Below are 115343 nucleotides of genomic sequence, written 5' to 3'. Positions count from 1 at the left end.
CAAGACCAAAGTGGTCAAGACCGTTATATTACTGAGATTCGTGCTGAACAAATGCAGATGCTTGATGGTCAAACTGGCGGCGGTCAGGGTGGAGATAGCTTTGGTGGTCAAAATCAAGGTCAAAGTGGCGGCTATAATAATCAAGGTGGCCAAAACAACCAGAATAACTTTGGTCAGCAAGCAAATAATCAAATGGCACATCAAGGCGGCTACAACCAACCAGCGGCTCAAGGTGGTCAGAATAGCTTTAACAATCAGGCGCCTGCTCAGCAAAACCAGTTCAATCAACCAGCACAGACACCTGCACAATCTAAGCCTACAGCAATGCCAGATAGCCCTGTAGATGATGACATTCCGTTCTAGGATATACCTTAGACTTAATGTTAAAAAAGCCCTGCAACTGCAGGGCTTTTTTAATGCTTGCTATAGTTGATTCAATTTAAAGGAGATACAAGGCAACTGAGTGCAGATGTAACTGTGATATTTCAAACGAGGTTAACACTGTGGCTCTCTTATAGAGGGTTAGCTATATCCAAAAATATAATTCAGTTGATGCTTTTTAACGTAGTTAAACTAAATTTTTATTAAAGAATTTTTAATTTATTTAATATGCTCTTAATATGTAAACGAATAAACTTAAGTTTATTTAGTACTGGTTTAATACTATTAATTATTACATTAGCTAGTATGCTTACTACCTTCTATACTCTATATTGACCGTTTATACCAAAAAATAATTATGATTAGTGACGTTTAGTTTTAAAAATTGCTATACTAACTTTATATGGCGTATAGTTAATATATATTGATCGTTTTTAAATAAAATAAATTTCAATGATAATAGCCAAAGTTTTACTTGTTTATTATTAATAAATCGAAAGCTATTTAGATAATAGGTCTTTATATGAAATGGTTAACTTCTTCGGAAAGCACTATAGCAACGACATAGTAAGTTACAGAGCTGATGCAGAACTATCTCCAAAATTAGCAGTATTTGAGAGTATAGTGCATAGAGATACTACTCTATTATTTCAACAGTAGGTTTTTGTCGAAATATTATTGTGAAATTCTAGCAGTAGTCAAAGTACTAGAATTTTGTTTTATTATTAGAAAATGCTTTCAAAGCTATAATAGCAATATATAAAGCATGGTGACTTATGTGTTTAGATTTATCTAAAACTAATTTTATTTAAAATGGATACAATGAGAATCTATCGCTATATATTTTGTATTTATAATGGATTGTTCTAGATGCTATTAGAAATTAAATATTCTTTAGAATTAATTATATTTGATGAATAGATTTAATTGCTAATGAACGATTTGTTCTCCGCATGTTTTCACGAAAAATAATACCTCAATAGAGGTCACACTCTTATTTTATAGTTGGATTTATTATGAGCAAAAATAACGCAATTGATTTAGAAAATTTGAACGTAGATGAGTTACGTGCTATCACTGAAAACGCTCAACAACTTATCGCTAAAAAACAACATCAACGTTTGTATGATGCCTATATGCAGTTCGAACAGATTGCAGAAGATAGCAATGCAACGATCGAAGAGATACTGAAAGCTGGTGAAAAGTTAGAGAAAAAACGCAGTATTAAATATCGTAATACTGATGATCATAGTGAAACTTGGACTGGACGTGGCCGTAAGCCAACGTGGTTAGTCGAAGCGCTAGCAGCAGGTCGTGATATCGAAGATTTTGCTATTTAATTAGCTGTTTTCTTATAAAGTTACTTTCTGTGAACCAGTTTGAAATTGCTATTGATAATGGTGTATTTACAATCATTTAGCGATAGATAGAGCTGTTTTTTAGAAAATAAAAGCCAGTATCTTTACCGCCAGTATTTTGGCAAAAAGATACTGGCTTTTTTTTCTGTCATCTATATGCCATTGTTTGTTATGATAATGACGTTTTTGTCTTATATAAGAGTTGTACGACTGTGGCCCAAGTATCTGAGTTTTCTCATAAACGTCCCCGTAAGCTCTGGTGGCTAGTTGGGTTTGTGTTGTTTGCGCTATTTGCTGTGTTGCAAATGCCAGCAGCATGGTTACTTGAGAAATACGCGCCGGATACGCCTTATGTCCAGCATGTATCTGGCAATGTATGGCAAGGTGCTGCTATTTGGCAGTTGCCTATGTCATCAACGTCGCTTACAGGTATGGCAGAATGGTCATGGCAGCCTTGGCAGTTACTCATAGGTAAGCTAGGTGCGGATGTTAATATCCACTCAGCACAGACACGTCTGAATGGGCAAGTTAAACTTGGTCTGAACTCATGGCAAGTTGACAACATGAGTGGGAAAATTGCACCTGAGACGCTAGCGAGCGTGGTCAACTGGCAGCTGCCAAATACCCCTATTCAAGTAAACAATGTATCGCTAACGCGTCAGTCTGATAAAAGTGACACATCTAGTAGTGATCCTGCTAAAGACGCGGGCGGATTTAGTGCAGCGGATGGTCAATTAACTTGGGTTGGTGGTGAGGTAGGCTATCCTAGTGGTGGCAAAGTTTTTTATATTACGATGCCTGCTCTAAGAGCCGAGCTTAGTACAGAGCAAAAAAACAATAGAGATTTGCTGCATATTAATTTATTAAACAATCAAGATAAGCGTTTGGGAGATCTGTATCTCGATAGCGATAATATGCTCGATGTCAGTCTGACACAGCGCTTGCTAGAGAACATGCCTGAGTATAAAGGACAAGCCCCTCAAGATACGCCAGTTTTCAGTGTGCGCCAGCCATTGCTAGCTGGTTTGGGGGCGAACTAAATGCTTAATATCGCCGCAAGCCTAAAACCTGTTATCAATACTCTCAATCGCTTTTCAGGTTGGCTGCTATTGTTAGCCATTGCTTGGCTATGCTGGACAGCTGCCCGTCTTTTATGGTTATTATTAGCAGCGCCTTTAGCACCTGCATTGCCTTTAGCCTCTCTACAGAATAGTGCCAAATCCACCAATGATTATAGTGGCTTATTTGCAATCTTTGCTGATCCCGATCCTATTACCGCAGCTGTGCAACCACCTCCCAACATTGAGCTCAAAGGTGTCCTACTAGCCATACCTGAGAGCATGTCTTCCGCCTTATTGAATGTCAATGGCGAAGTCAAAAATTACCGTATCGGTGATGGACTAAAAGACAGCGATTATACGCTCGTGGCTGTTGACTGGAATTCAGTTATCATCGCTGATGCTAATGATAAAGAAACCGTTATTAAAATGCCAGAGGCGATGCCATTAGACCAAAGTGATATGCTAGCAAGCGGAATAAGTAATCAGCGTTTGCCAAATAATAGCATGTTGCCTACAGCGCCCCAGCCAGTACAAAACGCTATTCCTGAGACAGAAGGGACAACTGGCGCAGACACTTCAAGTAATCCCCAGTCAGCTATCGAAGAAGCGGTTACGGCCTTGCAAGAAAACCCTGCCAGTTATCTAAGTAGGATGGGGGTGATGGCATCAGGTGAAAGCTACCAAGTTACAGCGGCGATGCCTGCTGGCCTACGTAATCGTTTAGGGTTAGAGCCGGGCGATAAGGTACTGACCGTCAACGGACAGAGCGTAGGTAATAATCCGGCGCAAGATGCTAGTGTACTTCAGCAAGTACAACAAGCAGGTGAAGCGCAGATAGAGGTTCAACGTGGTGAGCAAGTTATTACGATTCGCCAGCAGTTCTAGCAAGGTAGGTTTTTAGCAAAATTGCTCCCTAAACACTCAGCACATAGTAAGCAATATCACTGTAGGTAATCATCAATATGGTAAGTTTTCAGAATTTTTCAGCCACGCATTTGTACCGTAGCCTGCAGCGTTTGATGCGCTTGTGTCGTCCACTTTGTCTGGCAGTGCCATTATGGGCTGCTGGTGTTGGTCTTGCCAATGCTGAGAGCTGGAAAGTCAATTTACAAGACGCTGATATCAAAGCATTTATCAATGAAGTTGCGACCATCACAGATCAAAACTTTGTACTTGATCCACGTATCAATGGTAATGTCACGGTCATCTCCAATAAAGCCTTGTCCCGTGATGAGATTTATCAGTTATTTCTGAGCGTGATGCAAGTGAATGGTATCGCTGCGATTGAATCGGGAACGACGACAAAACTGGTACCGGATAATATTGCTAAGCAATCTGGTGTGGCGGTTGATTTACGCGGTGATAGTGTTGGCGAGTCGCTCGCTACTCGAGTTATTTATTTGACCAATACCCAAGCTGCAGAAGTATTAGGTGTTATTCGCCCATTGATGCCGCAGTCGGCTCACGCGGCCGCTGTACCTGGTGTCAATGCGTTGGTGTTGTCCGATAGAGCAGACAGCCTTAACCAACTGACAGCCCTTATCCGTGATTTAGACAGCAATGTAAATGACAGTTTGCAAGTGATACCACTACGCCACGTCGATGCCGAACGTATGATGGAATTGATTAGCGCCTTAGTCTCAAGTGCGGGTAGTGGGCAAGCACAAGGTGGCAACAATCAGCTAAAGGTGATTGCTGATACGTCAAGCGATAGACTGTTAGTCAAAGGCAGTCCTGAAATGATTGCTAAAGTCCAAGAAATGGTCAATCAATTGGATACCACGCCGACCAGACGTTTAAGTGGTCTACGTGTTTTTCGATTAAAGTACGCTAGTGCTGGTCATATCGCCGATATGTTACGCGGCTTACTCGCTAATCAATCTATCAATAGTGCTGGTGCGACCTCGACACTAGAATCAGCGTCACTAAATGATGTAAGTAGCACAGGCGCCGCAATTAATAATGCAGCTAGCGATAGCTTAGGTAGTAGTGAAGCTGCTGTGTCGACTAGCAGCACAAGTGGAACAAGCACAGGAGTGGGCGGTCGTCCGTTTAGTATTATCGCTGACGAAACTCAAAATGCCGTTATCGTCAACGCCGCACCTGAGCTAATGTTTGAGATTGAAGATGCGGTCAACCAATTAGACAGTCGCCGCGCACAAGTATTAATTCAAGCTGCCATTGTTGAAGTGTCAGGCGATGATGCCACCCAGCTAGGTGTTCAGTGGGCGCTAGGTAATGCCAACAGTGGCTATGGAGTGGTCAATTTTAACAATGTGGGGGCCAGCGCTACGACACTTGCGGCGGCGGCTTTAGCAGGGACAAGTACGGCAGGTATTAGCGCTGCTGCCAGCTCTATCGCAGGTGCATTGATAGGTATTGGAGACAGTCGCAAAGACAGTCAGGGCAATACAGAGTTTTATGGCGCTATTTTACAGGCGCTTGACTCATCTACCAGTGCCAACTTGCTATCTATGCCATCGATTTTGACATTGGATAATGAAAAAGCCAGTATCTTAGTTGGTCAAAACGTACCTTTTGTCACGGGTTCTTTTACCACTAGTGGCAATAATTCAAACAACCCATTTCAGACAATTGATCGTCAAGACATTGGTATTAATCTGAATGTTATTCCTCATATTGGTGACAATGGCACAGTACGTTTAGAGGTATCGCAAGAAGTCTCGTCAGTCGTGCCAGGCAGTACGGGTAATGCCAGTGGACTAATTACCAATAAAAGCCTTATTAATACGACCATTCTAGCGGATGATCAGCAGACGATTGCCTTGGGCGGCCTGATGCGTGACAACACCACCACACGTCAACAGAAAGTTCCTGGACTGGGTAATGTCCCAGTCATCGGTAGACTCTTTCGTTCTGACAATGACAGCACCCAAAAGAGCAATTTGATCATCTTTTTACAGCCGACTATTTTACGTGATGGCGGCGCGGTAGCGAGTGTGACTGAACGTAAATTTAATCAAATGCGAGTGTTGCAGCTGGTCATTGATAAAAACGGTACGATTAAGCAATTACCATTGAGCGGCACTGAAGGTTGGAATGGTAATGTCAGTGCAGATTACGAGCTTATGCCGCTAAATCCCCTTATCCCTAAACGTGATCAAGCGCCAAAATCTACTTCGCAAGGTTTTACGAGAGTAGATAGTCCTAATAGTGGTATCACGACCTATCCTCTTAATCGTTAAAATATTAGCTCTATATATAACGGTTAATGCGATTCAGCTGGCATAAATTAATGTACGATGTAATAGATACTAGTTACATCGTACATTAGCTTGCGTATTCATAACACAGATAAACATAGCCGCTTTTATATTTAAGTATATTAGTTACTAATAAAATAATGAGTTACGTATTATGTTTTCCGCTACAGTAAATCAGAAGCTAAAATGACAGATGATAAAAATACAAAAAAATGGCTTTTACTAAGTGTGGCTGCAACTGCGCTATTACTCATCCCTAGGCGCAGTAGTCGAAAGGACAATACGGAGACAGTAAATAATCATAATACCGTATCTGAGGGTAGTGATATTGACGATGCTCACGAGAATGTAATTAGTAAATAGAAGCTAGTAATTAAAAAATAGAAGCTCAATAATGCGTCTATAGCAATATTCTTATATAAAAATACTTGTATAGTAAAAATTGCTTAGTGTTTATTACTCAATTCTATGTTCTGAAAAGTCAGTTTTGGAGTTTATTAATGTGTGGCAACAAATCAGTGACCATGGCTGAGAGAACAGATGCTAGAGAAGTTTTAAAAAATGTCTATCCTCTTATAGATACGCATACACATTTTGATGCTCCAGTGTTCGACAATGATCGCAAACAACAGGTAGAGCAGGCTTATAGTCAAGGTATTCGTCACTTAGTGCTAGTAGGTTATTTATATCAGTATTTTGATCGAATGTATGATACTCAAGATTTCATTAATAAAATGTCGCAGTCGTCTGTGACAAAGGTGAATAGTAAAGATAAGTGCGATGTTGCAGCCCATATCGCGCTAGGTTTACATCCTTTTTATATTAAGCAGCATACCGACGACCATTTAACACAACTTGAGCAAATGGTGATAGAACGTCGTCCGTTAGCCATTGGTGAGATTGGATTAGACACCTTTACCGATGCAATGAAGCAGCCTGATGTATTTGCTAAACAAAAAAGGTTCTTTGCGGCGCAGTTGGATATAGCAGTAGCCCATAACCTGCCAGTGATGCTGCATATTCGTAAGGCACATGCTGAAGCGCTCGCAATATTAAAAACGCATAAATACGATGCGCATAAATTAGGCGGTATTGCCCACAGTTTTAGCGGTGGTGAACAAGAGGCAAAGGCTTTTGTAAAATTGGGGTTTAAGCTTGGTGTTACGGGTCAGATAACTAATCCGAATGCCAAAAAACTGTGCCGTGCTATTCAAGTAGCAGTTGAAAGTCATGGCATCGAATGCTTGGTCATTGAGACGGATTGTCCAGATATGACACCTATTATGTGTCAGACAACGGATGATACTGATTCACATAATAGAAATGTACCAGCCAATCTGCCATGGGTATTAGCAAGCTTGAGTGAGCTATTAGAGATACCACATGATAAGCTTGCTAAGCAATTATGGCAAAATAGCTGTGATGCTCTAAAAGTAGACTGGGCTTATTCAATGTAACTATGCTATTTATAAGAAAAGCATCGTTGTAATTAGAAGCTAAAAAGTACTAGCCAAATAAATGACAACCAAAATATTTGAAAAGAGAATTTGATCTGTTATGAGTGACACGCGACAATTTGAACAACCAAAATCCGTCGAAGACAGTCTTGCACAAGACGAATCGCGCCAACAGGATGATCAGTACGATCGTCGTTTTCAAGGTACACGAACACTCTATGGTACCTCAGCGGTTGATACTTTTTCGGCAGCTCATGTCTACATTATTGGTGTAGGAGGGGTGGGCTCTTGGGCAGCAGAGGCGTTGGCTCGGACAGCGGTGGGAACGATTACGTTGATTGATTTGGATATATTGGTTGCGTCTAATGTCAATCGCCAACTGCCTGCATTGGACAGCACATTTGGTCAAAGTAAAATTGAAGCAATGGCAACTCGTATTAGAGAAATTAATCCCACAGTAACGTTGAATTTAGTCGATGACTTTTTGACGGTAGATAATGTCGCCACACTTCTACCAAGTCGTGAAGCAGTCAAGTCTGCCACTGCTCAGGGGAGACCGACTGTTATTTTAGACTGTGTAGACGATATGAATGCGAAACTAGCAATCGCTTTACACTGTCGTTTTAATAAACTAAAGTTGGTCTGTTCGGGCGGTGCAGGTGGTAAGATAGATCCAAGTCAGATTAGGGTAAGTGATTTGCGTGATTGTTATCAAGACCCACTATTAGCAAAGTTACGCAGCAAGTTACGCCACGAGAAAGGCATTAACAGTACTTTAAAAGAAAAATTTGGTATCAAATGTGTCTATTCGACAGAGCCGCCAATTGTAGATAAGAGCTGTCAGACAGGTGGTCTACAGTGCGGTGGTTATGGCTCAGCAGTGGTCGTTACGTCAGTAGTGGCGATGATTATGGTGAGTGAAGCATTACAATTATTAATAAGACAGACGAGTCGTAACTAATGCGTCTGATATTATTTAATGGAGTTTACCTTGTCTATATCTAACTCACCTCAGCAGAGCTACCCTGTCGCGGTAGATGAAATAGAGCGTATCAACAAGCTAAAGAAATATCAGGTACTTAATGAAGATGAGGAGCCTGCATTTGATCGGCTTGTTGAACTCGTAAAGCTATTTTTTGATGTGCCTGTAGTCACCATTACTTTTATGGATGAGGAAACCCAATATCTAAAGCCAGCTTGCCAATTCGGTAGTGAAGATGAGGCTATAAGCAAAGGACCACGTAACACGGCTTTTTGTAATTATACGATACTGTCTGATGATGTATTAATCGTGCTAGACACCTTTAAGGATAGCCGTTTTAGCCAAAGTCCCATAGTCACAGGTGCTCCATACTTACGGTTTTATGTTGGTGCACCTATTATTTTAAATGAAGACAACAAAAGGTATCGTCTAGGCACCTTATGCCTTATGGATACTGAGCCACATCAGAGTTTTAGCAGTCAACAAGAAAAGATATTGGCTCAGTTTGCAATGATGGCCGCAGATGCGTTGAAATTACAAGACAAACAACGCGATGCTAAGCGTGCTAATGAGATGAAATCGAGCTTTTTGGCCAATATGAGTCATGAGATTCGCACACCGATGAATGGAATTATCGGTATGGTAGAGATGTTAGGCGATACCGAACTCAGTAGCGAACAGCGAGAATACGTTGATAATATTAAGGTTTCTAATGAGCATTTGATGGTCATCATTAATGGTATTTTGGACTTATCGAAGGTTGAGTCTGGAAAAATGACGATTGATTCTATTCCATTGAATTTATCTAGTTTATGCAATGAGGTCGTCAGTTTGTTTGCAATCAAGGCACGTCAAAGAGGCGTAACCTTAGATTATCATTATACTGAAACGCTATCACCTTATGTAAACGGCGACCCTGTACGTCTAAAGCAGATTATTGCAAACTTGGTCAATAATGCGATTAAGTTCACGCGTGAAGGTGGTCAGGTAAGCATCGATGTCAAACATATGGACAATTGCTATTGTCCAGATAACATCGATAAAAAATTCGTGAGTACGAGTCAAGAAAAAGAAGTAAGCAAAGTAGAAGCTGATGAAACTGGTCAGAACATGACTTTGTGTATAGAAGTGAAAGATACGGGTGTTGGTATCAAAGAAGAGTCGTTAGAGGCGATATTTGACGCTTATGATCAAGCAAATAAATTTACTCATCGTATTTACGGTGGTACTGGACTTGGACTGTCTGTTTGTAAGTCTCTAGTCGATTTGATGGGTGGTCGTATTCATGTGAACAGTGAAGTAGGGGTTGGTACAACATTTAGCGTATTGTTGCCGTTAACTACTATTGATGAAGACAAGTATGAGACATGGCAGGACTCTCACGATACGACCATGATTGAACCTACGCATGAGCGGTCTGGCCATATCTTGTTGGTCGAAGATGATGCTGTCAATGCAATCATAGCCAAAAAATCACTAACCAGCAGTGGTCATACCGTCACCCATGTTACGGATGGTCAGCAAGCAATTGAGGCTTTCGCTTTATTCCCGGACCGTTATGATGTGATATTGATGGATCATCATATGCCGATTATGGATGGAGTACAGGCAACTATTAAATTGCATGAATTATACGATCCTCAAGCGTTGCCGCCCATTATAGCCCTAACTGCCAATGCAATGGACGGCGAGCGTGAAAAATATCTGAAAGTTGGTATGCAGGATTATTGCACCAAACCTTTTAAGCAAGAGCAGTTGAGTGCCTTAGTACAATATTGGCTGATACAGAAGCAATCATTGGAAGAAGAGTGATTTGCTAGATGTTAGTATTAGCGTCCTTGATTAGCATTTCGATATAACTATGATTGATAAATATAAAAAAAGCTTAACCGCTTATATGGTGGTTAAGCTTTTTTATTGATGATAAAGGTATAAGTAAATAGCTACTATCAATCAAGTATTAAACAATATTAGTTCACGCGAGTTTGGTAGTCGCCAGTACGCGTATCGACACGTACCACTTCACCTTGTTGCACAAATAATGGTACACGTACAACGGCACCTGTCTCCAATTTAGCAGGTTTACCGCCACCGCCTGAAGTATCGCCGCGTACGCCAGGATCTGTTTCTACAATTTCTAACTCAACGAAGTTGGGCGGCGTGACTGACAGAGGAGCACCATTAAATAACGTAATGGTACATAGAGCATTGCTGTTTTCTTTTAACCACTTGATTGAGTCACTCATTGCGTTTTTGTCCGCTTGAATCTGCTCAAAGCTCTCAGGATGCATAAAATGCCAAAACTCGCCATCGTTGTATAGATAGTTCATTTCAGTATCCATCACATCAGCAGCTTCTAAGCTGTCACCTGATTTGAACGTTTGTTCCAGTACTTTGCCACTACGAAGATTGCGCAACTTAACACGGTTAAAGGCTTGACCTTTACCAGGCTTAACAAACTCGTTTTCAAGAATGGCACAAGGGTTGCCATCAAGCATCACTTTTAGACCAGCTTTAAATTCATTAGTAGAAAAACTTGCCACAAGAAACTCCTAGGGGTTGTAAATATAATAGTAAGACATAGGGCTGACTGTACCAAAATTTTCTGTTATGCCAAGTATTTACGGATTAACGAGGATACTTTGATAGGCTAGACACTAAGGGCGTATAATATCGGATTTTGGGCACAGGTAATAGGCTGTCATGATAAACCATTTAATCACACAAAAAAACTGGCAAACGCAATTATCGGAAGCTATTACATCTGTTGATGAGCTATTGAGTAACCTACAGCTTGAATCAATGCGTGCAGAAGTTTACGTACCTAAGCATTTTGAATTGCGTGTGCCGCGTGGCTTTGTGGCAAAAATGGCTGTTGGCGACCGTAATGATCCCCTGCTTAAACAAGTGTTGCCAGACCAACAAGAGCAAATCAATGTCACAGGCTACGTGGCAGATCCGCTAAGCGAAAACACTCAAAACCCTGTAAAAGGCTTGCTTCATAAATATCAGTCGAGAGTGTTGTTAACGATTACGGGTGCGTGCGCTATTCACTGCCGTTACTGCTTTCGTCAGCATTTTGACTATAGTGCCAATATGCCGACTGCTGATGCAAAAGAAAATATCATCAACTATATTAATGCAAATCCTGAGATCAATGAGGTGATTTTGAGTGGTGGTGACCCACTAAATGTGACCAATAGACGATTGTTTGCATGGTTAGATACTTTGGAGTCTCTTCCGCAGATTACTACCATTCGGCTGCATACGCGTTTGCCATTGGTGATACCCGCACGCTTGGACGCTGCATTGTTAGAGAGGTTATCTCAAAGTCGCTGTCATATTGTCATGGTGATTCATTGTAATCATGCCAATGAGCTAGATGCGCCAACCGCTGAGCATTTGCAACGTGTTAGAGCAGCTGGAATTACGCTATTAAACCAAGCCGTGTTGTTAAAAGGTATCAATGATACTCTTGAAGGGCAAGTGCAGCTTAGTCAGCGTTTGTTTACTTCTGGCGTGCTACCATATTATTTACATGTGTTGGACAAAGTGGCTGGTGCGGCGCATTTCGATAGTAGTGAGCAAGCAGCGATTGAGCTTTATTGGTCATTGCTAGCATCATTGCCAGGTTATCTTGTTCCTAAGTTGGTCAGAGAGTTACCTAATAAACCTTTTAAAGTGCCGATTGATATTTACAGCAATGGCTAATGTAGGGCACTATATCAATTTAGGAGAATTAGTAAACAAAGAGTGGCTCTTAAAAAAGATGCGGATAGTATCTTTAGAAACTAAAATCTAGGATTTATGCTTTTTTATAAGTATAAATAGATATATGATTGGAACAGAATATAAACTGTCAGTATGTAATCTACCTAAAAAGCATATAACGTTAAATACAAAACTTTGCCAGTATATAGGTATTGTCAGAGCGTACTGCTAGATTTAGGCTCACAATAAATAGATATCATCACTTTTCTATAGTCGAGCTTAACAAACATTTTTTATGCCATACATGTATTTGTACTGCTGCATATTACTGATTGCTTCAGAGTGACTAATAGAGAGTAAAGATACTGATGATAACGTTATCAATGTTTCAAGAGCATTTAAATTCTACAGCGCCACTACCTCTGTCATCAAATCGTTCAGTAAACGGTCAAGAGCGATACTTACTCAAGCTATTGACAACGCTACCTTCACAAACTCAGGAGCAGCAAGCAGAACATCTAGAAAGTGTACTAATAGTACTACGTGAAGCCAATATAGATGACCAACAACGCCTTAAACTTACGGCTACAGTAGTCGATGCTTCAGATCGATTGATAGCGACTCTGAGGCAGCATTATATATATGAGACAGGTGCGCTTAATCAGTCTCAAATGTTATGTGTTGCTCAAATACAATCACTACATTATTTGATTATTATGGTCTACGATAGAGTTATACGTCGTGAAGTTTTATCTTCAAATGATCCGTTGAAGTTTTCTTCTAGCAAAGGTTGGCAGCGCTATTTTAGTACTGAGAAAAAGCCTTCTAGCACACTCGCTATTGCGACGTATCAGTCACTATTAAGATACCAAAAACTATTAGGTGAAGAGGCGCTATGTTATCGAAAGCCATCAAATTACCTATGGTCTAGAATCAATCAGTTGTACTATTTAGCGCATAAGCAAAAAGTGACTGATATTGACCTGAGCATACATACTGCCACACATCAGGCAAATAATATCCATCAATTATATTGCCAAATCTGTTTACAACATTTATTGAACGTGCGTGCTATGAGACGCCCCACAATCTTACTGGTACAACGATTACTGCCTGAGTGGGCTAAGTATATGGTTGCAACAATGGAGCCAACCACTGAGACACGGGTTTTTGTTGATCTTCATAGTAATAGCCCACCCAGTTATTTAACTGCCAACTCTAATATTAATCCGTATGAAGATCGTCATGATTGTCTATTTATAGAGCTTACGCCGATGGTTCTATATTTCAATTCACGTAAGCAAGCTTTTATAGAAGAAGGTGGTGTAGGAGTGGAGTATAGTTTACTCAATACTATTTCAATGACTATTAGCTATCGTTACTTACAGCCGCCACTAACCTTGCCAACCAAATATAGTACCACCCAGCATGCGAAACTAATTACTAACTTCAGCGATATACACTATCATGCTAGTCATTCACAAAGCTTTGCTAACCTAATTTCTATAAAAGATCTGAGAGAAGAAGAGCGCCCTTTATACAATACATTCGACAAAAGACGCGTTTACGACAGTGCAACCATAGAGTTGTTTGATGATCATGACAATTTTTCACCATATCGCACACTGCATCTGTTACCAAAAGATAGTGAGCTAGATAAGGATTCTATTGATGAAGCTGTTCTCAATAAAGGTGGGCTCAGTGTAGAAAAAGCTGACCCTGACTTTTCTACAACGGCACCAAAGCCCTTACATATCATGAATTTGCTTCTAGTCTGCCGCTCTGATGACACGGTTCAACCTGACTGGTCAATAGGCGTGGTACGCTGGCTCAATCTAGATACCAAAAATCTAGAAGTAGAATGGCAGGTACTCGGACATAAGCTTGTAGCGTGTGGGTTACGTTTGGAAGGCAGCAAAACGAGAAGCCGCCATTTTGTACCAGCATTTATCCTTGGAAAAGATGAAAAGCTGAACACTACTGGCACGTTGATAGTACCACCTTCTTATTTTCAAATCGATGATAGAGTCGTCATGCGTATCGGCAATAAACAAACCTCTTTACGATTAGGGCGTAGGCTGATGATGACTGATGAGTTTAGTCAATATGAGGTAGCGCAACTATAGGTCTTATCTTTGTTCCCAAAACGCAGATGGATAGGTTAGTAGCAGCGAAGTTATACAGGTTTTTCACAAAAATATGATGCACAACAAGGGGGGTAAGTTAATCTGCAGCGGGCTGAATTATTGTCTATAATGACGGATGTTGTTACTCTGACTTCTATGATACCCCTAACAATAAAAAAACAACCTAAACCAAAAACTCAGTCAATACGATAAGATTTTCTGAACTTCATCCTAATGCTTCTTTCATGTTAGGCTAGTCTGAAGGAAAGGTGTAAGGTATCAAGATAAAAATACGACTAAAAGGCTCCCTATGCGCTCTCAATCTCTTTTGAATTTATTGGTAATCAATGATGATCAGCTCTACGCTGAACGTCTTGTGCAGTTATTGAGTCCTTATTACGATAATGTGAATTTGGGTTTTTTGGACGATAAAGAGGAGCTATTGAAACTCTTACGCCAACCGTGGGATGTCTTGGTATTTGGTAAGGCTTATGATATGAGCTTTACGGATGTAGTGAGCCTAGTACAAGAGCAAAGTATTGATCTGCCGATGATTTGTCTAGTGAACGAAGAGATAGCGACGACAGCTTGTAATGAGGAAGGACTACCTACTGTCATTAGTGGCACAATGGTCAAAGCGCTCACCATCGATCAAGAAATGCCTGTCGTCATGGCTATTTGTCTGCAGCATAGTAGTTTGCGCAGTCGTCGTGAGCTAAAAACTTTACGTCAAGTACTTTCTGAAGCAGAACAGCGTGCTAATGTATTGATTAAGAACTCTAAGAGTGCGGTTGCTTATATTGATGAAGGGATTCATATCTTTGCTAATGATCCCTATCTCCAATTATTCGGTTTCAAATCAATGAATGAAGCGGTAGGCGTGCCTATTATTGATTTGATTTCGGGTGGTGATAGTGTCAAAGGATTTAAACAGTTTTTACGTCAGTTTGACAAAGGCAGTCGCCAAGACGTTGAGTTTAATTTTGAAAGTGTGCGGACAGATGGCAGCACTTTTGAAGCAAAGTTACAATTGGCATCGGCAACATTAGAAGGTGAGCCAGTCACTCAGATTATTATTCAACAAAACAATAATAATAGTGCAGAGGTCGCTAAACGCTTGGCTGCCGCTGAACGCAAAGACAATTTAACAGGCCTTGATAATCGTCGTGGTTTTGAAGAGCAGATGGCAATAATACATCAGCAGGCAGTACAAGGATTGTTGACAGCAGCACTGCTATATGTGCAGCTTGACAATGTAGGTAGAATAAGAAGTAGCTTAGGTCTACAAGGGATAGATACGACTGTCAAACAAGTTGCCTATACGTTAGATGAGCTAGTACCTGATGGTCATGTTAGCCGTTTTAGTGATACCGCGTTTACGATACTTGTCAAAAATAAGACTGCAAGCGAACTTGAAGAACTGGCTGTGCATATCGGTTCCTCTATTAAGGATATGTTTATTGAGGTAGATAAACGTACGACGAATACAACGGTTAGCACTGCTATTGTCAAAATTGAAAAGAACACAGCAGAACCTACTGTCATACTAGAACGTGCTATGGATGCTATGAGTCAAATCATGGTAGAAACTTCTAATAGCGGTGGTTCTTATCATATATACGATCCAAGCGAACATGCTAATAGTGACGATCATGCACTTGCCGAATCGTTGGTTGATGCCATTACTAACAACCGCTTTGAGCTATCATTCCAATCAATATACGATATTAACAACGATCGTAGCGACTTCTTTGAAGTGTATCTAAGGCTACCATTGTCCGATGCGAATAATACTGTATTGACCCCTGATCAGTTTATGGCAGTGGCTAAAACGCATCAACTATTAGAAAAAATCGATCGATGGGTACTTATTAATGCCTGCAAGAAAATTAATGATGTACGTAAAGTGCATCCTGAAGCCAGATTGTTAGTACAGTTAACCAGTGCTTCATTAGTTGATAAAAAATTGCCGATTGTTGCCAGTCAGTTGATAAAGGCAGTGGGCGGTACAGCTGGTGTATTAACACTACAGTTCAATGAAATAGATATCTCTGATCATTTAACCGTCGCCAAATCCCAATTTTCCGCGCTCAACGATGTCAATTGTCAAATCGGTGTTAATAACTTTGGCTCGTCTGCCAAATCTATCGAAATTGCCAATTTTGTCCAGCCTGATATGGTACGCTTAGCACGCAGTTATATTCAAGACATTGGTTCAGCAGAAAATTTAGAAACGGTCAAGTCTATTATCATGCGCATTAATGATATCAAAGTCGACGTGCTCATGCCTTATATCGAAGATGCAGCAACGATGTCAGTCGCTTGGAGTGTGGGTGCCCGCTATTTGCAAGGGTATTATTTAGAAGAACCTAGTAGCACAATAAAGGTAGCGAGTTAAAAGGCCAATACATCATATCGTTTATGTCATGGCGATAATATTCCTCAACCAAAGATTGCTAAAAATGACACTTATTAATAAATATCAAATGAGCAGTCTTTTGGCTGCTGTTTTGTTGCTTGCAGCTTGTGAGAAAACGCCACCTGACCACCGTGCTCCTGTGACTCTGCCCTTATATACCGATGGAGATGCGGACAACGGTTCGATAATTTATAAAGATGCTTGCGGTCAATGCCATCAACGTAATGCAGGTCTGAATAAAAAGGGCCCACAATTAATGAATATATATGGTGCGCCTGCTGCTGAGTTAAAAGACTATACCTATAGCGAAGGGCTAGAAAATTCAGGTTGGGTATGGGATGCAGAGACACTCGATCCATATATTGCAGATGCCCAAAAAGCCATGCCAGATTCTAAAATGCTGTCTGACCCGATGCCAGATGCGAAAGAGCGTGCCGATATCATTGCTTATTTATCTACGCTCCGTGCCGCTGCACCAACCGTTACAGATGATGTGAACTGACTTATCATCGTTATGACCTAAAAAATGAGCCAATAACCTACTATGACCCATGCAGCTAACGATAGATCATTATCCATCTCTCAGAGAACAGCGAATCCGCTTAGCCAGTCCATCCCTAGTACTGCTGATTTTCAACACAATCAGCAGAAAATTACACAGCTGTTAGCGCAATTAAATCAGATTGTATTGGACAAGCCGCAAGCAGTTAGGCTAGCACTCAGTTGTATCTTAGCAGGCGGTCATTTATTATTGCAGGACTTGCCTGGTATGGGTAAGACGACTTTGGCACAGGGCTTGGCACAGTTGTTAGGTTTGAGCTTTAGCCGAGTGCAATTTACCAATGATATGTTGCCTGCTGATATTTTAGGTATGAGCATCTATGACCAAAGTAAACAGCAATTTGAGTTTCGTCCGGGCCCTATCTTTACACAGTTATTACTTGCTGATGAAATCAACCGTTCCAGTCCTAAAACGCAGAGTGCGCTACTTGAAGCGATGGAGGAGCGCCAAGTCACGCAAGATGGCCAGACTTATCCTTTGCCGCAACCGTTCTTTGTCATTGCCACCCAAAATCCATTGCAACAAGCAGGTGTCTATCCGCTCCCAGAGTCGCAGTTAGACAGATTCTTGTTATGTTTGTCATTAGGTTATCCATCGCCTGCCGCAGAGCGTGAGCTGCTAAAAGGTAAAGATCGTCGCGAGCTACTCAAGGATTTGGGTACGGTACTTGATACTGAAGCTGTACTATTGGCTCAGCAGGGTGTTAGGCAGGTTTATGTGGCAGATACTGTATTGGATTACTTGCAAAGACTGGTTGCAAAAACTCGTGCAAGCCAAGAGTATCATGGCTTATCGCCTCGCGGCGTGTTGTCGCTACAACGTGCTGCCCAAGCGCATGCCTATGTATCGGGATATATGGAAGTGACCCCTGAAGATATCCAAGCGGTGTTTGCAGCGGTTACTGATCATCGCCTCGGTCAGCGATTTGTACCTGCGCATGTGACTGGTAGTCAAGCAAAAAAAACCATCGCCCAACGCATTCTAGCAGAAGTGTCAGTCGTCACCTAGCAGCTGATATGCTGTTTGACCCTATTGATTAACTGCATCGGTGAAACGTAGTTCTACACATAGTCAACGCTATATAACTTAGAAAAATATCAAAGTCACTCAGTTCAGTATTTACGGTATTTTCGCCCGCTTTTCTTGTATTCGAATTGTCCTGAATCAACTATACCGTTCTATTCGTGAGTTTGTTTGTCAGTCAGATATAAATACAAATGATGACAACATTGTCAATCAGATGGTAATAATAGGGTAGTCATGAGCTTGTTACCAAAGGCCTTAACCGCACCAATAAAATCAGCTCTGAGCCGCTGGTTTGCCGCGCGCGCACCTAAGAGTGACAGTGCTACGCTTAATTTGCGTAATGTCTATATTTTCTTTAGTCGTGAAGGAATGCTATTCGCCGTATTATTAGTAATTACCTTTATCGCAGGTATCAACTATGGCAACAATTTGGTGCTTGGTTTGTGCTTTTATCTGGTCAGTATTTGGCTAATTAGTTTTCATGTTACTTTTGCTCATATATCTGGTCTGCAAGTGCGTTTACTAGAAGTCACTATGACAGAAGCTGGCTTGCCTGTTTGGGTTACACTACAGTTGAATAGTGATAGTCGCCAACCAAGGCGCCAGTTGCTATTTGAATTTGAGCAGTTAGCCAATAAGAAAACCAAAAATGGCATAAATGCGCAAAGTTCAATACTCATCACACGGTTACAAGGTGAGCAAGTCATTCGACTTCCTGTCCAGACTTACAACCGTGGTCAACTTGAACTACCGCGGTTAAAAATAAAAACAGTTTATCCATTAGGTATTATGCGTGCATGGTCTTATGTCTACTTTGCGCGTACAGCGTGGGTATATCCAAAACCTGAAGTTTTTGATTGGCAAGCAAAATATGCAATCGCAAGCTTAGAGGATTTACCAACAGGTGGGCAGTATAGACAGGGTCAGGACGACTTTGAGCGATTAGATAATTATGTCGAGGGTGAATCATTGGCCCGAGTCTCTTGGGGGCATGTGGCGCGGGGACAAGGTATGCTGACCAAGCACTTCGCTGATCCGGTCGGTCATGAACAAACGCTTGATTATGCAGATATGCCAGCTGCACATCACGAGCAAAAACTGGCACAATTGGCTTATGGGGCATTGACGCTAGGTCAGCTAGGCGTGCCGTTTCAAATGCGTTTACCTAGTGATACTCCTGCTACTGCGGAGATGGGTAACGGGGAATCCTTTGCGCAAGCATGCTTGCTAAGGCTTGCGAAAGTACCATGACCAACTCTAAACGCTCATCTTCTGCTGATGTTGATACACTGTCCACAGAGTATTCTGCGCTCGATGCTACAAAAACGGCCAGCTTTGAGCAGTTGGCTTTAGGTCAAAAAGTCTCAATTCGATCTGAGCGAAATGACGCTAAATGGTATCGTAAGTTATTTGCACTGCCAGCTTATTATTGGGTATTAATTGCTCAAGTCGTTGTCGTGTTACCGCATGCCGCACATTTACCATTATGGTTGATAGGATTTGCCGCCGTCAGTATCGCCGCTCAATTGCCTCATATCAAAGCTAAATTCAAAAAACTATCGCACCTAAAGCGCATTTATCAAAGTATGCAAATGCTAGGCTTTCTGCTGGGGCTATTAGGTCTGTGGCTAACCTACAATACAGCATTTGGGCTCGATATGGGTGTGGCATTTTTGGTGCTATGCCTAGTTAGCAAACTGTGGGAGCTATATAAGCGCCGTGATGCTTATGTAGTGTTAAATCTATCATTGTTTGTGCTTGCGGCATTATTTTTGATGGACCAAGGTTTACTGACTACTTTAGAAGTGATCGTTGGCGCAGTCATTGTATTGCTAGCATTTGTTGCGCTTAATGATGATAGCAATGCTAGCGGTGATGGACGCTTGCGTACATTGGGTGTGTTAGGGGTTGGCGCGTTACCATTATTGGTGGTGCTATTTCTGTTTTTTCCGAGACTGCCGCCGCTGTGGTCAGTGCAGCTCTCAGGTCAGCAAGCCGTTACTGGCGTCTCTGACAGTATGTCGCCTGGTGATTTTGCTAATTTAGGACAGTCTACTGAGCTGGCTTTTCGGGTAGAGTTTGCAGATGAGCGTCCACCGCAACAGCAGTTATATTGGCGCGGTTTGGTATTTAGTGATTTCGATGGTGTTACATGGCGTCCGGCCCCTCAGAAGGATCAATGGTCGTCGAGATTGCAAGCACCTGCATGGATTGAGAATGCCTTTGCTACTGTACCTGACGAATCAAGGGTGGCACCTGTCAATTACAAGGTTATCTTAGAACCCACTCAGCAAAACTGGCTATTTGGTCTTGATTATCCGTTCTCTCAGCAGCCAGATATCAATACTACCTCTGAATTTACCTTATCAAAGGACCAACCTGTTACGCAGCAACTTCGCTATGATGTGTTGCAGTTTGCACAGATGCGTATTGATCCGGTTCTAACAGAGGCATCAAGACGTGAGAACCTTGCCTTACCTAACGAAGGTAACCCTCAATCGCGCGCGCTTGCTAAGCAATTATTTGAACAGTCAGGTTCAGACCCTGTGCGCTACATAGCTGCTATTGAGCAATGGATCAATCGGACAGAGTTTCGCTATACGTTGTCGCCACCACGGCTCAATACCAATCGGATTGACGAGTTTTTATTTGAAACCAAAGCAGGGTTTTGTGAGCATTATTCGTCAAGCTTTACCTTTATGCTACGCGCCGCTGGTATTCCTGCACGAGTAGTAGCCGGCTATCAAGGTGGTGAGCCGAGTCGCAATGGAAACGTATGGGAAGTGCGGCAAATGGATGCGCATGCGTGGACTGAGGTTTGGCTTGAGGGCCAAGGCTGGGTGCGTGTGGATCCGACAGCCTTTGTGGCGCCTGATCGAGTAGAGCAAGGCATGAACACGATGACCCAGCAGCAAGGGGCAGCTATGTTTGGTAATGGTGCCAGTGCACAAATCAGCTATCAGCAGTATCAAATGCTACAAACGCTACGCCGATTATCAGACCAAGCGAGCTACTACTGGCAAAAAGACGTAGTTGGCTATGACCAAGACAAACAGGCAGACTCGCTACTCAAATGGTTCAACATCAGCTCAATCATGCAGCAAATCATTTGGTTAGCCACCAGTGCGGTTTCCGTTATGGCTATCTTAGTATTTGTCATTTGGTATCGCCGCCGCAAACGCTGGCACCCAGCAGACCTACCTCTTGCTCAGCTCTCAAAACGTGTTGCCAAACATGATAAGTTATTAGCCCGCAATGATAATGAAGGGCAGCTAGCTTGGTTGGAACGTTTGGCATCAGCTATTGATAGCCGTAAGGATAACAATGCTCACTCTGCTACAAGTCAGCTAACAGATAGTAGCGACCCAATCGTTATTCAGACAAAGCTTATTGAAATTAGACAAAACTACCGTCAGTTACGCTATGGACGACTGAGTACATTTGATAGCAGTCATAGTGAATATCAAGAACGACTCAAACAATTTAAAAAAGATGTACGCGCATTGTTGTAAAGGTTTTGGGTGATAGTGTTATTAAGTTGCTAAGGTGTTTTGAGCTAATTAAAAAATAGATAAGCGAACCAGTGAATAAGTAGAGAGGCGGTTATATGGCGATATATGTAGATTTTGTACAGATAAAATTCAAAGGCCATAAGTGGTGTCATATGTTGGCGGATAGCTTGCAAGAGCTGCATGACTTTGCGGCGTTTATTGATGTGGATGCGCGTCTATTTCATCGTAACGCTAGCTATCCTCACTATGATATCACGGTTCAAATGCGTGAAATCGCTATTGCACAAGGTGCTATTCCTGCCGATAGAAAAAAGATTATCGAGTGTGCAAAGAAATTAAAAGTAGAGCTGAATGACTAGATAGAGCAATCTAGTCATTCTTAATATGAGGATTTTTCAAGTAAATAAGTAATGTTTCAATTGTCTGTTCACTTATCTAATCGAATGTATATTTATTCAACTATACCAAACACATTATTTTGCCGTTGCTGCAGTACTGATCGCGTTAAGTGCTTTCGAAATATTAGCAATCTCAGTATCGCAACCTTTGATATTGTGGCGTGTCTTGAGGTAGTCAGGGTTGTTGTATGACAGCCATACTTTTTTATCAGCATCTTCGCTAATTAAGATTTTTTGCGGCAAATCAATGGCAACAGTTTGCTCACAGTTCATTAATGGCGTACCTGCTTTAGGGTTACCAAACATAACGACTTGCGTTGGTCTCAATGATAAGTCGGCACTCTGTGCATTTTTTTGATGATCGACTCGCGCAAATACTTTCATACCCTTGCTTTCAATCACTGAGACCAGTTTGTCTGCGGTATCTTGGACGGAGTGATGACTCTGTAAAGTTACCAAGCCTTTTTCAGCATTGATAGAGGTTGTTGTGTCTGTCATAGCACCAGTACTCTTGGTTTTATCCAATAGCGTATCGATACTGGCACAAGAAGAAACGGCTACTGCTAGTGCAGCGATAGAGACGATTTTAATCATAATTACACCTATAAGTTGTCTGTAGTATGGTCAGTCCTAACTATAATGAGCAACATCGAATATTCATTGTGCGTAATCAGGTTTGTGATTGCAATACGTCTTAACAGAACGTTAAACCAAATGTTCTGCCAAATAATCTACGAGTAGCCTAATCTTTGGTGATAAATGACGGTTATGCGGATAAATAGCCCAAATGCTTTCTTCGGGCTCTCTATAGTCATCAAGTAAACTGACTAACTCGCCAGACGCTAGGTATTTTTGCACATAGTAATCAGGCAGCTGTACGATGCCCAAGCCTTTTAGCGCAGCATCGACCAGACTATAGCCGCTGTTATATTGCACCGTACCAGAGACACGCAGGTTCCTTTCTACGCTCGTTTGTTGGTTGTCCGTCTTCCCATTAGTATTACTGTTCTCTTTTGTTTTAGCAGTATCTATAAAGTGCCAGTAGTCACGAGTACCCAATAGGCAGTTATGTTGACTTAAATCACTTAAATGGTGCGGTATACCATGTTTTTTTAGATAAGAGGGTGCCGCGCAGACAAAGTTAGTACGCAGGCTAAGTTTCTTTGCCATCATCGTCGAGTCATGCAATTTGCCGATACGAATGGCTAAATCATAACCACCTTCAATCAAATCAATTTTCTGATTACTCAAAAAGGCAGTCACTTCGATATCGTGATACTGCATCATAAAATCATTGATGAGTGGTAATAACTGCTGCTCACCATAAGTCACGGGCGCTGTTAGTTTTATCCTGCCTTGAGGCTTTGATTGTAAGTTGCTTACGGCTTGCTCAGCGGCATCCAAGCCGTCGAGTACACTGCGGCAATGCTGATAGAATACACGGCCTTCTTCAGTCAGTGAGACCTTGCGCGTGGTTCGATATAGCAGCTTTATGTTTAAACGTTTCTCTAACGCGCTGATCTGGCGGCTGACTTGTGCAGTCGAGATACCCAGCTCTTTTGCACCACGTGTAAAGCTCTCATATTCTGCGACATAGACAAACTCACTAATTCCTTCCCAGCGCATGATTATTACCAATATGTAAAAGATATTTGCAAATATAGCATATTGTTATCCGTTAAGAAATAAATATAATGGTTAGTATCAATGTAAACAGATGGTGTTTTACTGTCATCGATGCTTGCCTATAGAGGGCAGGCAAGATAAGCTCAGTCTATCTTTATTTGTTTTAACTGTGGATATAGTGAACGCCAAAATCCATAAGATGCGCTAGCAAACTTTTAAAACTGCTTGTACTTATAAAAAAACTGTTATGTCGTCACCCATAAATAACAATCAATTAAAAAGAGAGATTCTTATGTCAGATAAGTTTATTAAATCAAAAGCCGCCATCGCGTGGGGTCCAAAGCAGCCACTATCTATCGAAGAAGTGGACGTCATGCTACCGCGCAAAGGCGAGGTATTGGTAAAAATCGTTGCTAGTGGTGTCTGTCACACAGATGCTTTTACCTTATCTGGTGAAGACCCAGAAGGCGTATTCCCTGCGATTTTGGGTCATGAAGGCGGCGGTATCGTTGAGCAAGTTGGCGAAGGCGTGACCAGTGTTCAGGTCGGCGATCATGTCATTCCGTTGTACACGGCAGAATGCGGCGTTTGTAAAATGTGCCGCTCAGGTAAAACCAATCTTTGCTCGGCAGTACGCGAGACTCAAGGCAAAGGCTTGATGCCAGATGGTACTACACGTTTTTATAAAGACGGCGAGCCTATCTACCATTATATGGGTTGCTCAACTTTCTCTGAATACACAGTTTTACCAGAGATTTCTTTGGCTAAAGTCAATAAAGAAGCGCCATTAGAGGAAGTCTGCTTGCTTGGTTGCGGCGTAACTACCGGCATGGGCGCAGTCATGAATACTGCAAAAGTTGAAGAGGGCGCTACAGTGGCTATCTTTGGTCTGGGCGGTATTGGTCTGTCAGCGGTCATCGGTGCTGCCATGGCAAAAGCCAGCCGTATCATCGCGATTGATATCAATGAAAGCAAGTTTGAGCTAGCCAAAAAGCTAGGGGCAACTGACTGTATCAACCCGAAAGATTACGACAAACCAATTCAAGAAGTGATCGTTGAGCTAACCGATGGTGGTGTTGATTATTCATTTGAATGTATCGGTAATGTCGATGTCATGCGTTCAGCGCTAGAGTGCTGCCACAAAGGTTGGGGCGAGTCGGTCATCATCGGTGTGGCTGGCGCTGGACAAGAAATCTCAACCCGTCCATTCCAGTTAGTGACTGGTCGAGTCTGGAAGGGCTCAGCATTTGGCGGTGTAAAAGGTCGCACAGAACTACCAGGTTATGTCGAGCGTTATCTAGCGGGCGAGATTCCTTTACAAGACTTCATCACTCATACGATGCCGATAGAAGACGTCAATGAAGCGTTTGACTTGATGCACAAAGGCGAAAGTATCCGTACGGTTGTACATTTCTCGGAGTAATCAACAAAGACAGCAACGACGTTATTGTCTTAGAAATACTTTATTAAAAAAGGCTGCTTCAATATTGAAGCAGCCTTTTTTTAATATTATTTCCACACATAGCTTAGTGATTGAAAGTCTCAAGCACTCTTTTTGCTAATGATTAGATCCGCTAGTGTCGATAAATCTGATGCGGTCAAATCTGGAACTGGTACATTGGGCGCATTTAGCATCGCATTATAGGGACGGGTCAAAAATGCACCGCGACAACCTGCCGCTTGTGCACCTATAGTATCCCAGAGGTGACAGGCAACAAGACATAAGTCTGACGTATCAACGGCTAGCGTATCAGCCACCAATTGATAAGTATCAGGTGCTGGCTTGAATTTGCCAACAGTCTCAATACTAAAGTGCTGCTCAAAGTACTGACTGAGACCTGCTTTTTCTAATGGCGTTGGGGACGCACTGCTTGCTGAATTGGTCAGCGTGACCAGTCGAAACCCTGCATCACGCAAACGAGTCAGTGCTGGCGCTGCATCAGGATGGGCAGGTAACGCATTCATTCTTTCTTTGAACTCATTAATATCGGCGTCTGTCAAAGTGACTTGTCTGATGTTAGCAACCATTTGTAATGCACCAACCCCAAGCTCGCCAAAAGGCGTATAGAGGCCGGACAACGTCATAGTTTGCGAGTACAGTACCAGCTGAGCGAACCATTCTCGCAGTACTCTTTGCTTGCCAAAGACGCGCGTGAATAAAGGCGTTAGCGTGTCGATATCGAGCAGTGTTTCATTGACGTCAAACACAATAATCGAGGGAAAACGTTCAGAAGACATAAAGTATCCTTTTATAGAATGACATTTTTATAACGTCAGGTGGTTTACTCAGTCATGTTGGCCAATTGCTCTAATATACTGATGTAGTTTTCGACCCCTTGAGCACCGCTGACCAGATGACGCTCATTAAAGATAATCGCTGGTACACTTTGGATGCCTTGCTGTTGCCAATGCTGTTCTTCTGCTCGTACTTCTTTCGCAAAGAATTGACCTTCTAACACTGCCAATGATTCACTACGATCAAGCCCAGTCTCTGCTGCAATATCGGCAAGCACATTGATATCTGAGATATCTCTGTTATTGGTGAAATGCGCGGCAAACAAGGCTTGCTTTAGCTCATGCATGCGGCCTTGTTGATCAGCGAAATGTAGCAGCTGATGCAAATTAAAGGTGTTGTGCATGCGTGTATCATCATTGAAATTAAATTCAAAGCCAACTTCTTGTCCAGCTTCAGTCATTCTGACTCGGCTAGCATCTGATTCTTGTTTAGTAGAGCCGTACTTTTCAATAATATGCTCACGTAGATTTTGACCTTCGCTTGGCATATTTGGGTTTAGCTCAAACGGATGCCAGTGGATAGTGTGAGCGGTATTGGTTTGCTCAAGTGCTGCTGCCAATTGACGATAACCAATGACGCACCAAGGACAGACGACATCTGAGACGATATCTATTCGGAGTGGTTTTTCTGATGTGCTCATATTTCCTCGCGGGTATTATTATGTATGTTTTATTTGAGATGTATAAATAGTGGCATATCAGTTGGAATCAAGCAGATATACCTAGTTACTGGGTAGTAAGTCAGTTCATACTAAGAGAATGACTAAGTGATTACAATGTAGTCTGCGCAGTCGGCGTTGCCAATTCGGTAGCGTAATTGTAACCATTACTAATAAGAAAGTAGGCGTTTTTGCAATACGCTGACTCAGTCATAACAAAACCTACGAATACTTAACCAAGCAGGCATGGTCATAAAATAGCTTTTTATTTAAAGTGTTTTCGTTGGAATGATAATTGAAGAAAAATTCTAAGCAAGAATAAAAAATTAATATCAATAATGGAGTCACAGATGAAAAATATCACTGAAGCGATGAACTGGCGCTACAGCACCAAAGAATTTGATACCCATAAGAAAATCTCAGCAGAAGATTTCCAAAGTCTAAAGGATATTTTGCGCCTCAGTCCTTCGAGTACCAACATTCAGCCTTGGCATTTTGTCATTGCTGATGATGAAGCTGGTAAAGCCCGAATCGCAAAAGGCACTGAGGGCATGTATGAGTTCAACAATGCCAAAGTAAAAGGTGCCTCGCACGTTATTGTATTCTGTAGCCGTGTCTATGCAGATGATGAGTTTTTGGATGACATCTTAGAAAAAGAAGATGCAGATGGTCGTTTTGCAGAGCCAAAATTTAAAGAGCAAATGCATCAGACGCGTAAAATGTTTTTAGACATTCGTCGTTATGAGCAAAAGGACGAGCCACATTGGTTGATAGAGCAATTGTATCTTAATATGGGCGCTTTGCTACTAGGAGCGGCAACTTTAGGTATTGATGCGGTGCCGATGGAAGGGGCTGATTTAAAAGCACTTGATGAAGAGTTTGATTTACGTAGCAAAGGCTACACCGCTGTGGCAGTCGTATCACTTGGTTATCGTAGTAAAGATGACTTTAACGCTGAGTTACCAAAATCACGCTTTGATGAAGAAACGATTATTACGAAAGCTTAGCCCATTATTAGCTAATCCAAAAACGGATTTAATAGATATATCTACTAAATACTATACGTAAAAAGTCTATCTAAGAGCCTCATAAACTGACCGTTTATGGGGCTTTTTTTATCGATATTTCCTTTGAAATAACGTTAAAAACTAAGGATAAAAAATATACCACCTATTAGCAGCGCTAACATTTCGATACTCTCGCAGATTAGAAACTACACTGGAATCCCTACAAAGTAAAAACAAAACAACTGTTTTCATACGTCATAATAAATTTATTAACGTTGTCATTTTGAAGCGTATTTCACCATTCCATTATATTCATCTGCCAGCGAGAAGCCAGCATGTCTACTTTGACCTTAACAATCAATAAGCAAGATTATCAGCTTGAAAATCTTGACGCTCGTACGACACTGCTCGACGTCTGTCGTCAGCACCTACAAATTACTGGACCCAAGAAAGGCTGCGATCACGGTCAATGCGGGGCATGTACCATGCTCATAAATGGACGACGGGTTAATTCTTGTCTGACACTCGCTGTTATGCATGATGGTGATGACATCACAACAATTGAAGGTATCGGAATGCCAGAGTCATTGTCGGCATTGCAGCAAGCGTTTAAAGACAATGATGCTTTTCAGTGCGGATATTGCACGCCAGGTCAGATTTGCTCAGCGACCGCCTTGATAGAAGAAGTAAAGCAAAATTGGCCAAGCCATGTGAGCACCGACTTAAAAAATCCTGATGGTCTCCTTGTACAAGAAATTGCTGAGCGCATGAGCGGTAATATCTGTCGCTGCTCAGCTTATCCAAATATTATCAAAGCCATTTCACAAGTGCTTGAAAGTCAGGTATCAGATAGTCAGGTTTTAGAGTCTAGTACTCAAACAACAGACAATACAGTGCAAAACTCAAGCGTGACAGGTATCTGGTCACCGCCACCGAGCGAGGCGCAACTTGGCAAAACCTCAGCGAATAACAAGACAGCAACTGCTACAACAGGAGGCCGCTCATGAAACGCTTTGAATACAGTCGTGCTGATGCACTAGAGCAAGCGGCCATATCTGCCAGTACTGAGGATGCGTCTTTTATCGCAGGCGGTACCAACTTATTAGACTTGATGAAATTGGAGATTGAAACGCCAATTAAATTGGTTGATATTACCCGTTTAGAATTAGAGCAAGTTGAATCTACTGCTGATGGTGGTTTGCGTATCGGTACGCTTGTAACCAACAGCGATTTGGCGGCACATCCTGAAGTTATTGCAAATTATCCAGTATTGTCCCGAGCGATTTTGGCAGGGGCGACTGGTCAGCTGCGTAATAAAGCAACGACTGGCGGTAATTTCTTACAGCGCACCCGTTGTTATTATTTTTATCAGACAGACAGCGCTTGTAATAAACGTGAACCGGGCACAGGTTGTCCTGCTATTAATGGCGAGAACCGTACGCTGGCTATTTTAGGCACTAGCGATGCCTGTATCGCTCAGCACCCATCTGACATGGCAGTGGCGATGCGCTTACTGGATGCCACTATCGAGACAGTCAAAGCTGACGGATCGACTCGTTCTATCAATGTGAAAGACTTTTATTGCTTACCGAAAGATACGCCGCATATCGAAAACGTATTAGAGGCAGGCGAGTTAATTACTCATGTTGTATTACCTGCACCTATCAAGGGTATGCATACTTATGACAAAGTGCGCGATCGCGCCTCTTATGCCTTTGCACTTGTGTCCTGTGCTGCAGTGATAGACGCTGATGATAAAGGCAATCTGAAAACGGTACGATTGGCATTTGGTGGTATCGGTACGGAGCCATGGCGTAATGAAGCGGTTGAATCACTGTTAACGGGTACCGATGGCAATAATGACGTTATCGCGCAAGCCGCCGATCTGTTATTGAATGATGCTAAAGGTAATGGTCAAAACGACTTTAAGATACCGTTGACGCGTCGCCTACTAAAACAAGTCATTCAGCGCGCACTAGCGGGCGAGGGAGCATAATCATGTCATTATTTGAATCAATCACTCAGTCAGAACCGACCAAAAAAATGACTATGGATGAGCCTGTTGAGTCTTTATTTAGCACAACAGCGAGCAAACTGGTCGGTAAGCCAATTAACCGTGTTGACGGCTCGCTGAAGGTTAGTGGTCAAGCGCCTTACAGTGCTGAAATCCATTTAGACAATAAAGCGTACGGTGTCTTGGTCGGTGCGACCATTGCCAAAGGACAAGTCGAAAATATCGATAGTAGTTCTTTAGACGGCATTCCTAATATTATCAAGGTCGTGACAGATCCTAAGCACTTCTTGCGTAATTCTCAGCAAGGCGGATTGAAAAAAGCCCCGAAGCAGGGAGCGACTGAGATTTTTTATCATGGTCAGCCTATTGCGGTGGTCATCGCTGAAACCTTTGAGGCAGCAACGGAAGGAGCGAATGCGCTTAAAGTCACTTATAAAGATGAGACTGACCAAGCGGCATTGAATTTTACCAAAGAGTTGTCTAACGCCCATGAAGTTGATGAGAAAAAAGGCTCTGACAAAAATTATGTCCAAGGCGATCCTGAGCAAGGATTGGCTGATGCTGAAGTAACACTTGATCGCTTTTATCATACGCCAAGTCAAAACAGCTCGGCGATGGAGCCACATGCGACATTGGCACATTGGGAAGGCGATAAGCTCGTTCTCTATACGGCTAATCAAATGCTGGCGTCTTGTAAGCAGCAAGTGATGGATGCGCTAGACTTAAATAAAGATCAAGTTCAATTAATTGCGCACTATGTCGGTGGTGGGTTTGGTAGTAAGCTCGGTATTGCGCCTGAATCTATTGCCGCTGCAATTGCGTCAAAAGAGCTTGGTCGTCCAATATTGATTACCATGACGCGTCCACAGGTGATGGAAGCGACAGTTAGACGATCAAACACTCGTCAGCGCATTGCAATCGGCTGTGATAAAAATGGCGTTATTGATACGTTGATTCACGATACTATTTCTAGTAATTTGCCAGACGAGGCGTTCTTTGAGCCAACTGCCTTGTCTACGCACTATCTATATAGTGGTAAAAACCGCCGTGTAAATTATGAAATGGTCGACATGAACCAAGTGCTATCAGGTTCGATGCGTGCACCTGGCGAAGCGGTCGGTATGATTGCCGTTGAATGTGCAATGGATGAATTGGCTGCGCAGTTAGACCTTGATCCTATAGAGCTGCGCCGCCGTAACGAACCTGAAAAAGACCCTAGCAAAGACATTCCATTTTCGACGCGCCAGCTGATTGCCTGTATGGAGCAAGGTGCTGAGCAGTTTGGTTGGAGTCAGCGCAACGCAAAGCCTGCTAGTCAATTAGAAGGCGACTGGTGGATAGGAACGGGCATGGCTGCCGCCGCACGTGGTAATCAGTTACAGTCTTCTGAAGCGCGTGCAACTTTGCAAATCGATAAGTCAAAAGCACTCGGTGTCAAAGCAGTCATTGAGACAGACATGACGGATATCGGTACGGGGTCTTATACAGTGTTTTCTCAGGTAGCTGCAGATTTACTAGGACTACCTATTGACCATATCGAGATGAAGTTAGGTGATAGTGCTCTGCCGCCTGCATCAGGTTCTGGTGGTAGCTGGGGTGCAGCAAGTGCAGGTAGTGGTGTCTACCTCGCTTGTGAGCAGCTGCGTGAAATGCTAGCAGCAAAAGTCGGCCTTTATCCTGATACAATTCAGCTAGACAATGGTCAAATTAAGCAAGTAGGCAAGCACGATTTGACAGCGGTAGAGACAGCCAAAGAGAATGGTCAAGCGTTTGCTGATAGCACTATTGATAAAATATCTGAAACGACCGGAGTCTCATTTTCAGAGAATGTATTAGAAGAACAGTCAGAATCAGAAAAATATAATTTTGACAATATAGAATCATATGCACTTGCTGACGTGGTAGCGGGCTATGAGGAGCAAAAAGTCAGTGCTAAAGGACAGATAAAACCAGGTAAAAATGGTAAAAAGTATCGTCAGTCTTCTTTTGGTGCAAACTTTGCTGAAGTAGCCGTGCATAAGGTGACGGGTGAGATTCGAGTAAAACGTATGACGGGTGCATTTGCCGCAGGTCGTATTCTTAACCATAAGACAGCAACCTCGCAATGCTATGGCGGCATGGTATTTGGTATTGGTTCAGCGTTAATGGAAGAAGTCATTCATGATAAACGTGACGGTCGCCTATGTAACCATGATCTCGCTGAATATCATGTGCCAGTCAATGCCGACGTACCACAGTTAGATGTGATATTGGTAGAAGAGGATGATCCTTATACCAACCCAATGCATATCAAGGGTATTGGTGAGACAGCTATTGCTGGTGCTGCCGCTGCGATTGCTAACGCTGTATACAATGCCGTCGGCGTACGTGTTTATGATTTTCCGATTACGCTTGATAAATTGCTTTATGAGATGCCAGAGTAATTTTTTAAGCCATATGTACGATAGGAACCCGCTTAATTAGCGGGTTTTTATAACTTAATCAGCTGTATATTTCGTCATTATCAAGAAAATAACTACCAAATAAGAGGCGTTATGAATCAGGTCGCTGACATTCTTAAGCTGGCAATCAAAGTCAAGCAACAAGGTATTGATGCTGTATTGGCAACGGTCGTACGTACTGAAGGCTCAGCATATCGCCGTGCTGGCGCGATGATGCTCATCTGTGAGGATGGTCGCTCAGTTGGGATGATTAGTGGTGGTTGCTTGGAGCCGCACATTATCAAACGTGCCTTTTGGCTTACTCGTAACGGTGCCAATGTGCAAGTTTATCAGACGGGTGATGATATTCAATATGCTGACGATGGCCAAGCGCAAGCGGGTGCGAGGGAAACTAAGTCTGATATATATGATGAGCCAGGTAGCGATTTAGATGACAGTTTAAATAGCGACTTAAATAACGGCTTAAATAACGGCTTAAATAGCGGCTTAAATAGCGGCTTAAATAGCGGCTTAGATGAAGCGGACTTTGATGAGCTAAATTTTGGATTGGGCTGTAATGGGCGAGTGCATGTATTATTTGAGCGACTAACGACAGCAACGCCATTGTTAGAGACAATCCGTAATGTTCGACGTACTCAGCAGCCGATTACTGTAGCGACTTTAATTCGTGCTAACGACTATCAGCATCAAGATTCCATATCGCAAAACAGTGATAATTTGCAAATTGGGATACGTATTAATTTAGATGAATACCGTAGTTTGGGAAGCGTTTCTGCACTAGGAAAAACAGCTCTTTCAAGCATACTTGCCAATACTGTAGAAGAATTAGCACAACATAAGCTGTCTGATAAAAATGCCGAATATGTGATAGTAGAAAACGGCGACGTAAATACAGAGTGGCTTGTGCAACGCCTGCAACCACAATTGCGTCTATTGATTTGCGGCGCAGGTAACGACGTGATGCCACTGGTGACCATGGCTAAACTACAAGATTGGCATGTGACAGTCGTAGACAGTCGCGCGCAATATGCGACGCGTATGCGGTTTCCTCAAGCGGATACTGTGATGTCGCTACCCTTAGAGGATAGTGAGACTTTGCTTAAGCTTAGTAGTAACGCAGCAGTTGCTTTGATGTCACACAGCTTGAGTCAAGATCGCGCTCGCTTAGCAATACTGCTTAAGCATTCAGACAATTATAGATACTTAGGACAGTTAGGGCCGCGCTATCGGACCGAACGGTTAATCAATGAAATCAGCATAAACCTTAGCAATCCTACTATGTTAGAAGCTGGCATTCATAAATTACATTATCCGATTGGTTATAAACTGGGTGGAGATGGTCCTGAGGCACTTGCGCTTGGTATCATGGCACAGATAAATGCCGTTATGCACGATCAAAACGCTTCAGTAAATGGTTCACACAGTAATTTCTCAAATATCTCAGCGGTGAGTAGCAATACAGATGCCAATACTGTCCAGAGTGGCGTATGAGCAAGAGTGCATTTACAGAAGGTGCTGAACATACAAAAAGTACTGAACAGCAGAGCCAAAACCATGCGGTCATCATCTTGGCAAGTGGCCTCAGTCAGCGTCTCGGTCAACCCAAGCAGCTACTCATTAAGAGTGGCAAGCCGTTGATTACTTATATGACTCGATTGGCAATAACGACCAATCCGCAAGTTATTGTCATTGTCATCCCTGATAACCATCGTTTGATTGCTAGTACGATGATAGAGTTGGCTAAGCAATATCCAACGGTTCAAATAGTGGTGAACTCACAAGCTGATACTGGTATGGCGCATAGTTTGAGTCTGGGTGTTGAGGCAATTGTTGCTTTTGAATCGACTTCAATCGATCGAGTGCTCATCATGGGAGTCGATCAAGTATTATTAGATGAGCCACATTTAACGGCTTTGTTAGCGGGCGAGCAGCCAGTAGTAGCCAGTCGCTATCACAGTTGGCAACGTTTAGAAACACATCAAAATCGAGATAAAACGGTATCTGATATCATAGGTCTGCCTTTGGCAATTGATTATAAACTGCTTAGACAGTGGCAGTCAGAATTGACAGGAGATAAAGGGCTTCGTCACCTAATTAGAGGGTTGCCTGCTGATCAAATAGGTGAGGTCGATAATGACCAACTTAGCTACGATATTGATACGCCCGAGCAGCTAGCATTTGCTAGAAGACATCGTTGGCTTGATAGCTAGCATGATTAATTTAATTGATTTTGAACAGTATTCATTTTGGACAATAAAATGCGAGAGAATAAAATTATAAATACGATAGAAACCGAACGACTGTACCTTAGACAATGGCAAGCGAGCGACTTTGCGCCATTCGCTGAGATGAATGCTAACTCTAGAGTAATGGAATACTTTCCTAAGTTATTAACTACTTCGATGAGTAATACTATCGCCAAAAAATGCCAGTCGCTGATTGATGATAATGGGTGGGGTTTTTGGGCAGTGAGTCTAAAAGAAACAGATACTTTTATCGGTATGGTTGGGTTAAATTATGCGCATGCCGATATGCCATTTTCTCCTGCTGTCGAGATTGCTTGGCGGCTACATAATGACTATTGGGGATTAGGGTATGCGACTGAAGCTGCCCGAGCATCTCTGAATTTTGCCTTTGTTGAGCTAGGGATTGAGGAAGTAGTTTCATTTACAGCAGTCATTAATAAGCGCTCACAATTGGTTATGGAGCGCCTTAGTATGACCAATACACAGGAGGATTTTTTTTACCCTATGCTTGAGTCTAATCATCGGCTCGCTGAGCATGTACTATACAAAATCACTCGACAGCAGTGGCAAGATGCTGTGCTTACTTAGTTGTATTGATGGCTGGCTTTTACTCTGTTTGGCTACTATTATCACGCGAAAACGTCAAAATATGTCCCTTAAACGGCAAATCTAGATAAGTAGTATTTTCAGGTTTTACATGCTTACTACTAAAGCCAAATTCAGTCATCTTATTGGTTAGCTTGTTTTTGCGACCTCGACCAGGATCGACCACGATGACTTCGCAAGTCGGCATAGCATGACGGTCAATGAACTCGGCTAATATGTCAATGTGTTGGTCTTCATAGAGCAAGTCACTGCCAATAATCATATCAAACTTGCCCAGATGGCTATTGTCCTCTGCCCAGTCTAAACGCTCAAAATTAATCTCTTTGTTATTATTCAGCGTGGTATTTTTATCAAGGAAATACTCAACCGTTGGATGATAGTCAGTCGCTGTGATGTCCGCATGTCTATGATTCAGTAGCAGACTAGAGAGCGCCATACCGCAGCCAACTTCCAAAATACGTTTACCTGCAATATCGTAATCGAGCATATGATTGGCTAGCACCAAGCTTGACGGCCATATCACCCCAAACATCGGCCAAGAAGCAGAGCAGATGCCAAGGTTTAACGCTTCGTCATCAGGGTCGCTAAATTGTTGATTGTCACGTAGTGTGCAAATATGAATGTCGGTATTGCCAATTTCAATCGTTTGATAACGCACGCGCACAGTGGTCAGCGAAGTCATAAACTGTCCTAAAAAATAAGCAAGAATGCAAGGTTTGGCAGGGGTTGCCGATTTCGGTAGGGTACAACGTTGAAAAGGATGGTTAAAATGTTGGAAGCTGTATAGATGTTTGAACAGTTAGAGGTTTGTGGCAACTTAAGTCGTGGCAAGAAAATACTTAAATGTGTGAGGAGAGTATGACCTAAATTCTGACAAGTTATTGTTAATTCTGAGAGTATTGTTATTGCTGCGTACAGTTAGCCGATATCAGAGAGTGATATAGGTAAGAATGGTACGAAAAAGATTTATATGAGAATAAGCGGTGCGCTTGATTTTAGCTAAGCACACTGTTTATTCTCGCGTAAAAGATTGAGATTAGGCATCAAATCAGTTGATACAGCGGAATCAACTAAGTGAGTTAAATCAGTTAAGAAACCTCCTTAGTTAAGAAACCTCAATCCAGAAGTTTTGAGTGCCCATACTAACTCTACAAAGGCACGACTGTTGGTCAGAGGTTCACCATCGATGATGAGAACGTAGCCGGCATTATCTATCCATAAAAATACAAAGCTGGTCTCAGGAATGAGTAGGTCAACCTGTTGAAAAAACGAGATTGCCTGACTCTCTACTGCCCACCCACGTTGCTTTTGGCGGAGCATAAAGCCTGAAAAATCAGCGGCGGCGACACTGAGCATGTCTGCTTCTTCTTGACTATAGCCAACTCGTGCCAAACAAAACCCTTCATCAGATCCAATCGCGGCTCGGCGTTTACCAGATAAGCTCGCCACGACATAAGGCAAAAACTGGTCCAATGGTAAGTTAGGCGCTGGTAAAAGTAGCGACAGCTTTTCAATCCAACCTTGTTCTATAAAGCTCTGTAGCCATTGTTCAGAATAACGCTGAAGCCAGTCAGCAGCGAGCAGTGTCTGATCATAAGACAGCAAATCCTGTAATGCCAACTGCTCATCAGTTGGTTCGTTCTGTGAAAACGCTTCGAAAATACCAGCTGGCGTCAGGGTAAGATAGGTTTTATCAGCATTTAAGTAAGAGGACATAGTAACTACCATTATGATAAAAGTGATTAATAAGTAACAAATTAAGCTTCTATATCGTTGAGTTCAAATAGTTTCGATACAAGGAAACCGAGCGTAAGTTATACATTAATATGCTTAGCGAGGATGACGATGTAGCGGATTTATATGGATTTGACTATAGTTTGATCGAGATGTTGTTGGCAGTTGTCCCAACGTGCATCGAACTGCCAATCACTTCTACCCAAGCGAAACCATACCAGCGAAAATGCGAGACGATCATTGCGCGCAGTACAATGGGCAAAAAACTCATTTTCGATTTGCTCAATCGTACCCCAGTCTTCGTCCTCACGCGCTTGCATCAGCTCAGTGGTGATGTCTTTAGCGATTTCTCGGGCATCGTCGCTGCTGATACGTAGGCGTTGCTTTTGCTCATTGAGAGAAGGGGATATCAGCACACTCCAACGAGTGGCCAACATACTATTGCGCTGGATATATCTTTTTTTATCAATGCAATCGCGAAAGCCTTGCTGGACATGAGGATACAAACGATCTTTGATACGAGTAAATAGGTTGTTTACATCATATGGGATATCAAACCAGCACCCATAAAAAAAGTCTGCCACTGCACCCTGTAGCGGTTCTTTCTCCGTCAATAACAAAGCTGCGTTGATACGCTGCTCATGAAAATGACGGTTGTTAGGAGCTAAAAACACTTTACGAGAGTAAAACCGAAATACTCGGTGCGCGACTCTTTCATTTTCTTTGATCAGGTCTGAATCAGACATAATAATACCCTCCTGTCATTGCTATCATTACAACGGTGCTTGCTTCAGTGATATGATGTCATACGACAAGCGATAATGTAATCCAGAGAAATAGCGCTTGATATCAATATAATGATTGAGCGACTAATCCAATAATGTCTGCATCAAATCAATCATAAATTCGGCATCTTCTTCGCTCATTGGCTCAAACCCTTGAGGCATGCCAAGCTCAGCCAAGGCCTCTTTACCATCTGCATCGTTGTGCAAATTCAGGATGGCTTCTAGGAAGATTTGTGCATCGGGAAAGTCTTCTTTAACAAGGAGTACATGGCTAATATCAGCCAAATCACTTTCGATAAGTACCGATAGCTGAGTTTTGGTCAAGCGTGAAAAGCTATGAAATATCTCTGCCAAGAAAAACGCGACTTGGGCTTCACCTTTGATGACTTTTCGGGCAGCCGCTTGATAGGTCTCGGTCACATCCCAGTTGAGATCAGAGGCTTCTATATCGACGGCTTCTAGCAATCGCAAGCCAATCAGTTTGACATCTCGGTTGTCGGCCATCGCGACAGTAGCCCCTGCTTGAATGTCTTCCAAACGGCTGATAGTGCTATTGGCAGCGGCTGCAATGATCATCTCGTCAGATTTACCGATAGGTCGGGCAATGGCTCGATAGCCTTGCTCGCGGATGAGAGTGGCTGCATCAAAAGGGTTGGCATAAATGATTTGAATGTCACCGGCACTAATGACCTGCTCTTGCTCAGCGTGAGAGGCAGGAATATTGAGATGCATGTTTAAGTTGGCACGTTTTTGAATCAAGGTGTTGAACATGTGCCAGCCTGCAAAGCGATCAGGCGAAAAATCAGGGGCGATTAACATATTGTGTGTCGTCATGACTTAGCCTTCCTCATCTTGTTTCATTTGGGCATATTGAATCATCGCCGCTTCAATTTTGCTGCGTGATGGTTTGCGTCGTACCGAGGTGTAGCCGACGGTTTCGCCGCGACGTACATTAGGCACTACAGTGGCATAGACCCAATAATGACTGCCGTCTTTGCATAAATTTTTGACATAGCCATGCCATTTTTGTCCAGACTCAGCAGTACTCCATAAGTCTTTATAGGCAGCTTTTGGCATATCAGGATGACGCAAAATATAGTGCTGTTGGCCAATTAGTTCATCTACATGATAGCCACTGATTTCGACAAAGGCATCGTTGACGTGAGTGATGATACCGTCGAGATTGGTACGCGAGACAATCAGTTTGCCGTCTGGGTAGGGGCGCTCTATACCAGTATCATATACAGTTCGTGAGGTGCCATCATGATAGGCCATCGTGATTTGCTCAGCAGGCATATCGGGTTTGTGTGCATCAGGGATTGGAGAACCCATGGTCATCTCCTTCGTTGATCGTTATATCGTCAATCCTCTATAAATTGGATACGGTGTCAGCCTTGCTTAGCCTACTACTTGTAGTGCTTTCACTAGGTTTTCTTATATTCAAATTATATTGAACCAACTATGGTTATAGTAATTAAAAGCTAATAAATTCGATAAGCAGTCGCTAATCAAATGAGCTTTGCCAACGCTTCTGAGGCGCGCTTAATATCTAGGAATATCAAGCCAAGCTTGGCATTGGGTTTTGCCATGATGGTAAGTACGGCTTCATCGCCTGATGAGGTCATGATGACGTAGCCTTTCTCGCCTTGAATCATAATGCGATCAATACTACCGCGTGCCAACTCGCGTCCTGCACGATCACCCAATGATAATAATGCTGCTGACATAGCACCCACGCGATCTTCATCCACGCCGGTTGGTAGAGCTGAAGCAATCATAAGACCATCGTTAGAGATTAGGGCAGATGCTTCAACATCTGCTGATGAACTGTTTAAGTCTTCCAATATCTGCTGAAATGAATCTGTACGCATATCGCTTTCTCTGTACTGGTGATTGGTTTTTTATTTATGAACTAATGAAGTTAGTCAAAAATATCCTTGTTTAAAGAAAGGTATTATAATTCCTTACTAGTAATATTGATATACATTTGCCCAATTAAAAGTAAATTTTTTGGACTTTTATGCCTTTTGTCATCAAATCATTACCCTCTATCTTTATTTTTTCGAGGAAAATGGTGATTTTTTATTATGTCTAGTCGATGAGCGGTTGAAGACCTAGCAAAATCCTTGGTATTTTTTTGAATAGAGATATTCTTTGTAACTATAGATTAATGTCCATCATTGCTATCAAACGGAACCGCTGAAATTTAGCTAACAAAAATCGCTTATAGATTCTTATGATGAAGATATTTACTAGACTTATAAGTCTCAAAAATGATATACAGTCATGAGGGGATAAATGTTGACATTTCTAAATGCATTATAAAAATACAAATTGAGTCAGCTTTTTTGATCCTATCAGTCTCTATACATAATCTTGTATAGGGGCGATTTCAGTTTTACATCAACGTTTATAGTCCTTTCGTTTACTCAATATGTTGTAGCGTCGATGTAAATAATTACTATCACCAGTTTTATCCTAAGGAAGAAATACATGAGCATCAGTGAAGCCATCCAAAAAGTCGAAGCACGTTATGCCCATCAGCCTGAATTCATTCAAGCAGTAAAAGAGGTGGCAATTACGATTCAACCTTTATACGATGCGCATCCTGAATATAGTACGTTAAAGGTATTCGAGCGTTTGGTAGAGCCTGATCGGGTATTTGGCTTTCGTATCAATTGGGAAGATGATCAAGGCGTGGTACAAGTCAATCGTGGTTGGCGTGTGCAGTTTTGCAATGCTCTAGGCCCTTACAAAGGCGGTCTTAGATTCCATCCTACCGTCAATCAATCCGTGTTAAAGTTCTTAGGCTTTGAGCAGATTTTTAAAAATGCCTTAACTGGCTTGCCTATTGGCGGCGGTAAAGGTGGGTCAGATTTCGATCCTAAAGGTAAAACAGACAGCGAGATACGTCGTTTTTGCTATGCCTTTATGCGTGAGCTACATCATTACGTGAGCAAAGACATGGATGTGCCTGCTGGTGACATCGGCGTCGGTGGTCGAGAAGTTAGCTATATGTTTGCGATGTATAAGAATTTAACGCGTGAATCAACAGGGGTTATCACTGGCAAAGGCGTGGGCTTTGGTGGCAGCTTGATGCGTACAGAGGCAACTGGCTACGGTGCAGTCTACTTCTTAGAAAACATGCTCATCGCTCAGAACGATACGCTTCAAGGCAAAAGGGTGCTGATATCAGGGGCGGGTAATGTCTCATTGCATGCTGCCGAAAAAGTGAATGCGCTAGGTGGTATGGCAATAACTGTCTCTGATTCACAAGGGACGTTGCATGATGAAAATGGCCTCAATCAAGGAAAAATTGATTGGCTCAAAAAACAAAAGCAGCAAAACAAGCCTTTAGCAGAGTATATTGATGTTTATGGTGGCGAGTGGCTTGCCAAACAGAAACCGTGGCAGTTTGAAGCTGATATTGCGATTCCATGCGCTACTCAAAATGAAGTCAATGAAGCTGATGCCAAATTATTGGTCGAAAATGGCGTGAAGTATGTGGTGGAAGGCGCTAATATGCCGCTCACTGCGGAAGCAATTGATTGTATCCGTTTGCACCGTGTTCATTATGCACCTGGTAAAGCTGCTAATGCGGGCGGGGTAGCAGTATCTGCGCTTGAAATGTCGCAAAACTCTGTACGTCAATATCAAACCTTTGAGCAAGTCGATGAGCGTCTAAAAGGTATTATGAAAGATATCCACGACAGTGCTGCGAATGCTTCAGAACAATATGGTCAAACTGACAATGGGTATATCGACTATATGGCTGGTGCCAATATGGTTGGTTTCAAACGTGTGGCGGATGCGTTGGTCGCTTTTGGTATTTTGAACTAGCCTTACTTATAAGTGTTAAACATGCTCTAGTAGTTGGTTCATACGGACAAATAGCAAAGCCCCAGTCATTAAATGATTGGGGCTTTTTTAATTGAGATAAACAAAGGTAGGTTGATTACAGTGTCTCGCGCCATTGTCCTTGAACCATAATGCCTTGGGTAGGATTTAGTCCCATCTGATAGGCCAAGTCAGCAGGACGAGCGATATCCCATAGCGCTAAATCAGCATCACAGCCCACTTCCACTTTTCCTTTGTTGGACAGCCCTAACGCTTGTGCTGCATAAACGGTTGAGCCTGCCAATACTTCTTCAGGCGTGAGGTAAAATAGCGTACAGCCCATATTCATCGTCAATAACAGCGACGTTAACGGTGAGGTGCCAGGATTACAATCGGTTGAAATCGCCATGGGAACTTGATGTTTACGTAATGCCTCAATCGGTGGCAACTTGGTGTCACGTAGCGTATAAAATGCCCCTGGCAATATCACGGCAACGGTATTGCTAGCCGCCATTTTCTTGATGTCTTCTTCTGACAAGTGCTCTAGATGATCGCTCGATAGGCCTTTATATTCAGCAACTAAGGCACTACCACCTATATCAGACAGCTGCTCAGAGTGCAGTTTGACTGGTAGATTTAATGAGCGAGCTACTTCAAACACTCGTCTGATTTGCTCTGTGCTAAAGGCGATGTTTTCACAGAAACCGTCGACCGCATCGACTAAGCCTTCTGAGTGTAGAATGGGTAGCCACTCGCAGACTTGCTCAATATAGTCATCTGCACGATTTTTATACTCAGGTAGCAAGGCATGAGCCGCCAAATACGTGGTACTTACATGGATGTCGTATTTTTCTCCTAGCTGACGAGCGACCGTGAGCATTTTGCGTTCAGTGTCCAAGTCCAAGCCATAACCTGACTTGATTTCGATACTGGTGACACCTTCTTTCATAAGTGCGATTAAGCGTTTTTCACTTTGGGCAAATAGCGATTCAATACTGGCGGCGCGGGTAGCACTGACCGTCGCGACAATACCGCCGCCTTGTGCAGCAATATCTTGATAACTAACGCCCTGCAATCGCGCTTCGAACTCATTGCTGCGGTTGCCGCCATAGACAATATGCGTATGACAGTCGATAAGCCCTGGAGTTATCCATTTACCATCTACATCTGTGATTTGGCTAGCTTGATATTCAGGCAGATGAGTATAGATTTGATTCTGTTTACCAACCCAAGCGATTTTACCGTCTTTAATACCGATAGCCGCCTTTTCTAACTGACCGTATGGGATGCTATCAGCGTGTTTATTTTCATCATCACTTATCTCAATACCAAAACCATGCTGCGCTGAAAAGGTGGCGATATTGGCGTTAATAATAACGTGATCAAAAGATGTCGTAGTAGATTTGTCGAGCGTCTGTTCTGTAGGGCTTTTCAATACGGAATTCTTTGATTCATTCATAATATGCTCCTGATTTTTGTGAAGTCGATGATCTTTGTTGGCAAGATTTAAGCGCTAAGTAAGTGCTGCTCTACAATAGTGGCCAGTAAGCGAGCAGCGACTTTGCAGCTACGACTGTCAATATCAAAGGTAGGGTTAATCTCAGCAATATCTGCGATTTTTACTTTGCCTGATGCCATAATGGTTTTGACCATACGCTCAACAAAACCAAGATCAATGCCATAAGCAGCTGGGGCACTCACACCAGGCACAACACTAGATGGCAAGCAGTCCATATCGATGGTTAAATATATGATATCGACCTGATCTACAAAGCTTTTAACTTGCTCAGCAAGTGTATCCCAAGGCTGATAATGACAGTCTTCATCACTGATAACCTGTACGCCCAATTGCTCGGCACGATCGAAAAGCGCCGCCGTGTTAGAAAAGCGACTGACGCCAATACAGCAATAATGAAAGGGTTGACCATGTGCGTCAAGATGCTCGGCAATCTGGCGAAATGGTGTCCCAGAAGTCGCTACATCAGACTGACGAATATCAAGATGGGCATCAAAATTAATAATCCCGATAGTAGGCGTGGCATTTGTTTTGCTGGTATTTTCTAAGGCCTGCCATAATCCTAAAAAGCTACCATAAGCAATGGCATGACCACCGCCAAGTCCGATGGGTAATCCACCTTGCTTGACGATTGTACTCACTGCATTGGCATATTTGAGCTGAGCTTGCTCAAGAGAGCTGTCGGCAAAGCCATCATGATCATCACAATGAATGTCGCCAGCATCACCCAACAAGGTTGATAATTGACCATCAAAACGTTGTTGCAATTCAGCGATGACTGGCAGCGTAGCAAAAGCTCGACGAATCAATGGCGGAGCAGCTCTAGCACCTACGCGGCCTTGATTGCGTCTGACGCCTTGATCACACGCAAAACCAACCAACCCAATATATTGAGCCTCATAAGGCTGAGCAAGCTGATACCAATAACGGGCGCGTGCAGTCTCAAACGGCTCTGCGCGTCCTGTCCATTGGGTCATATCAGCAGGGTCGTGGCTAATGTGAGTGGTAGTCGTTGCTGTTCCCGCTATTGTCATCGCCGTTCTCCGCAAATTAATATTTATTTAGACTCATACCAGTTGCTGCGTAGTGACTGCCAGTGTTCAGCAAGCGTACCGTCTAATACTAGCTGCTTGGCTGCTTCGATATCAGGGGCTAGGTAGCGATCTTTGTCATAGAAAGCCACTTTTTCACGTAGTTTTTGATGCGCGACTGTCAACGGCTCTGAGGTGTCTAATCCGCGATGGAAGTCGATGCCTTGACCAGCAGCCAGAAGTTCAATACCAATAATGGTGGCGGTGTTTTGCGCCATCTCGTATAGGCGGCGTGCGCAATAGGTGGCCATAGACACATGGTCTTCTTGGTTGGCAGAAGTCGGGATACTATCGACGCTACCAGGATGGGCGATAGATTTGTTTTCTGAGGCCAGTGCTGCGGCGGTCACATGAGCAATCATAAAGCCTGAGTTGACTCCAGCATTATCAACCAAGAATGGCGGTAAGCCACCAGACAGAGTCGCATCGATCAGCAAGGCCACACGGCGCTCAGACATAGAACCAATCTCGGCGATTGCTAAGGCTAAAATATCCGCGGCAAAAGCCACTGGCTCAGCATGGAAGTTACCACCCGATATGGCGACAGGACCATCTTCGTTATTAAAGATTAGTGGGTTGTCTGTTACCGCATTTGATTCGATGAGTAGCGTTTTTCCTGCTTGGTTGATGATATCGAGACAGGCGCCCATGACCTGAGGCTGACAGCGTAGGCAGTAAGGGTCTTGTACTCTATCGTCTTGCTCGCCGTCATGTGAGGCACGGATAGCACTGCCTTTGATGATTTGACGATGTGCTTTGGCGATTTCGATTTGACCATGATGGCCACGTACTTCGTGAATACGTGCATCAAATGGTGAGTCCGAGCCTTTTGCAGCATCAATCGACAGTGAGCCGACAATGGTCGCAGTCTCAAGCAAGTCACGCGCTAAAAAATAACCACGTAATGCCAGTGCGGTTGAGACTTGCGTACCGTTGATCAGTGCAAGGCCTTCTTTGGCTGCAAGAGTAATAGGCTCAAGTCCATGCTGTGCTAGGGCGTCAGCAGCAGGTACTTTTTTGCCAGCGACAAACACATCACCTTCACCCATCATCGCAAGCGTCATATGTGATAATGGTGCTAGGTCACCAGATGCACCAACTGAACCTTTGGCTGGAATATTGGGTGTGATTTGATTGTTGATTAAGCCAAGTAAACTGTCTACCACTTCGCGGCGTACACCAGAGACACCTTGCGCCAGACTGGCAACTTTCATCACCATAATTAGTCGTACGACGCCTGCAGGGAGAGCTTCACCCGTGCCCACTGAGTGAGAAACGATTAGGTTACGCTGAAGTAGCTCAAGCTGATCATCACTGATACGTGTCTTAGCAAGTAGGCCAAAACCAGTATTGATACCATAAGCGCTTTTGTCTCGTGCAATGATGGTACGTACATCTTCGTGCGAGGCATCTATCGCCTCATAAGCGCTCTCAGGCAGTGTCAATATGACAGGTTGCTCGTAGATATCACGTAGCATCTCAAAGCTAAGCTGGCGAGGATGTAGGGTTAGTTGTTTGATATTGTTCATAGGGGTAATCCTAGTGTTGTAAGTCATATAGTCATTCCACTATAAAAGTATTACAGCGTTAACCTCGCTTGAAGTATCACATATACATCTACACTCGGTTGCCTTGTACTACTTTTAAATTGAATCGATTATATGGGTTATATTATTTTTGTTTAGGGCGTGTCCTCATTTTAAAAATGGTGATAAAAATGAGATAAATTGCCGTCAAACAAGGAAGATAGTGCAGATAATATCGAGATATTGACCAACTATTTGACGATGTTTGGCAAAATTTAGCTGTTTTTAGCCCATTTAGAGGACACTCGTTTAAATTGAGGACACGCCCTAGTATCTTTATTAAAATGAAGTTGTTAAAAGGATTTTAATCAACGAAATATTTATTATTAAGTTTGAATTTTTTAGCCAATCCAATTGAGGTACATAGCCAGATGTCCGAATGCCGCAGCCAATAAAATACTAAGTACAACGCGCTCGAACCAAATGATGACCATTTTGCCAACGGAGACAGGAATCTCGGTCGCAAGCACACACGGAATCATGGCTGAGAAGAACAGCACGCTGCTGATGGAGATGACCCCTGCGACATAGCGTGTCAGAATATCTGCCTCACTTAGCAATAATGCTGGCAAGAACATCTCAGCCAATCCCGCTGACATGCCTTTGGCAGCGACTAGCGGTTCTGGTAGGCCGCCAAGCCATGTAAAGGGATAGAGAAGCAAGCCCAACGCATCGAATACGGGCGTATATTTTGCTAATAGTAATCCTGTTAAGCCGACCGCGATGATAGATGGCACAATGGCGGCTGCCATCGTCAGGCCATCACGAAAGTTAGACCACAAGATTTGTTTGAGGTCAGTGGCACGGCGCGAAGTGGATAATCCCAAGTCAAATGCTGCAGCTAGCCGTGTACCACCTTTATAATCTAAAGCTGGACGTTCGACATGATCATCAAAGAGACTGATAGGCGGAATACGAGCAGTAATCGCAGTAACAATAAAGGTAATTACTAGCGTAGACCAAAAGAACACATTCCAGAACTCCATCAGACCAAGCGTTTTGGCAACAATAACCATAAACGCCGCTGATACAGTCGAAAACCCAGTCGCAATGATAATGGCTTCACGCGCTGAATATTGCTTTTGCAAGTACACACGATTGGTGATGAGCAAACCAATAGAGTAGCTACCGACAAAGGAAGCAACAGCATCAATCGCTGATGAGCCTGGGGTTTTCCAAATAGGTTTCATAATCGGCTGCATGAGCACACCAACCATTTCTAGTAAGCCAAAACCAACCAAGAAGGCCAATATCAGTGCCCCAAGCGGTACAATCATACCGACTGGTAAGGCCAGTTTTTCAAATAGAAACGGCAGCATGTCCTTTTCCATCATAAAGGCAGGCGCTATGTCAGCCACATACATCACTGCCAACATCAGACCGATGATCTTGAAGGTCGTCATAATCATGTGAGTGATATTTTTACGCCATGAGCCATCGATAAATGGCTTACTCACTCCATAGAGCATGAGTAAAAATAATAGCGTCACGGACAAGGTATGCTGCTGAGTGATTAGATAGGTTGCGCCATGATCGAACAAAATCGTGCTTTTCTCGCCAATGGTAAATGGCACAAAAAACATCACTAAACCGATCGCACTGAATACGATCAGCTGTATTAATGCGATAGGGGTTGATAGCAGTTTTTTTGACGATATCGTTGCATTTTCATCGTTCAGATCAGATGCTGTATTTTGTTCAATCATATTATCCTCCTTGATAAAACGCCGATTATGTCCTTATACCCAGCTAAGGCGTATAAAGACAAGGGACAAACTATTTAATCATCGGCAGATTTAGACCATAGTCTTTCGCTGTCTTAATCGCCAGCTCATAACCTGCATCAGCATGACGCATAACGCCTGAACCGCAATCGTTGACTAATACGCGTGACAGTCTTTTGGCTGCTGCATCAGTACCGTCTGCGACGATGACCATGCCGGAGTGCTGCGAGTAGCCCATGCCAACACCACCGCCATGATGTAGTGATACCCAAGTCGCGCCGCCTGCGACATTGAGCATGCCATTCAATAATGCCCAATCAGAGACCGCATCTGAGCCATCTTTCATGCTTTCTGTTTCGCGGTTTGGACTGGCAACAGAACCCGTGTCTAAGTGGTCACGACCAATAACGATCGGGCCTTTTAGCTCGCCGTTTTTGACCATTTCATTGAATGCCAAACCTGCTTTATCACGTTCGCCCAGACCTAACCAACAGATACGAGCAGGCAAGCCCTGAAATTGAATGCGTTCTTTTGCCATATCTAACCAGCGATGGATATGTTTGTTTTCAGGGAATAGCTCTTTGATTTTTTGATCAGTCTTATAGATATCTTCTGGATCACCTGATAACGCTACCCAGCGGAATGGGCCTTTGCCTTGGCAAAATAGCGGACGAATATAAGCAGGGACAAAACCTGGGAAGTTAAAGGCATCTTTGACTCCTTCATCAAACGCCACTTGACGGATATTATTACCGTAATCAGTCGCTGGAATATCCATCGCTTGCAAGTCTAAAATCGCTTGTACATGTACCGCACAAGATTGAGCAGCTGCTTTGGTCAGTGCTGCATGTTGCTCTGGATCTTCTTGTGCGGCTTTCCATTCCTCTACGGTCCAGCCGCTTGGTAGATAGCCATTGATCAAATCATGTGCTGAGGTTTGATCGGTGACCAAATCAGGCTTCATGCCACCAGCGTTAGCACGCTTGACCATCTCAGGTAAGATATCTGTGGCATTGCCAAGTAGGGCGATAGAGACGGCTTCACCAGCGTCCGTATGTTGTTTGATTAACTCATAAGCATGGTCAAGATCGTCTGCTTGCTTGTCGACATAACCCGTGCGCAAACGGAAATCAATACTAGACTGCTGACACTCAATGTTTAACGAAGTCGCACCAGCAAAAGTCGCAGCTAATGGCTGCGCGCCGCCCATACCGCCAAGTCCCGCGGTCAAAATCCAACGACCCGCCCAGCTACCGTCATAATGCTGACGACCTGCTTCCACAAAAGTCTCATACGTACCTTGGACGATGCCTTGCGTACCGATATAAATCCAGCTACCCGCAGTCATTTGACCGTACATAAACAGGTCTTTGCGATCTAACTCGTTGAAGTGCTCCCACGTTGCCCAGCGCGGTACAAGGTTGGAGTTGGCAATCAATACACGTGGTGCGTTTTCATGTGTTTGAAACACGCCGACTGGTTTGCCAGACTGTACTAGCAACGTCTCGTCATCTTCTAACTCTTTTAATGATTCTAAGATTTGATCGTAGCTTTCCCAGTTACGGGCTGCGCGCCCAATACCACCATAAACAACTAGGCTTTTTGGGTTTTCTGCCACATCAGGATGCAGATTGTTTTGCAACATGCGGTAAGGGGCTTCGGTTAGCCAGCTTTTGCAATGTAGCGTGCTACCGGTAGGCGCAGCAATATTACGGCTCTCATCGCGTCGAGTAGGTTTGTTGCTATTGTTATCAGTAGTCATGGTCAAATCCTTGTGAAATCTTTTAAGTCGATTGAGTAATCAAATTGAGTGGTTTACGATCAGTCTAAGAGTGCACTTAACTGCTTGCTAAATGTGCTGAATTATTGATCCTGCCGTAAAATTGTATATACAAATTATCAAAGATGCTTTTTTCATGCAAGGATTTTTTTTCATGAGCTGATTATTTTTGTTATTCACTCAGCCGATTTAGATAACATCGAGTGAGTTGAAAAGCGCCCTAGTTAATACTGAACGCTCAGACATTTTGACTAAGGCTTGCACGGTGGTCTCGTGATATTATGTGGTCATTCCTATTAGCAAAACTGACGGTTAAAGGCGGATATGACAAAGACGATTCCGGCGTATCAACGCATAAAAAACGCCATACTAGACAACATTCATTCTGGTAAGTGGCAGGCAGGCAATGCGATTTCGACAGAAATGGCACTGGCTGAAGAGTTTGGTGTGTCAAGAATGACGGTCAACCGTGCGCTAAAAGAGCTGAGCGAGGAGCGGGTACTGGAGCGTCGGCAAGGGTCGGGCACGTTTGTCGCGCAGCAGCAGTTCAATCATACCTTTGTAGAAGTGCGCAATATTGCACAGGATTTAAAGTCTGCCAATCGTGATTATGAGGCACAGGTCGTGAGTAAGCGTGCTATTACGGCTGATATGCTCGATAATGAGCTGCGTCGTAAGTTTGGTATTAATGAAGGGTCTGTGCCTGTTAACACAAACGCTCAGACAGACGCTAGTGATGAAGCTGTCCTGTATGAAGTAAAAATTATTCATTTTGCTGATGGTCAGCCTATACAGTTTGAAGAACGTTGGGTCGATGCCAAAAAAGTGCCGAAGTTTATCGATCAGGATTTTAGTGTGGTCAATACCAGTGATTATTTAATCGCTAAAAGCCCTCTAGAGAGTGGCAGCTATACCATTCGAGCATTGGCAGCCCCTGATGAGATTGCTGAGTTTTTGCAAATTGCGCCGCAGTCACCAACGCTTGTGTTGCGTCGACAGACCTATTCGGCTGGCCAAGTCGTTACCTTTGTAAAAATGTGGCACGCGGGTGATCGCTATCAGTTCTCAGGCGAGTTGTAGTAGATATAGTCAAGCCTATATAAATCCGCTACATCGTCATCCTCGCTAAGCGTACTCATGTATAACTTGCACTCGGTTTCCGTGTATCGAAATTATATTGAACTGACTATAGCTTACGTATGCTCACTGATTGTGTACGTTTTTCTGTCTAAAGTGAGATACTATATCCATAAGCTGCTATTTAATAAGATAGCAATTGGCGTTAATTAAAGTCATCAGAATATTTGAACAATCGTTAAAAATTAAAATATAATATAGAAACAGTATTGAAAAATAGCCCGAATAGCCTCAAATCGGGCAACCAAAGCCGAATATCATAGAAGAGCTTATATTGTTCTTCTGTGTCGGCTTGTCCTATTTATTAGCACCATATATTTTATTAGCATTATGCGTTTTTACTTTATTCATTCACTCTTATAAGGACGTCTTATGAAACGTCGTACTCTCTTAGCCCTTGCCGCCAGTACTATGTTCCTTGCCGCTTGTGGTCAATCTACTACCAACGAAGCCGATACCAGTGCAACTGACAGCGCTGCAACAGGCGGTTCTGATTTGCTACAACGTATCAACAACGGCGGCACTATCAACGTCGGTACAGAGGGGACTTATCCTCCGTTCACGTATCATGATGAGAGCGGCAAACTAACGGGTTATGATGTTGAAGTAACGCGTGCAGTCGCGGATAAACTAGGCGTAGACGTTGAGTTTAAAGAAACTCAATGGGATGCGATGCTGGCTGGTTTGGATTCAAAACGCTTTGATATGGTGGCTAACCAAGTTAGTCTGACCACGCCTGAGCGTAAAGCAAAATATGACAAAGCGATGGCTTATAGCTGGTCAGGTGCAGTTGTATTGGCACCTACTGATGACAACCGTTACAGCTCGTGGGAAGGTCTAAAAGGCCTACGTACGGCGCAATCACTTAGCAGTAACTACGGTGAGCTTGCAGAGCGTTATGGTGCAGAGATCGTTCCTGTCGATGGTATGGCGCAAGCGATTCAATTAGTGAAGCAGGACCGTGCTGACTTTACGATGAATGACAATCTAGCGGTATTGGATTATCTCAAAAAATTCCCGGATTCTGATCTTGAGATTAAATTAACTGCACCTGCTAGTGAACAAACTGGTTCAGGTCTAGTGCTTATCAAAGGTGATGATGAAGTCGTAGCAAAACTGGATGAAGCAATGGCTGAATTGGCAGCTGAAGGCACACTTACCAAGCTTAGCGAACAGTTCTTTGGTGCTGATATAAGTCAACAAAAATAATGTCAGTTTCTATCATGTCAGCTTCTGTAATGTCTACATCATGGTTCGCGGACTTATTGGCAGTATTGCCATTTATGAGTCCTGATCGAGCGCAGATTGTCATCTCGTCGTTTTGGCCAATGCTCAAAGGCGGTATATATTATTCGATACCGCTGGCATTGATCTCATTTGCGATTGGTATGGCCATTGCACTGACAGTGGCATTGATTCGTATTATTCCGCGTGCCACTTGGTTCCATGAAATCATTTATCGGCTCGCTCGTGTCTATGTGTCCGCCATTCGCGGTACACCGATGCTGGTTCAGCTGTTTATTATTTTTTATGGTCTGCCAAGTGTCGGGGTGAAGCTCGATCCCTTTCCTTCAGCGATTATTGCGTTCTCACTGAACATCGGTGCGTATGCATCGGAGACAGTGCGTGCTTCGATTTTATCGATACCAAAAGGACAGTGGGAAGCAGGCTCGACGGTTGGTTTGACGTATCTACAGACTTTTCGTCATGTGATTTTACCGCAGGCGCTTAGAGTATCGGTGCCGCCGTTGTCCAATACCTTTATCAGTCTGGTAAAAGATACCTCACTTGCTTCATTGGTACTGGTCACTGAGCTGTTCAAACAGGCGCAGATTATCACAGCTCGTAACTATGAGTTTATGCTGGTCTATACAGAAGCGGCAATTATTTATTGGGGTATCTGTCTGTTCTTGACCTTTATCCAAGGCAAGCTTGAAACTAGGTTAGATCGCTATGTGGCAAAATAATTGATGGTTGGATAATTATTAGCCAGATTTTATTAGCTCCGTAGCCATTAGTCATACAAGCGCTTAAGAACAAGCACGCAAGAATAAACAGTCGCAAATAAAGACCAGTACAACAGGAATTTTTATGATCAAAGTCACTAATATTCATAAAGCCTTTGGTGGCAATCAGGTGCTAAAAGGCATCGACTTGACTATCAATAAAGGCAAAGTGGTCGTAATATTAGGACCTTCAGGATCGGGTAAAACCACCTTTTTGCGTTGTTTGAATGCGCTAGAGATTCCTGATCAAGGTGTGATTGCTTTTGATGACGATAGCTTGAGCGTCGACTTTGCGACTAAGCCAAGCAAAAAAACGCTACTAGCCTTACAGCGTAAATCAGGTATGGTATTTCAGTCTTATAACTTGTTTCCACATAAGACAGCCATTGAAAACTTGATGCTTGGGCCTACGGTAGTACAGGGGCAAAGCAAAGCGCAAGCCCGTGAGCAGGCATTGGTACTACTTGAGAAAGTTGGACTGTCGGACAAAGCGGATCTCTATCCGTTCCAGTTATCTGGTGGTCAGCAGCAGCGTATTGGTATTGCCCGTGCGCTTGCTATTGAGCCGTCATTATTACTGTTTGATGAGCCAACCTCTGCACTTGATCCAGAGTTGGTACAAGATGTGCTAGAGACAATGAAGCAGCTCGCCTCTGAAGGTTGGACGATGGTCGTAGTGACTCACGAAATCAACTTTGCTCGTGACGTTGCCGATCATGTTGTACTGATTGAGGATGGTCATGTGGTTGAAGAAGGCAGTGCCAAGCAGCTGTTTGAAGACTCAAAGCATCCTCGTACGCAGGCATTTTTACAACGTATTGAGCAGTAAAAACGTTTGTTTTTGCGTAAGTAATCAAACAAAAAAGCCCCAATCATGATGCTATGGTTGGGGCTTTTTTTATCGAAATAAATGGGACGTATTTTAGGGTCTGTTGAACATTCAAATGTGGTGCTGGCAGTCACTATTTTTTAGACAATATGCAGTGAAATTTTTGACACCTAGTCATTCTAGGTTAAATAATTTCGCCATATATTGGCAGAAAATAGTACTGCCCTGAAAGGCTGATGCTAAAATCACCCCAAACGTTGTTGCAATCCTAGTTAAGGTCTCGACATTATCGTCGGCTTGCGCCTAATTTGGTGCAATTTTAGCAATCAGCAGCCCTAATATTTGAATGTTCAACAGACCCTAACTGAATAGACAGTAATACTATATTTTTTGTCGTTGTTTTAACCAGCGAGGTATGCGAGTGGCAGTACCGTTCAACACAGCATTTAATAAAGCCGCCAGCAAAATAAGCGCCACGCCCAGATATTGAATCCAAGACAAAGATTGATGCAGTAATAGCATCGCGAGCGCAATCGCAGTCAATGGCTCAAAAATCGTAAATACCGATGCACGAGTGGCGGGCAGCTTTTCCAATGCCTTCATATATAGCCCAAATGGCACGACGGTTCCCAGCAGTGACAATCCCAAAACATAGCCCCAAGTCATCAAGGGCAGATCTAATAGCTGCTCATAAGTGTTATAGGTCTCAGGCAAGAGCAGTAGTACGCCAGCACTAATGATAATGGAAGTGAAAAATACCAGAGGGGCAGGGTGAGCGTAATGCATTGCGCGCTTGCCCAATACGCCATATAACGAATAACACATCCCTGCTGATAGACCGAGTAAAATCCCCCAGTTAACTTTCGCTTGCTCACCTAACATCGTCAATCCAACACCAAACACCGCCATTAGTGCTAGCAAAACTGATTTACGAGTGATGGACTCACTCAGTAAGAATTTTGAGAACAATAAGCTAAATACGGGCGCGGTATAGAGTAAGGCGACGGCAGGGCCAGCGCCAACATAACTGACCGCAAAAAAGTAGCAGACAGACATACCAAGGACACCTATCAACGACTGCATCGCCAAACCAAGCCACTGCTTTGGCTGTAATTTGATAAGGTGTGGCCACAGTTTTGGTAGCATGGCTAAGATGATAAAGGCCGCCGTGACAATGCGTAATATCGTTACTTGCCAACCACTAAACCCAATTTGGTTGAGATAGGTCGAGAATATACCCAACGTACCCCAACAAATAGCAGCCGTGATGATTTGAATGGTGCCTAGCCATGATTGATGCGAGTGGTTCGTCATTCCGTTGTCGATGTTTGCCATACTGTTTTCTTCTTACGATCTAAGTGACACAAGATGTTGTAAGATTGCTATTGATACAATCTCTCCAAGCAATACTGAAATAAGAAAAGACAACCTTATTAAAGGCTGTCTTTTGTTTGTTCTTTTGAGTCTATCACTAAAAGATAATAAGTGGCTACTAGGGCGTATGCTAAATTCAATCAATAGTTATTAAAATGGCTAAAAAATGGCTAGCGTTTGCTAAATAACCTAAACAATATCGAATCATTAACTCATATCATATTCATGTTCGCACCATTTTTCCGCTTCTATAGTCGCTGTTAATCAATCCATAAAAAGAATGTTTGCTCTTGGAGAGCATTTCGCTGAATAAAGCACACTTTTTCCACTTGGGTTCTTGGTAGATGATCCGTATCAGCTCCGCAATTTTGTGAGCGCTGTTTTATCCACTGAGTCTGTTCTTTTTTAAGGTCAGCCGCCATATCCTCACCGTACAAGCGTCTGACTTCATTTCGCGTTACTCTGTAGCTTTCATTCAATGCTTTATCAGACGTATTATATATCTGATCAATCAGAGCAGCTTGTGATGCTAATGGCAGATAAGTCGCGTTTTCTTTGTAGGTGGCACTATAGGTATCGACTGTCCATTTACTTCTTATAGATATCTCATGGTTCGATGTATCTATAAACCCCTCAAAATCTTCGCCTTCAAAGATATAACCCTGAAATCGACACGGGGTCATGCCATCTTTACATAAGCTATGCTTGGTTTGCGCAGAGTAGTATTTGACAGCATAGGGCGACTTACTAGGTCCTTGTGTTGTCTGCAATAGCCGTCCTAAATCGGGAGCGACTAGCAGCATATTGTTGCAAGTAACACTTCCTTCTGCACAGCTCTCATAAAGGTTAAGACGTTGACCTTGGATGTCCATACCCATTGTAAAGTTTGCCTGTACAGGTGCTACAGCCGAACTGACAGAGGTCACTAGCATTAGGCTCAAGAGCAACGCAGTACGTCTAAGTAAGTTGGATGTATTTAGGCTTGAGCTAGACATGGAGACGGACATATAGGTTTATACCTGCAGCAAAAAATTACTCAGCAATCGCTTAGCGCCTTCAGTGGCAAACGACTCAGGATGAAACTGTACGCCTTGGATTGGGTACTCTTTGTGCGCCAGTCCCATAATCTCATCACCAGTCAATGCTGACTCAGCAAAGCTCAATTCAGCACGGCTGTCATTAGCGACTACTGAGGTAATTGTCAGACAGCTTGGTATAGTGTCGGCTTTTACCACCAGTGAGTGATAGCGCATGATCTCAAGCTCTTGTGGTAAACCTTGATAGATACCTGAGTTATCATGGCGAATTGATGAGACTTTGCCATGCATCGGCACACTGGCGCGTACCACGTCACCACCAAATACATGAGCAATGCCTTGCATACCCAAGCAAACGCCTAATAGCGGCACAGTTTTGCCCAGTGTCTCGATCACCTCTGCACAGATGCCAAAGTACGCCGGATCGTCAGGGGAGCCAGGGCCAGGCGAAATGATAATTCTATCAAGATTCATCGCTTCTACATCTGCTAAGGTTATTTCGTTATTGCGCTTAACGATGACGCTAGCTTCTTTATTACTGTCTAAGGTTTGGAGAATCTCGCCCACATACTGGTAGAGATTGAAGGTAAACGAGTCGTAGTTATCGATAATTAAAACATTCATGGGTCATAAACTCTTTTGTAAAAATAGTGCTAGGTAAAATATGGTCAATTTATGCGGTATGTTTGGCTTCAATTATGATTGCATAAAGCTATCTAACACGACTTTCATCGCCGACAGTTTACGCTGAATCTCTAAGTATTCATCTGCTGGGTTGGAGTCGTAAACGTTACCACCACAAGTTTGAGCGTAGGCAGACTCGCCATTGATAAAGAGGCTGCGAATTGGAATGGCAAAGATACAATCACCATTAAAATTGAACGAGCCTAATGCACCACCGTAAGCACCGCGACCATCCGGCTCTAGCTCATTAATCACTTTAATGGCTTCTACTTTAGGTGCGCCTGATAGCGTACCAGCAGGGAAATTGCTAGCAAGGGCACTAAACATATCTTCGTTAGGATGCAGGATACCAACGATCTCAGAAGAAATATGCTGCACGTGAGAGAAGCGTTTGATATCCATCAAGCTACGTACTTTTACCGTACCAAATCGTGCCACACGGCCAATATCATTGCGATGCAAATCGACTAGCATATTGTGCTCGGCAATCTCTTTGGCATCGTTGAGCAAGGCGCGGGCAAGCTGACGATCCTCTATCACATCGACGCCGCGTTTGGCAGTGCCTGCGAGTGGATAAGTTTCCATTTCACCCTGACGCAAGCGGAATAGCAGCTCAGGAGAAGCGCCAATGATGCACTGCTGCGCAAATTTCATAAAATACATGTGCGGTGATGGGTTGACGGCACGCAGCTTTTCATAAATCGGCATTTTGTCACCGGCAATACGGTATTTAGATTTAAAGCCTACTTCGCACTGAAAGATACGCCCAGCGATGATGTCTTCTTTAACTTGCATGACGACATTGGCATGCTCTTCTTGGCTCATACCATCACCTAAAAATTCAACTTTAGGCGCTTCATAACTAGGCGTTGGCTCATCAAGCAGAGCCTTGATTTGCTCGATACGGTTTTCTTGCTGAGCAGTTGGGTAATAAAAATAAAAGATTTCCCCAGTCATTTTATCTAGGGTCAATCCATCTAGATACACGCCAAACTTAAACGGTTCAAAGTCTTCACTGGCCTTTGCATTGAGGCTAGGTTCAAAGAAGTTCACGCAGTCATAACCCAAATACCCGACCAAACCACCGCTTTGATCACGGGCAATAACATGCTGCGGCGTTATGTCACGCAGCAGTTGATAAGGGTTGTCGGTTTGATAATGGCTTTTCTCAGCAGTTTTATTATCGGTAATCGCAAGCGTGTTGCGATCTAATGCTGCGATAGTCGTCACAGGATCAAAGCCGATCGCATGATGGCGCGAGATATGGCTGTCTTCACCCAATGATTCGAGCAAATAGCAGGTATCAAACGCGCTTTCGATACGTTTGAATAATGCAAAAAAATCGATATCTTGCGTCAGTTTGATGCGTTGTGGTTTGCTCGGAATATCGATAGGAGCAGGCTTGGTCTGTATGCGAGTACTAGAGGTCATAACAAAGTCCGAAATGGTTCAAATATGCGTTGATTAATAAGTGTCGATTAATAAGCGTGAGAGTCGTCAGTAAAAAGCTAGATAGTATCGTCGTCAGAGGCTAAGAGCGGTCTCTATGAGTGGCCAGTAACGCGCTGACATCATGGCTTTGCTTGGCCTTGGCACCGCGAGAGACAGTGGCGATACCAACACCTAGCTGCTCAGAGATATCACGCTGAGTGATGCCACGATCTAGCAAGTCAAAAATGCGAATACGATTGGCAATGTCATGCTGTTCTTTATCGGTCAGCAGGGCACTGAGCAGCTTTTCGATATCTGCGCTATCAGTACAGTTGGTCAAATGTTTCACTAAGCTCTGATAAGGATCGGTAGTCATAATAGGTAATCTTAGCCAAAGAAAATAGATAGCTCGTTTATTGAGCAATTTTTCGCTGAGAACTATCTTGTTTCAGTATTCTAGTACAGTAGTACAAGAAAAACAAGTGATGAGCTAAGTTAATATCAGACTACTATAGAAGTGATAAGCGCCTACGCCTGACTATATATAGCCTTAATACATAGCCAGAATAATATTGAATGATAATTTTATAACCAGTATCGAAGCATTTTTGCACTCTCTCAGCATATTCAGGGCTAAAACAGAGAATTTATTATATTAATTATTGCCAAAGTGTTAATACTTCGTTATTATGCCTCTCATTATTTAAACGCAAATCATTATCATTAACATTAATCATGTTATTCGCATGATGAGTTAAGCGTTTTCAGGATATTCCATCTTCTGGTAGGCGCTATTTCAAGGGTTTTCGATGATAGCCCTTAAAAATAATTCTAAAAATTCTAATTTCTGACAGTAATCAAAGTGAGTAAATGTGTTATGCGCGAAGTAAAGTTATCTAGTCAATTGACAGTATTGTCTATCGGTGTTGCCGCTGTATTGTGGACACAAGCTGCCAGTGCCGCAACGGCAGCAGATATGCCAAATACGACATTACAGACTATCACTGTAACAGCGAATAGCTCAGTACGTGACGCTGTACAAGAAGACTCTGTCTACATAGATGACTACACCCCAGCTGCACAAGCCAGCCATTTGAGCGATTTTCTGGACGTTGTACCAGGGGTAAGCGTGGGCGGTACTTCATCGGTTAACCAACGTATTCGTGTACGCGGTCTTGATGATACCAATCTAAAAGTCACGATTGATGGCGCACGTCAAGAAGGCGCGTTGTTCTACCATATGGGTGACGTCACTATTGATCCAGATCTGCTAAAACAAGCAGAAGTATCAGTGGGCAATAACTCAGTGACGCTAGGCAATGATGCCATCGGCGGTGCGGTTGCTTTTGAGACAGTCGACGCGGCAGATTTACTCAAGCCAGGTCAAAAGGTAGGTGCTAAGCTGCATACAGGTTATGCTAGCAACAATGATGAACTGCTAACTTCTGCCACTGTGTATGGTGCGCCAACAGAAAATATTGATTTACTGGCTTATTATGGCAAACGCAATGCGGACGCTGGTGAAGACGGTAAAGGCCGTAAAATCCAAACGGAAGACAGCGAAGGCGAAAACATCCTATTAAAAGCTGGTGCTTATGTCGGTAGTGATCATCATGTAGGCGCTAGCTTTAGCCGTACCGAAAACAAAGGCAAATTCCCATTACGTCCAGATTTTCCTGCTGGTGGCTGGAACCCAATCATCCCGCAGGAAGTCAAACGTGATACCTATGCGCTTGACTATGCTTACAACCCTGCCAACCAATTGGTTAATGTAGACGCTAATGTATATCAGACTAGCACGCAGATTTTGCGTAACTCTGATGGCGAACCTGGGTTTGAGTTTGATGCAGAAGTCCAAACCACAGGCGCAAAAGTACAAAACACCAGTATCGTCGATAGCAGTATCATCAATGGTGTGCCAGGGGTTCATAAGTTAATCGCTGGGGTTGAGCATTACAAAAAAGAATCTGAGATGACACGTGACTTTGGTAATGCGAGCACCGATGAAGCAACCAATACTTCAGTGTATCTAGAAGACCAATGGCAAATGGGTAAGCTTAGCTTAACGCCAGGCGTCCGCTATGACCGTTATGAGTCTCCAGAGTATGTATCGGCTGGCAAAACTTATGACAATGTCGTTGGCGCATTGGCTGCGAGCTATGAGATTGCACCGCGTACCCAAATATTTGCGAGCTATACGCAGTTATTTAATGGTCCAGATCTTAGCCAAACGATTTTTAACACCGATGGCGCTGATACGTATGTAAACAATGACCTAAAAGCAGAAGAAGGTGACAATGCAGAAGTCGGTATTGCTACAACGCTGCGTGGTCTGACTACGGCTGATGACTCTTTAAAATTAAGTGCTAAATACTTTGAAACCAATATCGAAAACTATATTGAGTTTGTACGTGCGGGTGGTAGTAGGACTGGCATGAATTGCACAACTGGGCAACTAGGTACAAGTGCTGCCCCTGAAGCCTGCCAAGGTGTCATTAACAATGACGAAGATTTCAAAATCAAAGGTGTAGAGCTATCGGCCGACTATCGCGCAGATAACTTCAACATGGGTCTAAGCTATGCTCGTGCGCGTAGCAAAGGCGAAGATACGGGTTACAATATCTCTTCTGTCAGTGGTAGTGGATCTGAGTCTGGCGATAAGTACATGGTCAACTTGGGTTACGCTCCAACCAATACTACTGAGCTTGGCTGGCGCAGTACTTATGTGGCCGATGTGACACCGAATACCGCTGGTGATGACAACGAAAAACCAGGCTATGACGTACACGATATCTTTATGACTTATACGCCAACTCAAATCGAAGGTCTAAAGGCCACACTAGGTGTATACAATATCTTTGATGAGACTTATGCAAGCCATGCATCACGCAACTCTATCGATGATGCCTATACTGATTTTGAGATGGGACGTAATATCAAAACATCTTTAACTTATCAGTTCTAATCTAGCTTATCGAATTTAAGTCTAATCGTAATTATAAAGTCAGCTGTCTTACACGAGAGCTGGCTTTTTATTGCCTACTAGCTTTTACATTGGCTGTAACAGCAATGACGTGCCAACTGATAAGTACCTACTAAAACAATATATGATAAAGAACCAACACTAATGATTTCACTCAATCCTCGTCAAGCTTGCCTATGGCTCCATCGTTATACTGGGCTTGCCATGGCAGCTTTTTTAATTATCACTGGTATTACTGGCACATTATTGGCATTTCATGACGAGCTAGACGATGTCTTCAACCATAAACTGGCTCAGGTTGAGAAACAAAACGCATCACATTTGCCTATTGCCGAGCTTCATGACAAGGTCATCAGTGCGTACCCTCAATATGCTTTTTCTAGCATGCCAACCTCGATAGCAGCAGAGAGGTCGGCTGTATTTTCGGTAGATAGAGCACGAGGAAAAGCCGCCCAAAACCAACCAAAAGCACCGTTTCAACAAGTTTATGTCCACCCTTATACTGGCGATATCATTGGTACTCGTGATAGAGATGAGTGGGCATGGCGCAACACCATGTGGAAAGTGTTTTGGTTGCATCGCGATTTATTACTGGGTGATATTGGAAAATTGCTACTAGGGATTGTCGCGCTCGTGTGGACGATTAATTGCTTTATTGGCTTTTACTTAACGTTTCCTAGAGCGATCAAGAAAAAAGCACAGAACCAAACCTCGCCTAAAAAACGTGCCTCATTTTTTAAACGCTGGTTACCAGCGTGGAAAATCCGTACTAAAAGTAATATGTTTAAATTGAATTATGATCTACACCATGCCTTTGGGCTATGGTTATGGATCATGCTGTTTGTCATTGCGTGGTCGAGTGTTGGTTTTAACCTAAGAGAGGTCTATCAACCTGTGATGCACGCTGTCGTAGGACTCGAGGAAAGAGGTGAAAGACAGGAGAAATCAAGAAAGCCATCAGAAAAAGCGGAGCAGGCGTCTGGTGCAGAAACAGCGAATAGGGTTAAGGCTGTAAACAATGAAGATGTCGATGTCGAGGCTGTTGATGTGGTAAACAAAGCCAATAGCATTGCTTATTTAAGTCAGCAGGCAAACATCGCTGCCCAAAGCAAGGACATGATAGTACGGGAGTTTTTAGGCATACGCTGGATTGAAGATGAGGGTCAATGGCAGCTGCGCTTTAAGACAGATAAGGACATTGGTAAAAAAGGCGGTGCATCATCCATCACAGTCAATGCAAAAACGGGTAGCGTTGAACAGGTGAGTTTTGGCTATCAAAACTCATCATTTGGTAGCAAAACAAACAATTGGTTGATGACTTTACATATGGGTCATATTGGCCATGGCATCGGTCACTTACTGTATCAAATATTTTTAGCACTGGTAGGTTTGGCGGTGACAGTGTTGTCCATTACCGGCGTCTATTTATGGTGGAAAGGTCGACAGCAACGACTTAAAGCAGCGCAAAAACTTAAATAGATATTAAGACATAAAACTAATGTGCTCAGTATAGTGCCAATATATTGCTAGTACCAATGTGCTGGCACTATATTGAGTTTTTTATTGCGTACTTGAGTCTAACCAGTCATTAAACCGTATCAACAATCACTGGACGACCCTGATGACTTAGGACAGTGACATCGACGTTGTATAAATCTTTCATCGTCTCTTTAGTAATAACATCAGCAGGGCGACCAACAGCCGTCACTTCTCCTGCTTTCATCGTAACTACAGTATCCGCAAACTGTGCCGCTTGGTTGATATCATGCAGGACTATTACCACGGTTTTTTGCTGATTGTGGCTAAGCTGACGTAGCTCACGCATCAGCCGACCAGCATGATACATATCTAGGTTGTTCAGTGGCTCATCGAGCAATAGATAGGGTGTATCTTGGCAGACAATCATGGCGATCAGCACGCGCTGACGCTGTCCACCTGATAGCGTTGACAAGAAACGCTCGGCAAGTGGCTCAAGCTCAAAGCGTTCGAGGATTTCCTGTACTTTTTGCTGATCGTCTGCGGTTGGTTGCCCTTGATGATAAGGATAACGACCAAACATCAGCAGTTCATGTACGCGTAGGCGTCCTTGCACATGATTGTCTTGCCCAAGCATCGCGACCGTCTTGGCCAGTGTTCGCGCCTGACAGCTGACAATATCACGTTCCTCATTATTTACAGCGAAGCTCACCTGCCCAGATTGTAGCGGCTGCAAGCGAGCCATAACAGAAAACAACGTAGACTTCCCAGCGCCATTAGGCCCAATCAAAGCAATCACCTGCGCCGTTGGTAGGGACAACGTAATGTCATGCAAGATTTGTTGTTTGCCAATATGGTGAGAGATATTATTCAGTTTAATCATAGTCAGTCTTATTTAAAAAAGTCTTAGGGTTTTCTCTATCAACAGCATCAGCTAAATAAACAATGTCGGCTAAGTAATCATAAAGAACGACGTTGAGACATAAATATCAATGCTAAGAACATCAATCCACCCGCCAGCTCTATCACCACTGACAATACGCCTGCCATATCTAGCACTTGCTCAAAGATAGTCTGACCCAGTACTAAGCAAATCATAGCGACCAAGCTGACCAATATCAGCCGCTCAGTGTGATACATATGTCGCGCGATACGATTGGTCAATGCGCAAACCAATAGACCAAAGAAAGTCACTGGACCGACCAGTGCAGTGGCCGTGGCAACCAATACAGCGATGACAGTTAATAGACCAAATGCCAGACGCTGATAGTTGATACCAAGGTTGACGGCCTGTGCTTGTCCGAGCATCAACACATCGCATTGGTAACGCCAGCGCCACACAAATATCGCAGTGATGGCACAGATAAATAAGCTGATACCTAGTAGCTGAGGGTTGACTGTGTTGAACTGCGCGTAGCTAGCAGACTGTACAACCACAAAATCATCAGGATTAATCAGCCGTCCAATGAGTGCTGATAAGCTGCGAAATAACACACCAAAGATAACGCCCACCAATATTAGCCGTGTCAGATCCTGACTGCTTTTAGAAAATAATAACTTAAACAATAATAAAGATGCCCCAAACATCAGGACAATCTCTAGCGTGAATTTGGCAATAGGATCGAGACTGGTAAAGCTAATCGCGCCTAAAAAGAAAACCAGTAAGCTCTGCAACAGAACATAGAGTGAATCAAATCCGAGTAGGGAGGGCGTTAGAATTGGATTGTGAGTCAACGTCTGAAATAGTAACGTCGACACGCCAATCGCATAGCCAACCACCATCAGTGCCAGCAGTTTTTTGCCGCGTAATGGTAGCGCAAAGTCCCAATAGCCATTGACATTGAGTGTCATAAACAAGGTCATCGAGATAATTAGAATAATAGCTGCTATAGATTTTGGATGCGCAGCTATCCATGTCCAAAGCTTTGCCAAATGACCTTGTGCAGCGACTGAATACTGACCATCTGCTGAAGATGAGTTATCTATCGCTGTGCTAGTGTTTGTAGCATCAGTCTTGGTGGAAGTAAGCTTAGTTGATGAGAACATACAAAAATCCTATGGTGCCAAGCTTATCTAATAAGGCAAAAAATGAACGGCGGTACATGGGTAACAAAAGTGAGCACATAGTTAGTAAACATGGTGCTACTGCTCAGCTGGTGCACGTAATAACAGCCATAAAAATAGCACTGTACCCACCACACCAAAGATAGTGGCGACCGGCACTTCAAATGGATAGCGAATAGAACGCCCGATAATATCGCATAGCAATACAGCTGAAGCACCAATTAGGGCAACTGCTGGCAAGCTACGACGCAATTTATCTCCCATTAGACGGCTCACAATGTTTGGCACGACCAGCCCAATAAAAGGAATCATGCCTACAGTCACGACCACGACAGCGCTCATCATAGCTACCATACCCACGCCAATCCAAGTGACCTGACGCTTACTAATGCCTAAGTTCAAAGCGATATTGTCACCCAAACCGACGATGGTCAGCTTGTCGGCAATAATATAAGCCAGCACACACAGTCCACCCGTGAGCCACAACAGCTCATAGCGCCCTGCCAATACGCCCGAAAAATCACCAAACTGCCAAACACTCAGCATCTGTAGCGACTCGGTTTGATAGGCGATAAAGGTAGTAACTGCTTCGATAATGCCACCAAAGACAATGCCAATCAGTGGAATCATCAAAAAATCAGTGGGCGGAATACGGTGAATGAGCAGCATAAATAGCATCATGCCAAAAACGGCAGCGATGGTTGCCACGCCCATTTTGACAATAAGCGCACTGGCAGGGAACAGTAAACTGACTACCAGCAAACCAAGTGCAGCGCTCTGAGTCGCACCAACCATGGATGGCTCTACAAAGCGGTTTTTTAGCACTACTTGGATAATCATCCCAGCCACTGCCATCGCAATACCAGTTAAAATAATGGCAATGGTGCGCGGTATACGGCTAACCAATAACAATGAGCTATCGGAGTTGGCACTCTGAGTCAGCAGACTCTGCAAAATACCTGACCACGAAAAGTCAGCCACCCCAATAGATAAGCTTAATAACACCAAAAGCCCCATAATAATGAGGCTTGCTGTATTGATGAACCACGGTGGTATGACAGTACGTCGATGTAACGCATTGCCATTACCGCTCTGCCAGCTTGACGCTGATGGAGCAGTACTGGATTTGAGCCTAGCATGAGTACGGTGTGAAAATAACGACATAATCTCTACTGGCTTAAAAATGAGCAGGGTTAACGGTAATAATACTTACTTGTGCAACAATCGTTTTTATAAGCAACGACATTATTTAGCGTTAGTAAAAGCATCTTCGATCGTCGTGAGATCCTGCATCCACTGGTAGTAGCCGCCAAATGCCAAGTAAGAGTCTGGGCTCAAATAAACCACTTGCTGCTTACTCCATGCATTGCTCTGAGCAACCAGTGGATTGTCTAATACGGCCTTGGCGCCAATACCGTCTTCACCAATTGCGGCACTACGGTCGATGACAAATAACCAATCTGGATTGGCTTTTTGGATATATTCAAACGATATCGGCTGACCATGAGGCGCATCGGCAATTTTGTCATCTGCCATTGGTACGCCCAGCACAGTATGGATAAAACCATAGCGAGACTTATCACCATAGGCTGACATTTTGTTGCCATTGACCATGACGACTAGACCAGTGCCTTTATTTTCTTTTGTTAGACTTTTGGTCTCAGTGATGAGTCCATCGATATTCTGTTGTAGCTTAGCGGCTTGATCGCTTTTACCAAACAGCGCACCTAGATCATGCAGGCGCTGCTTGCTTGACTCATAGATATTGGCTGTATCAATGCTCATGTCCAATGTCGGCGCGATACTTGATAGCTCATCGTATTTTTCTGCCATGCGTGAACCGACCAAAATGGCTTGCGGCTGCATCGCATTCAACGCTTCAAGATCTGGCTCAAACACAGTACCTACCGATTTTGGATCAGGCTGTGTTTCTGAATGTAGATTCTTTAGCAATAGACCGCCAGGCATACCATCGACCGCCACATCTAGCGCCGCCAAGTCTTGCATCAACGTCATGTCATAGACGACGAGTGGCGATGGGTTCATGGCCAGCTCAACATCACCTTTTACGGTATTGACCATGATTTTCTCAGCAGATACAGCGTCATTATTAGCAACGTTCTGTGATTCATCAGCCGTTGGGTTTTCGGTTTTGGCGTCTGCTGGCTCAGAGTCATTAGATTCAGGCGAGCTACATCCTGCCACTACGGTAGCTAATAATGCTGTCATGGCAGCAGTCAGTAATGGACGTTTGAAAAAAGAGGCGGTAGATCTGCTAGATAATAAGGGTGTCGGCATAATGAACTCGGTCTATCAAAAAATGTTTAAGCAATTGTCTAAAATAATTGCAAATGAATGACGCTAAAAATATTAAGTCTGAAAGATGCTGAGATAAAAAGCATAAAATAAATAGTCTACTTAGGGCGTGTCCTCAATTCAAACGAGTATCCTCTAAATGGGCTAAAAACAGCTAAATTTTGCCAAACATCGTCAAATAGTTGGTCAATATCTCGATATTATCTGCACTATTTTCCTCGTTTGACGGCAATTTATCTCATTTTTATCACCATTTTTAAAATGAGGACACGCCCTAGTACCACTCACTAACTTTTTATACGAATAGTTTTTATAAAAATAGTATGGGTAAACAACACAGCCGTTATAATAAAGTAGTTGAGACTCATTATCAATATAAATGATAATGGTTTTTATTAACAGTAATTGTTATATTAAACGCAACGTCTCATTTGATAAAAATATAAGTTTCATAGTAGTGAAATATAGAAGTAGGTACGTTCATAGAAATGAGCGTTCTGAGAGGTAAAACTACTAAGCAATGTCATGTGTCAGAGATGTATTAAATAGCGAAAATATTGTAAATTATTATTGATAATAATTATCGTTTGCATTATTATCTACGCCATTCTACTCTGAGTAATAAACATTAGGCTGTTATGAGTTCAACGGATTTAGACGCGCCACCACTTAAGTCGTTATTGCTAGCTATTGTTGCAGTACTAGGACTCCATGTGCTTGCCGCAATTGCACTAGTGGCAATAAAAACGCCTGAACTCAAACCTGAGCCAAAAAAAGAGATGTCACCACTTGAGATAAAGTTTGTATCATTACCGGCAAAAACGGTCTCAACTGAAGTAGAAAAACAAACAGTCACAGCAAAAAAAGAAGTACAGCCTGAGGTACAAGTTCAGCCAGCACCGCAACCTGAACCAACGCCTAAAGAGCCGATTAAACAACCAACAGAGACCCCAGTAAAACCAAAAGAGCCTGTTGTAAAAAATATAGAGCCGAAAGTGACGCCTGTGATAGCGTCAGAAAAGCCTCGTCCTGATACCAGTCAAAAAGTAGCCCCAAAAGAGCCGCTACCGAAACCAAAGGTTGATAACTCAGCAGCTGAAGCACAACGTCAAGCAGCTGCCCAAGCTGAATCAGAGCGACAAGCCAGAAAAGCTGACCAAGAGGCGCAAGCTAGGGCAGAGCAAGAAGCCAAAAGAGTCGCTGATGCGAAGGCTGCCGCTCAAGCGAAGGCTGCCGCAGAGGCCGCCGCTGCACAAGCAAGAGCTGAGGCAGAAGCAGCTGCTTTAGCACAGAGTAATGAGCCTGTGAGCTTTACTGCTAGCTCAGCCAACTGGGCATCTGCGCCAAACTTTAGTTTCCCTGAGCGCGCCGCACGTAGAGCCCGTTCTGGTGATACGCTCAATGTTGTCTTGGTATTACGAGTCAACAAGCAAGGCGGCATCGATAACGTGCGAGTTGCTCAATCATCAGGTAATCCGCTAGTAGATAAAGAAGCCCGCCGTCAAGTACGGTCTGGCAAGTTCAAACCCTTTACTAAGAATGGCGTACCCGTGGTGGGTGATGTGACCCTACCGATCAGTTACGCGGTTCCTTGATAGCTCATACTTTATAACAACGTATTTATTAATCATTTTTCATTATAAAACTAAACATGATATTTACCTCAGTATCATGTAATGGCATTACACATTAAGGAGTCTGACATGGACTTTATGCAATACTGGCAGATCAGCGACATGGTGACAAAAACGTTGTTCTTTTTGTTGCTTGCGTTATCTATTCTCTCTTGGGTGACAGGTATCGTCCGCGTATTGCAAAGCCGCAAACTGGCGACCAATGTAGCAGATGATTTGAGTCAGAAATTACAAGCCAGACAGTCTGACTTGGCTGGTTCTGATGCTGCCACACGCCGTTTGGTGACTGAGCAGACTTTGCTCAAGCACATCGGTCGCTATCGCTTTGCTAGTGAGCGCGGTCTGCCGATTCTTGGTACGACGGCAGCGATTGCACCGTTCATCGGCTTGTTTGGTACGGTATGGGGTATTTTCCATGCATTACACAACATCGGTATGAGTGGTCAGGCAGGATTGGGGCAGGTTGCAGGGCCAGTCGGTGAAGCACTGATTATGACAGGTCTTGGTATTGCAGTAGCGATTCCAGCCGTGGTGTTTTATAACCTTGCAGTACGTATCAATCGCCGCATAATGTATCAAGCCAACGACAGAGCACATGATTTATTGGCGCAATCAACGGGTCTTGTGGATACTACCAAGGTAACTGCGAGCCATGCTACTAGTGCCTCACAAGTGCATGCTGCACCAAGCAGTCGTTCAACGACGAGCGAGACTCAGCATACCAGCAACTACAGTAATTCTGTGCCAAAGCAGCTATAGATAGTACTAGTTCTACAGATACTGATTTTGTAAACGTTAGGTCCGTAAACATTAAGGCTGCCAGCGCTAGGTCTGTAAAGGCTCAAACGACAAGTCGACAAACCGTCAAAAAACGGCTTGGCTGTGTGAAAATAACCAAAAGCATTGAGAGTAACTATGGCATTTCAATTGGGTGATGATGACGTACGAAGCATGGATGAGATGAACCTCATTCCGCTTATCGATATCATGCTGGTATTGATGATTATATTTTTATTGACAGCGACCGTGTTGAATCCGACAGTGCCTTTAGATTTGCCAGAGACTAGTGCCGCGCTCAATGAAACGCCGCCAGAAGCGATTCAAGTCAGCATTGATAAAGACGCGGGGATATTCTGGGATAGTGACCCAATCAGCATGGAAGAGTTAGAGACACGCTTGCAGCAACAAGGCGCGACTGGTAAGAACCCAGCGGTACAGTTACGTGCGGATAAAGAAGGCAAGTACGATACGGTTGCTCAAGTCTTAGCAGCGGCAAGTAACGCTGGACTGACCAAAATCGCGTTTGTGAATGAGTAGCTTAGTAGCTAAATACTGAATAACTTAAGCATTGAATAGTTTAAGCACTGTGAGTTAGAGCTAGTAGCTCTGACTTTATATTAGAAAACTGGCTAGATAAATCAATAGTCCAACCAGTAAAACAACCAGCACCGCTATAATAAAAACAATTAAAATAATAAAATTTTCTCCAACCTCATTAACTACTTAAACCTCAAATTAAGTCGTTAGTGAGGTTTTCTTTTTTTACCAGCCATCGCCAAACGGACGATAGCCGTAACCGAAGCCTGCATGTCTGTAGCCAAATGGGTAAGGTGAGCGTAAGTAGTCGAGATCGCGCTGACGAATATAGTAGTAGCGCCCTTGGGAGTAGGCTTCTTCTAACTTCTCAATACCTTCTAACGGACAGACAGGTTGCCAGTCATAGCCTTCGCGACCGAGCTTATAAGCATTCAGCTCAGTACAGTAGTTTTTGAGACCTTGTTGACGGCCTTGCTCCCATTGGATACGGTTAGGACTAGCACCGCCGACACTGGCGCAGCTATTGGTATAATGACCGAAGTAAGCACCTGAACGTCCTTGCGAGCCATCAGCGTAGCCGACTTCTTGCCAGTTGCTGCTTTGACACTGCTGCGGGGTTAGGCTTCGAGTCGTGGCACAGCCCGATAATGTTAGTACGACCGCGCCAAGTAGCGATAGGCTCATGCCTGTTTTGCTCATGACTTTATTCATCAGCTTGCGAGCGTGATAAGCGCCCGATGAGTTTGACTCAATAAGATAATTCATAATAAACCTGCGCGCGTTTAAAATTATGGTTTATCATAGCACTTTTTTGAGCTGACCATTTTCGTATCTGGTTTTTATAGCGTGCTGTGATCAGTAAGTTTATATACGCTAAATAGCTGATTTAATAGTGTAACTTGCTAAATTATCATATGCTTTAAAAGCACACGTTGCACCGCGATTGGACGACAACGCTTGATTTTTAATGGTTCGTGCTCATTATAAGCCCTTGTATATCGTTATTTGTTATCGTGCTAATCGCAAGTCTATATGTACTATTTATAAATAATGGTTCATTAGCGATATTTACCGTTATATCTCTTAGTATCTTTTTCATTTAGTCAAAAGGCCAGACCATCATGGGAACATTGATTGGCGTTATCATTGTACTATTCGTATTAGGGAGTATGATGGCGCTCAAACCGAACGGTATCGATCAGCGTTTAGATAAGCTGCGTATGACCGCGCGTCGTTTACAGCTCAATCCAAAACTCGTTTCGTGCCCTGATTGGATCAAAGGCCGTGACAATGAGTATGGTCGGGGTATGCTTGGACAGTACTGCCTGATATTTGAAGACACTAAACTGCCGCATACCCGTTATCAAGTGATTGATGGACAGTGGCGACCAGACAGCAGTTTTGTCGACACCAATACAGATGATAAGACGCTTACTATTCCCAGTGCGATTCGATCTAGTCAAATCAGCAATAATCCAGTAGTCAAAAAGACTGATTTTAGCTTGGATCAAGTGCCGTTGGAGCTGCCAGTAAGTATCGAGCCGTTTGTTAAAGGTCTATTGACCAAGGCCAATAGCATTATTATTTATTGGGAAGATATTGCTTATGTACGTCCAGCATCTAACCCAACGTATCATCAAAAACGGATCGAAGCGGACTTATTAGTGCTCAAAGAAAACCTTGAGAAGTGGGCGCTACAGATGCAGAAACAAGCATAAACCTAGTAAAGCGTTTTTTCGTCTCCATTAAAGGGCAATATGCAAGCGGTTTGTCATATTCAAATTATTTAAAGTTGACAGTTTAACGCTTAGCAGTGTAACGTCTTTATAACTATATCTTTATTTTATGGTTATTATTTGTTTTATAACCTTTTTTATCAGCAGCGATTATTACTATAAATAGCTGAACCGTGGTCAAGCCATGAGTATCCGCTTCCATAAATTGCCGTGCTGCTGAATTTAACCTTACTTTTAATTTACTTATATTATGGTGTCGTCAAACATGGCAAAAACCACAACCAAAAAAAGTCCAGCATCAGCTGCGGACAGCCCAAAGGGTAAGTCTTTGGTGATTGTAGAATCACCAGCCAAGGCAAAAACGATTAATAAATACCTTGGTGATGACTTTATCGTACGCTCAAGTATCGGTCACGTCCGTGATTTGCCGGTCAGTGCGAGCAAAAGCGCAAAGAAAGCAACGACCGCTAAAAAAGATGACAGTCTGACCAAAGAAGAAAAAGCGCAGCAAGCACTGGTACGCCGCATGGGTGTAGATCCAGAGCATGATTGGGCGGCAGTCTATGAAGTACTACCAAACAAAACCAAAGTCATCAAAGAGCTTAAAGCATTAGCCAAAGACGCTGACAAAATATATCTAGCAACGGATATGGATAGAGAAGGGGAAGCGATTGCTTGGCATTTAAAAGAAGTCATCGGTGGCCCTGATAGCAAGTATCAACGTGTGGTCTTCAACGAGATTACCAAGTCAGCTATTCAAAGTGCATTTAAGCAGCCTTCGAAATTAGACATTGACCGCGTGAACGCGCAGCAAGCGCGTCGATTCTTGGACCGTGTCGTTGGCTTTATGGTATCGCCACTATTATGGCAAAAGATTGCTCGCGGACTATCAGCTGGCCGTGTACAGTCAGTTGCCATGCGCTTGGTTGTTGAGCGTGAGCATGAAATTCGCGCGTTCATTCCAGAAGAGTACTGGCAGATTCATGCGGACACGCACATTGCTAATGACAATCCTAAAAAAGCCTCAGACGCTGAGCAAATCGGCATACGCTTAGAAGCGACCAAGCAAGGCGGTAAAACCTTAAAGCTTGGTAATAAAGAGCAAACCGATAAAGTCCTAGAGATACTCAAAGCAAGCGACTTTATCGTTAAAGAGCGTGAAGAAAAACCAACGCAATCACGTCCAAGCGCACCGTTTATTACTTCGACCTTGCAGCAGGCTGCTAGCACGCGCTTAGGATTCTCTGTTAAGAAAACCATGATTTTAGCGCAGCGTCTATACGAAGCCGGTCATATTACTTATATGCGTACCGATTCGACATTCTTATCAGGCGACGCGCTTGCTGCTGTCCGTGGTCATATTGAAGACAGCTATGGCGCAAAATACGTACCAGAAAAACCAAATTTCTATGGTAACAAGCAGGGCGCACAAGAAGCGCATGAAGCGATTCGTCCCTCTAATGTCAATATGAAATCAACACAGCTCAAAGGTGTTGAGCGTGATGCGATACGTCTATACGAGCTAATCTGGCGTCAGTTTGTAGCGTGTCAGATGTTACCTGCCAAATATCTGTCAGTGAACCTATTTGTAGGCGCAGATGATATCGAGCTAAAAGCGCGTGGTCGTACCATGGTATTTGATGGCTATACAAGAGTTATGCCACCAGCTAAGACTGACGATACCTTGCTGCCTGATGTCAAAAAAGGCGATAAGTTAAATCTAGATAAGCTGGATCCAAGTCAGCACTTTACTAAGCCTGCGCCTCGCTATACTGAAGCCAGTCTAGTAAAAGAGCTTGAGAAAAAAGGCATCGGTCGTCCATCGACGTATGCATCCATTATCTCAACCATTCAAGATCGCGGCTACGTGAAGCTTGAAAATAAGCGTCTGTTTGCCGAAAAAATGGGTGATATCGTTACTGATAGATTGACGGCTAGCTTCCCAGATTTAATGGATTATACCTTTACTGCCGCGTTAGAGGACAAGCTCGATCATGTGGCAGAGGGTGATCAAGACTGGAAAGATGTGCTTGATAATTTCTATGGCGAATTCAAAACGACTCTAGAGCGTGCCAAAGAAAAAGATGGTATGCGTCCAAACGATCCAACTGACGTGCCAGATGTCCATTGTGATATCTGTGATCGTCCGATGCAGTTGCGCACAGGCTCAACAGGTGTATTCTTAGGCTGTACTGGCTATAACTTGCCGCCAAAAGAGCGCTGTAAAGGTACCAAAAATCTAATGCCAGTCGAAGCATTCGCCAATCTAGATGATGCGGAAGGTGATGACGAAGCGGCAGAAGTTAAAGATTTGATGGAGAAAAAACGCTGTCCGAAATGTGGTACGGCGATGAATGGTTACATCGTCGATGGTGGCCTCAAACTACACATTTGCGGTAACAACCCTGATTGCGATGGTTATATCTTAGAAGAAGGCAAGTTTGAAGTTCCTGGCTCAGATGCACCAACCATTGACTGTAATAAGTGCGATGGGCAGATGGAGCTTAAGACAGGACGCTTTGGTCCGTACTTTGCTTGCCAGAACTGTGATAACACGCGCAAGGTACTAAAAACAGGCGAAGCAGCGCCGCCACGTATGGACCCAATCCATCTGCCAGAACTAAAATCGACCAAGCATGATGATTACTTCATCTTGCGTGAAGGCGCAGCTGGTATGTTCTTAGCAGCGTCTAAGTTCCCGAAAGTGCGCGAGACACGTCCGCCAAAGCTGGCTGAGCTACGAGAAATTAAAGACAAGATGGAAGACAAGTTCCAGTATCTGTTTGCAGGGCCAGATGAAGATCCTGAAGGTAACCCAACCATCTTGCGTTGGTCACGTAAGAAAAAAGAGCAGTATATCGGCTCTGAGAAAAACGGCAAGGCCACACGTTGGGGTGTTTACTGGCGTAACGGTGAATGGGTAGAGGAATAACTATTAGTTAAATCCAATATAGTGCTTTTATAGCGTCAGATTCATTTAATGTATTACAGATGCAATTTGCATTGGTCTTTCTTGTATTGGCTTAAACAAACCCAAAAGTTACTTCCAATAAAAAACCCTCTTATAAGTTAAGAGGGTTTTTTATTGCTTATAATATTTCTTTTAAGCCATGTCTACATTTGCAGACTTAGCCTAAGTCCAAAGGTTTGGACAGTATTAGTTTTTTACAATGATACCGCAACCAATACGATCGCCTGCATTACCTGAAGGCTGACTGGTATAGTCGTCAACGCCAGCATGTACGATAAATGCCAAACGATTTACGCTATATTTACCTGCTTCAGTCGCTGCGATTTTCTTGTTCACATAGTTAATAGTAGCAACACCATCTTCATTAGCAGTTAAGTTTGGCAGGTCACCAGCATGACCATTCATATCATCTGGATTAGAATGTGGCTTGTTGTCTGGGTTGAAGTGACCGCCTGCTGCTTTACCCATAACGTCACAGCTGCCTGTTTCGTGGATATGTAATGAGACAGTTCTGCCTGGCTGTAGGTTAGTAAGTTTACCGTAAACTTGGACGCCGCCATCGACTGGACGTAAGAAAACTTGACCAACTTCTTTCTTCTCGCCATCTACTGTTTGTATGGTTGATTTTAGCGTTGGCTGTGCTAAAGGATTGCCTGTTTGCATTTGGCTTTCTACGGTTTGACAACCAGTCATTGCTAACGCTGAACCGCATAATAGGGTACTTGCAAGTAATGTCTTATTCATTATTATCTCCAATTGTTTGAGTTGTTATTTTCAATCTTCATTAAAGCCACGAATATCTATCGTTATTGTTCTATAAAAATCGGTGTCAATATTCGTTAACATCGGAGTCAGTATAGCCAAGCTAACTCTATAGTTATTCATCAAATGCGCAACAATCAGTTAATAAATGTAAGTATCGTATGGGTTTGAAAATGTATTAAAGGGTTTTCTTTGGCTCATTTTTCCAAATTAACGTTTCACCAGAATCTAAAGTTTGGGTGAGTAAGTAGTTTGGCTCTGACTGCTCTGTAATTGTCTTCGCCTTACTATCCCCGTATTTTAAAGTCAATTGACTCTTACTATGGGTCATCATACGTCGAAGCTGTGATTCGACATCATCAAGAGTATCGCTACAGCTCATCATAGTAGAAGGAAAACTGCCAGTAAGTAAACTTTGATTGATAGAGAGGGCGTAAGGCCCACTAACGCCGTTGCAGCCAACAGAGATACCAAAGCTTTGACCATATATACCTGACTCAAAGCCATTTTGTTCGTCACTCTCATCACCACCATAGCTATCCAAACCATAGGAAAGCATAATAGGTTCTTCTATTTGCGTAAATTCACTCAAGATTGCGTCTGCTTTGTCCGTCACTTGTACTAGCTGCCAGCGATAGCGCTCTAATAATTCATTGGTGAGTGGTATGTCAGTCACGGGGTATTTAGGTTTGGGCGTGCCCGAAAAGATAAGTGTTTTCCCTTTGCTGGTCTTTAAAGCGAGCTGTTTTTCTATGGCTTTATTGACCTGTATGGACTGAATCATCACAGGATTAAATATGAAATTTGTTCCTGCGTAGCGCCCAAAAGTCGCGTTTAATAGAGATGCTGTATCACTAGGGATGATTTTATTACCACGCCAGTCTTGGGTAGTTGCTTGATATATCGCTGTGCAGTCAGCAGCCTTGATTGGCGATTTAGTTGTATCTTGTACTGATGCATCTGTATAAGGATAAGGTAAGGGCAGCCACATATCAAAGGACACGAGATGTCGGTAGCAGCCGTCATCAAAGGTTAACAGGTCTGGGCGAACGTGCATAGTTAGGAGTGGCTGAAAAGTGACACGTATGAGTTTGCCTTTATCATTGCTAACATGCGTTAGTTGCCAGTCGTATTTGGTGATCGTTTGAAACAGTCTGGGTTTTAGTGTTGTCACTGACCAGTTTTTATCGTCGATGACGGTACTGGTTTGGGCTGAATGATTAAGGCTGTTTGTTTGGCAGCCTAACAAAGCGACTGGTAGTAATGCACTTATTATCGCTAGAGGCATCCGTAAACGATTTAAAATCATAAACTTTCTACTAAATAAACATTTGTCTGAAATATAGCACAAGGCTGTAGAGAGATTGTTGTTTATTATTGCCAAAAAAAAGCCGCCCATCATTGTGATGAGCGGCTTCCTAATCTATAGAACTGGCTTAATAAAGAGTCAATTAATTGTGCAGTGCTTTGCCAGAGGTTTTATCAACGGTCACTTTGGCAGGTTTGATTGGTGTTGGCATACTCACCAAAGCAACCTTTAAGATTTCCTCAATCGTGGCAACTGGCTGAATGGTTAGGCCTTCTTTCACGTTATCAGGAATATCAGCCAAATCTCGCTCATTAGTCGCTGGGATCAAGACGTGCTTGATACCACCGCGATGTGCCGCAAGTAATTTCTCTTTGAGACCGCCGATACGTAGGATCTTACCGCGTAAGGTAATCTCACCTGTCATCGCAATATCTGGACGAATAGCAATACCTGTCAACGCAGAGACTAGCGCTGTCGTCAGTGCACCACCAGCAGATGGGCCATCTTTTGGCGTGGCACCTTCTGGCATATGTACATGGACGTCTGTTGTTTTAAACGTCTCGTAATCAATACCTAAGCTATCACCGCGAGCACGAACCACGCTCATGGCTGCGCGAATTGACTCTTTCATCACATCGCCTAGTGAACCGGTAAAGCTAAGCTCGCCTTTACCTTTCATGCCGACCGCTTCGATGGTCAATAGTTCACCACCGACCTGAGTCCACGCAAGACCAGTAATACGACCAATCTCCGGCTCTTCTTCAGCCAGACCGTAGTCATACTGGTGTACACCTAGATAGTCATCAATGTTTTGGTCATCGACTGTCACTAGCTGACGTTCTGCTTTTTTCGGAGCACGCGCGCCATGAGTTTCAACCGAACCGCGAACCACTTTACGGCAGATTTTATTCACTTCACGCTCAAGGTTACGCACACCTGCTTCACGCGTATAGCTACGTACGATACTGTGCAATGCTGCTTCAACAATCTCAATTTCACCTTCTTTGAGACCGTTCTGCTTAATTGCTTTTGGCACTAGGTATTTCTGTGCGATATTAACTTTTTCTTCTTCGGTGTAACCAGGTAAGCGAATAACTTCCATGCGGTCAAGCAGTGCAGGTGGAATATCCATACTGTTGGCAGTACAGATAAACATCACTTGCGACAAATCTAAGTCCATATCTAAATAATGGTCGTTAAATGTATCGTTCTGTGATGGGTCCAATACTTCAAGCAACGCTGATGCTGGATCACCGCGGAAGTCTTGCGCCATCTTATCAATTTCATCTAATAAGAATAGCGGGTTTTTGACTTCTACTTTTGCCAATGACTGAACAATTTTACCCGGCATCGCACCGATATAAGTACGGCGATGACCACGAATCTCTGCTTCATCACGTACGCCACCAAGCGCCATACGCACAAACTTACGACCCGTGGCACGGGCAATTGATTCACCCAATGAGGTTTTACCGACACCTGGAGGACCGACGAGACATAGAATCGGGCCACGAAGTTTTTTCACGCGTGATTGTACGGCGAGATATTCTAAAATGCGGTCTTTTACATCTTGTAGACCGTAATGGTCTTCGTCTAATACCGTCTTAGCTTTGTCTAGATTGATAGATACTTTGGTCGTCGCATTCCACGGCGTATCCAAAATCCATTCAATATAGTTGCGTACCACTGATGACTCACTTGACGCAGGTGGCATCATTTTGAGCTTTTTGAATTCCTGCTCAGCCTTTTTGCGTACGTCTTCTGGCAAGTCAGCATCTTCTAAACGCTGCTCTAGCTCAGCCACATCATCTTCACCATCGAACGCGCCGTCATTCATATCTGACAGCTCATTTTTGATGGCTTTCATCTTTTCATTTAAGAAATATTCGCGCTGATTGTCTTCCATTTGCTGACGGACAGCATCTTGAATATCTTGCTCGATATTTTGCTCAGCACTTTGCTTGACCAAATATTCAGTCAAGGTATTGATATGCGTTTTGATATCGTCTTCTTCTAAGAAAGACTGTTTGATATCAAGGTCCATCGATACACGAGTTGAGATGAAATAAACCAACTCAAGCAAGTCGTCGATACGTTTGGCCACACGAGTCAGCTCACGTGCATTGCGAAGTCGCGCATCTGCATAGCTTTCGAATAATGTAGTTAACGCTTGAATGGTGTTTTTCTGTTGGCTCTCATCCATGCTGACATCAAGATCGGCACGCTCAAATCTCGCCATCAATAAATCGTCATGGCCTTCTATATTATCAACACGAGCGCGGTATTGACCTTCGATCAATACTTTAATGCAGTTCTCATCGCTATCATGGGGCATGGTGCTGACGATGCGGCACACCGTACCGTACTGATACAAGTTATCTTGATCAATATCTTCGGTCAGTGAGTCTTTTTGCGCGACTACCAGTACTTTGTTGCCATACTCAGCTTGTGCCAACTCAACCGCTTTCACCGATGGCGCGCGTCCCACAAACAATGCAATCTGCATATGTGGATAGACGACGACGTCGCGTAATGCCAGCAGTGGCAGATAGCTTTCATCTTCATTGTCTTTGACAACGTTGGATGAGGCATTTAACGCATCCGTAGATGAGCTTTCTGTCTCATTATTCGCGTCAGCACTGATGTTAGCGTCAGTGTCAGTATTTGCGTCAGACGTCGTGTCAGTGTTCAGGGCAGATGATACATCGATGTCGTCTTTATCAATATTATGTTCACTCATATGTTTTTCCTCGTTCCCCAGACTTGTAAAGTCAAGTTCGTGGTTCATGTTTAGATAAATGGTGCTCACGAAAAAAATTGCAAGGCTGAATGGTGAAGTCGTTTGCTTATCTTTGTTAAATAGTTGTCTGAGCGCCCAGTAAACAATGTTATCGATGTTATCAACGATGTGTCGGTAATGATGTATCGTCAATAGTGTGGCTGGTCAATGAATGATAAAAACAGTCAGAAATCATAGAAGAAGGTGTAGATGTATAGGTAACATTTGGCTGTCCGTATTGATGCCTAATCGGTTCTATGCGTAGGCTTTATACCCAAAATAAGGTAAACTGGCGCGCGTCTAAAACAGGCTCTCATATTGAGACGTTTTAGACAACAGGACGATATTCATTAGTTTCAATATTCATAGGTCTCATTAAGACCAAAGTATAAAGAACAAGGGGCAACACATGGCCATCAATGCAGTATTGCTAGCAGTTATTATCATGCTAGGACTGTCACTTTCGCGAGTGCACGTGGTGCTCAGTTTATTAATCGGAGCGCTGGCAGGTGGACTACTAGCAGGGCTTGGTATTACTGATACGCTCAATGCTTTTCAAGAAGGCATCCGTAATGGTGCAGAGATTGCGTTGTCGTATGCACTGCTAGGGGCATTTGCAGTAGCGATTGCTCATTCAGGTTTGCCGCAATCGTTGGCAGGCGCAGTCATCAAGCGTATTGATGCTGCTGGCACGAGTGGCATGATTAAGTACATGCTGTTTGCAGGCCTCATTACCATGAGCTGCTTTAGCCAAAATTTAATCCCTATTCATATTGCCTTTATTCCGCTACTGGTACCGCCATTACTACTAGCATTCAATCGAATGCAGATTGATAGACGCCTGATTGCTTGTCTGATTACGTTTGGACTGGTCACCACCTATATGTTTATTCCTTATGGTTTTGGTGATATCTACCTCAATCAGATTATGCTAAAAAATGTGGGTGAAGCGGGTATCGATGTTGCCAATATTTCTGTGGTGCAAGCCATGGCGATTCCTGCACTGGGCATGCTAATTGGTCTGCTGGTTGCTGTATTTATTAGCTACCGTAAGCCACGCGCATATCAGCAAATTGCGATAGATCAGCAAGCGCATGATGCCGTAGTAGAAGGTGATGCATTAAGCAAAACTGCCGCTGGCGCACAGTCGCAGAGCAAGCTAAAGACATTGGTTGCTTTGGCAGCTATCGTGACTGCTTTTGTGGTGCAGTTATATACTGATTCGCTACTACTTGGCTCAATGTTTGGCTTTGGTGTCTTTATGGCAACTGGCGTGGTGAAGTGGCGTGATGCTGATGGCGTCTTTAATGATGGTATCAAACTGATGGCGATGATTGGCTTTATTATGATTACCGCGCAAGGCTTCGCTGAAGTGATGAAAGCCACTGAGCAGATTCAGCCATTGGTCGATGGGGCAGCGTCACTGTTCGCCGGTAATAAGGCAATGGCCGCATTTATTATGCTACTCATCGGTTTGATTGTGACCATGGGTATCGGCTCGTCATTCTCGACCATTCCTATTTTGGCCGCGATTTATGTACCGCTGTGTATCTCTCTAGGGTTTTCGCCATTGGCTACTGTAGCTATTATCGGTACGGCTGGCGCGCTGGGTGATGCGGGTTCGCCTGCGTCAGATTCGACATTGGGGCCAACCTCTGGTCTAAACATCGATGGACAGCATGACCATATCAAAGACAGTGTGATACCGACATTCTTGCATTACAACATTCCGCTACTCGCATTTGGTTGGATTGCAGCGATGGTGTTGTAGTAAGTGATTTGAATGATTAGGTTTGATATAAAGGGCGAGTATAGCTATAAGCTATGCTCGACTTTTTCATTTCTCTTTATTGCTTAATTAATATGTTTTTTAATACTCATCATCAAAAACTTTTATCTCACCATTCAAACTGCTCAAAAATGTATCACTTTGCGCGAGCAATTCATTTAAGCGATCTTCATTGACGAGCCGTGTCATTTCATCAGCGCTAAACGGTTGCTCTTGACTGTAGTAACGTTGCTCTCTAGCGTCCTCATTGCCTAATGTCTGTAAATACTCATCCACACTGTCTGCACTGGAATCAGCAGCGCTCGAGTCTTTTTTAAATTGTTTATCGTCTTTCATCAAAACCACCTTATGCCGCTTGGCGTAATTAAACCATCTAATGGCACATCCCACGGTTGACGCGCTAATTGTTCAACCACTTGAAAGTCATAGCACCAGCCTATCTTTAACGGCCTTGAAGCCCCTGATCGATAGCTTTTACCAAGCGTCGTATCATAGAACCCGCCACCCATACCCATACGATTACCATTTAAATCAACCGCCACCAGTGGACAGATAATCACGTCTAGTTCTGACGCCCATAGTAGAGCGCGGCTGTGGTTTTGCTTCATGCCTAATTGATGAATGCGAGTGGGGACATTAATCAGTTTTGAGTGATAAACAGGTACGAAGCGCAGACGTTTATCATCATTGCCATTGCTAGTACGACCAAGAGAACCGACAACCGGTAAATAAGGTAAATAGCCTAAGCGTTGGCACCAGTCCAATAGTGGCTGAGTAGGTAGCTCACCAAAGCCATCATAATATAAGCCAATACGCGCATGTGCTGGCAATCGATGCTGTAATTTCGTTAGATGCAAGCTTGCAGACTGAGCAAGTTGTCTACGTTCGCCATCAGTTAACTGGCGACGCTGGCGAGTAAAGTGCCGTCTAGGCGGGTTGCTGATGACAGTTTCGGATGTTTCAGCGTTTTTTGAGTCCGAATTATTTGGATTAAGGTTGTTTGAATCAAAGTTATTTGGCTCAGGCCGTATTGGTTTGGGGTGCATAGTTTCAGAGTGCATAGTTTTAGAGTGCATAGGTATCTTATCCAATGAAGTATCAGATTGATGGTGACAGGCGTTTTTAGACATTCGTTTTTAGGCATCGCTCAAGGCTATTTGTGAATATTCAACACGCCTTAGTCATGCTATCATAACGCCACTTTACATCGTATTTCCGTTTATGTGCAGCAGCTGTTGCACTTTTTATCGTTCAGTTATCTAACAACAAACCAGTAAAGAGGGTAGTTATGTCGACACAGAATCAGGCAACTCGTACCGAAAAAGACACCATGGGCAACGTAGAAGTCCCAGCTGATGCTTATTGGGGTGCGCAAACTCAGCGTAGCCGCGAAAACTTCAAAATCGGTGGCGAGACTTTGCCGCGTCCAATGATTGAAGCGATGGCACTGGTCAAAAAAGCCGCTGCGATTACCAATGCAAGCCTAGAGCGTATCGAAGGCGACAAGCGTGATCTCATCGTACAAGCCGCTGACGAAATCATCAACGGTGGTCTGGTCGATCAGTTCCCATTGGTTGTATGGCAGACAGGTTCTGGCACACAGTCAAACATGAACATGAACGAAGTATTGGCCAACCGTGCTAACGAAATTGCTGGTTCTGAGCGTGGCAGCTATACGCCAATTCACCCAAATGACCATGTAAACCATGCACAGTCTACCAACGACAGCTTCCCAACGGCGATTCGTGTGGCTGCTGCGCGTCAAATCAACAGCTTATTGATTCCAGCGGTAAAAGCACTACGCGATACGCTAGCGGCAAAAGCCAAAGAATTCGATAGCATTGTAAAAATCGGTCGTACACATTTGCAAGACGCCACGCCTTTGACCTTAGGCCAAGAGTTCAGCGGCTATGTCAGCCAACTTGACCATTCATTGACTCGTATCGACAACGCGCTACAAGGTCTATATGAATTGCCACTAGGTGGTACTGCGGTTGGTACTGGTCTAAACGCCCATCCTGATTATGCCGTAAAATCAGCTGAGCAACTAGCGACTTTGACTGGCTTGCCATTCGTCACGTCACCGAACAAATTTGAAGCACTAGCCGCTCGTGATGCAGAAGTATTCGCTTCAGGCGCACTAAAAACACTAGCAGGTAGCCTAAACAAAATCGCTAACGACGTACGTTGGTTGGCATCTGGCCCTCGTTGTGGTCTTGGCGAGTTGACGATTCCTGAAAATGAGCCAGGCTCTTCTATTATGCCAGGCAAAGTAAACCCAACTCAGTCAGAAGCAATGACCATGGTTGTCGCTCAGGTCATGGGTAACGACACAACCATCAGCATGGCTGGCGCATCAGGTAACTTTGAGCTAAACGTGTATAAACCAGTTATCGCCTTTAACTTGTTACAATCTATCAAGCTGCTTGGCGATGCTTGCAACAGCTTCAACGAAAACTGTGCCGTTGGTATCGAGCCAGTAAAAGACAAAATCGATGACTTCTTGCACAACTCATTGATGCTAGTGACTTCATTGAACCGTCATGTCGGTTATGAAAATGCAGCTAAAATCGCTAAGACTGCTTATAAAGAAAACAAAACTTTGAAGCAAGTTGCGGTTGAGCTAGAGTTATTAACTGAAGCGCAGTTTGATGAGTGGGTCATTCCTGCTGATATGGTACATCCTAAGTAAACAGTAGACTAAATAATGATCTGCTACGGCGTCAGACTCGCTTAATGTACGATAAGTACTATTTGCACTCGTCTTTCTGGTAGCAGCATCATATTTATGCCACTGAGAAGTTAGAAATAAAAAGACCTTGTCACGTTATGTGGCAAGGTCTTCTTTGTAAGATCATTAGACTCTAAAGTCTCTCAGAAGGAAATGATGTTAATTTAAATTTCTTTCGCGAATGATTTAAATTTTATAGGGTAGGCTGAATATTTCTAAAAATAGCAATCGGTGTAATTCCAAACGAACTTTTAGGTCGTCCAGCTAAATTTTTGAGTTCATTAACAAAAATCTTGATCATATCTTGAAGTTCAGAGTCATTTTTACCTTCATAAACAACATCGTCATTAGGCAAAGCATCTAATATTCCAAGTAGATACCATTCGCCTGCCATAAACTCGCCATGTTTAAAATTTATATCATGTGTTGGTGTAGATAATTCATCTCTATTCAAAGTCATCCAAACTTCTTCAACACTTTCGTCTGATTCCACTATGAAGCGGCTTTGAATAGCAAAAGGAACGTTCCTTATAAAATCAATTAAATCTTTTTTTATTTTTTCAAGATTTTTAGCTTGTTTTTTATCTTCTTGTCTATCAGAAGTTCTAAGTTCTCTTGAATAAAAATTTAAAGCGGGTTCTACAATAGCGCTTAACATGTTCACATCTACGATGCCAAGTTTTCCCTTCAATAAAACTAATCGTCCAAGGTTGGATTCACAAAGTACCTTACTAACAAAACCTAGCTCATCTAGCTTATTAATCATTTCTCTTGGCATGGTATCGATAGCATTATAAAAACGTTCTCCACCGCTTTGAGCTTGTTCACTAGAGCCTAACCTTCCACCCGTCACTGTAGGTACACCCACGGTTGCCTCCATAGTTTTACCGTCTGTAATACCATGAGTTTCTTTGTAAGATTCAATTGAACCATTGCCGTTTAGCTGAGCGTAAAAAGAGCTAATCTTCTTATTATCTAAGTAAAAAAAGTCAAAGAGTGATTCTATGAGTAGTGGTTCTGACTCCACGGTCTAATTCCTTTTTGTTCGAATTTTTATGTTTGTTAAATCTGGATAATGAATTATTAAGCATGTCGAAATAGCTGCTAGTAGCATCTGTTATAACATCTGAGGGCTTAGGTTCCTCTTGTCTATTACGTTCAGTATTATGTTTATTGCTCATGAGATGTTCCTCCCTTGATGGAAGCTCTTAGCTAAATTATTACCTATACATGATACATCAAAAACTTTAGATAGACTTTAGTATTTATATTAACATTTTATACAGTTAGCTGATTATACAAGATAGTAGAAGCCATAATATTGCAAGAATGCTAAAGATATGACGGTAATATTCAGCTTTTTAATAATCGATAAAAAAAGACCTTACCACATCACGCGGTAAGGTCTTTTTCATATCAAATTTATAAGCTTTATTAAAACTTATAGAGCAAACCAAGCGTCGTCGCTGCTTCAGTACGTGAGTCGACCATTGGGCTATCGTACTGCTCATTTGGTACATAGCTCACGCTTTGATTGGCAAACCCTGCCCAGCGCTCATTAAAGTCATAGTTAGCACTGATGTTGATATACGGATTCAAGCTTGAGTTAGATTTATACGCATCAACACCCGTCTTAGCGGCCTCTTTTTCACTGACACCATAGTAGTATTCATTGTAGTCAGCATCATGATATTCAAAGCCAATACTTGGATAAACTGTTAGCTTGCCTTTAGTGATTCTAGAAAGGTAGGTCAAGCGAGCCGTGTTACCACCACTACGATCTAATACATCAGCACCTATCTGCGCGCGGATGCCGCCAATAGCCGTACGACGCTGATAGCTTAGACCTGCTTCTGCTGATGATTTACGCTCATCCAAGCCTTGCAGTGGGCCATTAGCATCATCAGGTTCAAACTCAGAACCCGCAAGCTTGGCATAGGCAGACAGCTGATTGACACCGTCATTGATCAGATACGCACCAGCTTGCGCACCGCGTACATAGACTTTGTTGTTGTCATAAAATGCACCTGGTAGCACGCGCACTTCAGTACTGTCTTCGAGATCATAGGCTGATTTGACCGCCATGACATTGACCCCAACGCTAAGCTCAGCATCTTTGTCAGTCGGCAAGTTGTCATTAAAAAGTGCGGCGTTAGACAGGCTAGCCACACTAAATAGTGCAGTAGCGGTAAACGCGCTAAACATAGTGCGTGTAGAGATATTAGGTAGCGCTGCAAGTTTTAACATAATTGGATCTCGTAAGTGAGTATAAATAACTGAGTGGTGCGAGTAAGCAAAACGTGTTCAAAAGGGCAAGCTATAAAACGAATCAGTAATGTTGGTCAATATGCTGTTTTTGGGAGCTATATAGCAATGATAGATAAGTATGAGCATTTACTCAATGGCTTTTAGTACTTGTAGTAATTGCTGGTGAATATCTTGCCACCACCAGACAAAACCAATGCTAATAAGTAGCATCGCAAGCCATGGTAATAGCTGCCAAATAACGGAAGGTTTTTTAAGTGCTTCGGGTTCAATACTATTATGAACAGCTTCATTACTTAACGGTGAATTGATAGTATTAACGCTATCGGCACTATTGTTAGCATTTATATCAGACGCATTCGTTTCATTGTTAGCAAAAGCAGCATCTTGCTCAGTTGAATTGGCATTAAGATGAAGCGATTGTTCGATAGGAGTGGCATCATACGAGCTTTGATTATCGTGTTGGTCATGAGATTGGCCACTATACTGACTGTTATATGATGAGTTATCGTGAGCGCTGTATGAATAGTTGGTTTGATAAGCGTTTAATGTGCGCTGCTGCTGAATCGCTGCGTTTTGTATAGCGACTGCTAGACGCTGACGGTAGCCAATGGCAAAAGCCAATGCAATCACTAGCCCTGTGATTGCGCCACCGATATGACCAGCATTATCAATTCCCGGTACGGCAAACCCATAGACGAGGTTGATGCCCATAATAAATATCAGGCTTTTGAGGTTAAGCACCATGCCATTGACCGATATTTTAAACAGTGCAGCAATTAATAATGCCGCACCAATACCCATAATACCGCCAGAAGCCCCAGCTGATAGCCCAGGCTGTCCTGTACCATCCAAAATACTTTGCCACGTTACATAGCTATTGAGCAAGTTACCACCGATTGCCGCCAGCAAAAATAACGCCAAAAAATTGGCTGAACCAAACATCGGCTCGGCAATCTGCCCAAAGAAATACATAGCAAACCCATTAAACAATAAATGCATCAGACCAATGTGCAAAAACGCACTGCTGACCAGTCGCCAAGGATCATCACCTATGGTAAAAGGTAAGGCATTGGCACCCCATTTGAGCAGTGCCTCAGTGGAGGGATTATTGGCATCGACGCCCGTCAATATCTGCATAATAAATAGCCCAATAAAGCTGGCTAGTAGCAGGGTAGTGACGGGTGCTGTTTTTAATAGTTGTTGAATGGTCATAGAAGCGAGATATCATCAAAATGTTGTATATATAGTATAAAGGGTATGGCCAGATAATGTTATTTATCCGCAGGTCATCATAGTACAAGTTTTCATAGTCTTGATGACTGATAGCTTTCAAAACTAGAAAACTCTTAGGAATCGAAAGCTCTTAGAAATAGAAAGCTCTTAAAGACGGATAGCTCTAAAAATGAATAGCTCTAAAAGTGACCAACTTTAAGATTCTCGTAAGTACCTTTTACCAAGATATCGTCCGTAACTTTATTGATATCGGTATGACCGCAGAACGCCATTGAGATATCACACTCTTTATAGATAATTTCAAGCGCGCGGCGTACGCCATCTTCACCATAAGCGCCCAATCCATAGAGAAAAGCGCGCCCAATCATCGTACCTTTCGCTCCCAATGAGATGGCTTTTAGCACATCTTGACCAGAGCGAATGCCACTATCTAACCACACTTCAATATCGCTATTCTCAGCATGGACGGCTTGTACGATGTCAGACAGCGCAGAAATAGAAGACAGTGCACCATCTAACTGACGGCCTCCATGGTTTGAGACGACCAGTGCATCGGCACCGCTACGGGCAGCCATGATGGCATCTTCAGGTTCCATGATGCCTTTGATGATGAGCTTGCCACCCCACATATCTTTGATACGTGCCACATCATCCCAGCTCAAACGTGGATCGAACTGCTCTTCTGTCCATGAGCTCAATGATGACAGGTCTTCAACGCCTTTTGCATGACCGACGATATTGCCAAAGCTACGACGTTTGGTACCTAGCATATTCATACACCATTGTGGCTTAGTCATTAGATTGATGATATTGGTAAGGGTCGGTTTAGGCGGTGCAGACAAGCCGTTTTTAATATCTTTATGACGCTGACCCATGACCTGCAAGTCGGCAGTTAATATTAGGGCTGAACAATTGGCATCTTTGGCCCGTTGAATCAGATTGGCCATATAGTCTTGATCGCGCATGACATATAACTGAAACCAAAACGGTTTGCTGGTATGAGTAGCGATATCTTCGATAGAGCAGATGCTCATGGTCGAGAGCGAGAAGGGAACGCCAAATTTTTCAGCGGCACGCGCAGCATGAATCTCGCCATCTGCCCACATCATGCCAGTGAACCCAGTCGGAGCGATGGCGACAGGCATATTGACGGACTCACCAATCATTTGTGTCGCTAGACTGCGATTGTCCATATCGACCAATACTCGCTGGCGCAGTTTGATACGGTCAAAGTCAGTTTCATTACTACGATACGTGGTTTCAGTCCATGAGCCTGAATCGACATAGTCATAAAACATACGCGGTACTTTGCGCTCAGCGACTCGGCGCAGGTCTTCAATCTCTGTTATTTTCTTTAAGACAGGTTTTAAATCTTTCATGATTTCTCACCACTTTATCATCGTAATAGGACGTATTTTTTATAGGTATAATGCTATTAAGCGAGCAGCTGCTGCAAATCCATCACCGAAAACGGATAATTTAATCGTTTGGATGGCGTCAAAATCACAGGAATAGTGGTGGCGAACTCCATCATCAGCGCCTCATCAAAGTCTGCAATATCGACATGTTGGTAGCTAATCGGTTGTACGGCTTGAAACTGAGTGATTATTTGCTCAGCGATATCACATAAATGGCAGCCCGAAGTGCCTAGTAGCCACCATTGATTGCTATTTTCATCAATGCCGAGGCTTGGGTTTGCTGCAATAACACGCGCTCGTAATACTTCTATATTATCATCGTGCATGGGTAGTCTCTTATCTTCATACTGATTGTAAAGCGCTGATGCTCAGCACGCGCTTATTTAAAACATAAAATACTTTAACGGTCATTACATCATAAAGAAGTGGGGTAAATAATGACAGCGATTGTGAGATTAGGTAAGATGACCTGCTATTGATCGTTATTAATGACTAATGCTCAATGGTTAATGATTGGCTATAAATAGCCCGTTTACAATCATTGATTCTTAGTTGATGTCTCATAGTCATTAATAGAGTATCTATCTTATCTTATTACTTTTTTAACCACTCGGATATCGCGCATGGCAAGTTTTGGCACATTTATCAAACGTCTGTTATTGGCAATTATGCTATTGGTTGTCGCATTCCATATATTGGTCGTTGGGCTATTATTAATTTGGAAAACACAGCCAATTAATAACAGCATGTTTATGTTGACGCATCGCCTAACGGGCGGCACGGTCACTCAGACATGGGCTGAATATGATGCGATTGCCAAATCTGCCAAACAAGCGGCGATTGTGAGTGAAGACTCGACGTTTAGTCAGCATAGCGGTTTTGATTTTAAAGGAATTAAGGCCGCACAAAAGAAAAATGAAGAAACAGGTAAAATGTCTGCTGGCGGCTCAACGATTACTCAGCAATTGGCAAAGAACTTGTTCCTCACCTCGCATCGCTCTTATGTGCGTAAAGCGGAAGAGGCGGTCATTACTGTAATGATTGAGACACTATGGGACAAGCAGCGCATCATGACCGCTTACCTAAATGTGGCGGAGTTTGGTAATGGTATCTATGGTATAGACGCGGCAGCGCATCATTATTTCGATAAGTCTGCGGCCAATCTAAACCGAGATGAGTCAGCGCTTCTGATTGCGATGCTTACCAATCCAAAGTACTACGAAGACAATCAAGGCGACAAGCGTTTACGTAACAAGCAACGTATTATCAAAAAACGTATGAAAAATGCTGTATTACCGCAAGCAGCTTCATAAATATAAATCATGAGGGCTGGGCTAGGTTATAGGATCGGATGTTGTAGGCTCGGCTATTTCGAATAAGACTAGGGCGTGTCCTCAATTCAATCGATAGTCATCTAAATGGGTTAAAAATGGCTAAATCTTGCCAGACAGCGTCAAATAGCTGACTAATATCTCGATATTATCTGCGCTATTTTCCTTGTTTGACTGCGATTTATCTCATTTTTATCACCATTTTTAAAATGAGGACACGCCCTAGGATATACCCTAATAAAGACAGAACGATAAAAGATGATGGCGTATCGATAACGCAAAAGGAGTAGTGACGTGGTAGAGATGACTAGTAATCAGGGCAGCGGTGATGTTAACGATATGATTGACGTTAATAATGTTGAAGACGGTGCTAATGACAATATTAATAAAGAGATTAATGTAGATAATAGCCCAAATAATTTAGCAGAAATCGAATGGCAACGCTCAGCAGATGGCAGCTATTCACCGAGCAGTTATATCAATCGTGATTTGTCTTTACTACAGTTTCATCTGCGGGTATTAGCGCAGGCATCTAGTTCGCGTCATCCATTGCTTGAGCGCTTATTTTTCTTGATTATTTTTTCATCCAATCTTGATGAGTTTTTTGAGATTCGTGTCGCCGGTATCATGCAAAAGCTTAACATCGGTGATGTATCGACCAGTGCTCACGGCATGCGTCCTAGCGAAGTGCTAAACGAGATATCTATTATCACTCATGCGGCAATCAGTGAGCAGTATCGTATTCTCAATGAGGATATCTTGCCAGCGCTTGCGCTCGAAGATATTCGCTATCTCAAACGTGATGAGCTAAACGCTGAGCAGTCTGCATGGATGAAGCGCTATTTTACGGAGCAAGTCGTACCCGTATTGACACCGATTAGTATTGATCCCGCGCATCCATTCCCACGTCTTGTAAATAAAAGCTTAAACTTTATTGCCACGTTGGAAGGTAAAGACGCCTTTGGACGTGATATCAACTTAGCGATTGTACCTGCGCCGCGCAGTCTGCCGCGTGTGATTCGTCTGCCAGATGAGCTGACTGGTGGCAAAGAGCATCATGTGATGCTATCCGCTATTATTCATGAGCATATCGGTGAGCTATTCCCTGGGATGAGTGTGACAGGCTGTCATCAATTTAGGCTGACACGTAATGCCGATTTAGACTTGGCTGATGATGTTGAAGACATTGCCAAAGCACTAGAAGGCGAGCTTGAAAACCGTCGCTTTGGTGATAAGGTGCGCCTTGAGGTCACAACCGATTGCCCAACACATATCAGTGAGTATCTGCTTAATGAGTTTGAGTTGCATGACAATCAGCTATACCGTGTCAATGGCCCAGTCAATCTAACGCGCTTGCTATTTGACTTTAATATTCCTGCGCTACGCTACCAGCCATTTACTCATGTCGTGCCAAAGGCATTTCGCCGAGAAATGGATAAGTCAGATAAATCGACCAGTATGTTTGCTGCCATGCGTAAAAGCGATGTGTTGGTTCATCATCCTTTTCATGCGTTCTCACCGATTATTAATTTACTTTGGCAAGCAGCAAGCGATCCCAAAGTATTGGCGATTAAGCAAACGCTATATCGTTCAGGCACCAATTCAGAAATCGTCAAAGCACTTGCAGCCGCTGCTCGTAATGGCAAAGAAGTTACGGCTGTTATCGAGCTGCGTGCGCGTTTTGATGAAGCGTCTAATATCGCAGTTGCTAACTATCTACAAGAAGCAGGCGCGGTCGTGGTCTACGGTATCGTCGGTTACAAGACCCATGCCAAGCTCATGCTAATCGTACGCCGCGAGGAAGACCGAATCCGCCGTTATGTGCATCTGGGCACCGGTAACTATCACGCGGCAAATGCCAAGGTTTACACAGATTATGGTCTGTTTAGCGCCGACCCTGATATCTCAGAAGACGTTCACAAGATCTTCCAAGAGCTAACCGGTATGGGCAAACCTGCCAACCTCAAAAAACTGCTACATGCACCGTTTACTTTGCATGAGAAGTTGATGAGCTTTATCGATGATGAAATCGCTCATGCCAAAGCGGGCAAACGTTCTCATATTATTATCAAAGCCAATGCGTTAACTGAGCGCCGCCTCATTGATAAGTTATATGATGCCTCGCAGGCAGGCGTTAAGATTGAGCTGATTTTGCGGTCTATGTGTTGTCTACGTCCACAAGTAAAAGGACTCTCCGAAAATATCACTGTGCGCTCTGTTATCGGACGGTTTTTAGAGCATACGCGCGTTTATTATTTCTATAATAATGGCGATGAGCGTTTATACTGCGGTAGTGCAGACTGGATGGATCGTAACCTGTTCCATCGCGTAGAAGTGGCGTTCCCGATTGAGAACAAAAAACTGTTTAAGCAGATTTATCAAGATGGCTTAATTAACTACTTACAGGATAATACGCAAGCATGGACACTTGATGGCACTGGCGTTTGGCAGCAGCTACAGCCAGCAGCAGGTGAGGAGCCACACGTCGCACAAGAGCATTTATTAAAAACGATTAATCGTGTCGAAGAGTCTAGCTAATTTGCAAAGATACTTTTAGGCGATAATTAGCTATTTGATTATCTATCTGACCAAGCACTGGTAAATACTGGTGCTTGGTTTTTTTGTGCTCACCAATTGCAAAAGTTACAAACTGACTTGCAACCTCACAATTATTCACATATTGATACGGCAGTACACTGGTGCATTACCCAAGGTCATACCTATAATTAATATCAATTCTGACGCTACTTTATAAGTATTGGTTACTCATTTGAGCGTTGGTACAATCTCGAAACGTATATCTATTTGACTGTCTAAAGCCGTCTAATCAAATCACAAGAATAGGAAATAAACCATGAGTACTACTAACGATGACAATTCAGATATCAAGCAAGCTGCAGAACAGGTAAATGGTCAGGAAGTTGAGAAGAACTTAGCAGAGAATAAAAAGGTTGATGCTCCTGAATCATTAAGCGAAGAAGAGCAAACGCCTTTTATCGATGATGATCTACGTACTGATAAGTAATCTGCGACATCAAACATCGAATTAATAATAACCAATAATAAAGCGAGGGATACGCCATGACTATGCAAGTACCAGTAGCAACGGAGACAGAAGAAAAAGTAATCGTGGATGACCCTGCTGCTAATGAGTTAGAAAACCCTAAAGATAGCTATGCAGGGCGCAAGCACAAGCCTGAAATCGATGGCCCTGAGCAAGACTCACAAGAGACCGACGAAGTTTATGCTGATCCACGTAAAGAAGAGAATCTTCCAGCAGGTGGCAAGAACGCAGCAGAACTAAGTGCCTACGACTTGAGCCAAAAAGGTAATGAGTAAAGAAATATAGGTAACTGCGGGCTAACCAAATCGACAAAATTATGAATATAAAAAGAGGATATGATAATGCAAGCCAAAGACTCAGCAATAGACAAGACAAAGGTACTAGGAACTGACGATCATAGTGCAATTGAAAAAAATACCACTGAGAACAAAGGGACCGATACTTTTGATGAATCTGTAGTCGACTCAGAACACGTAAATGATAATGACAATCCAGCGCGCCAACCAGATCGTCGTGATCAAGAAGGTAGCACCGCGTTTGATGACAATATCAATGAAGATACTGTCGGTAGTGCAGCACCTAAGAGCGAAGGTATTAATGATTTAAATCGTTATGCCAACATTGATAACGCACAAACCCGTATCTTAAATCCTGATGAAAAAGATTAGATAGGTTTAAATTTCGACAGATCTATAGTGTTTCTTGGGTTAGACGAGTAATTATCATAATAGGGAGTACCAATGAATAACTCACATAATGAAAGCGTCAACAACGATCATAAACTAAAAGATGCAGATGATAATAATGGTATTGTCCCTGATGATGCATTACAAAAGGTAAATCCAGCTGCAGCAGAAAAGGCTACGGAAGACCATGATCCGCATAACGTCGCTAAGAGTAACAAACAGTATGATAGTCCATTGATGGAAGATAAAAAGTAAGAATTAACTATATCAATAGCTATTAGTATTTGTACATAAATATGCATTTGTATATAGATAAAAAGGCACTGTGTTTGGGAAGAGTATATAACTCGTATCAAACACAGTGCCTTTATTGCTTCCTACATTTTTACTTTCTACATTATATAGGTATTAGGTTTAGGTAAAGCGTGGGCCTTATGCAGGTGTACCACTGTGAAAACGTAGCTCAGCATCTGGGCTACTGATTAATTCAGCTTCTACCTCTTTAAAGAAAGCGACTCGCTCATCGATATTCTCGTCCGATAATGATTGAGCAAGCGCGAGATAATCCTCGAAATGACGACTCTCTGACTTCAGTAGATAACGATAATATTTTGCCAAACGCTCATCATCGATGACTTCGGCCAACGCTGCAAAACGCTCACAAGAGCGCGCCTCAATAAATGCCCCGATTATCAATACATCGACCATCGCTGCTGGCTCGTAAGTGCGTTTGTGCTTCAACATACCCTTAGCATAGCGTCCAGCACTCAGATATTTCCACTCTTGGCCGCGCTCATTCATGATACCCAGTACTTGCTCGTAGTGCAGCATCTCTTCACGTATTAGCTGTGCCAGTTTACGTTGCAAATCATACGAGAACTCATAACGAAATATCAAATTCATCGCAGTACCAGCGGCCTTTTTTTCGCAGTTGGCATGGTCTTGAATGATCATAGGTAGGTTTTCAATCGCGGCATTTACCCAAGATTGCGTGGTTCGAGCCCCTAAGAAATTATAAACAGGAGATAAGTCTACCTTTATAGGAGTACGTAGATGCGTAATATCGACACTGTCTTCTTCAGGCAGCTCTTTTTCAGACAGCTCTTCTTCGATTAGATCTGTTTCGGCACTATTATTTACAGTTTGAGAAACATTTTCTTCGACAGATTTTTTCTCGATACTATCGTTATTTATAGTATTTGATGTTGATTGTAATGTTGCGAGGTCTTGTTGATTGATAGTCATAGTCTAAGAAAGCTTTATTTATGAATGGTAATACCAGTAATTATATCGTTAGTCTGACCTAGATACGATGCTAAATAACTGACAGTCATCAATAAGTGTTTATTAATAGATAACGGTTAAGCATAATTAAAGGTATTAATGATTACTTACTGTTTATATTGGTTTTGCTGCATCTATCTCCCAGATGATGATTATAGCTCCTAGAGTAAGCCACTCATACATTATCATTATCAAACAGCCTAAGTATTTACTTAGTGAATGGTGTTTCCTTGTTAATTTTATTATTTGATAGTAGGATGAGATTTTGCTCTTTAAGCATTTCGTTTTACTTTTATGATTCACTATTAGTAAAGAGTAAACCTGACATTAATAAGTTACCTTTTATTAGAACATTAAATTTGTAGATATATCTTCGTAGAAAAATTAGAGAATCAAAGATTCCATAACGAATGAGATATGAACGTTTAAAACCTCACAAGATTAAAAACTCTTAAACAGTTACTGTCACAACTCAGTATTAGTACCCCTCACGAACAGATAAGGATAACAATATGAGCCAGTCTTCTAACACCAATCGTATTCAAAAAGGCAGTCTTGCCATCGATCAGCAGTTATATGACTTTATTGAAAACGAAGTACTACCGAAAGTCGGTGTGGATTCAGACGATTATTGGTCAGGTTTCGAAAAAGTTATTAAAGAATTTACCCCGCGCAATAAAGCGTTGCTTGCAACTCGTGACAAGATTCAAGCGCAGATTGACCAGTGGCACCTAGATAATCCTGCAAAAGATGGCGAAATAGATTATCCAGCTTATAAGACATTTCTACAAGAGATTGGTTATTTGCTACCGGAAGGTGAAGCATTTACGGTTGATACCAAAAACGTCGATGACGAAATCGCACACATCGCAGGGCCGCAGCTAGTCGTACCAGTTCGTAATGCTCGTTATGCGCTCAACGCGACCAATGCACGTTGGGGTAGCTTATATGATGCCTTGTATGGCACCGATGTAATTAGTGATGAGAATGGTCAAAAGGCGACTGGTAGCTATAATCCTACTCGCGGCGCTGCTGTTGTCGCGTATGCCAAAGCGTTCTTAGATGAGCACTTTACACTAGCATCCGGCTCTTACAATGATGTGACTGGCTTTAAAGTAGTCGATGGCAAGCTTGAGGTCGTACAAGGTGATAGCAGTACCGAGCTAAAAGATACGGCTAAGTTTGTTGGCTTTGTTGGTGAAACTGAATCTCCTACAGGTGTACTATTAAAGAACAACGGCTTGCATGCTGAGATTCAAATCGATAGTAGTCATCCAGTGGGTAAAGACGATCCAGCAAACATCAAAGATGTACTGCTTGAGTCGGCTATGACAGCCATTCAGGATTGTGAAGATTCAGTCGCTGCGGTAGATGCAGAAGAAAAAGTCGAAGTCTATCGTAACTGGCTTGGCTTAATGAATAGCGACTTACAAGAAACCTTTGAAAAAGGTGGCAAAACGCGTACACGTAAGCAAAACCCAGATCGTGAATATAATACACCAGATGGAGGCAAGCTGATCTTGCCAGGTCGTTCGCTATTATTAATCCGTAACGTCGGTCACTTAATGCAGAATCCTGCTATTTTGGTTGATTTAGGCGAAGGACAAGAGCAAATATTTGAAGGTTTAATGGATGGCTTAATCACGCCACTATTATCACTTAATGATATCAAAGGTAAAAACAAGCTATCAAACTCACGTCAAGGCTCAATGTATATCGTGAAGCCAAAGATGCATGGCCCTGAAGAAGTTAAAATGGCCAATGACTTATTTAATGCATCAGAGGATCTATTAGGTCTAGAACGCAATACGCTCAAAATCGGCATCATGGATGAAGAACGCCGTATGACGGTCAACTTAAAAGAAGCAATCCGCCAAGCCAAAGAGCGCGTTATCTTCATTAACACAGGTTTCTTAGATCGTACTGGTGATGAGATGCATACCAGCATGAATGCAGGTCCATTTGTACCAAAAGGCGAGATGAAATCGCAAGCATGGCAGCCTGCTTACGAGCAGTGGAACGTCGATATCGGTCTAGAGACAGGCCTACAAGGTCGTGCGCAAATCGGTAAGGGTATGTGGGCTAAGCCTGATGAAATGAAAGAGATGATGGATACTAAAGCCGCTCATCCTAAGTCTGGTGCCAGCACTGCATGGGTACCATCACCAACGGGCGCTACCTTGCATAGCATACACTATCATCAAGTAAGCGTAGCTGATGTACAAGACACGCTAAAATCACGCGAGCGTGCTAGCTTGGATGATATCTTGACCATTCCATTAGCAAAAAATACCGACTGGACTGATGAAGAGAAGCAGCAAGAGCTTGAAAACAATGCTCAAGGCATCTTGGGTTATGTCGTACGCTGGGTAAATCAAGGCGTTGGTTGCTCCAAGGTGCCTGATATCAACGATGTCGGTCTCATGGAAGATCGTGCTACTTTGCGTATTTCAAGCCAACATATTGCTAACTGGTTGCATCATGGCGTGGTTAGCGAGCAGCAAGTGATGGATACGATGAAACGCATGGCCAAGGTCGTCGATGAGCAGAATGCAGGCGATGATGACTATCAATCAATGGCAGATAGCTTTGATAGCTCTTATGCATTCAAAGCCGCCTGTGATTTAGTCTTCAAAGGACGCGCACAGCCTAGTGGTTATACTGAGCCATTGTTGCATCAAGCACGTTTGGATCTTAAAGCAAACGCTTAGAACAATAGACTAAATATGACAGGTATTTGAGCATACTTGATAAGCAAGTATGCCAGTCAGTCTTGCTCGTTTGTAACTAATAAATGTGTCAAAAATAAGTCATGAACTGTTTTATAAGCGCTATTTTTGATCAATAAATAGCGCTCTTTTTTGGCATATTACTTAGTATCTATTACGTGTGTTTAAGACTATTAGTAACGGTATTAACCAATATTATTCGTATCTAATTGAGTAAATAGAAGTTTTTTCACAATCGTTCAAATATAAGAAACCATCTGTTATTCGATAACGCGTGTATCGAAAAAGCAAAAAAATATGTTGCAAATTATGTCAAAGTTGTTATGCTTGTATTCGAAGTATGAGTTTGGTAACGGATGTTACGCACGGAGCAATAAAGACCAAACGTTACATGGCAGTTGCGTTGTTTAATCCCAGTCATGTGTGTCATGGTTTTTTACCTTACTGTAATAGAAATTCGCCACACTTGTTTCTGACTAATCTCGGTAGCCAGTTACACATTATATCTTTGAGGATTTGTGACGATACCATTATGGGCGCCAGCTAATAATAGCTTGCTCATTACTACAATTGTAAAGTGGAGATACCCCATGAAAAAACTACTTTTAGCTACAGCAATCGCAGCCCTATCTGTATCTGCAGCCAATGCAGCACCTACCGTTTATGGTAAAGCTTTCGTTACTGCTGACTATGTAAATGCTGAGCGTGATGGCGACAATGATCTATATGACGTAGATAGCGATTCAGTACAAATCAACTCAAACATTTCACGCCTTGGTTTCAAAGGTTCTGAAGCGATGACTGCTAACACTGATGTTATTTATCAGTTAGAGTATGGCATTGCTATCGATGGTACTGATGACAACATCGGCTTCAAAAGCCGTGATACTTATCTTGGTCTAAACAACAAAGACTTTGGTCAGTTCCGTTTTGGTCGTAACTACTCAGTAACTGACTACATCAACAACGTGACTGTTACTGAAGGCTACTGGGACAACCTAGGTGTTAGTAACCTTGATATGGAAGGCGATGTACTTGATGCTGTAACTATGGCTGATGGCGGTCGTGTAAACAACTCTGTCGTATGGATTGCACCTAAATATAACGGTTTGCCTTTAGAGCTTGCTCTTCAATACGGTGCTGACGAATCATTTGTTTCTGACAGTGATGACCGTGACAGTGGCTATGGTGCTTCTTTAATGTTTGACCAAGGTACTGGCTTCACTGCTGGTGTTGCTTACGAAAAAGACATGAGCCAAACTGGTGACCTTTTACGTGGTAGTGCTACTGTTGATCTAGGTAAATACATGGCTGCACCAGTTATGCTAGGTGCTATGTATCAAGTAGCTGATTTCGATGACGGTGCTAAAGACGAAAAAGGTCTAATCGTAAGCGCTGAAATGGGTCTAAACAACTTTGCTCGTCCAGCCTCTGTATATGTACAGTATAACGGTACTGAAAACTTAGCTGGTGTTAACAACCGTGATTCAGATCAAGTGGTTGTAGGTGGCAAATATAACTTCAAAGACAACATGATTGCTCATGCTTATATTGGTAACAACTCTGCTGAAGATAAAGATACTAATACTGATCTTGATGTATTCGCATTGGGTGGCGGTCTAGAATACTTATTCTAATATCACACTTAAGTAGAATATATAAAAAACTCATCCTTCGGGGTGAGTTTTTTTATGCGATAAAGAATGATAACGGCTATGTAAACTTTGGTTTTTTCATCTTACTGTAATATTTGCTTGGTAAAGTTATGTCTAAGCAGTTCTTATGGCTCGCTATATATATGGTTCCGAAGGTGTAAGACCTTGCCATTATATATCTAACGATCTTAGATCATTTATCACTCAAATCGTAAAGTGGAGATATCCTTTGAAAAAATTACTTTTAGCTTCAGCAATTGCAATGCTATCAGTTTCTACTGTTCAAGCAGCCCCAACTGTCTATGGTAAGGCATTTGTGACTGCTAACTATGTAAATGCTGAGCTTGACCGCCAGTCGATGGATTTGCCAAACGATGCTATCAATGTCAACGAAGACAACAGCTCGGTACAAGTTAGCTCACACTCTTCACGTTTAGGATTCAAAGGATCTGAGGCAATAACTGCTAATACAGACGTCATCTACCAATTAGAGTACGGTATCAAAATCGATGACAGTGGCAGTGACAATATTGGTTTCAAAAGCCGAGATACTTATCTGGGTCTAAAGAATAAAAACTTTGGTCAATTCCGATTCGGTCGTAACTACTCAGTTTCTGATTATGTCAACAACGTGACTGTAAATGAAGGATACTGGGATAACATTGGTTCGAGCTCTTTAGGTAGTAGCAATACACTAACTGAAGCACTTACCTTGACTGATGGTGAGCGTATCAATAACTCAATCGTGTGGATTGCACCTAAATATAACGATTTACCAGTAGAGCTTGCACTACAATACGGCGCTGATGAGTCTTTTGTTTCTGATAGTAGTGATCGCGATAGTGGCTTCGGTGCTTCGTTGATGTTCGATCCGGGCACTGGTTTTACCGCAGGTGTTGGATATGACAAAGATATGAGTGTCACAGGTGAGATTCTACGCGGTAGTGCTAGTGTCGACCTAGGTAAATACATGGCTTATCCAGTGAAGCTAGGCGCGCTATACCAACAAGTAGATTTTGATGACTCAAACGATGAAGAGAAAGGTTTGGTCGTCAGTGCTGAAATGGGTCTAACCAACTTCTCACGTCCAGCTTCTGTTTATCTACAGTATGATAAGACTGAGAACTTAGCAGGTCTAGGCGGCAATGATTCAGACCAAATCGTATTGGGCGGTAAGTATAAATTCAAAGACAATATGATTGCACATGCTTATATCGGTAAAAACTCTGCAGATTTAGAAAATGGTCTCCTAGTAGTCAGAGACTACGATGACAATACTTCTGAAGAAGTCGTTGCACGCGGGGATGCGGATGTATTCGCTATCGGCGGCGGTTTAGAATACAAATTCTAAATTAGATTGTCTTATAAGTTATTTAAAAAAACTCATCCTTCGGGGTGAGTTTTTTGTTGTGTAGCGTTTTAATAATAGAAAAATGTTTGCTACCAGCACGAAAATATAAGAGTTTCAGACAGTTTGCATTTTTGCCCTATATTTTATGGCGTATTTTTAGTAAAATCCTTCTTTACCAATTACCGACAGAGTACTATGACCAAGTTTATATTCGTGACCGGTGGGGTAGTGTCCTCACTAGGAAAAGGTATCACCGCAGCTTCTCTTGCAGCGGTCTTAGAAGCACGTGGCGTGACTGTCACGATGACCAAAATGGATCCGTATATTAACGTCGATCCAGGTACAATGAGCCCGTTTCAGCATGGTGAAGTATTCGTCACTGAAGATGGCGCAGAGACCGATTTAGATTTGGGTTATTACGAGCGCTTCTTGCGTCACTCAAAAATGAGTAAGAGTAATAACTTTACCAGTGGCCGTATTTATCAGAACGTGTTGAATAAAGAACGCCGTGGTGAATATCTAGGCGGTACTGTACAGGTTATTCCACATATTACTGATGAAATCAAAAACAAAATCCTTGCCAGTGGCGAAGGGTATGATATCGCTATTATCGAAATTGGCGGTACGGTTGGTGATATCGAATCACTTCCGTTTATGGAAGCCGTACGTCAGATGCAAGTAGAGCTTGGCCGTAATAGAGCCATGCTAATGCATCTTACTTTAGTACCGTATATTGCTAGTGCGGGTGAGACCAAAACTAAGCCAACACAGCATTCAGTAAAAGAGCTGCGCTCTATTGGCCTACAGCCTGATATCCTAATTTGCCGCTCTGACCATCATATCTCACAAGACAACCGTCGTAAGATTGCGCTATTTACCAACGTTGAAGAGCGTGCGGTAATCATGTGTGAAGATGCACAAAGTATCTATCAAATCCCGCGCACATTACACGAGCAGGATCTTGATGATCTAATCTGTGAGCGTTTCGGTCTTGACGTACCTGAAGCTGATTTGAGCGATTGGGACAAAGTGGTTGAAGCTCAGTTGAATCCAGAAGGAACAGTGACTGTTGCGATGGTTGGCAAATATGTTGAGCTTCCAGATGCTTATAAGTCTATTAACGAAGCATTGCTACATGCTGGTATCACTCATAAAGTAGACGTGAAGATTGACTATATCGATGCTGAACGTCTAGAAGATGACGATACTTTACTTGCGCAGCTAAACGATGCTGATGCTGTCTTAGTACCAGGTGGTTTCGGTGAGCGCGGTACGATGGGTAAAATAAAAGCCATCACTTATGCTCGTGAAAACAACGTCCCATATTTAGGCATTTGTCTTGGTATGCAGTTGGCTGTGATTGAGTATGCACGTAACGTACTTAACATTAACGCCAACTCTTCTGAGTTTGATCGTAAAACAGCTGAGCCTATCATTGGTCTGATCACTGAGTGGTTAGATGAGCGCGGCGAGCTACAGATTCGTAGTGATGATTCAGACCTTGGTGGCACGATGCGTCTGGGCGCACAGCAAGCAGAGCTAGTTTCTGGCAGTAAGCTAAGCCAAATTTATGGTGCAAGCAATATCACTGAGCGTCATCGCCATCGCTATGAGATGAATAACCGTTATATCGAGCCGCTAGAGCAAGCAGGTATGACCATCTCTGGTTATTCTGCCAAGCAGCACTTGGTAGAGTCGGTTGAGATTTCTGAGCATCCATGGTTTGTTGCTGTACAGTTCCATCCAGAGTTCACTAGCTCACCACGTGGTGGTCACCCATTGTTTAATAGTTTTGTAAAAGCGGCTAAGAACCACAACGAAGCAAAATAGTTCTCAAAATGTAATGTAAAGTGAAAGCGTTTATTATAAAAAAGACTGATCTTCGGATTGGTCTTTTTTTTGCTTAGTTCAACTTGCTAGTAGTTATTAACGAGTCAACATCCTCATTAATGATGTCTAATTACGCTTGCATACTTTTTTTAATCAGCCTATCGGTTACAATATGCGATAGAGATATTAATAACAAAATAAGAGGTAATGGCTTCATGGACAACTTATTGACCGCACAATCACATATCACGCTCAACACTCCTAACAACGATACGATTAACATTGGTAACGACCAGCCTTTTGTATTATTCGGTGGTATGAATGTTTTAGAGTCTAAAGAATTGGCATTTGAGATTGCTGAGCAGTATGTTGATATCTGCCAGCGCTTGGGTATCGGCTATGTTTTTAAAGCGAGCTTTGATAAAGCCAACCGCTCAAGTTTGCATTCGTATCGTGGGCCTGGTTTAGAGCAAGGTATCGATTGGTTAGGTCAGATCAAAGAAAAGTTCCAAGTACCGATTATCACTGATGTGCATGAACCACATCAAGCAGCACCAGTCGCTGAAGTGGCTGATATTATTCAGCTACCTGCATTTTTGTCACGTCAGACGGATCTAGTGCATGCGATGGCAAAAACAGATGCCATTATTAATATCAAAAAGGCGCAGTTTTTGGCCCCTCATGAGATGCGTCATATCGTCAATAAGTGCCTAGAAGGTGGTAATGATAAATTGATACTTTGTGAGCGTGGTAGTGCTTTTGGCTATAATAATCTGGTCGTGGATATGCTTGGTTTTGATACCATGAAGCAGATGGATATACCGGTATTCTTTGACGTGACGCATAGCTTACAACAGCCAGGTGCACGTAGTGATAGTGCTGGTGGACGCCGTGAGCAGATTACAACGCTTGCCCGTGCAGGTATGGCTACAGGGTTGGCAGGGTTGTTTTTAGAAGCGCATCCAAACCCAGAAACTGCAAAATGTGATGGTCCATGTGCGCTGCGTATGAGCCAACTAGAGCCGTTCTTACGTCAGCTTAAGCAAATTGATGATTTGGTCAAAGGTTTTGAAGTATTGGATACTCATTGATACGGTACGTAATAAGAGGGCTATACAATGGCAATTCAGATGGCGCAAGTAAGCATCGAAAATATCGATGATGCAGAGGGCTTAGATAGCGTAGTGACTGTGCTTAAGAATATCTCAGGCGTGACGGCTATTAATTTGGATCCTAAGCATAATGTCGCAACGGTAAGCTATGATGATACAGATACTAGTATCCATGCCTTAACAGCAGCGATTAGTATGGTGGACTATGTGACTCAGCCATTTCCGATTGATTCACCGCAGAACCCGCACCATAACAATTTATAATTACAAATAGCGATTGCTATAAATTTGTCGATGCGCTCTTTTGCATTTTTATTGATAATTTCCTGTCTTGTTAATAGCATCTCGTTAATAAAGCAACAACCAAACGGTCTTGTTGTCGAGGATAATAGGGCTTATGCTTATTTAATGTAGCTTTGATAGTTGCTCTTACTTTGATAACTTAAAAAACATCAAAGTAAGCATTAACAGAATCACTATTAGAGTTGCTCATTACTAATAAAAATAAGGAGCCTAATATGGCAGATCAAACACGTATTATTAAAATTGACGGTATGACTTGTGGCGGATGCGTAGCAAGCGTACATACGGCAACAGCCGATATTGATGGATTAGAGACTATTACTGTTGACCTCGCTGATAACCTAGCGACGATAACCTTTGACGATAGCAAAACCAGTGCAGAGGCTATTGCTTCAGTTATTGACGATGCGGGATTTGAGGCGACAGTTGCTAACTCATAAATCTCATCTTCTATGTAAAGAACCAGCTAACATGTTATTACAAGCATGATAGCTGGTTTTTTAATGATTAACGATTATGAGTATTTAGCATTGATACATTGCTACTTTGTCTAAAATACTCATACTGAATACGATATAACCTAATTGCTTTATTTGAATTTTTTGCCCACCCACTGATATTTTATCGTGGTTCCTACAAATTTATAGGCACCATGACGAGTTTTATTTATGAACGATACCACCCGTACTACCAAAGATGAGTCTTATGATGTCGAAACTGATGTTGAGTCCAACACGCCACTGGCACCGCAACGCGCGCATTTGCAATTGGCGATTGACGGTATGACTTGTCAGGCCTGCGCTTCAAGAATTGAGAAGGTGCTTAACAAGAAGCCTTCGGTGTACGAGGTAAGTGTGAGTTTTGCTGGCGAGACTGCCAATGTTGATTATGATCCGACCCAAACGACGCCCGAACAGGTGACGGAGTGGGTGAATAAAACAGGCTTTGTGGCTAATGTGCAGGCAGCCGATAGCCTATTTGCTCAGACTGACGAAGATACCGCCACTCAATACCCATGGCGTTTGATCGGATTATGGGTTTGTTTGGTGCCATTTTTGGTGGGTATGGTAGGTATGTTGGCGGGTTTTGGTATGGCGTGGATGCCGCCAGTCTGGGTGCAATTTATTTTAGCGACCATAGTACAGTTTGGTTTGGCGTTGCCGTTTTATAAGAGCGCATGGGCATCTATTAAAGGCGGCCTGGCCAATATGGACGTGCTGGTGGTCATTGGTACAGTGACGATATGGGCATATTCAACTTATCTGTGGCTCACGCATGGCGATGGGACTTTAAACAGCCTCTTGCAAAGTGGACACACAGGCGGACACGGTGCGAGTAATAGCCCAGCCGTATATTTTGAAGCAGGGGTGATGGTCATTGCCTTTGTGCGTACAGGTAAGTATCTTGAGGAACGTACCAAGAAGCACAGCCTAAACAGTATTGATTTATTATTGTCATTGACACCTGATGAAGTAGAGCAGCAGCAGCCAAATGGTGAATTTCATAATATTGCATTATCTGATGTGCAAGTAGATGACGTCCTACGTGCAAAGCAAGGCAGCCGCGTCGCTACAGATGGTACCGTCATAGAAGGCAGCGGTTGGTGCGTGGAGAGTCATTTAACTGGCGAATCAGTCGCCCTCAAAAAAGAGCAAGGCGATGGATTGCTAGCAGGTGCCTTGGTAGAGAATGGCAGTCTGCTGTATCGTGTCAGTGCGAAGGGCAGCGACACGAAACTCGGCGATATGGTACAAGCGTTGAGTGATGCACAAGGCTCAAAAGCCAATCTAGCGCGTCTCGCGGATCGAGTAACGGCTATCTTTGTCCCCGTAGTAGTAACGATTGCGTTGGTTACTTTTGGGGTCACATGGTGGCTGACAGGTATGGTTGATACTGCTTTAATGCACGCGGTATCGGTATTGGTCATTGCTTGTCCTTGTGCGCTTGGTTTGGCCACGCCAGCGGCGATCATGGCTGGTATGGGCGTCGCCGCGCGTCATGGGGTGTGGTTCAAGGATGCACAAAGTCTTGAAGCCGCGGGTAATATTGATACGGTGGTGCTCGACAAAACAGGCACATTGACTATTGGTAAACCGACTATCGTCGATCATGTCATGGTGGACAAATCGCTTGCTGTTGATGACGTATTGCAGATTGCCGCCAGTGTCGAGGCGCATGCCAGTCATCCACTAGCAACTGCCCTCGTCAATACGGCTAAAGAACATCAACTGTCTCTATTTAATGTGAACGATATCAGTGTGATAAAAGGCGCTGGTATACAAGCAAATATCGAAGGGCTTGGGCTGATAAAAGTTGGGACAGCAGAGTTTGCGAACTTGACGCTGCCTAAACTGATGCCAAAAGTATGGCAAATTGCGAGCACTGTTGCGATTAGTATCAATGATGAGCCATTAGGCGCATTTGCCCTAGCCGATGACTTAAAGGCAGATACGCCGCAAGCAATCGCTGCACTACAAGATGCGGGTATTAATGTGATTCTGATGAGTGGTGATAAGCAGTCCGTCGTCGATCATGTAGCAGGGCAGTTGGGTATTGATAAGGCTTATGGCAAAATGAGCCTGCGTGACAAGGCCAGTCAAATTGCACTATTGCAAACTGCTGGTCATAAGGTAGCGATGGCAGGAGACGGTGTCAACGATGCGCCAGCGATGGCTACTGCCGATGCCAGTTTTGCGATGTTTGAGGGGACTGATGTCGCTCAGCATAGTGCCTCTGCACGTCTAATGGGTGAGTCGCTCATGCATATCGATGCGGCACAAAAAATCGCTCAAGCAACGCTGCGCAATATTAAACAAAATCTGTTTTTTGCCTTTATTTATAACTGTCTTGGTATTCCGCTTGCTGCGTTTGGGTTTTTGAATCCGATGATTGCTGCCGCTGCTATGGCGCTTAGCTCCATCTCAGTACTCATGAATGCACTACGATTGACACGGTTTAAGACAGAGGTTGAGCTAGATAATACGGTATCCACCTCTCATACGGATAAAGAACGCATAGCGAAATAATAGCTATCATATCTGCCTAGGTCTTCTACAAATATAAAAGAGGCAACCATCGCATATATGTATCTCTAAGATTGTTTTTATGGCGGCAAGTCGGTGTAAGATAAGGGAAGTTTGGTAAAATATATGCTATGATGCCAAGCACTATAGCCGACTACTAATCTGCTCCATACACCTCTAATCGTTAGGCAACGATAGCCACAAGATAGAAAGGTATGAAGGGTTTTTAGGACTATGCGCTATATGATATTTTGCTTTATCTTTTTTGTATGCTAGCTGCCGTTATTTATCTCACAAACTTGGCATGACCAAAGGAATTAACAGACATTATGTACGCTGAAGAAACCAACAACGTCACCGCAATTAAAGACATTCGCGCTCGTGAAATTTTAGACTCGCGCGGCAACCCAACTATCGAAGCTGATGTTATCTTAGCTGACGGTACTGTCGGCCGTGCTGCTGCTCCAAGTGGCGCATCAACAGGCTCACGTGAAGCGCTTGAGCTACGTGACGGCGACAAAACCCGCTTTATGGGTAAAGGCGTCAAAAAAGCCGTTTCTAATGTCAACAGTCAAATCCGCAGTGCCTTGATTGACAAAGATGTGACTGAGCAACAGGCTATTGATGATGCCATGATTGCGCTAGATGGTACAAAAAACAAAGAAAGCTTGGGTGCTAATGCCATGCTAGCTGTGTCACTTGCTACGGCCAAAGCGGCAGCCAAATCACAGAATCTGCCATTACATCAATACATCGCTAATCTACGTAATCAAACGTCATTGACCATGCCTGTACCGATGATGAACATCTTGAACGGTGGCGAGCACGCGGACAACACGGTTGATATCCAAGAGTTTATGATTGAGCCTGTAGGCTTCACAAGCTTCTCAGAAGCGCTACGTGCTGGTACAGAGATTTTCCATAGCTTAAAGTCTGTGTTGAAATCACAAGGTCTAAACACTGCCGTTGGTGATGAAGGTGGTTTTGCACCGAACTTACGTAGTAACGAAGAAGCCATCACGGTTATTATGCAGGCGATTGAACAAGTTGGCTACAAAGCTGGTGAGGATATCCACCTTGCGCTAGATTGTGCGGCTAGTGAATTTTACAAAAACGGTCAATACGTTTTGGCAGGCGAAGGTAACAAAGCCTTTGATAGCCAAGGGTTCTCAGACTATCTAGTTGGGCTAGCACGTCAGTATCCTATTATCTCTATCGAAGATGGTCTTGACGAGTCGGATTGGGATGGCTGGAAATATCTGACCGAGCAGATTGGCGATAAAGTCCAATTGGTTGGTGATGATTTGTTTGTGACCAATCCTGCGATCTTGCAAGAAGGTATTGATAAGCATATTGCCAATGCTATTTTGATTAAATTTAATCAAATTGGCACCTTGTCAGAAACGTTAGATGCGATTTATATGGCTAAGAAAAATGGCTATGCAACCATCATTTCACATCGTTCAGGTGAAACGGAAGACAGCACCATTGCAGACTTGGCAGTTGGTACAGCGGCTGGCCAGATCAAAACTGGCTCACTCTGCCGTTCAGACCGTGTAGCGAAGTATAATCAATTGCTACGTATCGAGCAGCAAGTACGCGCAAGCTATCGTGGCCGTGAAGAGTTTATCGGTCTACGTGGCTAAGAGTTTGACTGGCTCTTTGGCGTATAATATACGTTAAGTAATATACGCTAAAAAGCCTAAACTCATCAGCTGAAGTCAATATTTAGGCGATATATAATCATTTGTATATCGCCTAATCAGCTTAAAATTTACTATCCTCTTTTATACCGTTTGGCGTTATCACCTTATGAAATATTTTAGCCAATTTATACTACTTGCTTTAGCCGTTGCAGTGCTTTTAGGACTGCAATATCAGTATTGGTTGGGTGAAAATGGCCGATTTGAGCATAATAAGTTGACAGCTCAAATCGAAGAGCAACAACGCTTGAATGACAATCAAGTTGCAGCAAACAACTTACTACGCACCGATGTTCAAGATTTAAAAACGGGACTTGAGGCCGTAGAAGAGCATGCTCGCTTAGATTTAGGTTTAATCAAACCCAATGAGACTTTTGTCCAAGTATCCACCGCACCAACCACGCACAGCAACTAGTAGCTTTATAAATACACTAGCTTTAACGAATACACTAATTTTTACGACATGAATTAATTTTCATGACGTAGCATTATAATGTTGTTACCTGACACCATTCATTATACTTAACACCTGCTTTATTCCTCTTTACATATACTGTCATGGGCTCAAACCATGAGTACACTACTATGAATACAACCCCTAATATACATGCCATGATCGTCGCAGCTGGTCGCGGTAGCCGTTTTGGTGCGTCTATTGCCAAGCAATATACAATGCTAGAAGGTCAGACGCTATTGCAGCATAGCGTGGTACGACTTGCTTATAGCGATTACATTGATAAGTGTCTATTGGTCATATCAGCCGATGACAGCACGGGGCAACAATTAGAATTTGCACTTCCTATAAGCTATGCAGTCGGCGGGGCAGAGCGTTGGCAGTCAGTACAGGCAGGTGTGGAAGCAATTAGTCAGACAGGTGCTGATGATTCGGATTTGGTGCTTATCCATGATGCAGCACGTCCTGCTGTACCGAATGTAGATATCGATCAAGTGATTGAAGCAGCGATGTTGGAGCCTTACGGCGCTATTCTAGCGACACCAGTGGCCGATACGTTAAAAGCTTCCTATCAGCTAGCTACCTCCGTAGAAGAGAGTCGTCCACATTCTTATACCAAATCTACTATCGACCGTAGCAATATGTGGCAAGCACAAACCCCGCAAGTATTCCGTTTAGGTCAATTAAAAAAAGTCCTAAATCATGTGTTTGAACATCAGCTAAGCATCACAGATGAAGCCAGTGCTTTTGAACAACTAGGTTTACCAATACGCTTAGTCTCTGGTAGTCGCCAGAATATAAAACTGACCTATCCTGATGATGCGGTACTGTTAACAGCGATTATGGCGCTTCAGTCTTAGTTTCAACTCTGCTTCCGCTAACGAGCATCAGTTTTACTCCTTTTATACTTAATGGTGGCCATGATAAGAATTATGGCTTCAGTAGCCACTATATCCTCGTTAGACTTTTCTGTACTATTCTAAAAAATTAATGAGTTCAGAAATAATCTATTACTAAAACCTATACCGAGAATATATATAATCTACTTTGGAATATAATATGGTTATTACATATGTTTTTTGTTTCTGAGCGGGCCTATGTCCAGTAATAGGTTGCTTTAATGACCAAACTAACCTATGATGTAACTAACTTAATACAATTAATATAAAAACTTATAAAATCAATAATATATCAGACCGATTCATTACGCTTAGTTATGTTGTCTCTATATTTTTTCTGAAGTTAGTATGATTGTTTTAGCGACATTTACCTGATAATAGGGAGAAGCTGATTGTCAACAATCAACGATTCAACAAATCCAGTAACGACAGATCTCTGCCAGCTTGTATATATAAGCCGGATTACCTCTACTGGTCTTTCAAGTCCTAGCACGCTTAATGATATCTCAGAGACCGCGGTTGAACACAATCAAATAGATAATGTCACGGGTATTCTTTGCTATGGCAATGGCTACTTTTTGCAGTGTGTCGAAGGCTCAGAGCAGGCACTAACCAATCTAAAAAATCGTTTGTTGGTGGATGATCGACATAAAGAATTAAAGATTTTAGATTTTTCTGAGATTACCGAACGTCGCTTTGCCAGTTGGTCATTACGTTCAATTACCCTTGAGCGTTGGATGACTAAAGAGCCTGAGCTTAAAAAGTTAATGCCATTTAAGCCTTATGAGTGGGATTCTAATGAGTGGCAGAAGTTCTTGGACGTGTTGCAAGGCTACTATGAAGAGCAAACGAGAACAGGTAACGTTGATACGCCTCCTGTCAAATATAGTACGCTAGGGGTGACTCTAAGTAAGGTTGTAGGGCAGCATCAGGCGTTCTTTTTAATCCAGACGATATTGGGATTGATGATAGTGGCTACGTTGCTATGGTTGCTGCTGTAATCGATAGATATGAAAAAAGTTCCCATTGAGCCAAGCTATATTTATAATCAATAAGACAACCAAATAAAAAAGCCAGCATTCAATTGATGCTGGCTTTTTTATTTAAAAGAATAAGTTAGCTCTTAATGACAGACATAAAAAAACCCAGTTCATAATAAATTATGAACTGGGTTTTTGGTGGTACGCTTGTTAGTCTAATCTAATGCTAAGCAATAGTGCTAACAAGTGACGCCAAATAGTGGCGTCCCCAGGGGGATTCGAACCCCCGTTACCGCCGTGAAAGGGCGGTGTCCTAGGCCTCTAGACGATGGGGACTAGTAACAACACTTCAACTGCTTTCACCATTTATGCTGAAGTGGTGCGTATTTTAATAGCGACGGCGCTTCCTGTCAAGCCTTTTTCTACGTCTTTTTAAAATTAAATATCTTTTTTTAATTGCGCGACGTGGATGTAGGTCATTTCGCTTTAAATGATAGCGAATCCATAAAGAAGTACAGGCACTAATCGTCAATGCAAGCAGCATATAACCGAGAATGGTGCCCCATAACTTGAACTGTGGATCCATAATAAAGTCCCTCCTATTAATCTTGATAATGCTTACTATCAAGACAGTGTGAGCAACTTAAACCATCTATAGGATATAACTACATCGCTTAGGAGTGATATTTTATAATTATCTATTCATATCGAATAAAACAACTACGTTTGTCATCACGAAAATAGTTCCGTCTATTTATTATGATATCAATCATATCCCTATTGATTGCCAAATCAAGATGTCAAAGTCATCAAGTATTACAAATAGCACTATTATGTATGATTGGCAATATAGGATATGTGACTTATTTACTGTCGCTATCAGTTGACTCTTCTTTCGCGTCTTCATTATGTAGTGCATTGGCCAACATAGGATAGTTATTTAGTATATGACAGAATAGCTCAGCAGTCTTTTGAGTGTCATACAAAGCTGAGTGAGCATTCTTACCATCAAACTCTAACCCTGCTGCTTTACAAGCGCGTGCTAGGACGGTTTGACCAAAGGCTAATGCTGATAAGGTGACGGTATCGAATACTGAAAAGTTATGAAATGGATTGTGATTTTTGCTATTGGTTCGTAGCACAGCTGCATTTAAAAAAGCCAAGTCAAAATGGGCATTGTGCCCAATCAACACGCACTGACGGCACTCTTCGTCACGGCGTACGTCTTTTAACCCTTTGAAGATCCGGCGCAATGCTGTCTTTTCATCTTCAGCAATGGCTTTGCGCATTGGGTTTTTAGGGTCAATACCCGTAAAGGCAAGCGCACTTGGCTCTAAGTTTGCGCCTTCAAAAGGCTCGATATGAGCGTTAAAAGCTTCACCTGGATAAAATACACCTTGCTCATTCAGTAAGACAGGAATACAGGCAATTTCTAACAGTGCATCGGTCTGGGCGTTGAAACCTGCTGTTTCCACGTCGACGACGACAGGCAAGAACTTGCGAAAGCGGTCTTTTAAGGCCATAGGCGCTTGCTCATCTGTCACTGAAGCTGCATCTTCAGCGGAAGTGCTTAGAGTAGCATCAGGACTAGCAGATTTAGGGTTTGATAAGTCTTCGTCAGGCAAGGTCGCTATGTTTTGATTGGTCATATAAAGTTAAATCACTTTTATCAGTCGTACTAATATATTGAATAAGAAATAAGCATCCTATGATACTAACTGCACCTTTAGTACAAAGAAATCTACTACAAAGGTATCATTAGTATCATAGGATAAAATAATAGGTCATTTATTGAATGCTAAGCTTTGCGGGCATTAAGCCTTGACTGACCAAGGTAGCGTCTCACCTGCCATTAAGGGCGTCAATGATGCACCATCAAAATAAGGATAGTCAGCCGGTACTTGCATAGGCGTGTTGACAAGTGTGATCGTACTTTCATTTAGAGGTAAGCCGTAGAACTGAGCGCCAAAACGACTGGCAAAACCCTCTAACTTATCTATTTTTCCAACACTATCAAAGGCGGTCGCATACAAAGGCAGCGCCGTGGCTGCGCTATAGCAACCTGCACAGCCACAAGCGGCTTCTTTTTTGTCTGTCGCATGTGGCGCAGAGTCAGTACCTAAGAAGAACTTTGGATTACCACTAGTGGCTACATCTAATAGCACTTTTTGATGGCTTTCACGCTTTAAGATAGGCAGGCAATAGAAATGCGGTTTGATACCACCAACCAAGAGATGATTGCGGTTAAACATCAAGTGCTGCGGCGTGATAGTCGCAGCAACATGGTTACCTTGTGACAATACAAAATCTGCCGCATCGCTAGTAGTGATGTGCTCTACTACTATTTTCAATGTAGGGAACTTTATGATAATTTGTGCCAACACTTCATCTAAGAAACGCTTTTCGCGATCAAAGATATCTATATGGTCTTGAGTAACTTCACCATGGATTAGCAATGGTAGGTTGTACTTTTCTAGTGCTTCAAAGACATCGACGCAGGCATTAATATTGGTGACGCCATCTGCGGAGTTGGTAGTTGCCCCAGCAGGGTAGAGTTTGACAGCTTGTACGATACCTGACTGCGCTGCCAACTCAATATCTTGGGCAGTGGTATTATCCGTTAAGTATAGAGTCATACGTGGATCAAAAGCTGACTTGCGCTCAAGACTTAAATCACTTGCTGCTAATTGCTCCATGATACGTGCGCGGTAAGCAATCGCATCCTGCGCATTTTTGACTGGAGGTACGAGGTTAGGCATACAGATGACACGGTTAAAACTGCTTGCTGCATGAGGTACGGTCGTGCTCAAAGCGAGATCGTCACGCAAATGAATATGCCAGTCATCTGGCTGAAGGATGGTCAATTCTCTAATCGAATCAGTCATAGTGTCAAAGCGCTCTATATCGTCAAATAAAGGAAACAAAAGGGAGTAATACTGTGGGTCTATCATAACAGATTTGCCCACTTGACTAAATATAAGGCTAGATATCTGTACATAATTCATCGAGCTAAGATTGATATCTTGTCGTTAAATGATGTTTAAATTCTGGTGGCAAAAATGAGGGTGACTAGAATTTAAGTCAAAAGCGCACGCCTTATGGCAGTTAGACTTTTGCCCATAGTAAATATGATGTACACTGAGCAGGTAATTATCGTTCGACTTGCTTTTGATTTGATCGTCGCCTTTTCTAAAACTATATTTCATAATGGGAGTTATTCATGGCTCAACTTGATCCAAAAAATATCAATAAAATCGTCTTGGCTTATTCAGGTGGTCTTGATACCTCAATCATCGCTAAATGGCTACAAGAAACTTATGATGCGGAAGTAATCACCTTTACCGCTGATATCGGTCAAGGCGAAGAAGTTGAGCCAGCACGAGCCAAAGCTCAAGCAATGGGTATCAAGCATATTCATATCGAAGATTTGCGCGAAGAGTTCGCTCGTGATTATGTATTCCCTATGTTCCGTGCTAATGCCATTTACGAAGGTGAGTACTTACTAGGTACGTCTATTGCTCGTCCATTGATTGCCAAGCGTTTGGTTGAGATTGCTAAAGAGCATAACGCTGATGCCATCAGCCATGGTGCGACTGGTAAAGGCAATGACCAAGTTCGTTTTGAGCTAGGTGCTGTCGCTTTGTCACCAGACGTAGTCACCATTGCTCCTTGGCGTGAGTGGGATCTATCAAGCCGCGAAAGCTTGATGAAATATGCTGAAGAGCATGATATCGCAATCGATTATGCGGGCAACAAGAAAAAGTCTCCTTATTCAATGGATGCTAACTTACTGCATATCTCTTATGAAGGCGGTGTCCTAGAAGAACCGTATACTGAAGCAGAAGATGACATGTGGCGCTGGTCTGTCAGCCCAGAAGAAGCACCTGATGAAGCGCAATATCTAGAACTAGAATACGAAAAAGGTGACATCGTTGCTATCGATGGCGAAGCGCTTAAGCCTTATGAAGTCATGATTAAGCTGAACGAAATCGGTGGCAAACACGGTATCGGCCGTTTAGATATCGTTGAAAACCGTTACGTAGGCATGAAGTCACGTGGTTGCTATGAGACGCCAGCGGGTACTATTATGTTAAAAGCGCATCGCGGTATTGAGTCGTTAACGCTTGATCGTGAAGCTGCCCATCTAAAAGATGAGCTAATGCCACGCTATGCAAAAATCATCTACAATGGCTATTGGTTCAGCCCTGAGCGTATGATGCTACAAGCATTGATTGACAAATCACAAGAGTATGTCAACGGTACCGTACGTGTAAAACTGTATAAAGGTAGCGTGAGCGTTGTTGGTCGTAAATCTGACGATTCATTATTTGATGAAAAAATCGCTACTTTCGAAGATGATGCGGGCGCTTATGATCAAAAAGACGCAGAAGGCTTTATCCGTCTAAATGGCTTACGTTTAGCTATCGAAGCTAGCCGTGGTCGCGATTTATCTAAGTAAGTTTTTGGGCTACTGATAGCCAATTCGTAGCT

97 protein-coding genes and 1 tRNA gene (1 of these 98 only partly in view) are annotated in these 115343 nt (G+C 42.9%); 57 read left to right on the top strand and 41 right to left on the bottom strand.

Features of this window, described 5'->3' with window-relative positions:
* The 8 genes from ssb to ACIGBM_RS10070 all read left to right on the top strand — a co-directional run.
* On the top strand, positions 1-363 hold the 3' portion of the coding sequence (gene ssb / locus ACIGBM_RS10105; RefSeq protein WP_397477663.1) for a single-stranded DNA-binding protein. 261 nt of this gene lie to the left of the window's left edge; the window shows 363 of its 624 coding nt (coding positions 262-624); the start codon falls outside the window, past its left edge; it ends in the stop codon at positions 361-363.
* 1034 nt (positions 364-1397) lie between these two features.
* Positions 1398-1721, top strand: a complete 324-nt coding sequence (locus ACIGBM_RS10100; protein WP_101204384.1) for an H-NS family nucleoid-associated regulatory protein — start codon at positions 1398-1400, stop codon at positions 1719-1721.
* Between the two features lie 230 nt (positions 1722-1951).
* Positions 1952-2779 carry a type II secretion system protein N gene (gspN, locus tag ACIGBM_RS10095; RefSeq protein WP_397477662.1) on the top strand — a complete coding sequence of 276 codons (828 nt, stop codon included), beginning with the start codon at positions 1952-1954 and terminating at the stop codon, positions 2777-2779.
* Positions 2780-3685, top strand: coding sequence for a type II secretion system protein N (locus tag ACIGBM_RS10090; RefSeq protein ID WP_397477661.1), 906 nt, complete (start codon positions 2780-2782; stop codon positions 3683-3685).
* 77 nt (positions 3686-3762) lie between these two features.
* Entirely contained in the window at positions 3763-6006 is a 2244-nt protein-coding gene (gene gspD / locus ACIGBM_RS10085; RefSeq protein WP_397477660.1) for a type II secretion system secretin GspD, read from the top strand.
* Between the two features lie 542 nt (positions 6007-6548).
* A complete protein-coding gene (locus tag ACIGBM_RS10080) occupies positions 6549-7481 on the top strand; it encodes a TatD family hydrolase (protein ID WP_397477731.1) in 933 nt (310 codons plus the stop codon).
* Positions 7482-7581: 100 nt separating this feature from the next.
* On the top strand, positions 7582-8442 hold the full coding sequence (locus ACIGBM_RS10075) for a ThiF family adenylyltransferase (RefSeq protein WP_397477659.1): 861 nt from the start codon (positions 7582-7584) through the stop codon (positions 8440-8442).
* 30 nt (positions 8443-8472) lie between these two features.
* Positions 8473-10275 carry an ATP-binding protein gene (locus ACIGBM_RS10070; RefSeq protein WP_397477658.1) on the top strand — a complete coding sequence of 601 codons (1803 nt, stop codon included), beginning with the start codon at positions 8473-8475 and terminating at the stop codon, positions 10273-10275.
* A gap of 158 nt (positions 10276-10433) precedes the next feature.
* On the opposite strand, the gene efp is transcribed toward ACIGBM_RS10070, so the two are convergent.
* Positions 10434-11006 (bottom strand): elongation factor P, encoded by a 573-nt coding sequence (gene efp, locus ACIGBM_RS10065; RefSeq protein ID WP_160022040.1) that lies wholly within the window; start codon positions 11004-11006, stop codon positions 10434-10436.
* A gap of 160 nt (positions 11007-11166) precedes the next feature.
* Here efp and epmB point away from each other — a divergent pair, with 160 nt between their 5' ends.
* From epmB to ACIGBM_RS10025, 8 genes are all read left to right on the top strand, one after another.
* Complete coding sequence (gene epmB / locus ACIGBM_RS10060) at positions 11167-12174, top strand: EF-P beta-lysylation protein EpmB (RefSeq protein ID WP_397477657.1); 1008 nt, start codon at positions 11167-11169, stop codon at positions 12172-12174.
* A 368-nt stretch (positions 12175-12542) separates the two neighbouring features.
* A complete protein-coding gene (locus ACIGBM_RS10055; protein WP_397477656.1) occupies positions 12543-14300 on the top strand; it encodes a hypothetical protein in 1758 nt (585 codons plus the stop codon).
* Positions 14301-14610: 310 nt separating this feature from the next.
* Entirely contained in the window at positions 14611-16698 is a 2088-nt protein-coding gene (locus tag ACIGBM_RS10050; protein WP_397477655.1) for an EAL domain-containing protein, read from the top strand.
* A 64-nt stretch (positions 16699-16762) separates the two neighbouring features.
* Positions 16763-17221, top strand: coding sequence for a cytochrome c family protein (locus ACIGBM_RS10045; protein WP_296208545.1), 459 nt, complete (start codon positions 16763-16765; stop codon positions 17219-17221).
* A gap of 42 nt (positions 17222-17263) precedes the next feature.
* On the top strand, positions 17264-18289 hold the full coding sequence (locus ACIGBM_RS10040; protein WP_397477654.1) for an AAA family ATPase: 1026 nt from the start codon (positions 17264-17266) through the stop codon (positions 18287-18289).
* A 252-nt stretch (positions 18290-18541) separates the two neighbouring features.
* A complete protein-coding gene (locus ACIGBM_RS10035; RefSeq protein WP_397477653.1) occupies positions 18542-19558 on the top strand; it encodes a DUF58 domain-containing protein in 1017 nt (338 codons plus the stop codon).
* Positions 19555-21819, top strand: coding sequence for a transglutaminaseTgpA domain-containing protein (locus ACIGBM_RS10030; protein WP_397477652.1), 2265 nt, complete (start codon positions 19555-19557; stop codon positions 21817-21819). The genes ACIGBM_RS10035 and ACIGBM_RS10030 overlap by 4 nt, the downstream gene beginning before the upstream one ends.
* Before the next feature lie 95 nt (positions 21820-21914).
* Positions 21915-22178, top strand: coding sequence for a DUF4031 domain-containing protein (locus tag ACIGBM_RS10025; RefSeq protein WP_397477651.1), 264 nt, complete (start codon positions 21915-21917; stop codon positions 22176-22178).
* A 114-nt stretch (positions 22179-22292) separates the two neighbouring features.
* Here ACIGBM_RS10025 and ACIGBM_RS10020 read toward each other — a convergent pair whose 3' ends face one another.
* On the bottom strand, positions 22293-22811 hold the full coding sequence (locus ACIGBM_RS10020) for a DUF302 domain-containing protein (RefSeq protein ID WP_397477650.1): 519 nt from the start codon (positions 22809-22811) through the stop codon (positions 22293-22295).
* 111 nt (positions 22812-22922) lie between these two features.
* Positions 22923-23843 (bottom strand): LysR family transcriptional regulator, encoded by a 921-nt coding sequence (locus ACIGBM_RS10015; protein ID WP_397477649.1) that lies wholly within the window; start codon positions 23841-23843, stop codon positions 22923-22925.
* Positions 23844-24135: 292 nt separating this feature from the next.
* On the opposite strand from ACIGBM_RS10015, the gene ACIGBM_RS10010 reads away from it, so the two are divergent.
* Complete coding sequence (locus ACIGBM_RS10010) at positions 24136-25266, top strand: S-(hydroxymethyl)glutathione dehydrogenase/class III alcohol dehydrogenase (RefSeq protein ID WP_057761290.1); 1131 nt, start codon at positions 24136-24138, stop codon at positions 25264-25266.
* Between the two features lie 119 nt (positions 25267-25385).
* Here the strand turns inward: ACIGBM_RS10010 and ACIGBM_RS10005 are convergent, their stop codons facing one another.
* Together ACIGBM_RS10005 and ACIGBM_RS10000 are read right to left on the bottom strand one after the other, a co-directional pair.
* Positions 25386-26081: a haloacid dehalogenase type II gene (locus tag ACIGBM_RS10005; protein WP_379543070.1), complete on the bottom strand. Its 696-nt coding sequence runs from the start codon at positions 26079-26081 to the stop codon at positions 25386-25388.
* Between the two features lie 44 nt (positions 26082-26125).
* Positions 26126-26779 carry a DsbA family protein gene (locus ACIGBM_RS10000; protein ID WP_057761286.1) on the bottom strand — a complete coding sequence of 218 codons (654 nt, stop codon included), beginning with the start codon at positions 26777-26779 and terminating at the stop codon, positions 26126-26128.
* 368 nt (positions 26780-27147) lie between these two features.
* Here ACIGBM_RS10000 and nfsB point away from each other — a divergent pair, with 368 nt between their 5' ends.
* The 7 genes from nfsB (at position 27148) to ACIGBM_RS09965 (ending at position 35093) form a co-directional block, all read left to right on the top strand.
* On the top strand, positions 27148-27804 hold the full coding sequence (nfsB, locus tag ACIGBM_RS09995; protein ID WP_397477648.1) for an oxygen-insensitive NAD(P)H nitroreductase: 657 nt from the start codon (positions 27148-27150) through the stop codon (positions 27802-27804).
* 335 nt (positions 27805-28139) lie between these two features.
* Complete coding sequence (locus tag ACIGBM_RS09990; protein ID WP_397477647.1) at positions 28140-28811, top strand: 2Fe-2S iron-sulfur cluster-binding protein; 672 nt, start codon at positions 28140-28142, stop codon at positions 28809-28811.
* Positions 28808-29800 carry an FAD binding domain-containing protein gene (locus ACIGBM_RS09985; RefSeq protein ID WP_397477646.1) on the top strand — a complete coding sequence of 331 codons (993 nt, stop codon included), beginning with the start codon at positions 28808-28810 and terminating at the stop codon, positions 29798-29800. Before ACIGBM_RS09990 ends, ACIGBM_RS09985 begins: the two co-directional genes overlap by 4 nt.
* A gap of 2 nt (positions 29801-29802) precedes the next feature.
* Complete coding sequence (locus ACIGBM_RS09980) at positions 29803-32241, top strand: molybdopterin cofactor-binding domain-containing protein (protein WP_397477645.1); 2439 nt, start codon at positions 29803-29805, stop codon at positions 32239-32241.
* 111 nt (positions 32242-32352) lie between these two features.
* Positions 32353-33750 (top strand): XdhC family protein, encoded by a 1398-nt coding sequence (locus tag ACIGBM_RS09975; RefSeq protein WP_397477644.1) that lies wholly within the window; start codon positions 32353-32355, stop codon positions 33748-33750.
* Positions 33747-34469, top strand: coding sequence for a nucleotidyltransferase family protein (locus ACIGBM_RS09970; protein ID WP_397477643.1), 723 nt, complete (start codon positions 33747-33749; stop codon positions 34467-34469). The genes ACIGBM_RS09975 and ACIGBM_RS09970 overlap by 4 nt, the downstream gene beginning before the upstream one ends.
* Before the next feature lie 48 nt (positions 34470-34517).
* A complete protein-coding gene (locus ACIGBM_RS09965) occupies positions 34518-35093 on the top strand; it encodes a GNAT family N-acetyltransferase (RefSeq protein WP_397477642.1) in 576 nt (191 codons plus the stop codon).
* Positions 35094-35112: 19 nt separating this feature from the next.
* Here ACIGBM_RS09965 and ACIGBM_RS09960 read toward each other — a convergent pair whose 3' ends face one another.
* The 6 genes from ACIGBM_RS09960 to ACIGBM_RS09935 all read right to left on the bottom strand — a co-directional run bounded on the left by ACIGBM_RS09960 (position 35113) and on the right by ACIGBM_RS09935 (position 39501).
* The gene (locus ACIGBM_RS09960; protein WP_397477641.1) at positions 35113-35793 is read right to left on the bottom strand and encodes a class I SAM-dependent methyltransferase; all 681 of its coding nucleotides are present in this window, start codon (positions 35791-35793) and stop codon (positions 35113-35115) included.
* A 419-nt stretch (positions 35794-36212) separates the two neighbouring features.
* Positions 36213-36827 carry a hypothetical protein gene (locus tag ACIGBM_RS09955; RefSeq protein ID WP_165598498.1) on the bottom strand — a complete coding sequence of 205 codons (615 nt, stop codon included), beginning with the start codon at positions 36825-36827 and terminating at the stop codon, positions 36213-36215.
* 140 nt (positions 36828-36967) lie between these two features.
* Positions 36968-37591 (bottom strand): hypothetical protein, encoded by a 624-nt coding sequence (locus ACIGBM_RS09950; protein WP_102090408.1) that lies wholly within the window; start codon positions 37589-37591, stop codon positions 36968-36970.
* 123 nt (positions 37592-37714) lie between these two features.
* Positions 37715-38464 (bottom strand): PhnD/SsuA/transferrin family substrate-binding protein, encoded by a 750-nt coding sequence (locus ACIGBM_RS09945; RefSeq protein ID WP_238052152.1) that lies wholly within the window; start codon positions 38462-38464, stop codon positions 37715-37717.
* A gap of 3 nt (positions 38465-38467) precedes the next feature.
* Positions 38468-38962: a PAS domain-containing protein gene (locus ACIGBM_RS09940; RefSeq protein ID WP_397477640.1), complete on the bottom strand. Its 495-nt coding sequence runs from the start codon at positions 38960-38962 to the stop codon at positions 38468-38470.
* 176 nt (positions 38963-39138) lie between these two features.
* Positions 39139-39501, bottom strand: coding sequence for a roadblock/LC7 domain-containing protein (locus tag ACIGBM_RS09935; RefSeq protein ID WP_010201036.1), 363 nt, complete (start codon positions 39499-39501; stop codon positions 39139-39141).
* A gap of 622 nt (positions 39502-40123) precedes the next feature.
* On the opposite strand from ACIGBM_RS09935, the gene gdhA reads away from it, so the two are divergent.
* On the top strand, positions 40124-41470 hold the full coding sequence (gene gdhA, locus ACIGBM_RS09930) for an NADP-specific glutamate dehydrogenase (RefSeq protein ID WP_397477639.1): 1347 nt from the start codon (positions 40124-40126) through the stop codon (positions 41468-41470).
* A 115-nt stretch (positions 41471-41585) separates the two neighbouring features.
* Here gdhA and hutI read toward each other — a convergent pair whose 3' ends face one another.
* The 5 genes from hutI to hutU all read right to left on the bottom strand — a co-directional run bounded on the left by hutI (position 41586) and on the right by hutU (position 49146).
* On the bottom strand, positions 41586-42926 hold the full coding sequence (hutI, locus tag ACIGBM_RS09925; RefSeq protein ID WP_397477638.1) for an imidazolonepropionase: 1341 nt from the start codon (positions 42924-42926) through the stop codon (positions 41586-41588).
* 47 nt (positions 42927-42973) lie between these two features.
* The gene (hutG, locus tag ACIGBM_RS09920) at positions 42974-44017 is read right to left on the bottom strand and encodes a formimidoylglutamase (protein ID WP_397477637.1); all 1044 of its coding nucleotides are present in this window, start codon (positions 44015-44017) and stop codon (positions 42974-42976) included.
* 23 nt (positions 44018-44040) lie between these two features.
* Positions 44041-45603: a histidine ammonia-lyase gene (gene hutH, locus ACIGBM_RS09915; RefSeq protein WP_397477636.1), complete on the bottom strand. Its 1563-nt coding sequence runs from the start codon at positions 45601-45603 to the stop codon at positions 44041-44043.
* A 398-nt stretch (positions 45604-46001) separates the two neighbouring features.
* Entirely contained in the window at positions 46002-47366 is a 1365-nt protein-coding gene (locus ACIGBM_RS09910; protein WP_394124921.1) for a YjiH family protein, read from the bottom strand.
* Positions 47367-47436: 70 nt separating this feature from the next.
* On the bottom strand, positions 47437-49146 hold the full coding sequence (gene hutU, locus ACIGBM_RS09905) for a urocanate hydratase (protein ID WP_397477635.1): 1710 nt from the start codon (positions 49144-49146) through the stop codon (positions 47437-47439).
* Positions 49147-49488: 342 nt separating this feature from the next.
* On the opposite strand from hutU, the gene ACIGBM_RS09900 reads away from it, so the two are divergent.
* The 4 genes from ACIGBM_RS09900 to ACIGBM_RS09885 all read left to right on the top strand — a co-directional run bounded on the left by ACIGBM_RS09900 (position 49489) and on the right by ACIGBM_RS09885 (position 53136).
* Positions 49489-50244, top strand: coding sequence for a UTRA domain-containing protein (locus ACIGBM_RS09900; RefSeq protein ID WP_296208479.1), 756 nt, complete (start codon positions 49489-49491; stop codon positions 50242-50244).
* A gap of 429 nt (positions 50245-50673) precedes the next feature.
* Positions 50674-51510: an amino acid ABC transporter substrate-binding protein gene (locus tag ACIGBM_RS09895; protein WP_296208476.1), complete on the top strand. Its 837-nt coding sequence runs from the start codon at positions 50674-50676 to the stop codon at positions 51508-51510.
* Between the two features lie 74 nt (positions 51511-51584).
* The gene (locus tag ACIGBM_RS09890; protein ID WP_179797881.1) at positions 51585-52268 is read left to right on the top strand and encodes an amino acid ABC transporter permease; all 684 of its coding nucleotides are present in this window, start codon (positions 51585-51587) and stop codon (positions 52266-52268) included.
* A gap of 124 nt (positions 52269-52392) precedes the next feature.
* Positions 52393-53136 (top strand): amino acid ABC transporter ATP-binding protein, encoded by a 744-nt coding sequence (locus ACIGBM_RS09885; RefSeq protein ID WP_057761251.1) that lies wholly within the window; start codon positions 52393-52395, stop codon positions 53134-53136.
* Between the two features lie 381 nt (positions 53137-53517).
* Here ACIGBM_RS09885 and ACIGBM_RS09880 read toward each other — a convergent pair whose 3' ends face one another.
* The 5 genes from ACIGBM_RS09880 to ACIGBM_RS09860 all read right to left on the bottom strand — a co-directional run bounded on the left by ACIGBM_RS09880 (position 53518) and on the right by ACIGBM_RS09860 (position 58038).
* Entirely contained in the window at positions 53518-54471 is a 954-nt protein-coding gene (locus ACIGBM_RS09880; protein ID WP_296208474.1) for a DMT family transporter, read from the bottom strand.
* Positions 54472-54770: 299 nt separating this feature from the next.
* Complete coding sequence (locus tag ACIGBM_RS09875; protein ID WP_397477634.1) at positions 54771-55505, bottom strand: lysozyme inhibitor LprI family protein; 735 nt, start codon at positions 55503-55505, stop codon at positions 54771-54773.
* 18 nt (positions 55506-55523) lie between these two features.
* Positions 55524-56171: an anthranilate synthase component II gene (locus ACIGBM_RS09870; RefSeq protein WP_394124925.1), complete on the bottom strand. Its 648-nt coding sequence runs from the start codon at positions 56169-56171 to the stop codon at positions 55524-55526.
* Between the two features lie 72 nt (positions 56172-56243).
* The gene (locus ACIGBM_RS09865; protein WP_397477633.1) at positions 56244-57662 is read right to left on the bottom strand and encodes an anthranilate synthase component I family protein; all 1419 of its coding nucleotides are present in this window, start codon (positions 57660-57662) and stop codon (positions 56244-56246) included.
* Between the two features lie 100 nt (positions 57663-57762).
* Positions 57763-58038 carry a Trp family transcriptional regulator gene (locus ACIGBM_RS09860; protein WP_057761242.1) on the bottom strand — a complete coding sequence of 92 codons (276 nt, stop codon included), beginning with the start codon at positions 58036-58038 and terminating at the stop codon, positions 57763-57765.
* A gap of 501 nt (positions 58039-58539) precedes the next feature.
* On the opposite strand from ACIGBM_RS09860, the gene ACIGBM_RS09855 reads away from it, so the two are divergent.
* Together ACIGBM_RS09855 and ACIGBM_RS09850 are read left to right on the top strand one after the other, a co-directional pair.
* Positions 58540-60627: a TonB-dependent receptor domain-containing protein gene (locus ACIGBM_RS09855; protein WP_397477632.1), complete on the top strand. Its 2088-nt coding sequence runs from the start codon at positions 58540-58542 to the stop codon at positions 60625-60627.
* A 162-nt stretch (positions 60628-60789) separates the two neighbouring features.
* Positions 60790-62124, top strand: coding sequence for a PepSY-associated TM helix domain-containing protein (locus ACIGBM_RS09850; RefSeq protein ID WP_397477631.1), 1335 nt, complete (start codon positions 60790-60792; stop codon positions 62122-62124).
* A gap of 109 nt (positions 62125-62233) precedes the next feature.
* Here the strand turns inward: ACIGBM_RS09850 and ACIGBM_RS09845 are convergent, their stop codons facing one another.
* The 4 genes from ACIGBM_RS09845 to ACIGBM_RS09830 all read right to left on the bottom strand — a co-directional run bounded on the left by ACIGBM_RS09845 (position 62234) and on the right by ACIGBM_RS09830 (position 66483).
* Positions 62234-63004, bottom strand: a complete 771-nt coding sequence (locus tag ACIGBM_RS09845) for an ABC transporter ATP-binding protein (RefSeq protein ID WP_397477630.1) — start codon at positions 63002-63004, stop codon at positions 62234-62236.
* A 77-nt stretch (positions 63005-63081) separates the two neighbouring features.
* A complete protein-coding gene (locus ACIGBM_RS09840; protein ID WP_397477629.1) occupies positions 63082-64167 on the bottom strand; it encodes an iron chelate uptake ABC transporter family permease subunit in 1086 nt (361 codons plus the stop codon).
* A gap of 96 nt (positions 64168-64263) precedes the next feature.
* On the bottom strand, positions 64264-65349 hold the full coding sequence (locus ACIGBM_RS09835; RefSeq protein WP_397477628.1) for an ABC transporter permease: 1086 nt from the start codon (positions 65347-65349) through the stop codon (positions 64264-64266).
* Positions 65350-65430: 81 nt separating this feature from the next.
* Positions 65431-66483, bottom strand: coding sequence for a siderophore ABC transporter substrate-binding protein (locus ACIGBM_RS09830; RefSeq protein WP_397477627.1), 1053 nt, complete (start codon positions 66481-66483; stop codon positions 65431-65433).
* 656 nt (positions 66484-67139) lie between these two features.
* Here ACIGBM_RS09830 and ACIGBM_RS09825 point away from each other — a divergent pair.
* From ACIGBM_RS09825 to ACIGBM_RS09815, 3 genes are all read left to right on the top strand, one after another.
* Complete coding sequence (locus tag ACIGBM_RS09825) at positions 67140-68096, top strand: TonB family protein (RefSeq protein ID WP_397477626.1); 957 nt, start codon at positions 67140-67142, stop codon at positions 68094-68096.
* Positions 68097-68204: 108 nt separating this feature from the next.
* Positions 68205-68894, top strand: a complete 690-nt coding sequence (locus ACIGBM_RS09820; RefSeq protein ID WP_397477625.1) for a MotA/TolQ/ExbB proton channel family protein — start codon at positions 68205-68207, stop codon at positions 68892-68894.
* 156 nt (positions 68895-69050) lie between these two features.
* Entirely contained in the window at positions 69051-69452 is a 402-nt protein-coding gene (locus ACIGBM_RS09815) for a biopolymer transporter ExbD (RefSeq protein WP_025651314.1), read from the top strand.
* A 225-nt stretch (positions 69453-69677) separates the two neighbouring features.
* Here the strand turns inward: ACIGBM_RS09815 and ACIGBM_RS09810 are convergent, their stop codons facing one another.
* Complete coding sequence (locus ACIGBM_RS09810) at positions 69678-70217, bottom strand: DUF2799 domain-containing protein (RefSeq protein ID WP_397477624.1); 540 nt, start codon at positions 70215-70217, stop codon at positions 69678-69680.
* 356 nt (positions 70218-70573) lie between these two features.
* Here ACIGBM_RS09810 and ACIGBM_RS09805 point away from each other — a divergent pair, with 356 nt between their 5' ends.
* Positions 70574-71170, top strand: a complete 597-nt coding sequence (locus tag ACIGBM_RS09805) for a hypothetical protein (protein ID WP_397477623.1) — start codon at positions 70574-70576, stop codon at positions 71168-71170.
* A 283-nt stretch (positions 71171-71453) separates the two neighbouring features.
* Complete coding sequence (gene topA / locus ACIGBM_RS09800) at positions 71454-74120, top strand: type I DNA topoisomerase (RefSeq protein WP_397477622.1); 2667 nt, start codon at positions 71454-71456, stop codon at positions 74118-74120.
* A 225-nt stretch (positions 74121-74345) separates the two neighbouring features.
* Here topA and ACIGBM_RS09795 read toward each other — a convergent pair whose 3' ends face one another.
* From ACIGBM_RS09795 to lon, 3 genes are all read right to left on the bottom strand, one after another.
* Positions 74346-74903, bottom strand: a complete 558-nt coding sequence (locus ACIGBM_RS09795; protein WP_179797811.1) for a superoxide dismutase family protein — start codon at positions 74901-74903, stop codon at positions 74346-74348.
* A gap of 196 nt (positions 74904-75099) precedes the next feature.
* Entirely contained in the window at positions 75100-76230 is a 1131-nt protein-coding gene (locus tag ACIGBM_RS09790; RefSeq protein ID WP_397477621.1) for an META domain-containing protein, read from the bottom strand.
* A gap of 142 nt (positions 76231-76372) precedes the next feature.
* Positions 76373-78970, bottom strand: coding sequence for an endopeptidase La (gene lon, locus ACIGBM_RS09785; RefSeq protein WP_397477620.1), 2598 nt, complete (start codon positions 78968-78970; stop codon positions 76373-76375).
* Positions 78971-79418: 448 nt separating this feature from the next.
* On the opposite strand from lon, the gene ACIGBM_RS09780 reads away from it, so the two are divergent.
* On the top strand, positions 79419-80780 hold the full coding sequence (locus ACIGBM_RS09780; protein WP_101205176.1) for a Na+/H+ antiporter family protein: 1362 nt from the start codon (positions 79419-79421) through the stop codon (positions 80778-80780).
* A gap of 99 nt (positions 80781-80879) precedes the next feature.
* Here the strand turns inward: ACIGBM_RS09780 and ACIGBM_RS09775 are convergent, their stop codons facing one another.
* On the bottom strand, positions 80880-81134 hold the full coding sequence (locus ACIGBM_RS09775; RefSeq protein ID WP_397477619.1) for a hypothetical protein: 255 nt from the start codon (positions 81132-81134) through the stop codon (positions 80880-80882).
* A complete protein-coding gene (locus tag ACIGBM_RS09770) occupies positions 81134-81874 on the bottom strand; it encodes a 5-formyltetrahydrofolate cyclo-ligase (protein ID WP_397477618.1) in 741 nt (246 codons plus the stop codon). The genes ACIGBM_RS09775 and ACIGBM_RS09770 overlap by 1 nt, the downstream gene beginning before the upstream one ends.
* A gap of 212 nt (positions 81875-82086) precedes the next feature.
* On the opposite strand from ACIGBM_RS09770, the gene fumC reads away from it, so the two are divergent.
* Positions 82087-83490: a class II fumarate hydratase gene (fumC, locus tag ACIGBM_RS09765; protein ID WP_102092240.1), complete on the top strand. Its 1404-nt coding sequence runs from the start codon at positions 82087-82089 to the stop codon at positions 83488-83490.
* A gap of 232 nt (positions 83491-83722) precedes the next feature.
* On the opposite strand, the gene ACIGBM_RS09760 is transcribed toward fumC, so the two are convergent.
* The 5 genes from ACIGBM_RS09760 to ACIGBM_RS09740 all read right to left on the bottom strand — a co-directional run bounded on the left by ACIGBM_RS09760 (position 83723) and on the right by ACIGBM_RS09740 (position 88774).
* Complete coding sequence (locus ACIGBM_RS09760; RefSeq protein ID WP_397477617.1) at positions 83723-84556, bottom strand: hypothetical protein; 834 nt, start codon at positions 84554-84556, stop codon at positions 83723-83725.
* A 407-nt stretch (positions 84557-84963) separates the two neighbouring features.
* Entirely contained in the window at positions 84964-85776 is an 813-nt protein-coding gene (locus tag ACIGBM_RS09755; protein WP_397477616.1) for a MipA/OmpV family protein, read from the bottom strand.
* 147 nt (positions 85777-85923) lie between these two features.
* Positions 85924-87009 (bottom strand): rhomboid family intramembrane serine protease, encoded by a 1086-nt coding sequence (locus ACIGBM_RS09750; protein WP_397477615.1) that lies wholly within the window; start codon positions 87007-87009, stop codon positions 85924-85926.
* Between the two features lie 200 nt (positions 87010-87209).
* On the bottom strand, positions 87210-88409 hold the full coding sequence (locus tag ACIGBM_RS09745; protein WP_397477614.1) for an L-lactate dehydrogenase: 1200 nt from the start codon (positions 88407-88409) through the stop codon (positions 87210-87212).
* A 56-nt stretch (positions 88410-88465) separates the two neighbouring features.
* Positions 88466-88774, bottom strand: a complete 309-nt coding sequence (locus ACIGBM_RS09740; protein WP_379543028.1) for a glutaredoxin family protein — start codon at positions 88772-88774, stop codon at positions 88466-88468.
* A 297-nt stretch (positions 88775-89071) separates the two neighbouring features.
* Here ACIGBM_RS09740 and mtgA point away from each other — a divergent pair, with 297 nt between their 5' ends.
* The 6 genes from mtgA (at position 89072) to ACIGBM_RS09710 (ending at position 93784) form a co-directional block, all read left to right on the top strand.
* Positions 89072-89761 carry a monofunctional biosynthetic peptidoglycan transglycosylase gene (mtgA, locus tag ACIGBM_RS09735; protein ID WP_102093061.1) on the top strand — a complete coding sequence of 230 codons (690 nt, stop codon included), beginning with the start codon at positions 89072-89074 and terminating at the stop codon, positions 89759-89761.
* A 321-nt stretch (positions 89762-90082) separates the two neighbouring features.
* Complete coding sequence (ppk1, locus tag ACIGBM_RS09730) at positions 90083-92317, top strand: polyphosphate kinase 1 (protein ID WP_397477730.1); 2235 nt, start codon at positions 90083-90085, stop codon at positions 92315-92317.
* Positions 92318-92633: 316 nt separating this feature from the next.
* Positions 92634-92804, top strand: a complete 171-nt coding sequence (locus ACIGBM_RS09725) for a hypothetical protein (RefSeq protein ID WP_185156594.1) — start codon at positions 92634-92636, stop codon at positions 92802-92804.
* A 56-nt stretch (positions 92805-92860) separates the two neighbouring features.
* Positions 92861-93118, top strand: coding sequence for a hypothetical protein (locus ACIGBM_RS09720; protein ID WP_397477613.1), 258 nt, complete (start codon positions 92861-92863; stop codon positions 93116-93118).
* A gap of 66 nt (positions 93119-93184) precedes the next feature.
* The gene (locus ACIGBM_RS09715; RefSeq protein WP_397477612.1) at positions 93185-93511 is read left to right on the top strand and encodes a hypothetical protein; all 327 of its coding nucleotides are present in this window, start codon (positions 93185-93187) and stop codon (positions 93509-93511) included.
* Positions 93512-93583: 72 nt separating this feature from the next.
* Positions 93584-93784 (top strand): hypothetical protein, encoded by a 201-nt coding sequence (locus tag ACIGBM_RS09710; protein ID WP_397477611.1) that lies wholly within the window; start codon positions 93584-93586, stop codon positions 93782-93784.
* A gap of 177 nt (positions 93785-93961) precedes the next feature.
* Here ACIGBM_RS09710 and ACIGBM_RS09705 read toward each other — a convergent pair whose 3' ends face one another.
* The gene (locus ACIGBM_RS09705) at positions 93962-94774 is read right to left on the bottom strand and encodes a tRNA-(ms[2]io[6]A)-hydroxylase (RefSeq protein ID WP_397477610.1); all 813 of its coding nucleotides are present in this window, start codon (positions 94772-94774) and stop codon (positions 93962-93964) included.
* Positions 94775-95325: 551 nt separating this feature from the next.
* Here ACIGBM_RS09705 and ACIGBM_RS09700 point away from each other — a divergent pair.
* The 12 genes from ACIGBM_RS09700 (at position 95326) to ACIGBM_RS09645 (ending at position 110873) form a co-directional block, all read left to right on the top strand.
* Positions 95326-97524, top strand: a complete 2199-nt coding sequence (locus tag ACIGBM_RS09700) for a malate synthase G (protein WP_397477609.1) — start codon at positions 95326-95328, stop codon at positions 97522-97524.
* 608 nt (positions 97525-98132) lie between these two features.
* A complete protein-coding gene (locus ACIGBM_RS09695; RefSeq protein ID WP_394124954.1) occupies positions 98133-99179 on the top strand; it encodes a porin in 1047 nt (348 codons plus the stop codon).
* Between the two features lie 247 nt (positions 99180-99426).
* Positions 99427-100548 (top strand): porin, encoded by a 1122-nt coding sequence (locus tag ACIGBM_RS09690; RefSeq protein WP_397477608.1) that lies wholly within the window; start codon positions 99427-99429, stop codon positions 100546-100548.
* A 195-nt stretch (positions 100549-100743) separates the two neighbouring features.
* Entirely contained in the window at positions 100744-102378 is a 1635-nt protein-coding gene (locus tag ACIGBM_RS09685) for a CTP synthase (RefSeq protein ID WP_397477607.1), read from the top strand.
* Positions 102379-102593: 215 nt separating this feature from the next.
* Positions 102594-103469, top strand: a complete 876-nt coding sequence (gene kdsA / locus ACIGBM_RS09680; RefSeq protein WP_397477606.1) for a 3-deoxy-8-phosphooctulonate synthase — start codon at positions 102594-102596, stop codon at positions 103467-103469.
* A gap of 27 nt (positions 103470-103496) precedes the next feature.
* Positions 103497-103754 carry a hypothetical protein gene (locus ACIGBM_RS09675; RefSeq protein ID WP_397477605.1) on the top strand — a complete coding sequence of 86 codons (258 nt, stop codon included), beginning with the start codon at positions 103497-103499 and terminating at the stop codon, positions 103752-103754.
* A gap of 254 nt (positions 103755-104008) precedes the next feature.
* On the top strand, positions 104009-104233 hold the full coding sequence (locus tag ACIGBM_RS09670; protein WP_201578727.1) for a heavy-metal-associated domain-containing protein: 225 nt from the start codon (positions 104009-104011) through the stop codon (positions 104231-104233).
* A 228-nt stretch (positions 104234-104461) separates the two neighbouring features.
* Complete coding sequence (locus tag ACIGBM_RS09665; protein ID WP_397477604.1) at positions 104462-106819, top strand: heavy metal translocating P-type ATPase; 2358 nt, start codon at positions 104462-104464, stop codon at positions 106817-106819.
* 326 nt (positions 106820-107145) lie between these two features.
* The gene (gene eno, locus ACIGBM_RS09660) at positions 107146-108462 is read left to right on the top strand and encodes a phosphopyruvate hydratase (protein WP_397477603.1); all 1317 of its coding nucleotides are present in this window, start codon (positions 107146-107148) and stop codon (positions 108460-108462) included.
* Between the two features lie 166 nt (positions 108463-108628).
* Positions 108629-108934, top strand: coding sequence for a septum formation initiator family protein (locus ACIGBM_RS09655; RefSeq protein WP_191114054.1), 306 nt, complete (start codon positions 108629-108631; stop codon positions 108932-108934).
* A gap of 170 nt (positions 108935-109104) precedes the next feature.
* Positions 109105-109833: a 2-C-methyl-D-erythritol 4-phosphate cytidylyltransferase gene (ispD, locus tag ACIGBM_RS09650; RefSeq protein ID WP_397477602.1), complete on the top strand. Its 729-nt coding sequence runs from the start codon at positions 109105-109107 to the stop codon at positions 109831-109833.
* A gap of 431 nt (positions 109834-110264) precedes the next feature.
* Positions 110265-110873 (top strand): BLUF domain-containing protein, encoded by a 609-nt coding sequence (locus ACIGBM_RS09645; protein WP_397477601.1) that lies wholly within the window; start codon positions 110265-110267, stop codon positions 110871-110873.
* A 239-nt stretch (positions 110874-111112) separates the two neighbouring features.
* Here ACIGBM_RS09645 and ACIGBM_RS09640 read toward each other — a convergent pair.
* The 4 genes from ACIGBM_RS09640 to pyrC all read right to left on the bottom strand — a co-directional run bounded on the left by ACIGBM_RS09640 (position 111113) and on the right by pyrC (position 113737).
* A tRNA-Glu gene (locus tag ACIGBM_RS09640) sits at positions 111113-111188 on the bottom strand.
* Positions 111189-111240: 52 nt separating this feature from the next.
* A complete protein-coding gene (locus tag ACIGBM_RS09635; protein ID WP_397477600.1) occupies positions 111241-111438 on the bottom strand; it encodes a hypothetical protein in 198 nt (65 codons plus the stop codon).
* Positions 111439-111715: 277 nt separating this feature from the next.
* Positions 111716-112375, bottom strand: coding sequence for a ribonuclease T (rnt, locus tag ACIGBM_RS09630; protein ID WP_397477729.1), 660 nt, complete (start codon positions 112373-112375; stop codon positions 111716-111718).
* A gap of 291 nt (positions 112376-112666) precedes the next feature.
* Positions 112667-113737 (bottom strand): dihydroorotase, encoded by a 1071-nt coding sequence (gene pyrC / locus ACIGBM_RS09625; protein ID WP_341610134.1) that lies wholly within the window; start codon positions 113735-113737, stop codon positions 112667-112669.
* A 335-nt stretch (positions 113738-114072) separates the two neighbouring features.
* Here pyrC and ACIGBM_RS09620 point away from each other — a divergent pair, with 335 nt between their 5' ends.
* Positions 114073-115311, top strand: coding sequence for an argininosuccinate synthase (locus ACIGBM_RS09620; RefSeq protein ID WP_057761167.1), 1239 nt, complete (start codon positions 114073-114075; stop codon positions 115309-115311).
* Positions 115312-115343 lie beyond the last annotated feature (32 nt).

Origin of the sequence: Psychrobacter sp. NPDC077938, from assembly GCF_044542635.1 — a bacterium.
GTDB lineage: Bacteria > Pseudomonadota > Gammaproteobacteria > Pseudomonadales > Moraxellaceae > Psychrobacter.
This window is presented reverse-complemented; position numbering and strand designations above follow the sequence as displayed.

Coding starts and splice junctions, on each gene's coding strand:
- ACIGBM_RS10100 (WP_101204384.1), top strand. CDS start 1,398: ATGAGCAAAAATAACGCAATTGATTTAGAAAATTTGAACGTAGATGAG.
- ACIGBM_RS10090 (WP_397477661.1), top strand. CDS start 2,780: ATGCTTAATATCGCCGCAAGCCTAAAACCTGTTATCAATACTCTCAAT.
- gspD (WP_397477660.1), top strand. CDS start 3,763: ATGGTAAGTTTTCAGAATTTTTCAGCCACGCATTTGTACCGTAGCCTG.
- ACIGBM_RS10080 (WP_397477731.1), top strand. CDS start 6,549: ATGGCTGAGAGAACAGATGCTAGAGAAGTTTTAAAAAATGTCTATCCT.
- ACIGBM_RS10075 (WP_397477659.1), top strand. CDS start 7,582: ATGAGTGACACGCGACAATTTGAACAACCAAAATCCGTCGAAGACAGT.
- epmB (WP_397477657.1), top strand. CDS start 11,167: ATGATAAACCATTTAATCACACAAAAAAACTGGCAAACGCAATTATCG.
- ACIGBM_RS10055 (WP_397477656.1), top strand. CDS start 12,543: ATGATAACGTTATCAATGTTTCAAGAGCATTTAAATTCTACAGCGCCA.
- ACIGBM_RS10050 (WP_397477655.1), top strand. CDS start 14,611: ATGCGCTCTCAATCTCTTTTGAATTTATTGGTAATCAATGATGATCAG.
- ACIGBM_RS10045 (WP_296208545.1), top strand. CDS start 16,763: ATGACACTTATTAATAAATATCAAATGAGCAGTCTTTTGGCTGCTGTT.
- ACIGBM_RS10040 (WP_397477654.1), top strand. CDS start 17,264: ATGACCCATGCAGCTAACGATAGATCATTATCCATCTCTCAGAGAACA.
- ACIGBM_RS10035 (WP_397477653.1), top strand. CDS start 18,542: ATGAGCTTGTTACCAAAGGCCTTAACCGCACCAATAAAATCAGCTCTG.
- ACIGBM_RS10030 (WP_397477652.1), top strand. CDS start 19,555: ATGACCAACTCTAAACGCTCATCTTCTGCTGATGTTGATACACTGTCC.
- ACIGBM_RS10025 (WP_397477651.1), top strand. CDS start 21,915: ATGGCGATATATGTAGATTTTGTACAGATAAAATTCAAAGGCCATAAG.
- ACIGBM_RS10020 (WP_397477650.1), bottom strand. CDS start 22,811: ATGATTAAAATCGTCTCTATCGCTGCACTAGCAGTAGCCGTTTCTTCT.
- ACIGBM_RS10015 (WP_397477649.1), bottom strand. CDS start 23,843: ATGCGCTGGGAAGGAATTAGTGAGTTTGTCTATGTCGCAGAATATGAG.
- ACIGBM_RS10010 (WP_057761290.1), top strand. CDS start 24,136: ATGTCAGATAAGTTTATTAAATCAAAAGCCGCCATCGCGTGGGGTCCA.
- ACIGBM_RS10005 (WP_379543070.1), bottom strand. CDS start 26,081: ATGTCTTCTGAACGTTTTCCCTCGATTATTGTGTTTGACGTCAATGAA.
- ACIGBM_RS10000 (WP_057761286.1), bottom strand. CDS start 26,779: ATGAGCACATCAGAAAAACCACTCCGAATAGATATCGTCTCAGATGTC.
- nfsB (WP_397477648.1), top strand. CDS start 27,148: ATGAAAAATATCACTGAAGCGATGAACTGGCGCTACAGCACCAAAGAA.
- ACIGBM_RS09990 (WP_397477647.1), top strand. CDS start 28,140: ATGTCTACTTTGACCTTAACAATCAATAAGCAAGATTATCAGCTTGAA.
- ACIGBM_RS09985 (WP_397477646.1), top strand. CDS start 28,808: ATGAAACGCTTTGAATACAGTCGTGCTGATGCACTAGAGCAAGCGGCC.
- ACIGBM_RS09980 (WP_397477645.1), top strand. CDS start 29,803: ATGTCATTATTTGAATCAATCACTCAGTCAGAACCGACCAAAAAAATG.
- ACIGBM_RS09975 (WP_397477644.1), top strand. CDS start 32,353: ATGAATCAGGTCGCTGACATTCTTAAGCTGGCAATCAAAGTCAAGCAA.
- ACIGBM_RS09970 (WP_397477643.1), top strand. CDS start 33,747: ATGAGCAAGAGTGCATTTACAGAAGGTGCTGAACATACAAAAAGTACT.
- ACIGBM_RS09965 (WP_397477642.1), top strand. CDS start 34,518: ATGCGAGAGAATAAAATTATAAATACGATAGAAACCGAACGACTGTAC.
- ACIGBM_RS09960 (WP_397477641.1), bottom strand. CDS start 35,793: ATGACTTCGCTGACCACTGTGCGCGTGCGTTATCAAACGATTGAAATT.
- ACIGBM_RS09955 (WP_165598498.1), bottom strand. CDS start 36,827: ATGTCCTCTTACTTAAATGCTGATAAAACCTATCTTACCCTGACGCCA.
- ACIGBM_RS09950 (WP_102090408.1), bottom strand. CDS start 37,591: ATGTCTGATTCAGACCTGATCAAAGAAAATGAAAGAGTCGCGCACCGA.
- ACIGBM_RS09945 (WP_238052152.1), bottom strand. CDS start 38,464: ATGACGACACACAATATGTTAATCGCCCCTGATTTTTCGCCTGATCGC.
- ACIGBM_RS09940 (WP_397477640.1), bottom strand. CDS start 38,962: ATGGGTTCTCCAATCCCTGATGCACACAAACCCGATATGCCTGCTGAG.
- ACIGBM_RS09935 (WP_010201036.1), bottom strand. CDS start 39,501: ATGCGTACAGATTCATTTCAGCAGATATTGGAAGACTTAAACAGTTCA.
- gdhA (WP_397477639.1), top strand. CDS start 40,124: ATGAGCATCAGTGAAGCCATCCAAAAAGTCGAAGCACGTTATGCCCAT.
- hutI (WP_397477638.1), bottom strand. CDS start 42,926: ATGAATGAATCAAAGAATTCCGTATTGAAAAGCCCTACAGAACAGACG.
- hutG (WP_397477637.1), bottom strand. CDS start 44,017: ATGACAATAGCGGGAACAGCAACGACTACCACTCACATTAGCCACGAC.
- hutH (WP_397477636.1), bottom strand. CDS start 45,603: ATGAACAATATCAAACAACTAACCCTACATCCTCGCCAGCTTAGCTTT.
- ACIGBM_RS09910 (WP_394124921.1), bottom strand. CDS start 47,366: ATGATTGAACAAAATACAGCATCTGATCTGAACGATGAAAATGCAACG.
- hutU (WP_397477635.1), bottom strand. CDS start 49,146: ATGACTACTGATAACAATAGCAACAAACCTACTCGACGCGATGAGAGC.
- ACIGBM_RS09900 (WP_296208479.1), top strand. CDS start 49,489: ATGACAAAGACGATTCCGGCGTATCAACGCATAAAAAACGCCATACTA.
- ACIGBM_RS09895 (WP_296208476.1), top strand. CDS start 50,674: ATGAAACGTCGTACTCTCTTAGCCCTTGCCGCCAGTACTATGTTCCTT.
- ACIGBM_RS09890 (WP_179797881.1), top strand. CDS start 51,585: ATGAGTCCTGATCGAGCGCAGATTGTCATCTCGTCGTTTTGGCCAATG.
- ACIGBM_RS09885 (WP_057761251.1), top strand. CDS start 52,393: ATGATCAAAGTCACTAATATTCATAAAGCCTTTGGTGGCAATCAGGTG.
- ACIGBM_RS09880 (WP_296208474.1), bottom strand. CDS start 54,471: ATGGCAAACATCGACAACGGAATGACGAACCACTCGCATCAATCATGG.
- ACIGBM_RS09875 (WP_397477634.1), bottom strand. CDS start 55,505: ATGTCTAGCTCAAGCCTAAATACATCCAACTTACTTAGACGTACTGCG.
- ACIGBM_RS09870 (WP_394124925.1), bottom strand. CDS start 56,171: ATGAATGTTTTAATTATCGATAACTACGACTCGTTTACCTTCAATCTC.
- ACIGBM_RS09865 (WP_397477633.1), bottom strand. CDS start 57,662: ATGACCTCTAGTACTCGCATACAGACCAAGCCTGCTCCTATCGATATT.
- ACIGBM_RS09860 (WP_057761242.1), bottom strand. CDS start 58,038: ATGACTACCGATCCTTATCAGAGCTTAGTGAAACATTTGACCAACTGT.
- ACIGBM_RS09855 (WP_397477632.1), top strand. CDS start 58,540: ATGCGCGAAGTAAAGTTATCTAGTCAATTGACAGTATTGTCTATCGGT.
- ACIGBM_RS09850 (WP_397477631.1), top strand. CDS start 60,790: ATGATTTCACTCAATCCTCGTCAAGCTTGCCTATGGCTCCATCGTTAT.
- ACIGBM_RS09845 (WP_397477630.1), bottom strand. CDS start 63,004: ATGATTAAACTGAATAATATCTCTCACCATATTGGCAAACAACAAATC.
- ACIGBM_RS09840 (WP_397477629.1), bottom strand. CDS start 64,167: ATGTTCTCATCAACTAAGCTTACTTCCACCAAGACTGATGCTACAAAC.
- ACIGBM_RS09835 (WP_397477628.1), bottom strand. CDS start 65,349: ATGTCGTTATTTTCACACCGTACTCATGCTAGGCTCAAATCCAGTACT.
- ACIGBM_RS09830 (WP_397477627.1), bottom strand. CDS start 66,483: ATGCCGACACCCTTATTATCTAGCAGATCTACCGCCTCTTTTTTCAAA.
- ACIGBM_RS09825 (WP_397477626.1), top strand. CDS start 67,140: ATGAGTTCAACGGATTTAGACGCGCCACCACTTAAGTCGTTATTGCTA.
- ACIGBM_RS09820 (WP_397477625.1), top strand. CDS start 68,205: ATGGACTTTATGCAATACTGGCAGATCAGCGACATGGTGACAAAAACG.
- ACIGBM_RS09815 (WP_025651314.1), top strand. CDS start 69,051: ATGGCATTTCAATTGGGTGATGATGACGTACGAAGCATGGATGAGATG.
- ACIGBM_RS09810 (WP_397477624.1), bottom strand. CDS start 70,217: ATGAATTATCTTATTGAGTCAAACTCATCGGGCGCTTATCACGCTCGC.
- ACIGBM_RS09805 (WP_397477623.1), top strand. CDS start 70,574: ATGGGAACATTGATTGGCGTTATCATTGTACTATTCGTATTAGGGAGT.
- topA (WP_397477622.1), top strand. CDS start 71,454: ATGGCAAAAACCACAACCAAAAAAAGTCCAGCATCAGCTGCGGACAGC.
- ACIGBM_RS09795 (WP_179797811.1), bottom strand. CDS start 74,903: ATGAATAAGACATTACTTGCAAGTACCCTATTATGCGGTTCAGCGTTA.
- ACIGBM_RS09790 (WP_397477621.1), bottom strand. CDS start 76,230: ATGATTTTAAATCGTTTACGGATGCCTCTAGCGATAATAAGTGCATTA.
- lon (WP_397477620.1), bottom strand. CDS start 78,970: ATGAGTGAACATAATATTGATAAAGACGACATCGATGTATCATCTGCC.
- ACIGBM_RS09780 (WP_101205176.1), top strand. CDS start 79,419: ATGGCCATCAATGCAGTATTGCTAGCAGTTATTATCATGCTAGGACTG.
- ACIGBM_RS09775 (WP_397477619.1), bottom strand. CDS start 81,134: ATGAAAGACGATAAACAATTTAAAAAAGACTCGAGCGCTGCTGATTCC.
- ACIGBM_RS09770 (WP_397477618.1), bottom strand. CDS start 81,874: ATGCACTCTAAAACTATGCACTCTGAAACTATGCACCCCAAACCAATA.
- fumC (WP_102092240.1), top strand. CDS start 82,087: ATGTCGACACAGAATCAGGCAACTCGTACCGAAAAAGACACCATGGGC.
- ACIGBM_RS09755 (WP_397477616.1), bottom strand. CDS start 85,776: ATGTTAAAACTTGCAGCGCTACCTAATATCTCTACACGCACTATGTTT.
- ACIGBM_RS09750 (WP_397477615.1), bottom strand. CDS start 87,009: ATGACCATTCAACAACTATTAAAAACAGCACCCGTCACTACCCTGCTA.
- ACIGBM_RS09745 (WP_397477614.1), bottom strand. CDS start 88,409: ATGAAAGATTTAAAACCTGTCTTAAAGAAAATAACAGAGATTGAAGAC.
- ACIGBM_RS09740 (WP_379543028.1), bottom strand. CDS start 88,774: ATGCACGATGATAATATAGAAGTATTACGAGCGCGTGTTATTGCAGCA.
- mtgA (WP_102093061.1), top strand. CDS start 89,072: ATGGCAAGTTTTGGCACATTTATCAAACGTCTGTTATTGGCAATTATG.
- ppk1 (WP_397477730.1), top strand. CDS start 90,083: ATGACTAGTAATCAGGGCAGCGGTGATGTTAACGATATGATTGACGTT.
- ACIGBM_RS09725 (WP_185156594.1), top strand. CDS start 92,634: ATGAGTACTACTAACGATGACAATTCAGATATCAAGCAAGCTGCAGAA.
- ACIGBM_RS09720 (WP_397477613.1), top strand. CDS start 92,861: ATGACTATGCAAGTACCAGTAGCAACGGAGACAGAAGAAAAAGTAATC.
- ACIGBM_RS09715 (WP_397477612.1), top strand. CDS start 93,185: ATGCAAGCCAAAGACTCAGCAATAGACAAGACAAAGGTACTAGGAACT.
- ACIGBM_RS09710 (WP_397477611.1), top strand. CDS start 93,584: ATGAATAACTCACATAATGAAAGCGTCAACAACGATCATAAACTAAAA.
- ACIGBM_RS09705 (WP_397477610.1), bottom strand. CDS start 94,774: ATGACTATCAATCAACAAGACCTCGCAACATTACAATCAACATCAAAT.
- ACIGBM_RS09700 (WP_397477609.1), top strand. CDS start 95,326: ATGAGCCAGTCTTCTAACACCAATCGTATTCAAAAAGGCAGTCTTGCC.
- ACIGBM_RS09695 (WP_394124954.1), top strand. CDS start 98,133: ATGAAAAAACTACTTTTAGCTACAGCAATCGCAGCCCTATCTGTATCT.
- ACIGBM_RS09685 (WP_397477607.1), top strand. CDS start 100,744: ATGACCAAGTTTATATTCGTGACCGGTGGGGTAGTGTCCTCACTAGGA.
- kdsA (WP_397477606.1), top strand. CDS start 102,594: ATGGACAACTTATTGACCGCACAATCACATATCACGCTCAACACTCCT.
- ACIGBM_RS09675 (WP_397477605.1), top strand. CDS start 103,497: ATGGCAATTCAGATGGCGCAAGTAAGCATCGAAAATATCGATGATGCA.
- ACIGBM_RS09670 (WP_201578727.1), top strand. CDS start 104,009: ATGGCAGATCAAACACGTATTATTAAAATTGACGGTATGACTTGTGGC.
- ACIGBM_RS09665 (WP_397477604.1), top strand. CDS start 104,462: ATGAACGATACCACCCGTACTACCAAAGATGAGTCTTATGATGTCGAA.
- eno (WP_397477603.1), top strand. CDS start 107,146: ATGTACGCTGAAGAAACCAACAACGTCACCGCAATTAAAGACATTCGC.
- ACIGBM_RS09655 (WP_191114054.1), top strand. CDS start 108,629: ATGAAATATTTTAGCCAATTTATACTACTTGCTTTAGCCGTTGCAGTG.
- ispD (WP_397477602.1), top strand. CDS start 109,105: ATGAATACAACCCCTAATATACATGCCATGATCGTCGCAGCTGGTCGC.
- ACIGBM_RS09635 (WP_397477600.1), bottom strand. CDS start 111,438: ATGGATCCACAGTTCAAGTTATGGGGCACCATTCTCGGTTATATGCTG.
- rnt (WP_397477729.1), bottom strand. CDS start 112,375: ATGGCCTTAAAAGACCGCTTTCGCAAGTTCTTGCCTGTCGTCGTCGAC.
- pyrC (WP_341610134.1), bottom strand. CDS start 113,737: ATGACTGATTCGATTAGAGAATTGACCATCCTTCAGCCAGATGACTGG.
- ACIGBM_RS09620 (WP_057761167.1), top strand. CDS start 114,073: ATGGCTCAACTTGATCCAAAAAATATCAATAAAATCGTCTTGGCTTAT.